Here is a 115,343-nt window from a genome sequence, read left to right on the forward strand (position 1 = left end):
TCAACTTTCGCCAAACATCGCGTCCCTGAACACGTCGGATCAAGCCCGCGACGTCGTCTTGATGGCTGAGAAAGGACATTGGGAATACAGAGACCGATGGCGGCTTTGTCCGCAAGGCGGTCACTCAGACAGAACGCAGCGAACGGCAGCTCTGAACCCAAAGTACCGAATGCTGGAGATTGCACAAATGTCCGCATCCGACGTTTAGGTGGCGCGAACTCAGATATTTACGCGCATGCCAGATTTGGTGCGATCCATAGCAACAAAAGTTCGAAAATTCCGGAGGTATTGTCAGAAGAACTTGGGTTGAGCGGGGCAGGGGTGTTATGTCGCTCTCCGTCGACCGCGAAGACGAAAACGCTTATCTTTTTAAGTTCTTAATTCGATACGAGGTTTCGAAAGCTGATTGTGCGAGACGCAACAATGCCCGGACCTTGTACTCTACCAATCCGGAAAACGTGTCGTGAAATATCCGGGGAGACTGACCATAAGCAGTCGCTTCAGTGTGGATCTAAATGCAATGCCCACTGTCGTTTTCGCAAGACTTCCATCCTTTGGCGAATAGCCGATCGCTTGTCGCGTTTCGGTGATATCCCAGCGCATCCCCGGGTTGTCGGACATTAGATTCAGGGCTGCGAATGAAATGTCCTTGGCATCTATTGCGGCGCGCATTCCGCCTAAAAAGTCCCGATCGCTCAACCACATTTCCTGACCCCATCGGCCCATCGCCATATGCGAGCCGGGCTGATTGTCATGAGTCCATTGCGTCCATCCGATGCGCAGGCAGATGACCGACAGTCCTTGATGCTCGGCGAAATAGGCCCCTGTCCGTTCACAGAACAGCTTTGACATGCCGTATGCGTTTACCGGCCCTGGTGGTGTCGTGCTATTGAGCACGTCATGCGTGAACCTCTTGTCACCGTGGATCCAGTTGGAGCTGGCAAGAACGACGCGGCTGACGCCCATTGCTGCCGCATGGTGATATAGAGAAAGCGTTGCATCCATATTGTGTTTGATCGCAGAGGCCCAAGTGGCGGCGGGCTCTCGGTCACCGGCAAGATGCACGATAACGTCCACTCCCTTTAGCAAACTGACCCAACTGCTGTCGTCGGACAGGTCTGCGGTGTGAATGTCGGGATGATCAACAGGGCGAATGTCGATGCCAGAAACGGTGTAGTCGGGTTCGCTTTCTAGCGCGTCGAAAAGTTTGCGGCCGAGATGCCCGCCTGCGCCTGTAATCAAGACATGCATGACAGGAACTCCTTGTTGTTTGTGATCCCCAATGGCATTTGGGATGCATCCTCATCCGCCAAGACGCGGAACGTCTGCCGAAAACTCAGCGTTTCATTCGGTGCAAGATCGCGCGCCGGAGAGTGCCATTCCGCTTCGCAATAGGCGTAATCGCCTGAATTAAAGACCTCGAACGGATAGCCGTGTGCAAAATGGTCGCCCTGCCGAGGTTCTGGTCCTGAACACATTAGCAAAGGGCCATCAGGGCCGCATCGCACCAGTGTACGTCCGCTAGGGTTCGGTAGCCCGACCTTGAATTCCTGCTGACTTACGCAATCAGCAACAACGCTGGAGCCATGCGTGGTCACAATTCTTTCGGCTGAGCCGAAAACGGGGTGAAACTTCGGATTCTCCAACTCGACGCCGATCTTTGCAGGGGTGTTGAGCATCATAACCGACCAAATGCCGGTCAGACGCGAGGAGGTCCCGTGGTTGGCGACGATGTGTTCTATTCCCCAGCTCTTGGCGGAGGTCAGCGTGATGCGGCGCGACACCGACAAATGAGAGATCGGGCATGCAGCGCTGGTCATGTCGATATGAGTACTGCTTCTTGTAGTGATCTGGTAAGCGCCGCTGTCCAACACGGGAAACGGAGCGCCGTTTACCCAGGATGCATCCGGGGCGATCCAAGTCTTCTCACCGCCCCAGAGCGGAAAACCAAATTGTGGAGAGCGTGTGGGCAGATCAGCAAGCCGTGTGTCATCGACATCCAACCCGATGATATCTCCGTTTTGAAATAGGAGGGAGCGACCTTGAAAGTTTACATCCCATAAGCGTCCCCCGATGCCGGGCAGGAGTGTCAGCTGCAGATCGTCTTGCTGCAGGTGAAGAACGCTCCATCTGTCCGACATGTACCCCCTCCTATCGGTTTCCCTGCGCGACAGAAAGCGCCGGGACAATCGCTTAGGTGTGCTTGAACTGGACGACGTTTTCGGCAGTAATCGGCATAACCCCGGTTTCAATGCGCTCCGGTAAAGGGTTGATGCCAGCCGCCTTCCAATCGGGCAAGACCTTCAGCGCGTCAGTGTTCTGCCAATGCATCATGTGGAAGGCGAGAAAGATCTCAAGATAGGATTTCTGAGCCACTGCGCCGTGAATTGTGCCGTCTTCGATATAGGGAAGCATATCATCATTTCGGTCCATCGCGACGATCTTGATGTCCTTGCGTCCCGCCTCATTGACGGCAATTGCAGCGCCTTTGCCGCTGTCGCCGTCCGTGCCGCCAATGCCAACAATATCCGGGTTCGCCTGAATTGCCTGAAGGTAGGCTGTCGGCGCATAGGACGGGTCGGCCTTATCATTGACGACGTCGACCACCTCGATATCCGGGTACTTCTCGGCAAAAACTTGTTTGTACCCCTCGACCCGCTCCAACGTGGAGGGGGCTGGGAAAGTGCCGAGGATAACTTTGCCCTTACCGCCAATCGCTTGCGCCAGCATTTCGCCGCCGACTCGTCCTGCCTGAACACCGTTGATACCAAGGAAAGTGGACCGGGGACTGTCGGGAATATCACCGATACAACATGTGACTGGAATGCCTGCCTCGACTGCACGTTCGACGCCAGGGGCCAGAGTGGCCGGATCACCGGGGAAGATAAGGATGCCTGCGGGACGTCTTGCGATCAGTTCATCCAATTGGCGTGCTTGTGCGGCCGTGTCAAAATCCAACGGGCCCGTGAATGTGGCCTTGATGCCCATCAGTTCCTCAAGGTCTTCCATCGCATTTCGATAGTCCACCCAGAACGGCACCTGCGTGACGATGGACAGGAACACATACTCCTTGCCGGCCGCTTGCGCCATGGCTTCTTTGGACAGCATGGGCAGTCCGAACGCTGCGGCCAATCCAGCGGTGGTGCCCGCTGTCAGCAGCCTGCGCCGATTCACATTCAATTCAGTCATCGTAGTCTCCCTGTTTTGGATCTTTGGTTGTTGTTAAGTTTTGGAAAGCTTCGGCATTAGCCCCGTTTGCTTCGGATCAGCATGTCCAAGGCGACCGCTGTAACGAGCACACCGCCGATGACGATCATCTGCCAGTAGATCGATACGGCCAGCATCGTCATAGTGTTGTTGATCAACGCAACGAAAACGACGCCGAGGAAAGCACCAAGAATAGTACCTTCGCCGCCGCGTAGGGATGCGCCACCGATGACAGCCGCCGCCAGAACCTGAAGTTCGATACCGTTGCCCGCCGTGGGCGTACCGCTCATCAGGCGGGAGGCCAGCAAAACCCCAGCCAGAGCGGCCAGAACGCCGGTCAATGCGTACAAAATGATGCGCACACGGGCCACATGGATGCCTGACAACATCGCGGCCTTTTCATTGGCGCCGATGAAATAGACCTGACGGAAAAAGCGTGTATGGCGGACGGCCAGGTCAAACAGGACGACCAGCAGAATGGTGAACAAGACGATAACCGGAAAGCCGCCTATGTCGGCTTTGCCGATCCAGGCAAATGATGCCGGTAGGCTTGAAACAGAAAAACCTTCGGTCAGGACAAGAGCGATGCCGCGCGCGATCGACATCGTGCCGAGGGTCGCGATAAGCGGATTGATCCCGAGGCTGGTTACCAGCAAACCGTTCACTACACCGACAATTCCACCCAGCATTAGCCCGCAGACCACAGCGAGCGGAATCGGCATGCCAGTCAAAAGCAGCATGGCTACGACGGTAGAAGACAAGGCCATAACGGATCCGACCGAAAGATCGAACCCGCCGGATGCAAGTAGGATCGCCATACCGATCACGATGATCGCGGTGGGGGCCATGCCCACGGCCACGGCTCGAAAGTTTGAGAAGCTGAGGAAGTAGGGATTAACGTTGGACATCACAATGATGATGGCGGCGATCAGAACGATCAGCGTCAGTTCACGAATATCGACAAAAGCTTGCAAAACACGGCGCAGCAGCGGACGCTTCATGGACAAGTTGGCTTGAGCGGTCATGGTCACGTCGCGACTCCTGATTGATTGGTATGGGGCGCATCCACAATTGGAACCGAATTTCCGGCGGCCATTTGAAGAAGCGTGGTTTCGGTTGCGTCAGCGGCTGCGATGTCTCCCATGAGGTGACCGTCGTGGACGACAAGGATGCGGGTTGAGAGAGAGACAAGTTCGGGAAAATCGGATGACACGACGAGGATGGCCATGCCCTCAGCTGCTCGACGCAAAAGTTCCGTATGGATTTGGAATTTGGCCCCCACATCGACCCCTTTTGTGGGCTCTTCAATGATCAGAAGAGCTGGCGCGCGTTTGAGCCACTTGGCCAACATGATCTTTTGCTGATTGCCCCCTGAGAGATCGCCAACAAGTTCGTTAATCCCGCTGGTTTTGACACTGAAGGCGTCAATGGCTGTTTGGCTGGCTGCTTTGATCGAGCCTGAACGCATGAATCCGGCAGACGCATGATCGGAAAGACTGGCCGCGATCAGGTTGTCGCTGAGCGATTGTTCCAGAAAGAGGCCTTCAGTCTTGCGTTCCTCGGGAACAAACCCGACCCCAGCACGCATCGCCTGCCGCAAGGACGCAAAGTTAACAGGCCTGCCGTGAAGTCTGATCTCCCCGGTCGCGCCATGCATCAACCCGACAATCGATCGAACAATCTCGCTGCGGCGAGCGCCCATCAACCCTGCGATCCCCACAATCTCTCCGGCTTTAATGGAGAAAGAAATGTCTTCGAATTCACCCGGATGGGTTAGGTCTTGGACATGCAAGACCTCTTCGCCGCTAACCTTACCTGACCGCGTGACATCGCCGGGGTGAGCGCCGCCGATCATCTCGGCAACGACTTGTTCCTGAGAGGTTTCCGAAACCGGCAAAGTGCTGATCTGGCGCCCGTCTCGCAAAACGGTAATGCGATCCGAAATCTGGAAAATCTCGGCCATATGGTGGCTGACATAGACGATACCAATCCCTTTGCTTGTCAGGGACTTTAGGACTTCGAATAGTGCGTCTACTTCGTCGGGTGCCAATGCCGATGTCGGTTCATCCAGCAAAAGGACGCGGGAATTCAGCGACAGCGCCTTGGCGATTTCAACTATCTGGCGGGAGCTGATCGGCAAGTTGTCCACGGGTGTTGAGACGTCGATATCCAGACCGAATTCGGCCAGCAACGCCTCCGCTCGGCGGCGCAATTCGGGCCAGTCTACTACGCCAAATCGAGTGGGCACGCGGCCCGCGTAGATGTTTTCCGCAACAGAAAGCGCGCCAGCGAGGCTCAGTTCCTGGAAAACACAGCCGATGCCCAGGGATTGCGCATGCGAAGGGCTTTCGATCCGCTGTTCCTTGCCGTCGCACAGGATTCGCCCAGCTGATGGTTGGTGAAGCCCATAAAGCAGGCCGAGACAGGTTGATTTTCCGGCACCGTTTTCACCGCAAAGCGCATGAACTTCGCCGGGCCTCAATTCAAAGTCGACGCCATCCAAAACAATGTTCGTGCCGAAGCTTTTGCCAACCCGATCCAGCTGGATCAGTGGCTGTCGCCCCGGTGAATCAGGCTTCATTACTGGGCTCATACAAGCTTCCTCCCGCCTTTTGATTGGCATCTGATATCTCAGATGTCAACTAAAAAAGGAAAAGTCATGAGGTGCCCAAAAGAAAGGGGCGGCACCGTTCTGGCCTGCCCCCGTCACACAGAAGTTACGTTTTCGCTAGGATGCGGCCGCTCCTTCGAGGACGATGGCAGCGCTCTTGTAGGCCTGTCTGGTACGATCAATATGCGCTGTGAGAAGAGATTTGATTTTGGCCATGTCGCCCTCGCGAACAGCAATAGCTATTTTCACATGCTCATCGAAGGAGAGTTCGGTATGCTGCGGCAGCTTCGCCAAATGGGTTCGCAACGCGGCAATCTTACCAATATAGCGCGTATAGCTGGCCGTCAGATAATCGTTTCCGGCATGTTCGAAAATCAACTGATGAAACGTGGTATCCAGTGAAAGGTAGCCCTTTTCATTACCTCGCCTGCGTTCCTTTTCCATGTCCTTCACAACACGCTGCATGTCATTGGCAAGACCATCCGGGTTACGTGACAACGCCAGTTCAAAGGCCGCAGTTTCTATTGCCTGCCTGAAGTCGCAGATCTGGGTCACTTCCGGCTCAGACAGCGAAAACACGCGTGCACCTTTTTGAGGTTCGATACTGACCAACCCTTCGTCACGTAATTGAGCGAGTGCTTCGCGGACCGGCGACTTCGATACGCCCAGCTCTTCGGAGATTTTTCGCTCCGACAAAACCTGACCCATCTTCAGGGAGCCATCGATAATGCTATTCCGCAAATGTTCCAGTGCGAGTTCACGCAATGACTTGGGTCTTTCAAGCGCCATCTGAGGAAACCTCCGAAAAAAAGGTGTTGCCAGATGCAAGATATCTGATACACCAGATTAGGCAAGCTGGTATATCAGATATCAGAATGCGTGGAGGAGATCTAAAAAGTGCGCGCAGAGTTGGTCGTCGATTGTAAGAACCAGCACGGGGAAGGGATTTTCTGGAATCCCGCCGATGGTCTTGTTTGGTGGACCGATATTGAAGGCTGTGCGCTTTGGTCCTTTGATCCGGCAACGTTAGAAACCGCATCTCATAAGATGCCTGAGCGCGTGTGTTGCTTTGCGCCGCGCGCGTCTGGCGGGCTGATCGTTGCTTATGCGGATCGAGTTGTCTTGTTCGATTCGCCTAAGAGCGAGGAAACCCTCGTGACGCGATTCGAGCCGAACAACCCGGAGACACGACTGAACGACGGGCGAACCGATCGCCAGGGGCGACTGATTGTTGGAGGCATGAACGAAGTTTCTGGTAGGGCCGATTCGTCTGTCATCTGCGTCGATACGGATTTGCGCGTACAAACGATCATCGAAGGGGTGTCTTGTGCCAATTCGACTTGCTTCACGCCGGACGGTGGCACGATGTTCTTTGCCGATACCCCGGATCGGGAAGTCGTCTCGTTCGACTACGATACCTATAGTGGAACCGTTTCAAATCGTCGGCAGCACGTTTCTTTCAAGGATGAGCCTGGATTGCCTGACGGTTCCTGCGTGGATGCCGAAGGCGGCGTTTGGAACGCCGAATGGGAAGGCCATCGCGTTGTTCGCGTCGCACCTGACGGCACGATAGATCGCGTGATTGAGGTGCCGGTCTGGAAGCCCACCTGTTGTGCTTTCGGTGGCCCTGATCTCGACACGCTTTTCATCACGACCTCAAGGCTGATGAGTGACGAAGCAGCTTTAACAAAAGAACCGGAATCCGGCGGCCTTTTTGCCGTGAAGCCCGGCGTTCGTGGCGTGATCGATGCGCCATTCAACGGATAACCAACGAACTTCTGGAGGAGAAAACAATGTTGAAAACGCTTATGACCACTACGTTTGCTGCGGGGTTCGCCACGCTGGCAACGGTTGCTCTGGCGGAAAATTATCCAGCGCCGGTTCCACTTGAGGACGGGGCACAAGCGCCAATCGATGCGATAGAGCCCAAGAACGAAACGTTCCGGATCGCGTATATGCCGCCGGCGACAGAGTTCAACTATTACATCGCCATCGGCGAAGGCATCAAAGCGGTTGCTGCTGAGGCCGGGGTCGAAGTGTTCATGCTTGCGCCCCAGTCCGGTGCGGACATCAACGGCCAAATGGGCATGATCCAGGATGTGCTGACGCAGGATGTGGATGCGATCATCTTTGGCACACACGATGAATTTGCTGCCGCACCGTTGCTTAAGCAGGCCGTCGACAAGGGTATGGCAGTTCTGATGATCAACTCGGACATCCCGAACTTCCCGACGCCAATTCATGGCGTTGTCGGGTACTCTCAGCGCAATGGCACGCATGCTATCGCTGATTGGGCCATTGAGACCTATGGTGATCAACCGCTGAAGGTCGGCATTATCGAAGGGCAGCCTGGCTATCACTCGACCGAGCGCGTGGGCGGTTTCCTCGACGGTATCGAGGGCAACGAAAACTTCGACGTTGTGGTGTCTATTGACGGTAAATGGAACGTTGAGGGCGGCAACACTGCTGGTATGGACATCCTGCAGTCGAACCCCGATCTCGACATGATCTTCGCGGCGAACGACTACATGATCATCGGGGCATCCTTTGCTGCGAAAGCGCTCGGCCGCAATGACATCGTCCTTTTAGGCAACGATGGCGACACGTCCGGCCTTGAAGAAATCGCTGCGGGCAACATCACGGCAACCGTCAACACCTCACCATTTTTGATGGGAAGGGCGGCCATGCACGCAACCATTGATGCGCTCAACGGGTCCTATCCCGGCGGCTGGATCGAAACGCCCACATCAATTGAAGACAAAGACGGTGCGATCAGCGTGCTGCAAGAGCCCGAAAAGCTCTTCCCGCAGCCGTCCAAAGAGTACTGAGCTTTCTCCCTGTTTCCCGGTGGCGCATGCGCGTGCTGCCGGGAAGCAAACCAACCGAGTTTTACTTTTGTCGAGGCAATCGCAATGACACCCGCAACGCCCCTTTGGGAGTTTGTCGATATCACCAAAGCCTATCCTGGGGTGTTGGCGAATGACAAGGTCTGCATCCGGCTTATGCCCGGTTCCATTCATGGGCTGCTGGGTGAAAACGGCTGTGGCAAGTCGACTATGATCAAGACACTGTCCGGTGTGCAGCAACCTGATAGCGGTCGAATCCTGCACAATGGCAAGCCGGTCACGATCAGCGACCCGCAGGCGGCACGTGAACTGGGCGTCGCAACAGTTTTTCAGGAATTCTCGATAGTACCCACACTGTCGGTCGGCGAAAACATCTTCCTTGGCAATATGCCTCGGTCCCGCTTTGGTGTGATCGACTGGGCCAAGGTTCACGATGAAGCCGCTCGGGTTTTGGCGGAAATGGATGTCGATGTTTCTCCCGAAACCATAACCGGCTCGCTATCGGTAGGCGAGCAACAACTGGTCGAGATCGCGAAAGCCGTCGCGATGGACGCCCGCATGATCATCCTGGATGAGCCGACGGCGGCATTGGGTGAAGATGAAATTGAGCGCCTGCACCAGCTACTGCGCAATATGCGCGAGCGCGGCACCGCTATTCTCTACGTGTCGCACAGGCTGGATGAGGTTGAACGGATCGTTGATGAAGTGACGATCTTGCGCAACGGCTGCGTTGTGCGTGCAAGTGGCGAGACCAAGATCAACGTCTCAGAGATTGTCAGCGCAATGGTCGGTGAGGACATTGGCGAGCATTATCCCAAAGAGCAGAACGCGACCAAGGATATTGTGCTAGAGGCGGCGGGTCTGGCCACCAATTTGGGTGTGAAAGACGTATCGTTTTCGTTGCACCGGGGTGAGGTTCTGGGTTTGGGTGGCGTACTGGGCAGTGGCCGGACTGAGATTGCCCGTGCCCTTTTCGGGACAGACGAGCTGGCTGAAGGGCAAATAGAGCTGAACGGCAAACCGGTTCGCTTTCGCCGGGAAATTGATGCGATCCGTGCCGGATTGGCCCTTGTCCCGGAGAACCGTAAGTTTGACGGGTTGTTCTTCAATTTCCGCGCAAGCGGGAACGTCACCGCAGCATCGCTTGGTGGGTTAAGCCGGTTCGGCGTTTTGAATCTCAAGGCGGAAGAGCAAGCGACCCATGACCTTATCCGCGACCTGGAAATCTCGACCCAGGCCGAGGAAAAGACGGTCAACTTCTTGTCTGGTGGAAATCAGCAGAAGATCGTGATTGCACGCTGGCTGTTCTCAGACTCGGACATCCTGATCCTGGACGAGCCGACGCAGGGGATCGATATCGGCGCCAAAATCGCGGTCTACAAGCTGATTAACAGGCTCACTCGGGCGGGAAAATCGATCATACTGATCAGTTCAGACCATGATGAGTTGCTCGCGATGAGCGATCGGATTGCCGTCGTGCAGCACGGAACGATAGTGCGTACGGTCGATGCATCTGACCTTACTCATGACGATCTTGTGCGCGCATCCGCCGACACCCCCCAATCCAAGTCTAAGGAGGCTTTCGCATGAAGCGGATCTTTGACACCCAGTTGATCGGGCCATTTGCAGCGATGGTGATCGTCGCCCTGATCGTAGCACTCACGACCGAACGCTTCCTGAACCCGGGTAACCTTTCAAACCTGTCCCTACAGGTAAGCATCGTGGCCTTGATCGCAATCGGGTCTACTATCGTGATCTTCGCTGCAGGCATCGATCTGAGTTCCGGGTCGATGGTGGCTTTGCTGACCATGATCCTTGCGCAGATGTTGAAATTTGTTGGCATTCCACTGGTTCTGGCGCTGCCACTCATTCTTCTTATGGGCGGATTGCTTGGTCTATTCATCGGGCTGATAACGGCCTATGGGCGTATCCCGTCGTTCATCACAACACTGGCAGCATTGATTGCCTTCCGTGGTCTTGCGCTGACATTCAACAATGGATCTCCGATCTTTTCGCTGGATCCAGCGTTAGAGCCAATCTTCTACGGCAAACTGTTCGGAGTTCCGTTGCCATTCTTCTACCTTGTGTTCTTCTATGTCCTTGCCGCGTTCACTATGAACTTCACAAAACTTGGTCGCGAGATCTATGCCGTGGGTGGCAACCCAGCCGCCGCCGTACTGACGGGCATCAACGTGCGTAAGGTGCAAACGACGACATTTGTCATCGCAGGTTTCATGACGGCGGTAGGGGCCATCCTGATGTCGGCGCGTCTCAACTCTGGTTCTCCCAACTATGGCCAGACACTTGAGCTGCAGGCCATTGCCGCTGCCGTTGTCGGCGGGGCCAGCCTTGCAGGCGGTCGCGGCAACATCCTCGCCACTCTGATGGGAGCGATGACGATTGTGATCGTCCAGAATGGGTTGAACCTGAACGCGGCGCCGTCTTCCGTTCAGAACATCGTGCTGGGCCTGATCATTCTGATGGCCGTTGGCATAGACATGTGGCGCTCGGAAATTTCGGCTTTGATGGGTCGTATATTCGGCCGTTCGTCGTCACAGCAATCATCAAGCATTAAGAAGGAAGCCTGAGATGGATCTGGGGCTCAAGAATAAGCTGGTCCTGGTGACTGGTTCAGGTTCCGGCATCGGCAAAGCCACTGCCCAAGTCTACCTGGAAGAAGGCGCGCGGGTCATCGTACACGGCCTGACCGAGGCGGAAGTGTCCGCCTGCGTCGATGACCTGTCATCTCTGGGCGAGGTTGAAGGAATTGCGGCCGATCTAGCCAAAACCTCCGATGCGGAAACTCTGGCGGAGTTTGCGCGAGCGCGCGGTGCGGTAGATGTTCTGGTGAATAATGTCGGCATCTTTTCGGTCAAACCGTTCGAGGATCTCACGGATGACGACTGGTTGCACTATTTCAACATCAATGTCCTGTCCGCAGTTCGGATGAGCAGGATATTCATGCCGGACATGCTTGGTCGGGGTAGTGGATCTATCATCAACATGGCCAGCGAAGCGGCCGTGAAACCACTACCGCAGATGGTACACTATTCTGTCACTAAAACTGCCATGTTAGGTCTGACACGCGGCATGGCAGAGCTTACAAAAGGGACGAAAGTCCGGGTTAACTCGATCTTGCCTGGTCCAACCTGGACCGAAGGTGTCGAAGCCTATTTTGACGGCCTCGCCAATCAAAAGGGTGAGCCGCTCGACACGATCGTGGACAACTACTTCAAATCAGATGAACCCACATCGCTCATACAACGCTTTGTCCAACCAGACGAAGTCGCCCGCATGATCGTCACGATCTCTGCCAGCACAGCCTCCAATGGTTCTGCGCACCGGATCGAAGGCGGCATCGTTCGCAACATTCTTTAACTGCTAACTGGAGGAGCCTGCCATGGCCGCTCTCACCTTCTCTCACATCGGCATCACAGTTCCCGACCTGGAAAAAGCCGTGGAGTTCTATTCCAAGGCATTCGGCCTGTACGTGCTGATGGAACCAACTGAAATCCTGCATGACGAAAGCGCCATCGGTCAGATGTGCGACGATGTATTTGGGGAAGGTTGGGGAAGCTTCCGCATCGCGCATTTGTCAATGGGTTGCGGTGTCGGCATCGAATTGTTTGAGTTCCCGAAGACCGTCGAAGAAGAACGCCCGTTTGAATATTGGCGGCGTGGCTTGTTTCATTTCTGCGTACAGGACGAGGATCTGGAAGGCCGCATCAAGGTTATCGAAGACCTGGGTGGGCGCCAGCGCATGATCCAAGTGCGCAAGTATTACCCAGGTGAAAAGCCTTATCGCATGGTCTATATGGAAGACCCGTTTGGCAACATTTTCGAGCTCTATAGCCACTCGTACGAATTGACCTATTCGGCGGGTGCCTATGACTGATCGCGCCGCCTTTCCCCCCAGAACGGACAAACCCAAGGTCGTGATAACCGATTACGACTTTGGTGATGTTGCCGTTGAGACGGAAATCCTGGAAGCCGCAGGAGCCGAGGTGATTGCGCTTCAGGCCAAGCGCCAGGAAGACCTGTTCGATGTCGCGCCGCATTGCGCAGCGATGATGAACCAATATGCACGGATCGGGAAAGAAACGATTACGCGGATGCGGAACTGCGAGGTCATCGCGCGTTATGGCGTTGGCGTAGATATCGTGGATGTCGGCACGGCAACGGAAAAAGGCATCCTCGTTACCAATGTGCAAAACTATTGCACCGAGGAGGTCGCCGATCACGCGATTGCCCTTTGGCTGACCCTGGCGCGCAAGTTGCCCGACTATGATCGGGCCACACATGCAGGGGTCTGGCAGTGGCAAAGCGGGCAGCCGGTCTACCGGTTGCGCGGGCGGACGATGGGTGTCGTCTCGCTGGGAAAAATAGGGCAAGCCATCGTAGCGCGGGCGCAATCTTTCGGAGTTACGGTCATCGCCTACGATCCGTATTTGCCAAGAGAAGTCGCGGCAAAGATTGGGGTCGAGCTGGTGAGCAAGCCTGAATTGCTGGCAAGGTCCGACTATATCCTGATGCAGGCGCCGATGACGCCGAACACGCATCACTTTTTGTCGGATGCCGAATTTTCGGTCATGAAACCCGGCGCGATACTCGTGAACACTGGACGCGGACCAACGGTCGACAACAAAGCCCTGTTCCGGGCGCTGACCGAAGGCCATCTGGCTGCTGCAGGGCTCGACGACCCCGAAGAAGAGCCAGCCAAGCGCGCCAACTGGACGCCTGATGACAACCCGTTGTTCACACTGCCCAACGTCCTCGTAACACCACATGCCGCCTACTATTCCGAGGAATCAATACACGCAGCGCGGGTTACCGCGGCTACGCAAGTGGCCAAGGTCCTGACAGGACAAAAACCCGACTACACAGTCAATGCCGACGCATTGGCCGTATCTACCGCATAACAGGAGACAAGAATGCCAGACGTCAGCACAGACCTTAGGGTTTTCAATGATTTTGAAAGAAACCCGGAACTTCTAAAAAAATTCGACAAGGTGTTGGGGGCGTACTCTGCTGCTGCCATTTTTGCGGATGTGCAGTACCGAACAGGCGTGATGGACAGCGCCATCAAGCCCGCTTTCCGTGCCAAGGTTACAGGCCAGGCCGTGACGGTTCAGCTTTCAAAAGGTGATCTGGTCGATCCATTGAGAGCGCTTGAAATGGGACAACCCGGGGACGTGATCGTCGTGGACGCGGGTGGTGATCGTCAAACGTCAGTCTGCGGCGGTTTAATGGGCGGTCTGGCCAAGAATCGTGGCATACGCGGTATGATCGTTGATGGCACCGGGCGCGACACAGATGAGTTGGAAGACATCTATTGGCCAATTTGGACGCGCGCGATCACACCGCGTGGAACGCACACGATGTTCTCGGAACGTAAAGAAGAACTTTCGATCAATGTGCCAATTGCCTGTGGTGGCGTCGTCGTAAACCCCGGCGATTTCATTGTAGCTGATCTAATGGGCGTCGTCGTAATTCCACAAGAAATCGCCGAAGAAACCGTGCGCCTTGCTCAAGAGCAAGCTGACCGTGAGGAGGAAACCCGTAAATGGGTGGCCCAAGGCAAAACCGTTGAGGATCTGCTAAATGAATTCGGTCGCATCTGAGCCAGCGCTGATCGGCGTAGATTGGGGCACTTCATCGTTTCGTGCATTTCTAATTGGTGCGGAGGGCGACGTGATCGATGGGGTCTCGTCGCCTGAAGGTATCATGCAGGTTGCGGAACAAACCTTTGAGGCGGTCCTTGATCGTCTCATCGGCCCTTGGGTCGCCAATGCTAACCTGCCGATCCTGGCATCTGGCATGATCACTAGCCGCAATGGCTGGGTAGAAACGCAATATGCCGAAATGCCGCTGGGTGCTGGCGGTCTTGCGCGGGCGTTGGTCCCGCACGAAGCGGCCAACGGAGCGCGTATTCACTTTGTGACAGGTGCTTCGACAGAACATGCCGGGGGACCCGACGTTATGCGCGGCGAGGAGACCCAGATCATCGGGGCATCTTCACAAGGCTTGAGCGAAGGTATGTTCGTGATGCCAGGAACGCACAGCAAATGGGTTCAGGTTGCGGATGGGAAGATCGTGGATTTCTCGACCTACATGACAGGTGAGATCTTTTCGGCGCTGAAAGAACACACGATCCTTGGCACTTTGATGAAGGAGGACGCCTTCAGCGAAGACGCATTCGTGATGGGCGTCAAGGCCGGCCTCAGTGGCGAGTCGAACCTGCTGCACAGCCTGTTTCATGTCCGGACGCTTCCTCTTATGGGCAAAATCCCAAAGGTTGCTACGGCCGACTACTTGTCGGGTTTGTTGATCGGGACCGAGGTTGCTGCCGCAACCGGCGAAGTAAAAGACGTCGGCACGATCACTGTTGTTGGACGAAGCGACTTGTCCGACCGATACGAAATAGCGCTTCGAACTGCTGGTTTCGACAGCCGTCGCGCGCCAGATGATATCGTTGCGAAAGGGCATTTTCTGATTGCTCGCGCTGCGGGGTTGGTCGGATGATTGACCTCACCGCAGCTCTTGCTGAGAACCCGCTGATTGCGATTTTGCGGGGGCTGGCACCAAAAAATTCGCGCTCGGTTTCTGATGTACTCTTCGATGCCGGGTTTCGGATTATCGAAGTGCCGCTCAACTCACCGGACCCGCTGGAATCGATTACGCAGATCGTTGCGAAACATGGTGCTCAAGCCATAGTAGGCGCTGGCACAGTGTTGACTAAGGATCAGGTCGCGGCGGTCGCAGATGCAGGCGGGCGGATCATAGTGTCGCCCAATATGAACCCGGACGTCGGGCGCGCGGCTGTCGCTCGGGATCTTTATTGGTGTCCAGGAGTCATGACCCCCTCCGAGGCCTTTACGGCGTTGGATATCGGAGCTTCGGTCCTCAAATTCTTTCCGGCGGAAATGGTGCCACCACCTGCCATAGCTGCCATGCGCGCCGTATTGCCTGCAGACGCAGTCATCGCTGCGGTAGGGGGCATAACGCCGGAAACGATGGTGTCATACCATGCCGCGGGTGCAGATGGATATGGGTTGGGCTCCGCGCTGTTCAAACCGAGCTATACATTGGATGATATCGGCAGGCGCGCGCGCGCCTTCACCAGTGTATTGGAGGAACTTGGATGAAACAGGCCCTTGTTACGGGCGGTACGCGAGGGATTGGTGCGGGTGTTGCACGGTCGTTGGTAGACGCAGGTTGGTACGTCATTGCCGCATCCGCCTCCCAATCCGAATTGGATGCATTCGAGCCTCAGTACGGGTTAAAGGTGCAGCTCTTGGATGTCACCGACCAGACGTCCATCAATGATGTATTCGGCGAACTCACGGGTCTCGATGCCTTGGTGAACTGCGCAGGTATTCTTTTGCGTGGCGAAGAATATGACATCGACGTCTTCGCCAAGGTGCTCGATGTGAATCTGACCGGCACCATGCGCTGCTGTCTTGCCGCGCATCCATTATTGGCTGAAGCGAGTGGGGCCATCGTCAACACCGCCTCTATGCTCAGTACCTTTGGTGGGCCTTTAGTTCCGGCGTATACCGCTTCTAAGGGCGGCGTGGCACAGTTGACCAAGGCCCTCGCAGGTCGCTGGGCCGAAGACGGTATCCGGGTCAATGCCATCGCGCCGGGTTGGATTGAGACAGAGATGACCCAGGGCCTTCGGAAAGACCCTGAACGAACAGCGGGGATCATGGCGCGTACGCCAATGAAACGCTGGGGGAAACCCGAAGAAGTCGGTGCGCTTGTGCGATGGCTTTTGAGTGAAAACGCCAGTTTTGTAACCGGATCGATCTATCCGGTTGATGGCGGCTATCTCGCTATGTGAGGAAAATCTATGAATGACGATGACACCGCCCGAATGCCATATCAATTGCCATTCCCCAAGGATGCGCAAGACGAGATCGTGATCCCGAATGCCATGAGTGAGAACGACAGATTATGGGTTCCGCAGGCAGAGAACGTCTGGTTCCGACCGCTCTGCCTGAACCGCTCGCAAGGTTATTGGATGAACCTTCTCAAAGTGCGCAAAGCTGGCGTTCTTTCGCGGCACCGCCATCCCCAGCCAGTCCACGGCTTCGTCCTGAAAGGGCGCTGGCACTATCTGGAAGGTCTTGTCAGAGGAACTTTGCTTGAGCGGGGCAGGGTGGTCGCATAGCTTCTGGCAATGACCAAACCCGTCTCGTTCAAATACTTCAAAACCAGCCCTGAGATCATTCGCCTGGCGGTGATGCTGTACATCCGTTTTCCGCTTTCATTGCGGAATGTCGAAGACCTGCTGCACGAGCGAGGCATCGACGTGAGCCACGAAACTGTCCGATATTGGTGGAACAGGTTCGGGCCGATGTTTGCTGCTGAGATCAGACGGAAGCGTGTTCAGCAACTGCGCGCGTTCTCCAAATGGAAGTGGCACGTGGACGAAGTTTTCGTGAAGGTAAATGGCAAGCGGCATTATCTTTGGCGGGCTGTTGATCACGAAGGCGAGGTGCTGGAAGCCGTTGTCACCAAACGCCGAAACAAAGCTGCAGCACTGAAATTCCTCAAGAAGTTAATGAAGCGACACGGCAAAGCGGAAACCGTCGTCACGGATCGCTTTGCCTCATACAGAGCCGCGCTCAGAGAACTGGGTGCGCTCGAAAAACAAAGGACGGGCAGGTGGCTCAACAACCGCGTCGAGAACTCGCACCTGCCTTTCCGACGACGCGAACGCGCGATGCAACGTTTCAGGCGCATGCGAAGTTTACAGAAATTCGCCTCCGTTCATTCCTCCGTCTACAATCACTTCAATCAGGAACGATCGCTCACCAGCCGAGACACCTTCAAGTTGACCCGCAGCGCCGCTCTTACCGAGTGGCGTCAACTTTGTTCCGGATAGGTTCACGGTTCCCGCGGCAAACTGAGACTGGTTCGAATTCGTCTGACAGCACCCCCAACGGTGTTGTGAATATGTATGCTACCTATATATACAAATTCTCCCCTGTTCTCCACTGCTATGTTAGCGTTATCGCTTTGAGATTGACGCTTGTTCTCACCGGTTAGTCGGCATCCAGCACAATTTGCGAAGCATTTCATGCTGCCGAACCTATTGGTCTGGCAGCCAAGGAACATACACTGGAGGAAATATGTCCCTGTTGCAGACCATTACCCGTAGAACCGCCTTGCTTTCCGTCGCCGCCGTCGCCCTGACCGCCGGCACAGCGTATGCAGGCGATGTCAAAATTGGCTTTCTGCTGAAAACCATGCAGGAAGAGCGCTACAAGCGTGACCGCGCCGCGTTTACTGCGAAAGCTGAGGAACTGGGCGCCGAAGTTATCTTTGATTCAGCGAACAATGACGAGCTGACCCAGCTGGCTAAGTTTGAAAACATGCTTGCCAAGGGTGCGAACGTCATCGTGTTGCAGCCTGTGAACACCGGTACCGCCGGAAGCATGGTCAGCATGGCAAACAGCGAAGGTGTGCGTGTCGTCGGATATGATTCGATGCTCGTGGACGGGCCGCTGGATGCGATGGTGATGCAAGACAGCTGGGCTGTGGGCCGTTTGCAGGGTGAGGCCATGGTCGAATGGCTACAGGACAAGAACGGAGAGGTGTCCGGCAAGATCGCCCTGATTCAAGGTCAACCCGGCGACTCCAACGCGATTGCCATGAGCAGCGGTGTGTTGGAGATTGTCGAAGCGAACCCGGGGTTGGAACTGGTGACCAATCAGGCGCATGAAGGTTGGTCATCTGAGAAGGCCATGGCAACTGCGGAAAACACGCTAACCTCTAACAGCAACAGCATCGACGCATTTATCGCCAACAACAGTGGCATGGCCCGTGGTGTTATCGCGGCATTGGAAGCACAGGGACTGGCGTCATCAGACAAAGTGTTTGTAGCCGGATCTGATGCCGACCTGGCCAATATCCAATATGTTGCGCAAGGCAAGCAAGCCGTTGAAATCTGGAAACAGATCGATCCTCTGGCTGAAACCGCGGCAGAAGTGGCCGTTGCTCTGGCTGCTGATCCGGACACCGCACCCGCCGATCTGGTCGAGGTGGACAAGGTTATCAACAACGGTTTCGCCGATGTACCGACGATTGTCACCCCGATCACGCTTGTGACCCAGGACAACATTGATGACACGATCATCGCTGGCGGCTTCTACTCCAAGGAAGAAGTCTACGGGAACTGATCCTCGGGACGTATTCCTGAAGGAGGGCGTTTCGCCATTTGGCTCCCTATGCGTGTACTCCCCGCGCGCGGCTTCATGGTGCCCTCCTTCCTTAAACTCCTTGCGGCAGGACTGTCGGTCAGAGTGGGGAGTGTCCGAAACACCTTTCTGAATGTGATGGGAAAAAGCATGTCTGAAGTCGTCCTGAAAATGCAGGGTATCATCAAGGATTTTCCCGGAGTTCGCGCCCTGAACAATGTCAATTTCGAAGCCCGCTCGGGCGAGCTTCTGGCGTTGATGGGAGAAAACGGAGCGGGCAAATCCACGCTTATGAAAGTGCTCAGCGGGGTTTGGCCCTATCCAACCTACGAGGGCGATATCTTTTTGCGCGGCGAAAAAGTCCGGTTCGCGAATACGAAAGAGGCCGAGGCGGCCGGCATTGGCATCATCTATCAGGAACTCAACCTGATTCCCGGCTTGTCAGTTGCGGAAAACATCTTTCTTGATCGACAGTTCACCGATGCCAAGGGCAGGATCAACTGGAACCAGACTTTTGCCGAAACCCAGAAGCTGTTGACCGAACTGGGGATCAACGACATTCGCCCGACAGATCTGGTGCAGAACATCACTGTGGGCAAACAGCAGATGGTTGAGATTGCCAAGGCGCTGTCGCTCAAGGCCGAGATACTGGTTTTAGACGAACCGACGTCGGCGTTGACGGATAAGGAGGTCAAGGATCTCTTCCGTATCATCCGCAAGCTGAAAGCCGACGGTGTCTGCATGTGCTACATCTCGCACAAAATGGAAGAGATCGAGCAGATCGCCGACCGGATCGCGGTTCTGCGCGATGGCCAGACGATCGGTGAAGTCACTCCGATCGCGGATATCACGCTGGATCAGATCATCGCCCGAATGGTCGGGCGCGACATCAAGGATATGTTTCCCAAAGTCGATTTCACACCGGGTGAGGTGACTTTAGAGGTCAACGATCTGTCCGTCACAAACCCCGATCTGCCTGGCAGCTATCTGGTCAAGAACGCCAGCTTCGTTGCCCGCAAAGGCGAGATATTGGGCATCTCCGGGCTAATGGGCGCGGGTCGGACCGAACTGGTTGGCGGTGTATTCGGTGCCTATCCGGATCAGACCACCGGTGAGGTAAAGCTGAACGGGCAAAAGCTGGACATCAAGTCGCCGAAAGACGCCATTGATGCCGGCATCGCGTTGTTGACCGAAGACCGTAAGGCGCTGGGTTTGTTTCTCGACAAGTCCATCTCATTCAACACGACGATTTCCTCACTTGAGACGATCAGTTCAAAGGTTCTGGGCATTATCAACACCCAGCAGGAGCGCAAAGTCGTTAAGGAATATGTCGACCAGCTCGGTGTCAAAACACCTTCGATTGACACAGTAATCGGTACGCTTAGCGGCGGAAACCAGCAGAAGGTCATTCTGGGTAAGTGGCTGAACTCACGTCCAGATGTGTTCATCCTGGATGAACCCACACGCGGAATCGATATCGGCGCCAAAGTCGAGATTTACAAGCTGCTGAACGAGTTGGTCCAGCAGGGTGTCACCGTCATCATGATCTCATCGGAACTGCCCGAGGTTTTGGGCATGTGCGACCGGATTCTGGTGATGTGCGAAGGCGAGATCGTGTCGAACTTTGAACGGGACGACGCAAAGAAAGAAGCAATCATGGCGTATGCCACCGGCAGCGCATAAGGGAGGAAGCAAATGAGTGCTGACAGCAACGTTGCAGGTGTTGGCGTCAATGGCGCCAAGGAAAACCACCTGATAAACTTCATTAAGGACAACGCGACGCTGATTGCGTTGATCGTGCTGGTCGTCGGGCTCAGTTTTGCCGACGACGCGTTTTTCACCGCACGGAACCTTAGCAACCTGTCCCGTCAGGTCACCATCATCGGGATCATTGCCGTGGGTATGACCATGGTCATCCTGATTGCAGGTATTGATCTGTCGGTTGGCTCTGTCGTCGGGTTATCAGCCGTCGTCTGTACGCTCATGATGCAATGGGGCGTGCCGACAATATTGGCGGTACCTGCGACCCTTTTGATCGTGGGCGTCGGAATAGGTCTATGGAATGGGTTCTGGATAGCCAAGTTCAACATACCACCATTCATCATAACCCTTGGAATGCTGACCATTGCACGCGGTTTGGCACTGACCCTGACCAACGGCAGTTCTGTACCGGTAACGAGTAATGTGTTTCCGTTGATTGGTGGTGCTTATATCCCGCCGATGATGTCCAGTATCGTGCTGATCGTGTGTGCTGCGCTTGCGGTCTATTCGATCTTCCGGGACGTTCAACAAAGCAAAGCTCACGGCGTCGAAGTGAATATGCAAGAGTTGCTGGTCAACGGGGCCGTAATGATCGGCGGGTTTGCTTTGGCCTTCCACGTGTTCACCAGCTACAAAGGGATCCCCGTTCCTGTCGCGATCTTTGCAGTCATTGCGTTTGCCGGGATCTATACGCTGAACAGCACCCGCTTTGGTCGCCGCCTCTATGCGCTTGGCGGAAACGAGGATGCGGCCCGCCTGTCCGGCATCAACGTCGTCCGCACCAAGATGATTGTTTACACGGTCATTTCGGTCCTGTCGGCGCTGGCCGGTATCATTCTGGCCTCGCGTCTGAACGGTGCCTCGCCCAACCTTGGAACCATGTTCGAGCTTGATGCGATTGCGGCCGTTGTTATCGGCGGTACGAGCCTGGCGGGTGGTTCTGGCAAGGTGAGTGGAACCATCATCGGTGCCCTGTTGATCGGCGTCCTGAACAACGGCATGAGCTTGCTTGGTGTGGTCACGTTCTATCAGTTGATCATCAAGGGCCTGATCATCATCCTCGCCGTCTGGTTCGATGTGATGCAGAAGAAATAATGTTGCTGGCCTGCCCCCGGTCCCACGCACCGGGGGCAACGCCAAAATCCCCGAAAACTTGAATGACAGTTGGGAGGTAAGCGATGGTCCAGTCCATTTTAGCAACCTTATGCACAAACGGCCTCAGAGTTTTGGGTTTGGCCGGCCTTCTATCCGCATCGCTGCCAATGATCGCGGTAGCGCAGGACAACGCTACAATCGGGTTCCTGCTCAAGACCATGCAGGAAGCCAGATACCAGACTGACAAATCCCTATTCATTGCACGCGCGGAATCCCAAGGCGCAGATGTGATCTTTGATAGCAGCGGCAATGATCCATTGCGTCAGTTGCAGCAGGTTGAGGAAATGCTGGAATCTGGGGTGGACGTACTGGTCCTGCAACCCGTCAACACCGCAACCGCTGGTGCCCTTGTTGATTTGGCCCACGATCAAGGCGTCAAAGTCGTCGGGTACGACTCGATGCTGCAGGACGGGCCGCTTGACGTCATGGTTATGCAGGACAGTTGGGCTGTCGGGCAGCTTCAGGCCGAAGCGATGGTGGACTGGCTGAATGATACCCGCGGTGAGGTCAAAGGCCGGGTCGCCCTGATCCGCGGTCAGCCTGGTGATGCCAATGCCGAAGCGCTCAGTAGCGGTGTGCTTAAAGTGATTGCCGATCATCCTGGGCTCGAGCTTGTTGCGGATCGCAGCCATGTAGACTGGTCTCCCGATATGGCCAGAGACACTGCCGAGAACCTACTGGTCGAATATGACAACGACATCGATGCGTTCATCGCCAACAACAGCGGGCTTGCCTTTGGGGTTCTGGCAGCATTGTCCGACGAGGACCTGGCATCGGCGGATCAGGTCTTTGTTGCAGGGTCAGACGCTGATCTGCGGAATGTCCAGCTCGTCGCCAATGATGTACAGGCGCTGGAAATCTGGAAGCAAATCAAACCTCTGGCCTATGAGGCGGCGGATATCGCCGTGAAAATGGCGCAGTCTCCGGATGCGGAAGTTGGTGATTTGATCGGAGACCATACGCTGATTGACAATGGTTTCGCGGAAATCCCAACGGTTATCACCCCTGTTTTCGCAGTGTCAAAAGATACGATCGACAGCACGGTAATCGACGGCGGGTTCTATACCAGCGAACAGATCTATCAGAATTGAAGCTGTTATAGTCACGCACACGCCCGTCGGCAAAACAGCGAATACAAGCAAGGGACCGAAATGTCTGACAAGATCAATGTCGCAGTTGTTGGCCCGATCCCAAGGGACAATATCACCAGCTATCAAGGTGAAAAATTCCAGAAATTCGGCTGCGCGGTCTATACGGCGGTCTGCATGTCCTCGCTGGCCGGTCCGGGTTCGCGGATCCACGTCGTCAGCCATGTGCGCAGGTCGGACGTCGACAATGTTCGCAACTTGCTGTCTGAGTTTCCGTATCTGGATGTTAGCCATGTTACAGGCGACGCCGATCAGGGTGCGGTGATCGATCTGGTTTACGTCGATCAGAACCATCGCAACGAAAAGCAAACGGGTTTCATGAACCCGATCCTGCCCGACGACATCGAAGACCTGATGGATTGCGAGGCTTTCGTTTTCGTTCCGATCACGGATTTCGAGGTTCCGTTGGAAACGATCCGATACATCAAGGCCAACAGCGATGGTCTGGTTGTATTTGATGCGCATGGTCCCACCAGCGGGTGTTCAGCACATGGCGAACGGTATCATAAATTCTGGATCGACCGGGATCGCTGGCTTCCGCATATCGACCTTCTAAAGATGAATTTGGAAGAGGCTCAATGCAGTTGGTTCAAGGGAGAATACGGTTCTGACGAGTTGCAGGACATAAGCGAACTCACGATGGACCAGTTGCCCAAGTTCGCCCAACACTGCCTGGATCTGGGGGTCAAGGCGCTCTACGTCACGCTGGATCAACACGGCTGCGCCGTCTACCACAAGGATGAAACCGGCCGGATGCGGGAACATCTGGTCAAGCGCGTGCTTGTCGAGGATGTGGTCGACACCACCGGCTGCGGTGACAGCTTTGCTGGTGGCTTGGCTTTTGGCTACCTCAAGACTGGCGATTTCGTCAAAGCCTGCCAGTTCGGAAACTGTGCAGGAGCGCAGCGCTGCTCGAGCAGCGAGTTGGATGTCTACGGATCACTGGAAGAAACCGAACGTCAGATTGCTGAAACCTACGGCGACTGAATTATCCCAAATATCACCCGAATGGAGCCCTGACATGCAGACAATGCTGAGCAGTAGCGACTGGCTGATCGAAGAAACCCAATTCAATCTGGATGAAGCGAACTTCAAGGAGACCATTTTTACGGTCGGCAACGGCTATCAGGGCACACGTGGGTCGCTGGAAGAGGGTCACAAAGGAGAGCTGTCTGGCACCTATCTGGCTGGTGTTTACGATCACCATGACTCGACGGTGATCGATCAGGTCAATGTGCCGACCTGGCTGCCGCTTCGGGTTCGTGTCGAAGGTGAAATTCTGGATGTCCAAACGTGTAAAGTTGTCGAACATAGGCGGGTACTAGATCTGCAGACCGGATTTCTGCATCGGGATACCGTGTTTGAAGACAGCACAGGCCGTCGCACCCGCATCAACAGCATCCGGTTTGCCAGTTTTGCCGATCAGCATATCTGCGGCATCCGTTTGACGGTGACGCCGGAAAACCACTCGTCCAAGATAACTGTCGAAAGTGCACTGGATGCCCAACGGTACAATCTGGACCGCCTGCCAGCTTATCAGGGAAACCCTGAATTCCACCCCGAGGTTAAATGGGAAAAATGGGCCAAAAGCCGACACCTGAAGGTAACTCAGTCTCATGCAAACAGCGATGTATCCTATATCGAAGCTTTGACACTGGACACTGGCATTTCGATTGGAATGGCGTCTGTCTTGGATCGACCCTCAATCAGTGAGTTCAAAGGTGCAAGCCGCGACTATGAGCAGGTTTCACAAACCGTTTCGCTTGAGGCGCTCAATGGGCAAAGCCTGACCTTCGAAAAGCTGGTGTCGATTTATACGTCGCGAGATCTGAACGGCGAGGAATTGGCGGCCAAATGTGAAGCGTCTCTGGAGACAGCACAAGCCAAGGGGTTCTCAACTTGTCTAAGTGAAAGCGCTGCAGCATGGCGCGCAAAGTGGGACGCTTGTGATTGCGAGGTGATGGGTGATACAGAAGCGACACGCGCAATGCGTTTCAACATCTATCATCTGCTGATCGCTGCCAACAAAAACGACCCGCGCGCGAATATCGGCGCCAAATCCATGTCTGGGGAAGGGTACAAAGGTCACGTTTTCTGGGATACCGAAATTTTCCTGCTGCCATTCTACATTTTCACGCAGCCGGAGACGGCCAAAGCCCTTCTGAAATACCGTTACAACACGTTGAACGGCGCACTTGAGAACGCCCGAATGAATGGGCTTAAGGGCGCGCAGTACGCATGGGAATCTGCTGATACCGGAGTGGAGACAACGCCAAAATGGACAGCGGACGGTGCGAACCGTATCTGGACCGGAGAAGAGGAGATTCACGTCACCGCATGCGTGGCATATGGCATCATCAGTTATGTTGCGGCGACCGGAGACAGAGATTTCCTTCGCGATTTCGGTGCCGAGGTTTTGTATCAAACCAGTCGGTTCTGGATCAGTCGGCTGGAATGGAACAAAGACAAGGACCGGTACGAGCTGACAAACGTTATCGGGCCGGACGAGTTCCACGAACATGTCGACAACAACACGTTCACTAACCGAATGGCGAAATGGCATCTGGAGCAATCCGCACGTGTTTTTTCTGAACTCAGCGAAACCTCAACTCTGACCCATGATGACCTTCTGAACCAGTTGGGGCTGACAGCGAACGAAGTAGAGCAGTGGATTAAAGCCTCCAAAAAAATCTACGTTCCGTTTGACCCGTCTCGCAATCTAATTGAACAATTTGAAGGGTATTTTCAGCTTCAGGACATTCCCATCACGGAATGGGACAAAAACCGTATGCCAGTCTACCCCGAAGGGCATGACCACTTCTCACTGAACGGTTCAATGCTGCTCAAGCAACCTGACGTGATCATGTTGAACTATCTCTTGCCCGACGAGTTTTCGGACGAAATCAAAGCCGCAAACTATGCGTTTTATGAGAAACGTACGATGCACAAGTCTTCACTTAGCCCGGCCATTCATTCGATCATGGGGATTGAAGTCGGCGACATTTCCTCGGCGCATCACTATTTCGAACGGTCTGCCTTTGTTGATCTGGTCAACAATCAGGGTAACACGCAGGACGGGATGCATATCGCTTCGGCTGGCGGCACCTGGCAATCGCTTGTGTGTGGGTTTGGCGGGTTCAGGGTCAAGCACGGCAAGATGACGTTCAAACCCTGGCTGCCCGAGGCATGGTCCGGCATCCGGTTTAATCTGAAGTGGCAGGGGAATGACGTCGAAGTTCTAATTTCTCATGACGAGTGTCGGTTTAAGCTGATTGCTCCGTCCGGTACGAAAGAAGATATCGAGGTGATGGGCCATCCTGTTACTTTGATTGCCGGAGAGGAAGCGGTCTTCGCGCCGCAGCCTGCGTGACAATCAAGGTTATTCTCGCAGGAAGGGCCAAGGTGTGCCGAGGTGCTGTCGTCAGTCTGCAAGAGCCTCGGCAACGCGCGTGTGCAGTTGTTCCGCTGCCGCGTGATCGATGAGCAATTCGTTAACAAGCCCCCGGGTGATCAGTTCGAATACCGTATCACCTCGTTCCTTCTGAATCGCGACGACCACAACACCACTTTGGTCAGAATCGTCAAATGCCCGATCTGCTATGGCTTTGACATGCACTGTTTTGATCCCGGTCCACAGCCCGTTCAGTTCGTCAATCAGGTCCATCTTGGCCTGAGAAATTTCGGTTCTCGGGATCAAAATACCGCCAAGGTCCCCGACGACTAATTGCCGGAGATCGTCAGCTCTTAACCCGCCTGCCTGAACCAGCTCTTCAAAACTGCCCAGAACTGGAGTGCTTGAAGACCCGACGCTGGAAATCAACATATCCATTTTGCCAATCAACGCGTCTGGACCTGAAAACACGCGGTGAAATCCCGGGGTGTCAGAGATGTACTGCCAGATGGAACGGCGCATGGTCTCATCGTAGTGACGGGGTATGTATGCCGGGAAACCAGTGAGCTGAGGGCTATCCTCCGGCTGATCATTAAATAGCTCATCAAAAGTTCCGGCAAGCCGGCTGGCAGAGTATCCATGCTGAGCCAGCGACATCAATTCTGCGCAAACCGCTGCAAACTCTGTCTTTTGCGACTTATCTATGGGCCGCCTTGAGGCTGCAATCCCTTCTGCCAGGGACTTGATTGTTCGACCCCACGCAACGCCGATGACGTTCGATTTCTCAATCAGTTCTATCAATCGCCCGGATGCGGTTCGTCCAAACCTGGTACGGCGCTGTGACAGCGCAGCCTCGGTGTTCCCCGGGCCGCTTTCAAACACCCCAAGCCGAGGCGGTCTAAGCTTGTTCCTGTTGCAATATCGTTTCAGATCAGAATTCAACCCTGAAGGAGCCAGCAATTCGTCCATCTGGGCAATCCACTCGTCTGAGAATTGTTCTTTGACGAAGCGTTGTTCGATGACCAAGTAATTTTGGCGTTCAGCGTGTTTCAGTAACCGCGATACGTGCGGTTGAGATAGGCCACCAAGAATGGCCCCGATCTCTACCTGTGACATATTGTGCGTCGCGCGCATATAGGCCGCGCATTGGGCGCGTTCTTCGAAGGGCAGTTTCTTCACGTCGATCATTTGTTCAATATTGTCCGTTAGCAGGATCCTGACAGCGTGAATAATTATGCCAGATTAACATTCACATGCCAGCCGATTGAAGAAAATTCCCGACATGCTACGTGTTTCTGGCACAGGCTCGAACCAGGAGATTCAGCATGCCAATCAAAGGACTTATCTTTGACCTCGATGGTGTTTTGGTCGACACCGTGCCGGCGCATTTTGCGGCCTGGAAACGCATGTTCGAAGAACACGGGTATGAGTTTGGAAGGGCAGAATATCGACGTCTTGTCGACGGTCGCCCCCGTTTTGACGGGGCGCGTGCGGTCATGACCCGGCATTCGGAAACCGAGGTCAGAACCGCCGCAGACAAAAAAAATGTCTATTATGTTGAAATGATCGAGCGAGGCGAATTTCGTGTCTTCGATGCTGCTGTGCGCCTCGTAAGACAATGCCAGTCGGAGGGTTACGGGCTGGCGGCCGCTTCCAGCAGCGCTAATGTCCGAGCCGTTCTTGAAAAAGCTGGTTTGTTGGATGCCTTTCCGGTTGTTATCGGGGGCGATGATGTCGAAAAAGGGAAACCCAACCCTGATATATTCCTCACCGCCGCCAGCGGGCTGGGGCTGAAAGTGGATGAATGTGTCGTGATCGAGGATTCCTCCTCCGGGGTCGAAGCGGCAAAGAATGGTGGTTTCTACTGCGTTGGTCTTCTTCATGAAGATCACGAGAGTGAACTAACGGCGGCGGATTGCGTCGTTTCTTCGCTGGCCGAGATTGACATTGAGCAGATAGACGAAGCTAAGTCGTCATTGCCTGTCTAAGTACTTTTTTGCGAAACAAAACTGGATTTTTCGGGACAGATAACAGACTTCGCCTAAGGTTCAGTATCGTGTGCTCAACCTCTCGCAATTCCGTGTGCCCGAGTTGGACTATTGGCCGATTGGGTCAAGCTCCGATGCGGCGCTTGACCTTGCTGGGAAGGCACAGTTGGGACCGTTTGCGCGCGTGTGAAGCGGTCTTGTCAGAAGAATTTGGCTTGAGGCGGTCAGGGCGGTTGCGTAGCTTTTGCCCATGACCAAATCTGCCTCCTTTAAGTACTTTAAAACAAGTCCCGAGATCATCCGCCTTGCGGTGATGCTGTACATCCGTTTCCCGCTCTCGCTTCGGAATGTCGAAAATCTGCTGCACGAGCGAGGCATCGACGTAAGCCACGAAACCGTCCGATATTGGTGGAACAGGTTTGGCCCAATGTTTGCTGCTGAGATCAGACGGAAGCGCGTTCAGCAACTGCGGGCCTTCTCCAAATGGAAGTGGCACGTGGACGAGGTTTTTGTGAAGGTGAATGGCAAACGCCACTATCTATGGCGTGCGGTCGATCACGAAGGTGAAGTGCTGGAAGCGGTTGTTACCAAGCGCCGAAACAAACAGGCAGCACTGAAATTCCTCAAGAAGTTAATGAAGCGACACGGTTGCGCCGAAGAGATCGTCACAGATCGCTTCGCTTCCTACAAGGCTGCGCTCAGAGAAATGAGTGCGCTCGAAAAACAGCAGACGGGCAGGTGGCTCAACAACCGCGTTGAGAATTCGCATCTTCCGTTTCGACGACGCGAACGCGCGATGCAGCGTTTCAGGCGCATACGAAGTCTACAGAAATTCGCCGCCGTCCATTCCTCGGTATACAACCACTTCAACCAGGAAAGATCGCTAGCCAGCCGAGACACCTTCAAGCTGACACGCGCCGCCGCTCTTAGCGAGTGGCGTCAACTTTGTTCCGGATAGGTTCGCGGTTTCCGCGGTAACCTGAGACTGGTTCGAATTCGTCTGACAGCACCGCCACTCATACCTGTCGCATTTCGTGTTTGTTTTGTGATCCGGAATTGTGCCGCAATTTCCGCGAGTTGGCGCATGCGCTTTCAATCAGAGACGGAGAAGGCCGTACACTTAGAGAGTGTGTCGGGCCCCAGTCTCAGTGCCGATTTTTGACAGGACCTCTCTCGGAACCAAACTTATCCGAGCAGCGGATCTCGGACCTGGTTGCGTTTTTGCAGTGTCTTTCCAGCATCACGCTGCCTTCAGATGCTCCAACGCAGCCTGTGTGCCGCCAGTGTTATGAGGTACGCCGCTCTTGGCGAGACCCATTTCCACGCCTGAGAGGGTCGCCATCAACATCAGGTCGTTGAAATCGCCCAAGTGGCCTATGCGGAAAACCTTGTCGGCCAATTTGGACAGGCCATTTCCAAGTGAGATATCATAGTGCTCCAGCGCCGTTGCACGAAAGGCGTCGGCAGAGTGTCCTTTAGGCATTTTGACTGCGGTCAGGACGCCCGATTCCTGGCCTTGGCGAGCGCATAGTACCTCAAGTCCCCATGCTTGCACGGCAGCCCGGGTCGCGGCTCCGTGGCGGGTGTGCCGGGCGAATACATTGTCCAGCCCTTCCTCGTGCAACATGTCGATGGCCTCATTCAATCCGTAAAGAAGATTGGTGCCGGGGGTGTAAGGGAAAAACCCTTTCTGGTTTGGTCCGACCATATCCTGCCAATCCCAATAGCTTCGTGGCATCGTCACGGACTTTGAATGTTCCAATGCGCGATCGCTGACGGCGTTGAAGCTTAGACCGGGCGGCAGCATCAGTCCTTTTTGCGAACCGGAGACACAGACATCAACGCCCCAGTCATCGAACCGAAAATCGATCGAGGCCAGGCCCGAGATTGAGTCAACCATAAGAAGGGCAGGGTGTTTCGCCGCGTCGATAGCCCTGCGCACGTCTTCGACGGGCGAGACTGACCCTGTAGACGTTTCATTGTGGACGACGCAGACCGCCTTGATCTCGTGCTGATTGTCCGCGCGCAGGCGGTCTTCGATCTGATTGGGGTCCGCACCGCCACGCCAATCCCCTTCGATCAACTCGGGCTGCAACCCAATTTTTCTGGCCAGGTTGCACCACATGAACGCGAAATGTCCTGTTTCGAACATCAAAACTTTTTTGCCGGGCGATACTGTGTTCACAAGCGCGGCCTCCCACGCTCCGGTACCGGACGAGGGGTAGATAAAGACGTTCTGTTCTGTCTTGAAAATCGTTTTCATCCCATTGAGGGCCTTGTGCCCAACTTCTGCAAAATCAGGCCCGCGATGGTCGATGGTCTGCATGCTTATGGCCTTTAGAATACGCTCCGGCACGGCACTTGGCCCCGGGATTTGCAAAAAATGTCTGCCCGCCTGGCGCATCTGAACTGATCCTTCCGCTGGCGCCGAAAGAGTGGCGCGATTGGCTATTGGCAAAAGTTAATTATGAATTCATTATTCAGTCAACGGTGAAGTGATGCTTCCAATTGGGCTTAAAGGGAAGGCGAACCGGATGCTTAAGAATAGATCGCTGCACAGCCGACTGTCGTCTGATGTCCAGGGCGAGGTGATGGCTGATCCGGCATCGCGTGCACGGTATTCGACCGACGCTTCGATCTATCAGATGACGCCGCTGGCCGTGGTGGCGCCCCGATCCACAGAAGACATACAGGCCGTGATGTCTGTTGCGCGCGACGAGGGATGTTCCGTTCTTCCGCGCGGCGGCGGTACGTCGCAATGCGGGCAAACGGTCAATCAAGGTGTTGTGCTGGATAACACCAAGCACTTGAATCGCATTCTGGACGTGGACGTTCAGAACCGCATCGTCCGCGTTCAGCCCGGTGTTGTTCTGGATCAACTGAACCAGGCATTGAAGCCGCATGGTCTGTGGTTTCCCGTCGATCCCTCCACCGCGTCTCGCTGTACTTTAGGAGGGATGGCGGCCAACAATTCTTCGGGTGGAAAGTCTCTGCGCTACGGGATTATGCGGGATAACGTCCGGGCAATAAACGCAATCCTGATCGACGGCATGGAAGCCCGGTTCAGCGCCGATACGGCGGCATCTGGCGACTATGCGGAACTGGTTGGGGACATGCGCGCGCTGGGCCGTCGCGAGGCTGCTGAAATTGACGCCCGTTTTCCCAAAGTCCAGCGCCGCGTGGGCGGGTACAATATCGACGCGCTGGTAGGCAACGATGTCAACATGTCCCATTTGCTGGTGGGGTCCGAAGGCACGCTGGCCTATTTCACAGAACTGGAATTGAACTTGGCTCAATTGCCGGGCGAAAAAGTCACCGGCGTGTGCCACTTCCCGACATTCCGCGCTGCCATGGAAGCGACGCAGCACCTTGTGACGCTCAAACCGCAGGCGGTTGAGTTGATCGACGACACCATGATCGCATTGGGGCGCGAAATCCCCTTATTCCGCGACACCATTGAGGCGTTTGTTGAAGGCAATCCCGAAGCCCTGTTGCTGGTGGAGTTTGCTGAAGGCAGCACCGAGGCCAATGCCAAAAAACTGGTCGAGCTTTCGCAACTGATGGGAGATCTCGGGTTCGATTTCAACGGGGTGAAAAACCGGCGGGGCGGCGTTTTTTCGGTTACGGACACCTCTTTGCAGAACGCGATCGCCGAGTACCGGAAATCCGGGTTGAACGTCATGATGTCGATGAAAGAGGCTGGTAAGCCGATCTCATTCGTTGAAGATTGCGCCGTCCCGTTGCCTGATCTCGCCGATTATACCGCTGGCCTGACTGAGATTTTTGCCCGACACGGCACAAAGGGGACATGGTACGCGCACGCCTCTGTCGGGTGTTTACATGTTCGTCCTGTCCTGAACATGCGGCAGGACAAGGACGTCCGGACAATGAGAGCGATTGCCGAAGAGACCTTTGATCTGGTCAAGCGATACAAGGGATCTCATTCAGGCGAACACGGCGATGGGATCGTGCGATCAGAGTTTCATGGTAAGATGTTTGGCCCGCGTATCATTTCTGCGTTTGAAGAGGTGAAAGCCCGGTTTGATCCCAACGGGTTAATGAACCCCGGCAAGATCGTGCATCCGCCTGCCATGGATGATCGCCGCCTGTTCCGCTACAGCCCCGACTATTCCGTTCCGGAATTCGAGACGGCGCTGGACTGGTCGGCCTGGCCCGGTGCCGGAGGCGGATTTCAGGGCGCCGTCGAGATGTGCAACAACAACGGTGCGTGCCGCAAGCTCAAGGGCGGCGTCATGTGTCCGTCCTTCCGCGCGACCCGAAATGAACGCGATGCGACGCGTGGGCGGGCAAACACATTGCGGTTTGCCATCAGTGGGCAGTTGCCGGGCGGTTTAACTTCGGACGCAATGCAGGGCACGATGAAATTCTGCGTGTCTTGCAAAGCTTGTGCGCGTGAATGCCCAACTGGCGTCGACATGGCGCGCATGAAGATCGAAGTGCTTGCAGCCAAACGCAAAAAAGACGGGCTGTCATTGGCAGATAAATTGATAGCTTTTCTGCCGCGCTATGCACCAAAAGCTGCCAAAATCGCGTGGTTCATGAATGTCCGAAACAAAATCGGACCCATCCGAAAGCTATTGGAAAAACCGACTGGTGTTTCGTCGCGGCGTGACCTGCCGGTGTGGTCGTCTGACCCATTCCAGGATGCCGTGGCCCAGGACACCGATCCGCAGGTGCTTCTGTTTGCCGATGTGTTCAACCGGTATTTCGAGCCGGACAATCTGCGCGCCGCGGTCAAAGTTCTGCGTGCGCTCGGGCTTCGGGTTGCGGTTGCTCAAGATGGCCAAACCGGAAGGGCGCTGGATTGCGGGCGTACGTTGTTGGCTGTAGGTTGCGTGGACGAGGCGCGCCACGAGGCACAGCGCGTGATTGACGCGACACGAGATGCAGTTGCCAAGGGTATACCAGTGGTCGGGCTTGAACCGTCCTCAATCCTCACTTTCCGGGACGAGTATCTGGCTCTTTGCCCGGGACAGGAAACGGAGGCGCTGGCGAAGGCCACTCATACCTTTGAGGAATTTCTGGCCAAACAGCCGGACCTGCCCTTGAAACCGATAGATCGACCGATCTACGTGCATGGACATTGTCATCAGAAGGCACACGACGCCGTCACGCCTATGCTCAACCTTCTGAAGCGTATTCCCGAGGCGCGGGTGCACATGATTGAAAGCAGTTGTTGTGGTATGGCCGGGGCGTTTGGATATGCGCCCGACACAATCGAAGTTTCGATCAAGATGGCAGCGCTCGACCTGTTTCCCGCTTTGGAAGCAGCGCCTGCGGATGCAATTTTTGTGGCGGATGGAACATCATGCCGGCACCAAATCACCGAAGGCACCCGGCGGCAGCCCATGCACGTTGTGCGCTTGCTGGAACTGGTCCTTGATGTTTAGGAAGCGGACATGAACCTGACGGATAGTATCAAACGCACGACCCTGCACGAAGAGCTGGTCGAACGCTTGCGCAATCTTGTCGTCGAAGACGTGTTGAAACCGGGTGAAAAAGTGCCCGAGAAACAGCTTTGCGACTCCTTGGGTGTTTCACGGACACCGCTGCGAGAAGCCCTGAAGGTTCTAGCATCCGAAGGCTTTGTGGTGCTGCAGGCCAACCGTGGTGCGCGTGTCGCGCGTGTAACAAGAGAGGAATTGGAAAAAACGTTTCCGGTGCTCGCAGCGCTTGAGCAACTGGCGGGGGAACTGGCCTGTCAGCAGATGGGCGCAGCAGAAACTCAACGGATTGAGCGTTGCCATAAGGATATGCTGAAAGCTTACGAGGCGCGGGATCGGCAGGCGTATTTCAAAGCCAATCAGGACATCCATCAGGCGTTCATACGGGGCGCGCGAAACGACATTCTGGAAAACCATCACAAGCTGCTGGCCGCGCGTGTCCGCCGTGCGCGTTTCATGGCCAACTTGTCCGACGAGCGCTGGGCACAGGCCATTGACGAACATGAAGCCATGATGGGGTTGCTCCGAGCCCGCGATGCAGATGGGCTGGGCAAAACCATGAAGCTTCACATGATGAACAAACTTTCCGCTCTTGTGAAAGCGCTGGAGGCTGAGGACGAACCGCCTCGCTAAACTCTGGTCAATAGCGCCAGCTTCCCTCGGATATGCCGCTAGTCAGTGTTGAGATCAGGAAATGGGGGCGTCAGCCCGCAGTCCAGGGCAAGTTTGTTGAGGTCTCGACAAAGAGCGGGGTTCAGCCTCAGACCGTCTTTGCGGCGGGCCTCGGCGGCGGCGGTTTTTCCGTCTCCGGGCAGGCGCACCGGGTCATGGCCGGGCAGGGGGGCGGATGCGCGCATTTCGGAAAAGACGCGGGCTGCGTTGGAAGCAAAGTCTTTTTCCATCCCAAACGCTGCTGGATCAAGCGCCATGACGAATTGTCCCGTGTTTGTCGACGATGTCGTGTCCGAGGTGAAATTTACCACATCAGAGCCGAAAGCGGCGCCGTTCAAGACCCCGGCCATCAGCCCGATGGCCACGGAAAGACCGAAGCCTTTTGGACCGCCGATTGGTAAAAGAAAGCCTTCGGACTTGCGGGCCGGGTCCGTCAATGGATTCCCATCACGCCCAACCATCCAGCCCTCGGGCATAGGCCGGCCTTGCTGCAACAGGGTTTTGATTTTACCCATCGCGGCAACAGTCGTCGCCATATCAAACACATACGGGTCGGGGCCATCGGCGGGGGCAGAAAAAGCGATGGGATTTGTGCCCAGTAGCAAGTCGCTACCGCCATAGGGCGGAACGTGGTTCGCGCTGCCAACGGCTGCGGCCATGCCCAGCATTCCCTGTTCGGCTTGTGGGCGCACATACAGCGCCAAAGGTCCCGCATGGTTGCCGCGCCGTACACCGACCCAGCCGATACCGGCCTTTTTCGCCTTTTCTATCGCAAGGTCTCGCGCCGCCGACATAGCCAAATGCCCAAGGCCGTCATCGCCGTCAATCAACGCGGTCGCGACGGTCTCATGTACTATTGTGACATTTGGCGTAGGATTTGAGCCACCCCCTGCCAGCCGGGCAAGATACTGGCGCAGGCGAAAGACGCCGTGGGTGCCGTAGCCATATATGTCGGCCTCAACCATCGTCGATGCCACCTGATCCGCATCCGCTTTTGGCACACCTCGCGTTTCGAGCGCGCTTGCCACAAAATCACGCAAGGCTTGGCAGTCTATTTTCACAGGCTCAGAAGTCATCTCTGCCGACCTGTTCTTTGTGCCAGAACACCAGTTTGCGCTGTGTCCAAACCACAGTCGCAAAAACAGCCAGACCGACGAGGCTGAGATACAGGATCAACGAGAACACGCGCGGAGTATTGAGCTGCGAGGCTGCGACGCGGATCAACTCGCCAAATCCCTTTCCGCCGCCCAGGAATTCTCCGGTGATCGCACCCGCCATAACGCCGACCGCGCCGATTTTGAGGCCGGTGAATATCTGCGGCAGACCGGTTGGCAGTTTCATCTTGATCAATGTCTGCATCCGGCTCGCGCCCATCGTCTTGAACAACATACGCGCGTTTTCGTCGGCGGCGTGAAGTCCGGCTGCGGTCCCAACCACGATGGGGAACGTCGCGATAAAGGCCGCAAGCGCGACCTTGGATTCAATACCGAAACCCAGCCACGCCACGAACAGAGGGGCAAACGCGACTTTCGGCATCGTATCGATGGACACCAAATAGGGCATCACGGCCTTCTCGCCAAAGGCCGTTTCGCCAACCAGAACGCCCAGCGAGAACCCGATCGCGATCGCCAGCGCAAAACCATAGATGACCTCTTTTATGGTGATCCAAAGCGCTGCAAGCATGTAACCGCCGGTCAAAAGGTTCTGCCCCACGAAGATCATATCTTTGAGGGTTTCCAGCGGTGTCGGCAGAATGATCGGAGAGACCAGTCTAAGGCTGGTCACAATTTGCCAGGTGCCGACAAAGACTACGAAAACAAAGGTCATCGCCAGCCAGCGGGGAACCGAGTCGATGAAGTGAACTTTCTGCTCCCATACAGTGTCTTCTGCGGGGTCAGCGTCTTTCACGGAAGGTGAGTAATTCTGAACTTCGCTCACATGTCTTCTCCCTTATCCAGGAGGCTGCGAATGTAGTCTACGATAGCGCCAAATTTGGGTGTCGTCATCATATCGAGCGTTCGTGGACGCGGCAGATCAACCTTGACGATTTCGGCAATCCTGCCCGGGCGCGGCTTCAAAACGACGATTTCGTCAGACAAAATAACGGCTTCCTGAATGGAGTGTGTCACAAGAAACGCGGTCGCATCCTGTTCCCGGCAGATCCGCTGCAATTCCATATTCATCATGTCGCGCGACAATTCGTCGAGCGCGCTGAACGGTTCGTCCATCAAAAGCACGGCTGGTTCCGTGATCAGCATACGGCAGATCGAGGTGCGCTGTGCCATCCCGCCTGACAATTCGTTCGGATATACGTTTTCGAACCCTTGCAAACCCACGATGTCCAAAAGTTCGTGCGCCTTGGCCATGGCTTGCTTGGCCGCCGCCTTTCCATCGCGGATCTCAATCGGCAAGACGATGTTTTCCACCGCTGTTTTCCAGGGAAAAAGCGTCGCTTGCTGGAACATCATCCCAATGTCCCGGCGGGTCCCGGTGACAGGTTTCCCCTGCAGGATCACGCGCCCTTTGGTCGGCGGGATGAGACCCGCCATGATCTTGAGCAGAGTTGACTTGCCGCACCCGCTGGACCCGATGACAGATGTGAAGCTTCCCTTCCGAAGCGTCAGGTTAATATCCTCGAGAGCGACAACAAGATTGCGTGCATAGGTCTTGCTTACATGGGTCAACTCGTAGACCGGCGTGCCCAGGGGCGCGCCGGAAAACTCATGCGTGACTTCAGCGTTCATTTGCTGGCGGCCTCGTTGCCGATGGCGGCAAACTCATTGGTCCATGCGGCGCTGAGGTCATCCAGCGGCCCTGGGATTTCGCCCCCGGCAACAAGCGCATCCTGCCATTCCTGCCAGACTTCGGCGGGGTACCATCCCAGACCATTGCTTGGATCAGCCGCGATGGTTTTGGATCGCACTGCATCGAACAGCGCTGACTGAAACTCCTTGTCCTCGCCTTCCTGCGGATTGCCGTCCGCCAGATGTTTCAACACGGCCTCGCGGTTGGCGTCATCAAGCGCAAATGCATGGCCACGTGCGAATGCGCGGCTCCAGGCTTCGACCAATTCGCGGTCATTGGCGATTGTGTCGGCCATTGTGGCAATGCCGTTCCCGAAGAAACGCCCGAATTCCGCAGGCGTGATGTCACGCACCGCCATGCCGCGCTGGTTCAGAATTGCCGTGTCAGCCGTCGAAGCAGAATACGCGTCGATTTCACCGTTCAGGAAGGCGGCAGTTGCCGGGCCACCATCGCCGACGGTCAGGAAGGTGAAATCTTCACCCTCTTTCATGCCTGCTCCGGTCATCACATTGCGCGCAAAGCCCACTTCTGCGCCATCGGCGGTGCCGGTTCCGATGACCTTGCCGCGCAGTTCTTCAATGTTTTGGATGTCAGAATCTTCCGGCACCGCGATGCCGAAGTTGCTGCGCGCCGCGACGTTGTAGATATGCACGGCGTCCACATCCCGCGACCGTGCGGCAATCAGGGGGCCAGGCCCGGGGCGACCGAAATGCGCTTGCCCGGCAGACAAAGCCTGAAGCACGGCGCCTGAGCCGTTGATCGCTTCGACGGTCACGTTCAGGCCTTCATCTGCGAAGTATCCTTCGCCTATGGCGACAAAGACAGGAAATGAGTTGATTGCCGAAGGGCTTGGCTGAACGAAAGTAATATCGCGCAGGTCTTGTGCAAAACCTATTGTTCCTAAAGCTCCCGCAACCGGAACTGCCGAAAGCAAGGACGCTGTGAAAGTCCTTCTGTTCATCATTGTAGTCTTCCTCCCTTGCATGGTTGGCGTCCCGCAAATTCAGCGATGCAGGAGCCACTTACACGGCGCGCACGGTATTCCTGAGCGTGCCGATTTCTGAAATTTCACAAACCACCGTGTCCCCGTCTTTCAGAAACTGCGGTGGGTCCATTGCGTATCCGACGCCTGATGGCGTGCCGGTCGCGATGACGTCGCCCGGTTCCAGGGTCATGCCCTCTGACAGGGATGCGATCAGCGTTGGAATGTCGAAAATCATGTCCGACGTGGTTCCGTTTTGGCGCTGTTCGCCGTTGATCGTTAATCCGATTGACAACGCATGCGGATCGCCGATTTCGTCGGCGGTCACAATGCACGGGCCCAATGGGCAAGACCCATCCAAACCCTTGCCCTTGAAGTACTGGCCACCATGCCGGCGTTGGATGTCGCGGGCGGTGATGTCGTTGAGGATCGTATAGCCGAATACATGGTCGAATGCGTCGGCCCTGGCGATATTCCGCCCCGGTTTTCCAATCACGATTGCCAGTTCAACCTCATAGTCGATGGCTTGTGAGACCGTGGGGAATATCAGAATGTCTGCCTCTGGCGCAACGATCGAGGTCGGCGGTTTTGTGAAGAAAACCGGGTGGTCCGTTACACCAATTTTCTGTTTTTGCGCCCGTTCGCCCTCGGCGATGTGTTCCGCATAATTGCGCCCCACACAGAATACGTTCTTACGCGGGGCGGGGATTGGCGCCAGAAACGGCGCATCATCCGGGACCAATGCGTCCTTCAGATCACCTGCTTCGGCCGATGAAATGAGGGTGTTCAATACTCCAAGGGTCGCCTGACCACCTGCGATTAGATGCTGCATTGAACTGGCGTTCAGCGTCTCGCCACGCATATTCGCTGCGCGCAAAACGTCCAACTTGCTGCCATCGTTTAGTATTGCCACGCAAACGGCGTGGCCTTCTACGGAAACAGTTGCTAACCGCACTCGGCACTCCTCCCTCGTGCTGATGTCAAGCTGTGGTCGCGGATCCCGTCCGGCGACTCGATTTTTTGCTTTCCTCTTGCCCTTGAGTTTTTTCCGACTTGGCGTTTCAATCAATCAACCAATCACCAAATTGGGTGGAGGCATGAACGCACCAACCGAACTCGCGCAACGCGTACGCGACCTGATTAACAATGCCGGATACAGGCATAACGACAGGCTTCCGCCGGAACGTGACCTGTGTTCAAAACTTGGGACAACCCGCAATCAGTTGCGCAGAGCCTTGGCAGAACTCGAGGCACAAGGGCTGATCTGGCGTCACGTGGGGCGGGGAACTTTTGTCGGTTCCAGACCGGTTCTGAACCTCACTGACGTTACCTATTTGGGCAATCAGATTAAACCTGAACAGGTTGTATCTGTGCGATTCACGATCGAGCCGCAACTGAGCCGCCTGGCGGCGCTTCATTCCACCCGCTCTGATCGCGAGCAAATGAGGCTTTGCGCCGACAAATGCCGCACGGCAGAGGATTGGCGCACTTACGAAGCCTGGGATAACAATTTGCACCACGCTATAGCCCGCTCTACGCGTAACCAGCTGTTTCTTTACTTCTTTGAGACTTTGAATTCGGTCCGAAGGTCTATTGTTTGGGGGCAGCCGCGCGAGACTTTGAAGCCAGTGGAAGATTATTCCAGTTTTAGCGAACATGATGTGATCGTGTCTGCCATAGCAAAGGGCGACGGTGATCTTGCGGCCAGTGCCATGGTAGATCACTTGAAATCGGTTTATTCGCGTGTGCTGCCGCAGAGCATCCAGTCCGACGGCTGACGCAGCGCCACGGCCCAACCAATTTGGGAAATGGTCGGGACAGATTGAAGCTGTGGCTCTTGCAAAACAGCTTAGATTTTGGCGAAGACTTGGAAAGCGGCCACGTCCGTTTGAATGTGATGTGGCATCGATCGGAAGGTGTCTGTCCGTTTGGAAATCCGATCTTTGGCTGTCAAACGCTCAGGAGGAAAGCGATGTCCGACCATGTCATTCCCGCGCCGCAGGTGCATGTGATACCCGTAGCGGGGGGCGGCACGTTTCCGGTGCGTCGCGTTTACTGCATCGGGCGAAACTACGCGGCGCATGCGATTGAAATGGGCCACGACCCGAACCGGGAACCTCCGTTTTTCTTTCAGAAGAACCCGAACAACTTGGATCCGTCGGGCGAGTTTCCGTACCCGCCGCACAGTTCCGACGTGCACCACGAAGCTGAAATGTATGTGGCACTCAAGTCTGGCGGTACGAATATCCCGGTCGCCGATGCATTGGATCATGTCTTTGGCTACGGTCTTTCGCTGGATATGACCCGCCGCGACCTGCAGGGTCAAATGAAGAAAATGGGCCGCCCTTGGGAGATTGGAAAGGCGTTTGAACGCTCAGCCCCGTGCGGACCGGTTCACAAGGTGTCAGAGGTTGGACATCTGGACAGAGGTCCGATTACACTGACGGTGAATGGTGAAATTCGGCAGGAGGGGGACCTGAACCAGATGATCTGGAAGGTCCCCGAGATGATCTCATACCTGAGCGAGTATTTCGAACTTGCCGCCGGTGACGTCATCCTTTCAGGAACGCCGTCTGGTGTTGGTCCCGTCAACCGTGGCGATGTCATGGTCCTGGCGGTCGACAAGCTGGGCAGCCTGAATGTCCGCGTAACTTAGCGACCGCCATACCAGCAAAAGTAACCGATGCTTGTGTAAACGGATGACGAATGCCCCACGTAGTCGCTGAATTGATCGCACACCACGCCGACACTACAAAGGCCATCGGCGCCCCCGGCCGACCCTGGTTGAGCTACCTCGGATTGCGCGAGCATTGTGCAAAGATCAAAATGGAATTGCATCAAATCGGGGTAGGCCGCGGCGACCGGGTGGCAATTGTGTTGCCCAACGGCCCAGAGATGGCGACGGCGTTCATATCCGTCGCCCAGGTGGCGACGACAGCACCTTTGAACCCGGCGTATACCCACGAAGAATACCTATTTTACCTCAAGGACTTGCAGGCCAAGGCTCTTCTTGTGTCCGAAAACGAAAATGGACCCGCCGTAAAGGCGGCAGGGGACCTTGGCATCGCTGTCCTGAGGGCGTCCTATGATAACTCACAACCAGCGGGGCAGTTTTCCTTTTTGTCCTGTGACCCGATTGGCGAGGCTGAAACATCCGCACCGGGTGAAGATGATGTTGCCCTGATCCTGCACACGTCAGGAACAACGTCGCGGCCCAAGATCGTTCCGCTGACGCAGGCCAATATCTACGCATCCGCGCGAAATGTGGCTTCGTCGTTGAATCTGACTATCGATGATCGGTGTCTAAGCATCATGCCGCTGTTTCATATCCACGGGCTGATCGCGGCAGTAGCTGCGTCTTTAGGCGCTGGATCTCAAATCAGCTGCGCCCCTGGGTTCAACGCTCTTGGCTTTTTTTCACAGGTCGCTGAGGTTGATCCGACCTGGTACACGGCTGTTCCGACAATGCATCAGGCTATTCTTGCCCGAGCGGTGCGAAACCAATCGATCATTGAGCAGTCGCGATTGCGCTTCCTTCGGTCTTCCTCCGCCTCGTTGCCTGCGCCGGTCATGGAAGCGTTGGTGGCCACATTTGATGCACCCGTCATCGAAGCCTACGGAATGACTGAGGCCGCGCATCAAATGTGCTGCAATCCGCTTCCGCCGCAAAAGCAAAAGCCCGGATCGGTTGGAATAGCCGCAGGCCCTGAAGTCAGAATTGCAGACGAGGCAGAAAACGTATTGATCGATTCCCGGGACGTCGGAGAAATCGTTATCAGCGGTCCGAACGTGACACCGGGATACGAGAGCAACCCGCAGGCGAACGCCGACAATTTCTTTGAAGCCGATGGAAAGCGATGGTTTCGCACCGGTGACCAAGGGTCGTTCGACGAAGAGAATTACCTGCGACTGACCGGACGCCTTAAAGAGCTTATCAATCGCGGTGGAGAAAAAATCAGCCCGCTTGAAGTCGATGCCGTGCTTCTGAGTCACCCGGACGTTGCTCAGGCAGTGTGTTTTGCCGTTCCCCACGAAAAACTGGGCGAAGACATCGCGGCGGCGGTGGTTCTGTCAGAAGGCGCGGTGATTGCGGGTCCGGAGGTCCGGGAATTCGTTGGCGCGCGGCTTGCTAAGTTCAAGGTGCCGACTTCGGTGGTCATTCTCGAAGAGATTCCAAAAGGCGCGACTGGTAAGATTCAAAGGATCGGGCTCGCCGCTAAATTGGGACTGGCAAAGGCTTAGACACATGAAAGTTTGCATCTTTGGTGCCGGAGCCATCGGAGGTTTTGTTGCCGCAAAGCTCGCGCAGACGGACGTTGACGTCAGTGTCGTCGCGCGTGGTCCCCATCTGGCCGCAATGCAGGAAAAAGGGCTGACTCTGCTTGAGGATGGGCGGGACCCGATCAACGTGCCAATTCGCGCCTCAGACAATGCTGCGGACCTTGGCCCGCAGGATTACGTTTTCATCACGCTAAAAGCGCACTCAGTTCCGGCTGTTGTTGACACAATGCGGCCCCTGATTGACGGCGAGACGACACTGGTGAGTGGAGTGAACGGGGTGCCCTGGTGGTACTTCCACAAGCTGAATGGTCCCTATGAGGGGACGCGTTTGGCCTCGGTGGATCCGGGTGACGTGCAATGGAACAGTTTAGGGCCGGATCGGGTGCTTGGATGTGTCGTCTACCCGGCCGCAGAAGTTGTTGCCCCGGGATCGATCAAGCATGTCGAAGGCAATCGGTTTTCATTGGGCGAGCCCGATGGCTCTAAATCAGACCGTGCTGCCAAGTTTTCGGCGGCATTGTCCGCCGCTGGGTTGCGTGCGCCCGTCAGACCAAGAATTCGGGACGAAATTTGGTTGAAACTGTGGGGTAACCTGTCGTTCAACCCGATTTCCGCCCTTACCCACGCAACACTTGATGTCTTGTGTACCGATCCGGACACGCGCGCCGTGGCACGCGGAATGATGCTCGAGGCTCAGGAAATCGCCGAAAAACTTGGGGTCAGGTTTCCGATAGATGTTGAAAAACGTATTGATGGCGGGGCGGCGGTTGGCGCGCACAAGACCTCGATGTGGCAGGACTTGGAGTTGAGCCGGCCAATGGAAATTGACGCACTGGTCACTTCAGTGCAGGAATTGGGGCAACTGACCGGCATCGCAACACCCACAATCGACACAGTGGCATCACTGATAAAACTGAGGGCAAAGGTCGCCGGTCTTTATTGAGTTTCCGTAAACGATCGTCCGAAGGGATCAGCTTTGGGCGGGCGGGGAATTGAATGGCGATGCGGCACTACTTTCTTCGGAAATCGCGCGACTGAACTACAGCGCGACGGTCTGCCACGGTATTCTCCAAGCATGCGTAATCAGCACGGCGGTCAGGGCGGTAGCTGATTGCCGACGACCCCTTCAAATTCCAACCGGGTATGGATGCGATAAGCGGCATCCAAAACCGGCCGACTTGACACTGTTGGTCTTTCATCAATAAATTTGACATTAATTTCCGCGCGACATGTTGAAACTTGGTGTGAGAAAAGAATTGAAACGCAAAATCCGAAACATGGAAGAATTTGCGACAATCAGTGGGATTTCCCGGCCCACCGTCTCAAAGTACTTTAACGATCCGGACAGCGTGCGCGTTTCCACAAGAAAAAAGATCGAAGACGCGCTGGAAGAGTACGACTATCATCCGAATGTTTTTGCGATCAATCAAAACCGGCGTACGACCAAGAATATCGGTGTTGTCGTACCTAATCTGGCTGACCCCTTCTTTTCCGAGATCGGCAGACGCGTGGAACTTGCATGCATAGACGCCGGTTACAGCCCGATTTTGCTCAGTTCGCACGGTAATCCGGAAATGGAGCGAGACAATCTAAACTCGCTCAGATCCCTCAAACCCGCTGGTGTTTTGTTGGCACCGTTCGGAAGGTTCTCGGACACAGACACCGTCAAGGCATTTGACGAAGAAATTCCGGTCGTCCTGTTTGATGCCAACGTGAAAGATGTCGGGCGGGCATTTGTCGGTACCGACCATTTTCAAAGCGTTGACCTGATGGTCGAGTACCTGTGCCGCAGCGGCGAGCCGCCTTGTTTTTTCGAAATGAAGAAGCCGCTCAATCCGAATGCCAATAAACACAGGCAGGCATATATCGAAAGCATGGAGCGGCACGGCCAGACGCCGAACATTTTTCAAGCGGACGGGGAAGGCTGGGACTTTGAGGCAATTGGAAAAGCCGAAGGCGGCAGGCTCTTGTCCGAAGGGGCATTCAACACCAACACGATCCTGTGCAGCAACGATCGCTTTGCCATTGGTCTTTTGTCAGCGGCCTATGGGCTTGGCTTCAAGGTCGGTCACGGTCCGGAATGCAACCTCAGGATTGCGGGCCACGATGATCATCCCTTTTCCCGGTTCACATGCCCGCCTCTGACAACAATCGCGCAGGATTACGAAGCTATCGCGAATTGCTCGGTGTCCACACTGTTTGCATTGTTCGAGAACGGAGAATCCCCATCAGAAAGGCAGGAAACGCTGTTTGACGGGCGTTTGATCATGCGGGAGTCGGCTTAGGGAATTATTAGTCGCGCAACCATCCTTAAATTTACGCGCGTAAATTTTTAATTGACTTCGCGTTGTGATTTTGACTAAGGTCGAAGTCATCATCCAACGAGGAGGAGAATTAGGATGTCATTCAAACAAGCTCTATATGCGGCGACGGCAATGACACTCGTCACTGCTAGTGGCGCGCTCGCAGAGAATCTTGTCATCGCCACCGTGAACAACGGCGATATGATTCGCATGCAAGGATTGACTCAGGACTTCACCGATAAGACAGGCCACACGGTCGAATGGGTCACATTGGAAGAAAACGTCCTGCGCCAGCGTGTTACCACCGACATTGCCGCCAAGGGTGGGTCTTTCGACATCATGACCATCGGCATGTACGAAACTCCGATCTGGGGTGCCAATGGATGGCTGGTCTCGCTTGACGACCTTTCTGCCGAATATGACGCGGATGACATCCTGCCAGCAATGCGCGCCGGCCTGAGCCACGATGGCACTTTGTACGCTGCACCGTTTTACGGCGAAAGCTCGATGATCATGTACCGCACCGACCTGATGGAGAAGGCCGGTCTGGAAATGCCCGAGGCACCGACCTGGCAATTCATCCGTGAAGCCGCAGCGGCGATGACGGACCGCGAAAATGACATCAACGGGGTCTGCCTGCGCGGCAAGGCAGGATGGGGTGAAGGCGGCGCCTTTATTACCGTGACCGCAAATTCATTCGGCGCCCGCTGGTTTGACGAAGACTGGAATGCCCAGTTCGATCAGCCGGAATGGGCGGATGCCCTGAACTTCTTCGTCGGCATGATGGAAGAATCCGGCCCCACCGGCTACGCGACGAACGGTTTCAATGAGAACCTGAACCTGTTCCAGCAGGGCAAGTGTGGCATGTGGATTGACGCCACCGTGGCGGCTTCGTTCGTTACAAATCCCGACGACTCCACCGTCGCCGACAAGGTTGGTTTCGCGTTGGCTCCGAATAGTGAAGGTGTCGACAGGAAAGCAAACTGGCTGTGGGCCTGGGCGCTGGCGGTTCCCGCCGGAACGCAAAAAGAAGCCGCGGCAAAAGAGTTCATCGAATGGGCGACCTCAAAAGACTATATTGAACTGGTTGCCGAAAACGAAGGCTGGGCCAACGTACCGCCGGGTGCGCGTACCTCATTGTACGAAAACCCCAACTACCAGGAAGTTCCCTTCGCCCAGAAGACACTGGACTCAATTCTCGCGGCCGATCCGACAAACCCGACTGTGAAGCCGGTTCCGTATGTCGGCGTCCAGTTCGTGGCAATCCCGGAATTCGCGGGAATCGCGACCGAGGTGAGCCAGGAGTTCTCGGCCGTCTATGCAGGTCAGCAAACCGTTGACGAGGCGCTGGCCAAGGCCCAGGCGATTACCAACGACGCTATGGAAGCAGCTGGCTACCGCTAAGCGCTCCAGCAGTCTCGGGCAATACTCTTCTCCCAAGTGTTGTCCGAGACGCCATCAATTATCAAAAACTTTGCACTGTTTAAGATAGCCTTATGGCAATCAACAGAGGAGGTATGCCCGATGGCTACTAAACACTCCCGATCAGCGGCGCGGCTTATGATGGCCCCAGCGGTCATCTTGCTCCTCGGCTGGATGCTCGTTCCCTTGATCATGACGCTTTTATTCTCATTCAAGCAATACCTGCCCTTGCGTGGCGGAGATCTTGGGTGGGTCGGTTTCGACAACTATGTTCGTTTCGTCAGCTCCAGCGCGTTCTGGCCGTCGGTGATGGCCACCCTGACCATCGTTGGCGGAGTTCTTCTGATCACCGTGATCTTTGGCGTATTGCTGGCAATCCTGTTGAACCAGCCGATGTGGGGGCAGGGTGTCGTCCGCATTCTGGTCATCGCACCGTTCTTTGTCATGCCGACGGTTTCCGCGTTGGTGTGGAAGAACATGTTCATGGATCCGGTGAACGGCCTGCTCGCCCATTTGTGGCGCTTTTTCGGAGCCGAGCCGATCTCGTGGCTGTCCGAGGCGTCTTTGCCTTCGATTGTCATGATCGTTTCCTGGCAATGGCTGCCCTTCGCGACGCTGATCCTGTTGACCGCCATCCAGTCATTGGACGGGGAACAGCTGGAAGCGGCGGAAATGGACGGCGCACCGCCGCTGAAGCGGTTCGGCTACATCACTCTGCCGCATCTCAGCCGGGCGATTACGATCGTGGTTCTGATCCAGACGATCTTCCTGCTGGCAATCTTTGCAGAAATTTTCGTCACGACCGGAGGTGCCTTTGGCACGCGCACGCTGACCTACCTGATTTTCCAGCGTGTTCTCGAAAGTCAGAATGTTGGCCTCGGTTCAGCCGGTGGTGTCTACGCAATCATTCTCGCCAACATCGTTGCGATCTTCCTGATGCGCATCGTTGGCAAGAACCTGGACGCGTGAGGAGGAAAAAATGGCCCGCGCAGTAACTCAACAACGTAAGATCATCAATACAGCCGCCGCCTGGGGTGTTGGACTGCTGATCTTTTTCCCCATCCTTTGGACCGTCCTGACCAGCTTCAAAACCGAAGCCACCGCAATTGCAGACCCTCCGGTGTTCCTGGCATTCGACTGGACGCTTGAAAACTATTCTGCGGTGATGGAGCGGTCGAACTATGCCCGGTTCCTTTGGAACTCGATCATCATCGCAGGTGGGTCGACGATATTGGGCATCATCGTAGCAGTCCCTGCGGCGTGGTCGATGGCGTTCGTACCGTCCCGGCGTACCAAAGACATTCTGCTCTGGATGCTGTCCACCAAAATGCTGCCGGCGGTTGGGGTTCTGTACCCGATCTACCTGATCTGCATCAAACTTGGCATCCTCGACAGCCGGGGCGCGCTGGTCATCATTCTCATGCTGATGAACCTGCCGATCATCGTCTGGATGCTGTACACCTACTTCAAGGAAATCCCCGGTGAGATCCTGGAAGCGGCACGAATGGACGGTGCGACGCTGAAAGAGGAAATCCTCTATGTCCTCACACCGATGGCGGTTCCGGGCATAGCCTCGACCTTGCTGCTGAACTTCATTCTGGCCTGGAACGAGGCGTTTTGGACGCTGAACCTGACGGCAGCCAATGCGGCACCGCTGACGGCCTTCATTGCCAGCTACTCCAGCCCCGAAGGCCTGTTCTTCGCCAAGCTCAGTGCAGCATCAACCATGGCCATTGCGCCAATCCTCATCCTTGGCTGGTTCAGCCAGAAACAACTTGTCAGCGGCCTGACCTTCGGCGCCGTCAAATAAGGAACTTGACCAATGGGACAAATCAAACTCAACCAAGTGACCAAAAGCTTCGGCGACGTGCAAGTCATTCCGCCTCTGGACCTCACGATTGGAGACGGCGAGTTCACGGTTTTTGTCGGACCTTCGGGCTGCGGTAAGTCGACGCTGCTGCGCCTGATTGCGGGGCTCGAAGACATCACCTCAGGTCATATTGAAATCGACGGCTCGGACGCGACGGATGTGCCCCCCGCAAAGCGCGGTTTGGCAATGGTGTTCCAGTCCTACGCTCTGTACCCGCATATGTCGGTCCGCAAGAACATTGCGTTCCCGATGAAAATGGCGGGGATCGATGAAGACGAGCAAAACCGCCGGATCGAAGGTGCTGCGAAGGCGCTGAACCTCACCGATTATCTGGATCGGCGTCCGGGGCAATTGTCAGGCGGCCAGCGGCAGCGCGTGGCCATCGGCCGGGCGATTGTTCGCGAACCGGCGGCCTTCCTTTTCGACGAACCGCTGTCCAACCTCGACGCAGCCCTGCGCGTTGGAATGCGGCTTGAGATCAGTGAACTGCACGAACGGCTCAAGACGACGATGATCTACGTGACCCACGATCAGGTCGAAGCCATGACCATGGCGGACAAGATCGTCGTTTTGCGGGCTGGTGTGATCGAACAGGTGGGTTCACCGCTCGAGCTTTATCACAGCCCACGCAACGAATTTGTCGCGGGCTTCATCGGGTCTCCGAAAATGAACCTGATCAAGGGAGCCGAGGCCGAGAAGAACGGCGCAGCCACAATCGGCATTCGCCCCGAGCACACGGATGTCAGCACCACTGACGGCATGTGGAAAGGCGTTGTCGGGGTGGCAGAGCACCTTGGATCAGACACGTTCATTCACGTCCATGACACAGGTCTTGCCGACATGGTGACTGTTCGGATTACCGGTGACATTCAGGCCAAGCACGGCGACACGATCTATCTGTCGCCGCAAATGGACAAGCTGCACAAATTCGACGCTCAGGGTCTGAGGATCGGATAATGCAACTGGCTGGAAAAACAGCCCTGATTACAGGCGCCGCCCGGGGAATCGGGCGGGCCTTTGCCGAGGCCTACGTTAACGAGGGCGCCCGGGTGGCCATTGCCGATATCAATATCGACAGCGCCCGCCAAAGCGCTGCGGCCCTTGGCGAAAATGCAATTGCGGTGGCCTTGGATGTGACCGATCCGGTCAGTATCGACAACGCCGTGTCAGTTACCCTGGCCGAGTTCGGTCACATTGACATCCTTGTCAACAACGCAGCACTTTTTACGGCCGCCCCAATTGTTGAGATTGAGCGCAACGACTACCAGCGCGCTTTTGATGTCAATGTCGCAGGTACTCTTTTCATGATGCAGGCCGTGGCCCGGCACATGATCGAGCGCGGGAAGGGCGGCAGGATCATCAACATGGCAAGCCAAGCCGGCAGGCGCGGAGAACCGCTGGTCGCGGTCTATTGCGCTACGAAGGCGGCGGTTATCAGCCTTACCCAGTCTGCCGGACTGAACCTGATCAGGCACCGAATAAACGTGAACGCTATCTCTCCGGGGGTCGTCGATGGCGAGCACTGGGATGGCGTCGATGCGTATTTCGCCAAGTACGAAGGCAAGGCGCCCGGGCAAAAGAAAAAGGAAGTCGATGCCGCGGTGCCATACGGGCGCATGGGCACGCCGGACGATTTGACCGGCATGGCTGTTTTTCTGGCAAGCGATGCGGCGAATTACATCGTCGCACAAACTTACAATGTGGATGGTGGGCAATGGATGAGCTGATCTCCCTCTCGAACGCAACACTCGATCAACTAACCGTCGAACGCCCGAGATATGACCGTGCCGCCTTGAAACCCGGCATTGTTCATATAGGCGTCGGCAATTTCCACCGGGCGCATCAGGCGTGGTACCTGCATCGTTTGATGCAACAGGACAAAGCCCAAGATTGGGCCATAATCGGCGCGGGCGTGCGCCCATATGATACGGTTATGCGCGAGAAACTGCTTGCTCAGGATTGCCTCACGACCCTCATCGAGCTTGACCCGGAAAAAACCTCTGCCGAAGTCATAGGGTCCATGATCGACTATGTGCCGATTGAAGAGTCCAATGCGGCACTGATCCGCACGATGTCCGATCCGGCCATTCGCATCGTTTCGATGACCGTCACGGAAAGCGGATACTACATTGATCAGGTCACAAAGAGGTTCGATACCAACCACCCTGACGTGCAACATGATGCACAAAACCCTTTGACACCAAGAACGGCATTTGGTGCCGTCGTGGCCGCATTTCGCAATCGGCGCGACGCAGGGCATGCCCCGTTCACCGGGCTGAGCTGCGACAATCTGCAAAGCAACGGCTACGTCCTTCGGCAAACTGTGGTTTCGCTGGCGCGCTTGTCTGATCCGGACTTGGCCGATTGGATCGACGCCAACGCTGCATTCCCAAATTCGATGGTGGACTGCATCGCCCCGGCGACAGGTCCAAGCGAACTGGCCCTTGCCGTGGACTTTGGAATTGATGATGCCGCAGTCGTTACGCACGAGGCGTATCGCCAATGGGTGATTGAAGACAAATTCTGCGCAGGGCGTCCGGATTGGGACGAGGTTGGCGCGATCTTCAACGATGACGTTCACGCTTACGAAACCATGAAAATCCGCATTCTCAATGCCGGACATCAGGTTCTCGCCAATGTGGGCGAGATTTTGGGGCTTCAAACGATTTCCGAATGCATGCGGAACCCGGCCGTCTCGCAATTCTTTGGTAAAGTTCAAAGAACCGAAATCGCGCCTACAGTTTCATCGGTTTCCGGGAAAACTCCGGATGAATACGTAAGCCTCATTGAAAGCAGGTTCTCAAATCCAAGGATCGTGGACACAACCCGAAGGGTGGCTTTCGACGGATCGGCGCGCCATACCGGCTTCGTTTTGCCGATCCTGCGGGATCAGTTGCAGGCAGGGCGTTCCGTCGTCGGCTTAGCCCTGGTCGAAGCCCTGTGGGCCCGAATGTGCGCCGGCATGCGTGAAGACGGCAGCGTGATCGAGGCCAACGATCCCATTTGGAACAAATTGACCGAGGCCGCCCTTGCCGCAAAATCAAATCCGGCCGCGTGGCTGGAACAAAACTGGATTTATGGCGACTTGAAGGACGCCAAACAGTTTTCGAATGCGTTTTCCATGTGGTTCGATATGGTTTGGCAGAAGGGGTGCGAGGCCGCCCTTATCGCATATGTCGACGGGACTTGAGTCAAAATCTGTGGTCTTTATGGTTGGTACTTTTGGTAAGAAACGACGGATGACCGACCGGGACTGTCTGTCGCGTGGGGTGCAGATGTGTTGGAGTTGAAATGAGGAAACTCATGCACAACGCACGTGCTCCATATGCGGTGCCCAAAGAGACGGGAGAAAAACATGAAACCAGAGCAGCTGAGAATGGCCCGTCATGCACTGGGGTTATCGTTAAAGGAATTTGCGGATTTGTCGCGCGTGTCTCACATGACTGTGCATCGTTTTGAAGCCGGGAAAAGTGGGGTCAAGCACGCTATGATCGAAGCTATGCGCACGACACTTGAAGCCGAAGGTGTTCAATTCCTTAGATATGGCAGTACGTCCGACGGTATCGGCGTCGCCATCAAATCCAATCCGACGTAAACGGGGCACCTGTTCCATTATGAAATCAGAAATCCTAAGACATCTCACTTATTCGCTGGGCAAAGATGCCGCGCATGCATCGACCTATGACTGGCGCATGGCGGTATCGCTTACCCTGCGCGACCGAATTGTCGACCCCTGGTTCGCAAGCACACGTGAGACGTACCAGTCCGGCGCAAAGCGCGTTTACTACCTTTCGATGGAATTCCTGATTGGCCGACTTGTCGAAGACATGACCGCGAACCTGGGATTGACGCAAGAAGTGCGCGAGGCCCTGACAGAACTGGGTCAGGATATGTCTGCCGTTTTCAATGACGAACCTGATGCCGCCTTGGGCAACGGCGGTCTTGGGCGGCTGGCGGCGTGTTTCATGGATTCTCTCGCCACCCTTGGCATTCCGGCGTACGGCTATGGAATTCGCTATGAACATGGCCTGTTCGAGCAGAGTTTCGTCGATGGCCGCCAGGTCGAAAAGGCGGAAACATGGCTGAGCCAGCGCTTCGCGTGGGAGTTTGAGCGCCCTGAAGCCTGTTATCGCATCTCATTTGGCGGCTATGTTGCCCACCACGATGGCAAGGCCGAATGGCACCCCGCTGATACAGTTCAGGCGCAGGCCTTCGATACGCCGGTTGTTGGCTGGAAAGGCACATGGGGCAACACGCTCCGGCTATGGTCTGCCCGCCCCGAGAATGAGTTTGATTTGGAAAGCTTCAACCGGGGCGACTATTTGGCGGCCAGCCGTTCAGAAGCATTGGCGCGTACGATTTCGCGGGTTCTGTACCCCGACGACACCACAGACGCGGGCAAGGAACTGCGACTGAAGCAGGAGTACTTTTTTACCGCAGCATCGATAATGGACTTGCTGGGCCGCTTCCTCAGCGATCATGGCGACATTCGCGAGTTGCCGAATGCCGTTGCCATTCAGCTCAACGACACGCATCCGGCAATTGCCGGGCCCGAATTGGTTCGCATTCTGGCGGATGAACATGACCTGCCGCTGGACGAAGCCATTGCGCTGGCGCGCCGGTGCCTTGGATACACCAACCACACGCTTTTGCCGGAAGCGCTGGAACGTTGGCACGAAGGGTTGCTGGGCCGCGTCCTGCCGCGGCATCTGGAGATCATCCGGGCCATCGATGAGCAACAGCAGCAAGAGTTTCCCGGCAGCCCGCGCATCCTGAAGCATAACGAAGTTCATATGGGTGAGCTGGCCTTTATCATGGCGCATAAGGTCAATGGCGTCTCGGCCTTGCATACCGATCTGGTGAAGGACACGGTGTTTGCCGATCTGAACCGCATTCACCCGGCCCGGATCATCAACCAGACCAACGGCATCACTCCGCGCCGGTGGCTGCACACCTGCAACCCGGTTCTGAGCGATCTGATTACCCGCGAAATCGGCGATGGCTGGGTCGCGGATCTGGAACAGTTGAAGCACCTGAAAGGCCGCGCCGGGGATCGAAGCTTCCTGAACGATTTCAGCGCCGCCAAACGCCATAACAAGGAACAGTTGTCGAATTGGATCGCGACCAAATGCGGCATTACGGTTGATCCGGATGCGATCTTCGACGTCCAGATCAAGCGCATTCACGAATACAAGCGCCAGCTGATGAACATTCTGGAAACTGTAGCGCTGTGGAATGAGATGCGGGACAACCCCGGTGCCGAATGGACACCACGGGTCAAGATATTCGGCGGCAAGGCCGCGCCGGGCTATCATGTCGCCAAGCAGATCGTCCGGCTTGTCAATGACGTGGCGAAGGTCATCAATACCGATCCTCTCACTGGCGATCTTCTGAAAGTTGTGTACCCCGCCAACTATAATGTCACGATGGCCGAAAACCTGATCCCGGCCGCAGATTTGTCCGAGCAGATTTCCACTGCCGGGAAAGAGGCTTCTGGCACAGGAAACATGAAATTCGCCCTGAACGGCGCGTTGACGATCGGCACGCTGGACGGGGCCAATGTCGAAATCCGCGAACATGTGGGGGCAGACAATTTCTTTCTGTTCGGCCTGACCGCGCAGGAGGTCATGGAGCGACGCAAGGTCCACGAATACGCCCGCGCCGCAATTGCCGCCAGCCCACGGCTGGAGCGTGTTTTGGGCCAGATTTTCGAAGGGGTGTTTTCCCCCGAAGAACCGGGCCGCTATCACGCGCTGATCGGCACGCTTTATGACCATGACTACTTTATGGTCACCTGCGATTTTAACAGCTATTTCGACACGCAACGCCGCACCGATATCGCCTATCGCGACAGTCAGAACTGGGCCGCGATGGCGCTGCAGAATACGGCCAGTATGGGGTGGTTTTCGTCGGACCGGACGATCAGGGGCTATGCCCGGGATATCTGGCAGGCAGACAGTGTGCTGACCGAACCTTTGGGTAAATCGGCATGAGCAGCGACCTCCTCCAGGCCGGGGCTGCGGCCGCCATCGCTCGGGGTGAGCATGGCGATCCGTTCTCGGTTCTTGGATTGCACGAGGTCGACGGGCGGTTGGTGATCCGCTGTTTTCACCCCGAGGCGGACTCGGTTGAGGTTCTGGACCAAAAAACCGGGCGGAAATTATGCGCGTTGTCCCGGGTTGATGCAGGCGTTTTTGCTGGCGTCATTCCGCGCCGAAGAAAGCGTTTCCCGTATGTGCTGCGCCTGACACGCCAAGGCGACAGCTGGACCGAGCAGGATCCCTACGCGTTCGGGCCGGTTCTTGGCGAAATTGATGAATATCTTCTAGGCGAGGGCACCCACGGTCAGCTGTGGCGCGCGCTCGGGGCGCATGTGACGTCGCATGAAGGCTGTGACGGCGTACATTTCGCGGTGTGGGCACCCAATGCGCGGCGGGTTTCGGTTATCGGCGACTTCAACGGCTGGGATGGGCGCCGCAACGTGATGCGGCGACGCGGCGCAACCGGTGTGCACGAAATTTTCATGCCCGGGTTGGGCGAGGGGGCCGTTTATAAATTCGAAGTCGTGGGGTCTGACGGGCATCTGATGCCGGAAAAGGCCGACCCGGTTGGATTTGGATCTGAACTGCCACCCAAAACGGCCTCGGTCGTGCGCGATCTCCGCAATTATCGCTGGGCCGATACGGATTGGATGACCAGTCGAGGTTCACGCCAGAAGGTGGATCAACCGATTTCCGTTTACGAGGTGCATCTGGAAAGCTGGCGGCGTGTTCCGGAACAGGGTGACCGGTCGTTAAGCTACCGGGAACTGGCAACTGAGTTGGTGACTTATGCCAGTGACATGGGCTTTACCCATATCGAACTGACTCCGATCTCGGAATACCCTTTTGGCGGTTCGTGGGGCTATCAACCCGTCGGCCTGTTCGCGCCGACCGCACGGTTCGGTGCGCCAGACGACTTTCGGGCGCTGGTGGACGCGTGCCATCAAGCGGAGATGGGCCTGATCATCGACTGGGTGCCGGGCCATTTTCCGTCCGATCCGCATGGGTTGGGGCGGTTTGACGGGTCCGCTCTGTATGAACATCTCGACCCGAAAGAAGGGTTTCACCCGGACTGGAACACGCTGGTCTACAACTATGGCCGGGCCGAAGTCTCGAACTACCTGATCGCGAACGCAAAATTCTGGATGGAGGAATACCATATCGACGGGCTTCGCGTCGATGCGGTGGCCTCGATGCTGTATCGCGATTATTCGCGGGAAGAGGGCGAATGGGTGCCCAACGTCCATGGCGGGCGCGAAAACCTCGAGGCCATAGGCTTTCTGAAACAGATGAACGAGGCCGTTTATGCGGCCCATCCCGACGCGATGACCATTGCCGAGGAATCCACGGCCTTTCCGGGCGTTTGCGCCATGACGTCCGAGGGCGGGCTGGGCTTTGGCTTCAAATGGAACATGGGCTGGATGAACGACACCTTGCGGTACATGGCCGAAGACCCCGTGAACCGAAAATACCACCACGACAAGATGACCTTCGGGCTGCACTACGCCTTTTCCGAAAACTTCGTGCTGCCGCTCAGCCATGATGAGGTCGTGCATGGGAAAGGATCATTGCTTGGCAGAATGCCCGGCGATGACTGGCAGCGATTTGCCAATCTGCGCGCCTATTACGGCTTCATGTGGGGCCATCCGGGCAAGAAGCTGATGTTCATGGGCGGCGAGTTCGCGCAGAGCGCCGAATGGAACCACGAACAAAGCCTTGACTGGCACCTTCTAGAGCAATCCAACCATGCAGGTGTGCAACGGTTGGTGCGGGACCTGAACAAGCTCTATCGCGACACGCCGGCCCTGTACCAGAAAGACGCGCGTCCCGAAGGGTTCGGCTGGATCGATGGCGGCAATGCCAGCGATTCAGTATTTTCCTGGGTCCGATATGGGGCCAATGACAGCGCGCCGGTGTTGGTTGTCGCCAATTTCACCCCGGTCACCCGAACGGATTTCCACGTTGGCGTTCCCTTTCCGGGTCATTGGGCGGAGCGTTTAAACACCGATTCCACGTATTATGGCGGCAGCAATCAGGGCAATGGGGATGGGGTGTACTCCGAACCGATCGCGGCGCATGGCTGCGAAAACTCGGTGGTGATGACGGTTCCGCCCCTTGCCACCGTTTTCTTTGAATACAGACGCGAATAGACCGGCACCAATTTTGGGAGGACGCCCATTGAAACAAGATCGTCGCAGAATGGCCAATCAGACCATGGCCTATGTTCTTGCAGGTGGCAGGGGAAGTCGTCTGAAGGAAATGACAGATGTCCGCGCGAAACCGGCGGTTTATTTTGGCGGAAAGACAAGGATTATCGACTTTGCCCTGTCCAACGCGGTGAATTCCGGCATCCGGCGGATCGGGGTCGCGACCCAGTACAAAGCACACAGTCTGATCCGGCACCTGCAAAGGGGATGGAGCTTTTTTCGGGCGGAACGGAACGAGTCACTGGACATTCTGCCTGCGTCCCAGCAGTTGAACGAAGACAATTGGTACAAGGGCACAGCCGATGCGGTGACCCAGAACATCAATGTCCTGCGTGGCTATGGACCAAAATACATTCTCGTGCTGGCCGGGGATCACATCTACAAGCAGGACTATTCGCTGATGATCGAACAGCATGTGCAATCCGGCGCGAAGGTGACGGTGGGCTGTATCGAGGTGCCGCGCGAAGAAGCCAAGGGCTTCGGTGTTATGGATGTGGACGAGACGGACAAAATCCTCAGCTTTGTTGAAAAGCCCGCCGACCCGCCGCCGATGCCCGGCCAGCCGGATATGTCACTGGCCAGCATGGGTATTTACGTGTTCGAAGCCGAATACCTTTATGACATTCTTCAGGCCGACGCGAGGTCGGAGACATCCAGCCACGACTTTGGCAAGGACATCATCCCGACCATCGTGGCCGAAGGCGGCGCGATGGCGCATCCGTTCAGCCGCTCGTGCGTCATGTCGGGGCTTGAGGATAAACCCTATTGGCGCGATGTCGGGACGATTGACGCCTATTGGCAGGCCAATATCGACCTGACCGATTTCAAACCGGGTCTGGACATTTACGCCACCGACTGGCCGATCTGGACCTATTCGGAACTGACGCCCCCGGCGAAATTCATTCACAATGAAGAAGGCCGTCGTGGTCAGGCCGTTTCTTCGATGGTGTCGGGGGGCTGCATCATCTCGGGTTCGTCCCTGTATCAGTGCCTGTTGTTCACCGGGGTCAAAACCCATTCCTTTTCACAACTGGAAGGCACCGTCGCCTTGCCGTATTGCGAGGTTGGTCGCCGGGCATACCTGAAGAACGTGGTGATCGATCGGGGTGTGAAAATCCCGCCCGGGCTGATTGTCGGTGAGGATCCAAAGCTTGACGCCAAGCGGTTCAGGCGCACAGAAGGCGGCGTTTGCCTGATTACCCAAGCGATGATCGACCAGCTGGATATGTGACATGAAAGTACTGATGGCCGCCTCGGAATGCGCCCCCCTCATCAAGACCGGAGGGTTGGCGGATGTGGTTGGCGCGCTTCCTTCTGCGCTGTCCGGGCATGGCATCGACTGCCGCATTCTGTTGCCGGCCTATCCTTCATTGCAGCCCTTGCTTAGTGAGGGGCGTCAGGTCGCGCAGTTCGATGATCTGCCCGGCGGCTACGGTCAGCTGGTTCAGGTCTCTACCCAAGGCCTGGACCTGCTGCTGCTGGACGCGCCGCAACTGTTTGATCGTCCCGGTCTGCCCTACACCGATCCCGATGGTGTGGATTGGGCAGACAATCATCTGCGTTTTGGCACGCTGGCAAAGGCGGCGGCGCGTGTGGGGCTTGATGGCGTCGACGGTTGGCATCCGGATATCGTCCACGCACATGACTGGCAGGCGGCTCTGACCCCTGTTTACCTCAGACAATCCGGTCAAGCCGCACCCAAGTCGGTTTTGACCATTCACAACATTGCCTTTCAGGGCCGTTTCGGCCCTCACGTCCTGTCCGAACTGGGGCTGCGCGGGGATTGGTTTCATCCAGAAGCGCTGGAGTTTCACGGCGATCTCGGGTTTCTGAAGGGCGGGTTGATGTTTGCCGACCGGATCACGACGGTCAGCCCCACTTACGCCCGGGAGATCCTGACATCACAGTATGGAATGGGGCTGGAAGGCGTGTTGCAGTCCAGAACGGATAAACTGAGTGGCATTCTGAATGGAATTGACACCAGTACGTGGGATCCCTCGGGCGATCCGGCGCTTGCCCGAAGCTATAACGCGCGAAGCTTGGGGCGGAAGCATGACAACCGTGCCGCGATTGCGGAACGCGTTGGGCTGGATTCCGATGCCTCGGGGCCGCTGTTTTGTGTCATCAGCCGGTTAACGGAACAGAAAGGGCTGGACGCGCTGGCCGATGCCGTTTCGCACATTGTCGAACGCGGTGGCCAACTGGCTGTTTTGGGGTCTGGCGAACCAGCACTTGAACAGGCTTTTGTCGAAGCCAGCCAGCGCTTTGCCGGTTCCGTTGGCGCGGTGATCGGATACGACGAAGCCTTCGCCCATCTGCTGCAGGGCGGGTCTGACGCCATTTTGATCCCGTCGCGGTTTGAACCTTGCGGTCTGACCCAGCTTTATGGGCTGCGTTACGGCACCTTGCCCGTAGTTGCGCGAACGGGTGGATTGGCCGACACGGTGATCGATGCAAATGTCGCTGCGCTGAACGCGGAATGTGCAACCGGGTTTGTGTTTGGCGAAGTGTCAAAATCTGGCATCGAAGCTGTGCTGGATCGCGTTTTCGACTGCTTTGATGACCAGAAGACGTGGCAGATGATGCAACGCGCAGCGATGCGGCAGGCGGTTGGCTGGAACCAATCGGCGCTGGAATATACTCAACTGTATCAGAGCTTGACTGAATGAAGGACCTGGGCCCCGCTCAACTGACAATTCAACCGGGAAACCCGTCGCGGCTGGGTGCGCATTTCGACGGTGAGGGTGTGAATTTTGCCCTGTTTTCCGAGCATGCTTCGCGCGTCAACCTATGTCTGTTCGCAGAGGACGGCAGGACAGAACTGATCCGGCTGGCCATGCCCGAACGCAACGGTGCCGTTTGGCATGGTTATGTGCCGGGCCTGAAACCCGGTGCACTCTATGGCTACCGCGTCGAAGGCCCCTTTGCGCCAGAGCGGGGGCACAGATTCAATGCCAACAAGCTGCTGTTGGACCCATATACGCGCGAATTGCACGGAACTGTCACCCACGATCCGGCCATTCTGGGGTACCTGCCCAACTCCCCTTATGGCGATTTGTCCTTCAGCGAGATCGACAGCGCGCCCTATGTGCCCAAATCCGTCGTCTCGTATCCCGACAGTTTTGCGCCGGATGCGGTGACGCTGGGTCGCCGCTGGAACGGCACGTTCATCTATGAGACGCATGTTAGAGGAGCGACCATGTTGCACCCTGACATTGCCGAAGATGTGAAAGGCACCTATGAAGGGCTGTCCTCACAACCGGTTCTGGATCATCTGACGCGATTGGGTGTGACGGCAGTTGAAATTCTGCCTGTCCACGCCTTCACATCCGAAGGCGCGCTGCGCGCGCGGTCCATGCGGAACTACTGGGGCTACAACACGCTGGGATTCTTTGCCCCCGAGCCCCGCTATTTCGGGCCATCCGGCGTATTTGGATTTCGTGCCATGGTCGAGCGGTTCCATGCTGCCGGGATCGAGGTCATTCTGGATGTGGTCTACAACCACTCTGCCGAAAGCGACCATCTCGGCCCGACCCTGAGTTTTCGCGGGATCGACAATGCGTCGTATTATCTGCTGCTGGACGGGCAGCCGCGGTATTATGTGAACGATACCGGCACCGGAAACACGCTGCAGGTCAGGCATCCGTTTGTACTGCGGATGGTGATGGACAGCCTGCGGTTCTGGGTGCGGAGCATGGGTGTCGACGGTTTCCGCTTTGATCTGGCCACGACTTTGGCGCGTGAGGCGCACGGTTTTGAGGTGGGCGGTGGATTTCTGGACGCCTTGCGACAAGACCCGGTTCTGGCAGGCGTCAAACTGATTGCAGAGCCCTGGGATGTCGGTCCGGGTGGCTACCAACTGGGCCGGTTCCCGCCTGAGTTTTCGGAATGGAACGATCGCTACCGGGACACGGTGCGTAAGTTCTGGCGCGGCGACACGCATTCGGCACAGGATATGGGCTCGGCCCTGTTGGGCTCAGCTGAATTGTTCGACACCAAGGGCCGTCAGGCGTGGTCTTCGGTCAATTTCGTGGCCTCTCATGACGGTTTCACATTGGCTGACACGACCCGCTATGTTCAGCGCCACAACGCCGCCAATGGCGAAGACAATCGCGACGGGCATCACAGCAATTACAGCGACAATTTCGGCGTGGAAGGAGAAAGCGACGACCCCGAAGTGAACGCCGCGCGCCAGCAGAGGATGCGCAACATGCTGGCCACCGTATTCCTTTCACAAGGCACTCCGATGCTGCTGGCTGGTGACGAGGGTGGCAATTCCCAGAACGGCAACAACAACGCGTATTGTCAGGACAATCCGGTCAGCTGGATTGATTGGAACACGCTGGACAGGGATCTGGTCGCGTTCACCGCCGCTTTGTCGCGTTTCCGGGCCAATCATCCGGTGCTCAGCCAAAACCGGTTCCTGCATGGTGCCCAACGGACAGACGGAAAGCCGGATGTCGAGTGGCGCGCCATGGACGGATCGCCGCTGAACTGGCGCGATCCGGGGTTGTCCAGCCTCTGTCTGATCCTGCGCGGCTGCGCCGAATGCGCGGCGGGCGATGCTTTGTCCGATGTGGTCCTGCTGGCCTTCAACAGGGAAGGTGACGCGTTGAAGCTGCGGCTGCCGTCGAGCGGAGGCAGAGTTTGGCGGAAGGAAATCGATACCTCGGTTCCGCATCAGGCGCCTAGTGACATCACGTCTGCCACAACAATTGTTCCAGCAAATTCGGTGGCTGCTTTTGTGTTGAAAGACCGGTCGGTGGAATGATGGGCAGCGACGACAAACTGCGCCGGCTGGCGCAAGATTGCGGCATTCATCTGGGATATCACGCCTGGGACGGAACGCATCAGTCATCGGATCCGCCAACCCTGAAAGCCCTGCTGCGCGCATTGGATATAGACGCCGATACCGAAAGCGCCGTAACCGAAGCCTTGCGAGCGCGAGACGCGGAACGGGCAGATCGGGCTTTGCCGACCGAGCAGGTTATCCCGGCCGATACGCCGTTCGAGATTGCTCTGCCCGCGCCCGGTGAATGGTTTGTGCTGGATGAAGAGGGTCACGCGGTTCAGGAAGGACGGGGGGAAACAAACCTCACGCTTCAACCTCTGCCCGTAGGGTATTTTACCTTGGTCGTGCGCGGCCCGGATCGTCAGGACGAAGTGTTCCTGCTCAGCCGTCCGGCCCATGCGCCGACAATCGTAGACCTGACAGGGCAGAAGAAGGGCTGGGGTGTTTCGGGCGCGGTTTATGCGTTGCGGTCGCCATCAAACGGCGGATTGGGCAACTACACCGATCTCGGCCATGCTATGTCTGCCATGGGGCAATCGGGTGCGATGTATTTCGGGATCAACCCTGTCCATGCGCTGGGGTGGGCGGCGCGTGACACCATCAGCCCTTATTCGCCAAGTCACCGTGGATTTCTGAATATCGATCACATTGCAGCAGGCACCCGGCTTGAACCTGATCCGGCCTGTGCCTTGCTCGATTACCCTGCGTTTCGACAAAAACACCGCCCGGCCTTGGAAGCGGAGTTTCAGCAGTTCCAACAGAATGCGACACCCGCACAACGCCGCGAGTTTCAGATGTTTTGCCGCGCCGAGGGGCAGGAACTGGCCCGCTTCGCTATGTTTGAAACCACTAGTGAGGCGCATGGCAGCGACTTTCGCAATTGGCCAAAATCTTTGCACCAGCCCGAAGGGGCAACGCCAACAGCAAGGGACGAATTTCACGCCTGGCTGCAATGGCGGGCCTCTATTCAGGTCGAGACAGCACAGGCGACCGCCGCTCAGTCCGGCATGGCGCTGGGGCTTTACCTCGATCTTGCCGTTGGGGCACGACCCGGCGGTGCCGAGGTTTGGATGCATCAGGATCTGATCGCACGTGGCGTGTCGATTGGGGCGCCGCCCGATCAGCTTAGCCCGGCGGGGCAATCCTGGACTTTGGCGGCCTACGCACCCAACAAACTGTCGGAAAACCGCTACGAACCCTTGCGGACTTTGCTGAGAAAACTGATGTCCCAGGCCGGGATTCTTCGGATCGATCATGTTCTTGGTCTGATGCGCAGCTTCTGGGTGCCCGAGGATGGCAGCCCGGGCGGCTATATCTCGCAACCCTTCGACGCGTTGCTTGCCGTGGTGGCCATCGAAGCGTGGCGCAATCGCTGCTGCGTCGTCGGCGAGGATCTGGGATTGGTACCCGCCGGGTTTCGCGAACGCCTGAACGCCTCTGGCCTGTACAGTTACGCAGTTTGGCAATTTGAAGGGACTAGCGACGGCGCATTGCGGTCAGCGCAGGATTTGCGCCCGTTCAGCATGGCGTGTTTCAGCACACATGATACGCCGACGATCCGAGGCTTCTGGCGCGGGCGCGATATCGAATGGTGGCGCGCCATCGGTTGGCTGTCCCGGGACAGGGCGATGGAGTTGCATGCCGCGCGGGCCGTCCAGCGGAATTCGTTGCGCCGTCACTGCACCATCCCGCCGGAAGCAAGTTTGGAAGATATCTGTAGCGCAGTGCATTCAGAGCTGGGAAAGAGCCCGGCAGAACTGGTGACGGTGCAACTGGACGACCTGTTGGGCAGCGAGCAGGCGCAGAACCTGCCCGGCACGATTGACGAGCATCCCAATTGGAGGCGTCCGGCACCCGTAGCTGTCGAAGGATTTGCTGCTGTGCAAGGTCTGAAAGACATTCGTAATTCGATGGAACCGGCGCGGGGTGCCCCCGCCACCGTTCAACAGAAGGAAACTGATCCATGCCTTTCGTAGTGTTTCCCTGCACCCCCTTTGCGGGTCAGAAACCCGGCACCTCGGGACTGCGCAAAAAGACGCGGGTCTTTATGGAACCCGGATATCTCGAGAGTTTTGCGCAATCGATCTTCAACGCAATCGGCGGCGCGCAAGGCAAGACCTTTGTCATCGGAGGCGACGGCAGGTTTTTCAACGCCGAGGCCATCCAGATCATCTTGCGCATGGCTGCGGCCAATGGCGCAGCCCGTGCGATTGTCGGGCAGAATGGCCTGTTGTCTACACCTGCCGCGTCCAATCTGATCCGCAAACATAAGGCTGACGGTGGCTTTATCCTGTCCGCCAGTCACAACCCCGGCGGCATCGACGCGGATTTCGGGCTGAAATTCAATGGTTCCAATGGCGGCCCGGCCTCTGAGAGCCTGACGGAAGAGTTCTTTGCCCAGACACAGAGCATCACCGAGTATCACACGCTTGAAGCCGAGGACACCGACCTTGGCAGGGTCGGGGTTTCGGCGCTTGAAGGCATGGACGTGGACGTCGTCGACCCGGTCGCCGATTATGCGGCGCTCATGCGCGAGATCTTCGATTTCGACCGGATCAAAGCCCTGCTTGCCGACGGGTTCACCCTGCGTTTCGACGCAATGCACGCGGTCACGGGCCCTTATGCCACCGCTATCCTTGAAGCCGAGTTAGGTGCCCCAAAAGGGTCGGTGCTTAATTCTGTGCCGTCGGTCGACTTTGGCAAAGGGCATCCCGACCCCAACCCGATCTGGGCCAAACCCCTTGTGGATATGGTCATGTCGCCGGATGGCCCGGATTTTGCCGCCGCGTCCGATGGGGATGGGGACCGCAACATGATCCTGGGCAAGGGGATCTATGTCACGCCCTCGGACAGTCTGGCCGTGCTGGCCGCCAATGCCCGCCTTGCCCCGGGATATGCCAAAGGGCTCGCCGGGGTTGCGCGCTCGATGCCGACCAGCGCTGCCGTCGATCGTGTCGCGGAAAGACTGGGATTGGATTGTTACGAAACGCCAACAGGCTGGAAGTTCTTCGGGAACCTGCTGGACGCTGGCCGCATTACGCTATGCGGCGAGGAAAGCGCCGGCACCGGCTCGGACCATGTGCGCGAAAAGGACGGCTTGTGGGCCGTGCTGCTGTGGCTGAACATTCTGGCCGAGCGTCGGGTCTCGGTCCGCGAGGTCATGGAAGATCACTGGCGGACCTATGGCCGCAACTACTATTCGCGGCATGACTATGAGGCCGTGGACAGCGCCAAGGCTTCTGAGATGATCGCAGATTTGACCGACCGGTTGCCGAAACTCCCGGGCAGCAGCTTCGGCAACCTGGTTATCGCGGCAGCGGACCAGTTTTCATATGTGGACCCGGTAGATGGGTCGGTCAGCAAAAATCAGGGTGTGCGCATTGCATTCGAGAACGGTTGCCGCGGCGTGATCCGCCTGTCGGGCACCGGAACTGACGGCGCTACCGTGCGCATGTATCTGGAACAGTTCACACCCTTTGACGGCGATTTGGGAATGGATACGCAGACAGCATTGTTGGATGTTGCTCAAACAATGGTCAAAATAGCCAAACTTCCGGAATTCTGTGACCGTCAGACACCGGACATCATGACGTGAAAAGACGTCTCGAACGGTCTTGTCCGAAGACCTTGCCCAGGGGCGGGCAGAGCATCTTAACTGGACACAGCATTCTCAGAGTATTCGCACGCCCGGCCTCAGCTTTGCGTAGTGAACATCCTTAAGTTCGCAGGGAAACTGCCCCGGTGCGGCGCACATCAGGACCTTCTGCGCGATGGGTTCGAAATCGGCGCGGAAGTGGGTTGTGCTTTTTACGCATAGTATGCGTGCGTTTTCGGGTTCCAGATTGAACAACCGGATTTGCGCCAGATCCAGACATTGGTTTCGAATGCTGGTGACGATCACATGGGTTTGGGTTCCAATCAGTTCCAATGCGGCTGACGGCCCCAGGGTTGCGATACCGCCGCCGTACATTTCGCCCGTGTAACGGCATTGCCCTTCGCTTAGGTGATGTACGCGCACTTGCGCGGTAAACGGCGCGTCGCCCGGGCCTCGACCGCCAATTTCAGCGTCAAAATCTGCGCCGTGGCTCAAATCGTGGGCCTTTGCCGCCAAAAGCGGATCATGCATCAGCCCCAGAATGGCTGAAGGTGCGTTCTGCAAAACAAGCTCTCGCAGCAGGCCGGTTGTGTCAGCCGAAGCACCGGCGCCCGGATTGTCCTGCACGTCGGCGATCACAACGGGTCCTGTTCCGGTTGCCGTCCGGGCGCAAGCGACGGCGTCTTTCGGGCTCAGCAAGGTGGTGTCGAACTGCGTTTCGGCCGCTTGCAGGCTGGCAAAAACCTGTGCCGCCATTTTGTCAGCGTCAGATTGCGAGGCACCATAGGCCACGACGGATGGTCCCGCGTCGGGGATATCCGCTGCCGTAAATCCCATCGCCAGTTCGACCAGTTTCGTTCTCGGCCCATCGAACCCGTTCAGCGCGGCGTATAACGTGTTGGCCGGCTTGGTTTCCGTGTATTGGCAGTGCAGAGGGATCAGGTAAGGCCCTTGGCGCCATGCTTTTTTGGGTGGGCCGTTTGCACAGATTTCGCGGATCATCTGAAAAGCCCGTGCACCTGTCTCTGCCATGTCGAGATGCGGGTAGGTGCGGAAAATGGTCATTGCATCAGACAAGTCCACCATGTGCCCCGAGATATTTGCGTGCATATCTAGGCTCGCAACAAGCGGCAGGTCGGGGCCAATGACGCGTCTGATGCGCGCCAATAGCTCTCCTTCACCATCATCCCGGGATTCTGTGACCATGGCGCCATGCAGGTCCAGGTACACCCCGTCGAGTTGTGCCATGCCCGAAAGCGCAGTGGTGATAAGACCGGCGATGGTGTCAAAAGCATGATCTGTGACCTTGCCGCCCGGCTCTGCCGCACACCACAGAATAGGCAACAACTCGACGCCAGCGGATTCCGCAGCTTGCGCGAACCCGGCGACGGGCAGGTTCATGCCGCGAGTAACCTCCAGAACGCCCTGACCCCGCAGCAATTCCGGCCAACTGTCGGCCTGCTCAAAATCGCTCAGCTTCGTGGGGGTATCGACGAACGTGTTGGTTTCGTGCTGAAATCCTGCAATTGCAATTCTCATCTAAGCAATCTGCCGCTTATGATTGCGCCAATTCGGCGGTCAAAATCTCCTGCAATTTCCTGGCCACGATGTCCGGTTTGTGGCGCGTCATCGAAACATGACCAAGCCCGGGAATTTCATGAAACACCCCGTTTAGTGCCAGATCAGAAACCACCTTGCACATGACCGGAGCGGTCTGAACATCCTCGGAAAAGGCGATGACATGGATCGGGACCGGGCAGGTTTTCAGGTCCTCGCGACAGTCGAATTCCAGACAGGCTTCCCACTGATCGATCGTCGCCTGCGGGTCGCGGTTGCGAAAGCGTTCGGTGTAAGATGCCTTGAGCTGTTCCCAAAGATCGGGCTCGTGCAGCGCCTTGGCCGGGAACGCATAAACGGCGTAGTGCGGTGCCAGAAAATAGTCGGGCAGGGTAATGCCATCCTTGCGCAGGTCGATCTCGGCCTGCATCCAGTCACGGGTGAACCCGTCGATGTAAGCCGAAGTGCCCATGGGAATGGCCAACCGCACCTTGTCGGGGAAGTCTATCGCGGTTTGCTGTGTGACCAGTCCGCCCAGCGACAGACCGCAGACGGCAGCCTGCCCCCCCGCAAACGCGTCAATCACCGCAGCGCAATCGGCAGCATAGTCGTGCATCGTCCAGGGGGGAGGGGGAGACTGGGTTTCACCCGCACCTCTCGGATCATAGGTGATGCACTTGAAGCCCGCAGACAGGCGCGAGAACTGTTCGGAATAGGCCTCGGCCGTCTGATCGCCGCCGGGAACGAAAACGACCGGCGGCCCGTCCCCTTCGACGACAACACGCATGGTGACGCCGCCGATGGTCAGGTGATGGGTTTCGGCTTTAGGCCCAAACTCAGGGAAGGCTGGCATTGGAATGCTCCTATGGCCGCAGGGGCAAAAGATATTGCGTTTCGTCACATCCCGTTGCGAGGGATGATGTGCGTCTCTTCTTCTTCAAAGATCAGTTCCTCGCCCGACCAGGCCTTGAGGCGTGAAGTCAGGTGAAACTCTGTTTCCGTCGCCCTTTGCTCGGAATAGGTCCAGATTTTTGCGGACCAGTCTTCCCGGTCGAAACCCGCCGTTTGCTCCATGGTGGCGACGGCAGACAAGGGGTCGCTTGGGTGGATCGTATAGCGTCGGTCGGACACGTCGCTCAGCACCGTTCCGATGTCATCAAGGCGGAAATCGCCGATGGGGCCAAAAACACCGCCATCCAGAAAGAAACGATGGGTTACTTCGCCGTTGGTCAGGTCGGTATGCACCGAGCGCTCCATGGACCCGTCGCGGACATGTGTCTTTCTGGGGGCGATGTCCGAAGCAGCCGGTTCCTGCAGCGGGCGCGGTTCATCTGCGTGCTGTGGCTGTTTTCGGACAGGCAGGTTCAGCCGTGATGTGCCGGGCTGAATCGTCAGCGTTACCGGCTGCGGAGCAGGCCACAGAACAGGCCAATAGGTCGATGCGATTTGCAACGTGACGCGGTGGCCCGCGGGAACCCGGTAGCCGGTCCCATACAGGGGAACCGTTACGTTCATGTCTTCGCCGGGTGTAATCGACGTGGGCTGGGTGTCGCTGTCGCGGTGGTTGAGGTTGCAAAACCCCCGCGCGATCAGCGTTTGGGCGCCATCCGGGGCCTCATCCACCAGCAATGCGGCGACAAATCCCTGCGGCTGGTCGGCGGATACCGTCAGGTCAACGCTGGGCTGGCCCAAAAGGTCGAGCGGTTCGGTCAGTGACGGCCCTTGGAACTGCACCGCGCCCCCGGCGTCGATCCGGCAATCTGCGGCCATGTCGCCGGGTATGGCGAAGGAACACATGTCGCCCGCAGCCGCCCCGAAGCTTTGCGGCGAGCAAATCGCCATCGCGGCTCCGGCTTGGGCCGTTTCGCCCAATACAAGATCATTCAGCCAGAATGTCCGTTCGGTGACATGGGGTGACGGCCATGACGGTTCTTCGACCCAGCGCCCCGAGCGTTGCAGATGAGTGCCCGAAGGGGCCGCGCTGTCCTGCAGGAAGAACCGCAGCGGCGGCTCATCCATCAGACCTGTGTCCTTTCCTTTCAGCCAATGGTCCCAAAAACGGATCACCTCGCCGACAAAATCGGCCTTTGGTCCGGGGATACCTTCATGAGGGTAAAGATGCGCCCAAGGCCCCATCAGGATTTTGACCGGACCTTTGAGGTGCTCGGCAATGCGGAAAGGCGTGTCGCGGTACAGGTCCATCCAGCCGCCGAAGAAATACACCGGAACCTCAACATCCGCGTAATTCTCGCAGATCGAACCGCGCCGCCACATTTCGTCATGGGTTTGGTGTTCCAGCCACATCGCGGGCCAGAATTTCGCACCTTGCAGACGGTCCCGCCACATGTCGATCCAGCGATCTGCGCCGACGATTTCAGGATCGGGGGGCATCGCGTTGTAGAGCTGCATGATCGAGCCCCACCAGAAATTGTCATTGGCCAGACAGCCGCCGTAAAAGTGAATGTCCTCGCGCCACCGATCATCGGTGCCCATCACCGGTGCAATTGCCTTTAGCGCCGGGGGGCGTGTGGCCGCGACCTGAAACGCGTTATAGGCGCCCCAGCTTTTGCCGAACATGCCAACATTGCCGTCACACCAATCCTGCGCCGCAATCCATTGGATTATGTCGTGCCCATCCTGGATTTCCTGATGGGAATATTCATCTTCGGCCACGCCCTCACTGTCGCCATACCCTCGGATATCCACGCGGATCGACGCATAACCGGCGGCTGCAAAATGCGGGTGCATGCTTTCGTCGCGCATCCGTGTTCGGTCCCGCCGACGATAGGGAATGTATTCGAGGATGCACGGCAGAGGCTCTGCTCTGGCTGTCTCAGGCAACCAAAGCCGCGCGGCGAGTTTTGTGCCGTTCGGCATCGGAATCCAGATGGTTTCAATGACCTCGATGCTCATGATGCAACTCTTTCGGTGGTTTCCGGCGGGCGTGCGCCGGGTTCCAGTGGGAAATGGCAAGCCACCGCGCGCCCGTTTGTCACCTGCCTTTCGGGCGCGTCCACGCTGCATCTCGATTGCGCCCAGGGGCAGCGGGTGTGGAACTCGCACCCAGACGGGCGGGCCAGCAGCGAGGGGACCTCGGCTGGCAGGGTGATCCGGTCATGGGTCTTGTCCGGGTCGGGCTCGGGATTGGCCGACAGAAGCGCGGCGGTATAGGGGTGTTGCGGGGCTCTGAACACCTCTTCCGTGTCGCCAGCTTCGACGAAGCGGCCCAGATACATCACCGCAGTTCGGTCCGCCACATGGTGCACCACGTGCAGGTTGTGGGTGATGATCACCATCGCCAGCCCGAGCCGTTCGCGCAGATCGTTCAGCAGGTTCAGAACCTCGCCCTGAACGGACACGTCCAGACCTGCTGTGGGCTCATCCGCGATGATCAGTGCCGGGTCCAGCGCGATGGCCCGCGCCACACCAACCCGGCGGGCCTGACCACCCGACAATTGATGCGGAAAGCGTGAGGCGAAACTTGTCGGCAAACCCACCAGTGTCAGTAGGCGCTCGGCCTCTTCCCGCAGATTGCGGCCTTCGATTCCGTGGATGCGGAAAGGCTCGGTCACCAGATCGCCCACGGTCATACGGGGCGAGAGGGACCCTACGGGGTCCTGAAACATCATTGACATACGCTTGCGGACCGGCTTCATCGCCTTGCGGTCCAATTCGTCGATGCGTTGATCCTCGAACGTAATCGCCCCGGCGCTGATCTCTTGCAGACCATTTACGGCGCGGGCAAGTGTGGTTTTACCTGACCCGCTTTCGCCGACAAGGGCAAAGGTCTCTCCCCGGTTGACCTCGAAGCTGACCCCGGCCACGCCAAGGATCGCGCTTTTGCGCCCAAGCCCGCCAACCGGAAACGAGACCTGCACATCTTCGACCTTGAGAATGGGATCGCTACTCATGCCGTCACTCCGGTTGCAGCGGGGGTGTCTGCGACAAAGCAACGGGCGATATGGCCGTCTCCGATGTCTTTGTCGGGTGGCGGGGCCGAGCAGGCGTCGACAACACGGTCGCACCGGTTGGCGAAGATGCAACCGGCAGGTCGGGCCCGCAGGTCGGGGATTTCGCCGGGGATCGTCGGCAGATGCCGGGTGCGTTCGCTTTGCCGGGCCGGATCGCATTCCAGCAGCCGCGCCGTGTAGGGGTGGCGCGGGTCCTGGAATATCTGCCGGACGGTGCCGCGTTCGACCACTTCGCCCGCATACATGACCACCACATCGTCGCAGAGTTCAGCGATGACACCCAGATGGTGCGAGATGAACATCACCGAACAGCCAATCTTCTGCTGCAGGTCCTTGAGCAACTCGATCGTCGTCACCTCAAGCGTTGCATCCAGCGCCGTTGTGGGTTCGTCCGCGATCAGCAAAGCAGGCTCCATCATCAACGCCATGGCGATGGCGATCCGCTGCTTCATCCCGCCCGAGAACTGATGCGGATAGCGCGCCAGCGCCGCGCGGGCATCCGGGATGCGCACCAGTTCCAGCATCTCGACCGCGCGTTCCATCTTTTCCTCTTTCGACAGCGGAGAGCGATACTGGATATTCAGCATCTGCTTGCCGACCGAAATCACAGGGTTCAACGCGCCCATCGGGTCCTGGAACACGGTTGCGATACGCGGGCCGCGCAGGTCGCGCATGCGTGACGGGGGCAGGGTGGTCAGTTCATCCTGTCCTTCAAACAGAATCGACCCGCTGTCGATGCTGCCATTATCGGCCAGCAGGCCCAGAATGGCGTTGATCAGCGTGGATTTCCCGCAGCCGGATTCCCCCACGATTCCGACAATGCGGTTCTCGGGCACATCGAAAGTCACATCTTTCAATGCGTGAAGCGGTCCGGCCTCGGTCGAGAAGCTGACGTTCAGAGTGTCTATGCGCAGCGTGGTCATCAGCGTCCTTTCAGCCGGGGATCGAACACGTCCCGCAGCGTCTCGCCCAGGAAGGTAAAGCCCAGCGTGGTGATGATGATCGGCACACCGCCTGCAATCGCGATCCAGGCGGTATCGCGGATATTGGTGAACCCGTCATTCAGGATAGACCCCCAGCTTGGGGTGGGGGGGCGAACGCCGAGGCCCAGAAAGCTCATCCCCGCTTCGATGCCGATCACGACCGGGATGTCCATCGACGCGAGGATAACCAGCGGGCCGATCACGTTGGGCAGAATATGCACCCGCAGAATGCGCGCTGACGACGCGCCCATGCTTTGCGCCGCCGTCACGTATTCCGAGGTTTTCAAGGCGATGGTTTGCGTCCGTATGATCCGCGCGTATCCGGGCACAGTGACCAGAACGACGACGACCATCACAGCGGTCAGTGACGGGCCCATCAGGGTAACCAGCGCAAGGGCCAGCATGACGGTCGGAAAGCTCTTCATCGCGTCGAACAGCAGGATCATCAGGTTGTCCAGCCAACGCGGGCCGTAGCCTGCGATCAGGCCCAGAATGATGCCGATCACCAGCGAGACGGCGGTCGATACCAGAGCCACAAACAACGCAATCCGTCCGCCATGCAGCACACGCGCAAACAGGTCGCGGCCCAGTTGATCGGTGCCCATTAGATGCTGCGCGCTTGGGTCTTGGAACCGGTCACGCGGGTTGATTTTTGTCGGGTCCCAGCTGGTGAGCAGATCGGCGAAGACGGCACCAAAGATCACGAACAGCACCAGGAATAATCCCAGCGCGCCCAACGGCTCGCGCAGGATTTTGCGGATCGGGCGCCACAGCTCGGCCATGCGCCCAGGGGCGGGGTTAGAAACTGCTTCTGACACGGGGATCCAAAGCTCCGATGATGAGGTCTGCCAACAGGTTGAGCAGAACGAACAGGACGGTGGTGATCAGAACGGTGCCTGTCACGATGGGGAAGTTGCGGGTCAGGATGGCGTCATAGACCAGCTTGCCGACACCGGGGCGGGCAAAGACGATCTCGGCAAAGACAGCCGAGGACAACATCTGACCGATGCCCACACCCAGCAAGGTGACCGTGGGCAGGATCGCAATCGACAGCGCATAGCGATAGGTGATCGTCCGATCCGGCAAGCCAAAGGCGCGCGCCGTGCGGATATGGCTGGCCTCAAGCACTTCGAGCATCGAGGCGCGGACCATGCGGGCGATATAGCCCACCCATCCCAGACCAACCGCCAGTGAGGGCAGGATCAGGTGGGTCAGTTGATCGCCAAGGTTTCCGGGCTCGCCCGCGCCGATGGCGGGCAGCCAACGCAGTTCGACCGCAAAGATCAGCAGGGCGTAGATTGCGATCACAAAGGACGGCACCGCGATCACGGCCACGGACAGGATACCGACAACCCGGTCGGCCCAACTGCCACGGCTGACCGCTGCCCAGCAGCCCAGCGGAATACCCAGCGCCACCGACCACGTGATGCCGCCGACGATCAGGGCCAGCGTATAAGGCAGTTGTTCGAAGACAACGGTTGTGACGGGACGGCCCGACAGAACCTCGTCGCCAAGGTCTCCGGTCCAGGCCCCGATATAGAAATTCCAGAACTGTACCAGAACTGGCTGGTTCAGCCCCATCTTCTCGCGCAGGGCGGCGCGCATTTCCTCGGTCGCCCGAGGCCCCAGCGCGACCGAGGCCGGATCGCCGGGGATCAGATAGATCATGCAAAACAGCAGGAACATGGCGACCGACACAATCGCCGCAGCCAGCCCAAGCCGTTTGAAAAAATAGCTCAGCATACGCGCCCCCCAAAAGGCCGTGCGGGCGGCGGCCATGCGCCGCCCGTGTGCGTGGATCAGGCGGGTTTGAACAGCGGCAGCAGCGGCTCACCATTCGGCTTGAGGCCCGGACTGACCGTATCCTTGTGGATCAGGCCGACCACCTCATGCGTCAGGAAGACATAGCAGCCGCTTTCGTCCATGAGACCCTGCATCTTCTTGTAGATCTCATCGCGCTTGGCCGGGTCGCTTTCAACCAGACCTTCTTCGTGCAGCGCCTTGTATTCTTCGTTGTTGAAGCGTTCCCAGTTCCACACACCGACCTGTTCCGGCGTGAACCAGACCGTCGCCCAGCTTGGATCCGGGTTCATCGAGAAGCGGCTGAGCACAAGCTGCAGGTTCATGAAGTAGTCGCCATCCTTCGAGCCCAGCGTCCAGAACGTACCACTGTCATTCTGCTTGATCTCGCAGGTGACGCCGACCTCGGCCAGATTGGCCTGAATGACCTGCGCCGCCGTCAGGCGTTCAGACTGGTTCAGGATGTCCAGAGTGACGGTCATGCCTTCGGCACCTGCTTCGGCCAGCAACTCACGGGCCTTGTCCGGATCGTAGTCATAGGTCACGCTGTCCCGACTGCCCGGCAAGCCGGGCGCGATGATGCCATTGCCCACGGCGGCCGCCCCGAAATAGGCCGCATCAACAACGGTCTGCCGGTCAATCGCGTGCTGGATGGCGCGGCGGATACGAACGTCTTTCAACGCTTCGTTGTCCTGATTCATGCCCAGCCAAACATATGCCAGCGAGGGTTTTTCCTCGACAACCGATCCCTCAGGCGGGTTTTCCTTGAGCCGCGGCAGCGACGAGACCGAGGTCCATGTATAGTCCAGATCGCCCGCTTCAAAGCCCAGCTCGGCGGTCGAGGGGTCTTCGATCGGCAGGATGTGAATTTCCTCGTACCCGCCGGGCTCATAGGCCCAATCCGGGTTGCGCTTCAGAACGGTTTTCTGCTTGGGGACCCATTCGGTCAGAATGTACTGACCGGATTGCGCCACCGGCTCGGACCCGATCTTGCCGCCGATTTCTTCGACCGCTTTGCGCGAAACGACACAAGATGCTGGGGTCGGCAAGGTCGTTGTCCAAAGGGGAACGAACTTGTTCTTCAGATGGATCAGACCCGACAGGGTGTCTTTGACCTCAACCTCTTTCAACGCGCTCCAATCCCCGGCATAGGGGCTTTCATTGGCCGGGTCGGCAATACGCTCGATCGAGAACTTCACGTCATCGGCGGTCATCTGACCGAAGCCGTCAGTGAAACCGATGTTGTCGCGCAGTTTGAAGGCGATGGTCAGGTCGTCGAGCTGTTCGATGCTTTCAACAGCCACCGGCCGCCAGTTCCATTCTTCGCCCGGCTGGTTCGAGACCAGCGGCGCATAGATCGACCGCATGATGTCGGCTTCGGGCAGGGCCAGCCAGAAGGCCGGATCAAGAACCTGCAGGTCGCTATAGGACCGGATGGTCAGGACCGTGCCATCGGCACTGACGGCCATGTGCGGAAAGGCAAGGCTTGCCGCGCCAAGCGCACCGGCACCGGCCAGGACGGACCGCCTTGAAACGTCTCCTTTGAAGATGGAACTCATGTGCTTACTCCCTGTTTGTCGTGTCCGGGCATCCGTCCGGTTTGGTTGCTTGCGGGTCGGTGCCCGCGACTTCAGGTGCCAGCAGGCGTTATCCGTTCTTTTTCTTGTGTGACTGTGGCAGTTGCTCTGCAGCGCCAAGCGCTGAGAATCTTGGGATGATGACGGGCGAATTCACCCAGATCATGCGGGCAGGCTGATCCGAGACGTTGCGCAGAACGTGCAGGATGTCGCCGGGGAAGCTGAAGCTGTCACCGGTTCGAAGCGTGACGGTTTCATCTTCGAGAACAAGCTCCAGCTCACCGTCCAATACGACGCCGTGCATCTCGCCATCGCGCGAGAAATACTGGTCGATGACCTGCTCGGAATAGGGGCGGTAGTCCGATACGCCCAGGCAAAACCCACCTCCGATGGAGCTGGACAATAGCTGGTCCGAATAGCCCGACTGCTCGATGGGCTCGTCATAAAGAAGGTTCAGATTTCGGCGGTTGGGCTGCCGCACCACATAGGCGCGCTCTAACGGGCCAGAGCCGGGGCGGTGGTTGAAGAACCATTCCTCGGGCACGCCCAGGGCATCGGCGATCCGCGTGATCTTGTTGAGCGAGGCGCTGACCGTCCCGCGTTCGATCGCGCTCAGATGGCTGATCGAAACACCGCTGCTGCCAGCAAGCTCGGCCAGCGTCATCTGGCGGGCTTTGCGCAGCTGCCGCACCTCGGCACCAAAGGCGGCAAGGCCTTCTTCGCTGGCGGTGCGGGCTTGGTTTTTCGATGGCCCCTGGCTCACGATCCCTCCCTTCGTTCGCTGGGTATTTGGGAATGCTACGACAGTTTTTCTTTTTCGCAAGAAAAATTCTTCATTTTTCCTGTATACGATTTTTCAACGCTCCGGACGAAGGTGCTTACCCCCAACATTTCACCACCGAATTCCAAAGCGTAGCGCGTCATAGATTGCGGCTTGAATGTTGCGGGCAGAGACGGCGTCGCCGATGCGATAAAGATCAAAAGGCGCTGCCGGGTCCGTTTGCGGGAACAGATCGCCCGCACCCGAGACCAGAGCGCCCTGATCCACCGCTCCGCGATTGCGCGACAGCGGTTTGAGGTCAAAGTAAAGATCATCCAGCGGCGTGGTGCCCTGATTGACAACCACTTGATCGTAAATCTGTTTTTCAACCAGATCCGAGTAATCCGTGCCGATCGATGCCAACATCTGATTGCCCGATTTTCCAAGCGCTTTCAGGGTCCGGGTGACTGTAAACACGGCCCCGGACTTCTGGAGCGACCGCATATAGGGCACGAGGTTCATCGCCATGACCTCGGGCGCGAAGCTGCGGTCGCGTGTCATGATCTCGACCCGGCCCCCGGTTGCCGCGATGACCTCGGCTGCCATCAGCGCGGGGTGGTCCCCGGCATCATCATAGATCAGCACGTTTTCGCCCGGCTGCACATCGCCCGACAGGATGTCCCAGGCCGAAATCGCCAGCTCATTGCCCGAATCGAGGATTGTTGTTTCCGGCAGCCCGCCGGTTGCGATCACGACCATGTCGGGTGACAGGGCGGTCACGTCTTCAACGTCTGCGAAGGTGTTGAAGCGGAATGTCACGTCCCGCGCGGCACATTGCGCCATGCGCCAGTCGATGATCCCGATCATCTCGGATCGACGTTTGGACTGCGCCGTCAAACGGACTTGCCCGCCGGGTTCGGGGGCGGCTTCCAGAACGATGACCTCATGCCCGCGCTCGGCCGCGACACGCGCGGCCTCCAACCCGCCGGGACCTGCGCCGACGATGACCGCGCGGCGCGGGGTGTCGGTCTTGGGAATAACGTGCGGCATGGCCAGCTCGCGCCCGGTGGCCGGGTTGTGGATGCACAGCGCCTCGCCCGCCTGATAAATCCGGTCCAGACAGTAGGTGGCGCCCACACAGGGCCGGATGTCATCTTCCCGACCGGCTTCAACCTTTGACACGATCATCGGATCGGCCATATGGGCGCGGGTCATGCCCACCATGTCCAGAAGCCCCGCAGCCACAGCATGCCGGGCGGTGGCGATGTCAGGGATACGAGACGCATGGAACGTCGGCATTCCGGTCTCGGCCCGCACACGTCCGGCAAAGTCCAGATGCGGCGCGCTTTTCATGCCCTGCACCGGGATCACGTCGGTCATGGCCGGGTCGGTATGAATGCGACCCCGGATGACATTCAAAAAGTCCACCTGACCGCTGTCGCGCAGCTTGCGCGCGATCTCGAGCCCTTCCTCTTCGGTGATCCCGCCCGTTTCGACTTCGTCGGCAGTGTAGCGCACACCGACGATGAACTCGGGCCCCACGCGGTCGCGGATGGCGCCCAGAACCATGAAGCCAAAGCGCAGCCGGTTGTCGAGACTGCCGCCAAAAGGCGCGCCCATCGTGTTGGTGAGGGGCGACCAGAACTGATCCAGCAAGTGGCCATAGGCCTGCAATTCGATCCCATCCAAACCGGCGTCCTGCATCCGTTCGGCCGCATCGGCGTAGTCGGTGACGATCCGCTCGATATCGTAGTCTTCGATCTTCTTCGGAAAGGCCCGGTGCGCGGGTTCGCGGTAATGCGACGGCGACACCGATGGCAGCCAGTCGCCCTTGTTCCAGCCCGTGCGCCGCCCGAGATGGGTCAATTGGATCATCACCGCGCAGCCATGCGCATGGCAGGCATCGGTCAGTTCACCCATCCAGCGCACGACCTCATCCTTATAGGCGAGAATATTGTTGAACACCGGTGGGCTGTCGCGGCTGACCGTTGCCGAGCCTGCGGTCATGGTCATCGCCACACCGGCTTTCGCGCGCATTTCGTGGTAGGCGCGATAGCGTTCCTTGGGCATGCCGTCTTCGGGGTAGGCGGGCTCATGACTGGTGGTCATGATTCTGTTTTTCAGCGTCAGATGCTTCAACTGGTAAGGTTGCAGCAGGACGTCGCGGCTCATGACGAGGTTTCCTGGTCGGAGCTCCGAGACGCGATGACGTCTTTCGGAATGACCACAGGTGAAACGGCCCAGATCAGCCGACAGACCCGGTCGGTCCGGTTGCGCGCGTGGTGCGGAATCCGGGCGTCAAAGCTGTAGCTGTCTCCGGCGCGCAGGGTGATGAACTCATCCCCGATCTGCATCTCCAACTCGCCTTCCAGAACCAGTCCGTGCTCTTCGCCTTCGTGCTTTTGCAACGGATCTTCGGGGCGTTCCGCATGGGGCGCGTATACCGCCAGCCCCATATAAAACTGACCGCCGATCGAGCTGGACAGCAGATGGTCGGTATAGCCCAGCTCTGCCGCATCCTGACCGTACAGCGTGTTCAGCGCGCGCCGGTTCTGCGCGCGCACGACAAAGGCCTGTTCCATCGGCCCGGACCCCGCGCGGCGAGCAAAGAACCAATCCGGGGTGACGTCCAGCGCGCTGGCGATCGCCTGCAGAACATCGACCGAAGGCTTCGACACGCCTCGTTCTATCGCCGACACGTGGCTTAGCGAGATGCCGGCATCCTCGCTCAGTTGTTTCAGCGTCAACTGCCGCGCCTTTCGTAGTTGCCGAACTTCGCTGCCCAGCGAGGTGATTGCAGATGGCAATGCGACAACCTTGTCAGATGGCATGCGGCTCTCCGAGTCAGGGGTGGGCAGTGGAATTGCCTTTAGATTAGAAACATACTAGAAAAAATGAGTCAAATTCTTTTCCAAATCGAATACTACTCCGATATTGCAAGTTCAGATCGGATTTGCAGAAATGTCAGCGGGCTTGGCTCAATCACGGCGGACCAATATGGCGGAACAGATTGATTTTCCTTTTGACGTGTCAGAGACCGACCACCTGTGGATCGGGATGCGCGATGGTGTACGTCTGGCCGCCCGGCTATGGCGCCCGGTGACGCAAGATCCAGTTCCGGCGATTCTTGAATACATCCCGTATCGAAAAACCGACATGGTGCGGGCGCGAGACGAGCGGAACCATCCCTATTTTGCGGCCCACGGATATGCCTGCATCCGCGTGGATATGCGCGGGTCCGGTGACAGTGAAGGGCACATGCCGGACATGTACGCCCCGGACGAATTGGATGACGCGCGGCAGGTTATCGAATGGTTGGCCGCGCAACCTTGGTGCAATGGTCGCGTGGGGATGTTCGGCACGTCTTGGGGCGGCACTGCGTCTTTGCAGGCAAGCGTCGACGCGCCCGAACCGCTGAAGGCCACGATTGCCGTCTGTGCAACCCATGACCGGTTCGAAGACGACATCCATTACATGGGTGGGTGCGTGCTGTCGGATACGTTTGAATGGGGGGCAACGCTGCCTTCGATCCTTGCCTCGCCCCCGTCCGGGAACGTGGGTCCCGATTGGAAGACGATGTGGAAAGAGAGGATCGAAAACCTGACCTTTCCGCTGGAAAACTGGCTGCGCGAAGACGGCAGGGGTGAATACTGGCGGCACGGGTCCGTCATATTCAACGCCGATGAGCTCTCTGTGCCGATCCTGTCCATCGGGGGGTGGAGCGACCGTTATTCCAACTCCGTCATGGCTCTGGTCGATGCGCGGCCCGATCTGGTCTGGGGCGTCGTTGGCCCGTGGAGGCATCACTATCCGGATCATGGGACGCCGGGTCCAGCGATTGGGTTTCAGACCTTGGCGCTGGACTGGTGGGATCATTGGTTGAAGCCAGACAGGGCTGTGACACCCGGCTGGCCGCGTCTGCGAGCCTGGATGCGAGAGTTTGATACCCCGGGCGATACTTTGGCCGAGAGAGTCGGGAAATGGGTTCAAAGCGGTCCGGCATCACTGGAAACTGCGGTGCAAGAGCTGTCGCTTTCCAGTCTGAGAACCAGCGATGACGCCACCCCATGGCGTATTCCAGCCCACCCGGCGGTGGGGCAAAGTGCCGGAGATACGGGGTATTTCGGTCGCTTGGGCGGGTTGCCTCTGGATCAGAATGCGGATGATGCGCGTTCTTTGGTTTTTGAATCTGCTCCTTTGACCGAGGACATGGTTATCTACGGTGCCGTGACAGTTCGACTGGGCGGGGATACCGGTGACCAGTCGGGCCAGATTATTGCCAGGCTTGCGGACGTAAATACCGACGGGGTCGCCGCGCGCATAAGCTATGGCATCCGAAACCTTTCGCTCGACGAAAACCTGGATCGCGCGCCGACGACTATAGGGGTTGGCAAATTCGCCGCCGATATCAAGCTTCACTCGACCGCCTATCGTGTTCGCAAAGGGCACAGGCTGCGGCTGGCCTTGTCTTCGTCCTACTGGCCCCTCATTCATGCGGAGGCGCGGAGGGAGGACATTATTCTGGATACCGGAACGCTTTCTATTCCGGTTATGCAGCACTGGCCCTCTGACTTGGCGGAACCTTTGCCGCCTGTCCGGAATCTGCCGGTGCATAAAACACACTCGACCCATGCCCCCGGTGAGTTGGAACGCTGGAGAGAAACCCGTGGCGATGTGATCGAAATGGGTTGGCACCAGCCGCTTGTAAAAACGGCTTACGCGCAAATCGATACGATCTTCAGCTACGAAACCAGCATGGTGCATTCACTGGATATTTCGGCCTCGGTCGCGCAAGAGACGAAGGTGAATCACAGGATGGTTTTTGAGCGGCCTGACGGGGTTGCAGATGTCTCGATTGCATTGACCGCGCGTTCTTCTTCGGGGCGGACCATGGTCGATGCCGAACTAAATGTGGCGTGGAACAACTGTCCTTTTGCGACACGGAAGTGGTCTGTAACTCAGTAGGTTGTGCCGCAGCTTTCGGGGCCGCCATTTGGGATATCCGTAGTGGTCCGCCTCGTGCGGTGCATTCGGTGAATTCACTGCCCGGCAGCACTATTCGAAATGAACTGGCGGATGCGACGCCACATCTCTGGTGGGTTCGAGTACATGGGGAAATGGCCGCACTCGGGAATTTCGGCGAGTTCCACGCCCTGCGCGGCGATGTCGGACAGGTAGCTTAGCGTGGCGTTCTGGTCGCCATACATGAACATCTTCGGACAGGGCAGGCCCAGAAAGCGCTCCATCAGCCCAGCGTTATCCGACAGATCGACCATCGAGGTGAAAATGCCATGCACCGCCTCCGGCTGTACCTTGTGCGCCAATCCGGAAGCAAAGAGCGGGCTTGACCAGGCCGGGGCTTCGCGGGCGCGGTTGGTGAAGGCGGTCATGAAGGCTTGCGGGTTCCCGGCGGGAAAGTCGTGGATCTGACGGCTCAGAAAGCAGTCTTCGGGCGCGATATTGCCCTCGATGTTACAAAAACTCAGGACGCGTTCGGGATGCGCACTGGCCAGCATCAGAGCGGTAAGCCCGCCCATCGAATGCCCAATAAGGTGGAAGCGTTCGATCCCTTCGGCCTGCAACATCGCAAGAGCGGTTTTGACAAGGAACGGGATATCCACGCCGATGACATCGTCGCAATTCGTCTGACCAAATCCCGGAGCGTCATAAGCCAGAACCCCGTGCTGATCGAAGGCACGGTGACGCTGAATGTCGGCGTAGTCTTCCTTGGTGGACCCAAAGCCGTGCAGAAACAGGATAGGGGCTTCGTCTCCATCACGCCGGAGCGTGGAGACGTTCAAGTCCCTGCGATCGACGCGCAGGCTATGCGAAATCTGCTGACACTCGGCGCTCATCCAATCTCCCTTTCCAAACACGTCACCTCGGGCACGCCATAAATCTCTGCCAACGTCCCACCCGCGTCGAGTAGCGCCAAGGCACGAGCCTCTTTTTCTTTCAGGGCGCGATAGGCGGTGAGAACGGCGCCGACCTGTGACAGGGGAACAATCGTCACACCATCCGCGTCGGCTATGACCAGATCACCGGGCGCGACGGCAACGCCGCCACAGGCGATCACCCCATCAACTTCACCGCCGAAATTCTTGTGCGGTCCGGCCGGAACGGTGCCGCGCGCAAAACAGGGGAAAGCTGAGGCCAAGATCTCTGCCCGGTCACGCACGGCCCCGTCAACGACAAGACCGGCGATGCCTTTGCGCCGGGCAGCTTCGGTCATCAGCCCGCCCCAGACGGCATTGCCCTTAAATCCTCCGGCATCCGCGACCAATACGTCACCGGGTTCCACCAGACTAAGCGCGGCATGCAACGCGCTGTTGTCGCCCACAGTGCAGCGAACCGTGCGAGCCTGACCGACCAACCGCATATTCGCAGACAGCGGCTGTATGCCCCCATCCATGGCCTGCGCCCGGTTCAGGCAGTCTGACACGGCAGCCGCTTGCGCGCTGGTCCACGCGGCCAGTTCCAGTTCGGATAGACGGCGAAAATTGGCCTCATGTTGACTTACAGGCATGGTCTAGCTGGCTCCGAAACCGGATCCTGGCTTGCGATATTCATCGCGAGGCGGGGCAAAGATATCCAGCACGCGGCACCCATCGTCGCCCGCCCGCATCGTGTGTGGCACGCCGCCGGGCGTCCGCCAAAAATCCCCTTCTGCGAACGGGAATTCCTGATCCCCCTGAACGCGAATGCCTGATCCTTCAAGGCACAGGCCCCATTGTTCTTCTGGATGATGATGCAGGCTTCCCGATGCGCCCGGCTTTACCGTAACAACAGAAATCATCGCCTGATCGCCCGGATAGATATGCGCCGTCAGCCCATCCGCCAGCTGCCGCAGGATTGCGTCACTGCCATCGTTGATATTGTGGAATTCCGGGTGTTTGGCCATGGCGTGTTTTCTCATCCAGCAGTGATCATCGTTTGACGGCGGCAGGGCGGTGCCCCACGGCTTTGAGTATGTGTCCGTGCTTTTGACACAGGGCGACTAAACTTGAAAATCTTGTTAATGTATCGCTGTGATAGTTTTTGCAGATCAAGGGCGTTGGCGATGAAGCAAATAGATTTTCGGCTGAACCGGCAATTGTGGATGTTTCTGGCGGTTGCCGAGGAGGAGCATTTCGGACGGGCAGCCGAGCGGCTTGGAATGACGCAACCGCCGCTGTCCGAGCATATCAAAACACTTGAAGCCGCACTGGGTGTCGCGCTTTTCGATCGATCCAGACGTGGCACGAAGCTTACGCCTGCGGGAACAGCGCTTTTGCCTGCTGTTCGGAAATTTGCCGATCAGGCCGCCGATCTGGAACGCACTGTCAGGGAGGTGGCCACCGGTCAGTCCGGGGTTCTAAGCGTCGGGGCCATCACATCGGCCATGACGGATATCATACCGCAATGGATGCGCTGCCTGTGCCAAAGCGTTCCGGACCTTACGGTCTCAATTCATGAAATCGACAGTGTAGAAGCCGCGCCGGGTTTGCTCAGCGGGGCTTTGGACATGGTATTTTACCGATTGGACGGTGCGCCGGGCGACGGTCTTGACGGATTCCCGGTGACCTATGACAAACTGTGGATCGCTCTGCCCTCGGACGATCCCCGGGCAGACATAACGAAAATTTCCCTGTCCCTGATCACTGACAGCCCCCTTGTCATGCCGTCCCGAAAGGTAAGCCCGGTCTATTTCGACAGTATCGTTTCGGCCTGCAGAGGATATGGCTTTTCCCCGAGGATACTGCACGAAGTACGCTCGATTTCTTCGCAACTCGCCTATGTCAGCTGCGGGCAGGGCTTGGCGCTTGTGCCGGGTTCAATGGCAGGGCTGGCGCCCGAGAATGTTCGGGTTGTGCCTTTGCTCGAGGATATCTCGATCGTCACAACGGCCGTGGCCTGGCCTGCAGACAAGCACGCGCCTATGACCGATCGCGCTGTGGCAGTATTGCGTGATTTGATATCCGAGACCCCGCATTGAGCGGCTGGTTCGGGGCGGGCGCTTCAACCTTGCTTGGTGGAGTTTCTGACGACCAGATGTGCCCCCAGCTTTTCGGAGCTCGGAACCTGTTGCGTCGTGATCCAGTGTGCCAGTGCGTCTGCCGCCCGTTCGCCCATTTGGGAAACGGGCAGATGCACGCTTGTTAAGGGGGGGACAGACACGGCCGAGGTTGGCAGATCATCGACCCCCACCATGGAAATCTGATCCGGCACGGCAATCTGTTGGGCCTGAAGACCAAGCAACACCCCTAGGGCAACAACGTCAGACAGGCACAGAATTGCGTCCGGCTTGGTGTCCAGACTGCCGATGTGTTTTGCAACATCCGCTCCGCCCTGATGGCTGATCTCGGTCTCGAAGGTCGATAGCGTTCCGGTGAAAGGAAGGGCGTTGAGACCGGCAAGACGGGCTCGTGTGCGGTCATTGTCCTGCACTGGGCCATGCACGACGGCAATGTTGCGATGGCCGAGGTCGGCAAGGTGCTGCAAGGCAATTTGTGCCGCAGCCGCGTTGTCATATCCAATGGTCGGCAGCGGGCTTAGGGGGTCGAAGAAAGAAGTGATGATCGTCGGCACCATGGTGCGTTCGATCAGATCGTGAAAGGCGGGGTTGTGCGTGACCCCGGTGATGATAAGCCCCTCTGCTCCGATATCCAGCAGGCTTTTGGCTTTCTCGGCCTCGATGTCCAGACTTGCTTCGGTGGTTGAAACGATCAGGGACAATTGGTGCTCTGACAGTTTGCGTTCCAGCGCTGCGAGAAAGCGGGCAAAGATCGCATTGTCCAGGGTCGGGACCAATGCGCCGACAAACCGCGTGCGGCCGGAATTGATCGCGCGGGCGGCGGCACTTGGGACGAATTTCAGATCGGCAATGGCGGCCTGGACTTTTTCCAAGGTGTCTTTCTTGACCACCGCCGGTTCGTTCAGAACCCGCGAGACTGTCGCGACGGACACGCCTGCAGCCTTTGCCACATCTCTGAGATTTGCGCGTTTTTTAGGCTCTGGGGCTTTTTCCATCGTGGGTTTTGGCGTCCGTTTCGCGGGTTTCTAAGGAAAGAGTTGACATATGTAACTAGTTTCATCAACCTCTGTAACTAGTTACATTTTGGGAATCTGACGCCGATATGCGGGGATCTTCGGTCTTACATGCGTTCACGAACACGGGGTTTGACGGCCCCGGTCGCCTGTTTCCAGGGTTTCCAAAAGCGTCCGATACCCGCACCCATATTCTTGCCCCGCGTGAAGCCGTTCGGCTGGCAGTGAAACCCGGAGATTTGCTTTCGATAGAAGGGGTTGATCCAGCGCGTCCGCTGGAGGTCGTGGCCTTCACCGACGAGGGGCAACCGGGACTGGCAGCGCTGGGTTTGACGGGAACCGGGCTGATCGAGTGGGACGAGTTTGACAGTACCCGGCTCTCGGCCTGGGTCTCGGCGCAGGGCGGGGGGCGGCGGGTTCTCTGTCACAGGTTGGATCATGGGCCCGAGCCGCTGATTCTCCGTGCGGACCAGGCGGTCACGGTCTGGGTGATCCGCCCTGCCTGTGTTCCAGGGCTGATCGAAGGCAGGGGCACCGGGAACATCACTGTCCAACACAAGTCAGCGACAACCAAAGGCCCGCATTTGCCGCCTTTGCTGGGCGACACGCGGGATGAATTCACCGTGCAGCGGGGCAGCGCGCTGGCCTATGAGCTCAAGGCCGGAGAAGTCGTTCAGATAATCGATGTCGAAGGCCAGCAATGCTCTGACTTCATGGCGTTGCGGGCTGATGGTCTGGACCGGGGGCACGAGTGGATGATCGACTCGACCGCGACCCGCTCCATGGTGCGGCGGGCCTATCCCGGTCCCGGCTTGCTGGACAAGTTCTATGACCGCGAGATGCGGCCACTGCTGAATGTGGTTCAGGACACCTGCGGGCGGCACGATACATTCGGATTGGCCTGCACGGCGCGGGGCTATGAAGAAAGGGGTTTTCCGGGGCACCTGAACTGTTCTGACAACATGTCAAACGCTCTGACCCCCTATGGGGTGGCGCGCCGCGCCGCGTGGCCCGCGATCAATTTTTTCTGGAGCACATGGATCGACCCGGCATCCCATCACATCCTGACCGAGGAATCCCACTCGCGCCCCGGCGATTACGTCGCCATGCGCGCTTTGGAGGATCTGGTCTGTGTCTCGACGGCCTGCCCGGATGACATTGACCCTATCAACGGCTGGAACCCGACCGATGTGCATGTGCGCATCTACCGTCCCGAAACGCCAATCCGCCGCGCGGTTGCCTATCGTGAAAAGGAAGACGCCCCGATGTCGATCAGTCAGGAGTCCGCATTTCATGACCGTCTGGCCCCTTTGACCCAGAATTTCGCTCCGGCCCGGGATTTGTGGACGCCGGTCAGCTATCCCGCCCATGGCACTGTGGGCGAGTATTGGGCCTGCCGACAGGCGGTAACCGTGCAGGACATGAGCGGCCTGCGCAAGTTCGACATCATCGGCCCGGATGCCGAGGCGCTGTTGCAACTGGCCACCACGCGCAATGTCGCGAAACTGCCGGTTTGGCGCGGGTCTTATACGCTTATGTGCGACGAGAGCGGATCGGTCATCGACGATGGCACACTGTTTCGCCTCGCACCCGAGATTTTCCGCTGGTGCTGCGGGTCCGAGGAAAGCGGGCGCGTGCTGCAGGAACTGGCGGATGCGCGCGGCTTGCAGGTGCGGGTCCATGCGCTGCGCGGTGCAATGCCGAACCTCGCCATCCAAGGGCCGAAGTCGCGCGATCTGCTGCGCAAGATTGCCTTTACGCAACCGCATGTGCCGGGTCTCGATCATCTCAAATGGTTTGGCGTCACCATCGCGCGGCTGCACGACCGTGAAGGCGCGCCGTTCATGCTGTCGCGCTCGGGCTATACCGGGGAATTGGGGTATGAAATCTTCTGCTCAAAATCCGATGCGGTGGCGATCTGGGATGCCGTGATGGGCGCAGGTGAAGAGTTCGGGATCACCCCAATGGGCTCGGCCGCGCTGGACATTATCCGGATCGAGGCGGGGCTGGCAGCGGCCAACGCGGAATTCGCACCGGGCGTGGATGCGTTTGAGGCCGGTTTGGGCTTCGCCGTCGATCTGAGCAAAACCGAATTCACCGGCAAGGCCGCGCTGGAACGCAACGCGCGTGACCCGCGCCGGGTGCTCAAAGGGCTGTTGATCGGCTGCGACGATGTGCCGGCGCATGGTGCCCCAGTCTATGCGGGTGAGCGGCAGGTGGGTGTGGTCACGTCGGCCACACGTTCGCCCATTCTGGAACACGCGATCGCCATGGCACGGCTTTCGGTCGAATACGCGGACAACCGCACCGCGTTGGAAATCGGCCAACTCGACGGGCGGATGAAACGCCTGCGCGCCACCGTCACGGACATTCCATTCATAGACCCGCAACGGAAGCGGGCACGCGCCTGATGGCGCATGTAACTCAACATAACGGGAGAAATGATATGAAAAAACTTACGCTTACAGCGACATTGGCACTGGCCTTGGGCGCAACGACAGCGTTTGCGCAGGATAAGGTCACGGTCGGTGAACCCAGCTGGCCCGGTGCCAAGATCATGAGCCGGGTTATCGGCCAGGTCATCGAAACCCGTTTGGGTGGGGAAGTCGGCTATGCCCCCGGCGCAAACGCGGTGATCTTTGCCGCGATGGATGGCGGGCGTGGCGATATCGACGTGCATCCGGATGTCTGGCTGCCGAACCAGTCGTCCTTTACGGATGAATATGTCGATCAGAAAGGCACCGTCGCGCTGTCCTCAGGCAGCTATGAGGGCCGCGCGGGTATTTGCGTACCGAACTACATGGTCGAGGATCACAACATCCGCTCGATCTACGATCTGGCCACGCCCATGGCGCAAGAGCTGTTCGACTCGGATGGTGACGGTATGGGTGAGGTTTGGGTCGGTGCGTCGGGCTGGGCCTCGACCAACACCTTCAAGGTACGTGTACGGGACTATGGGATCGAGACCTTCCTGACGCCGACCACCGAGGATGAGACAGTATTCTATTCGCGTCTGAAGGATCAGATCGATCAGCAGAAAGGGGCGGCCTTCTACTGCTACGCGCCGCATTACGTGCACGCCTTGTATGACGTGACCATTCTGGAAGAGCCCGAGCATGATGCGGCCACCTACAAGATGGTGCAGCCGGATCAGGACGCCGATTGGTACAACAAATCCAACGTCAGCACGGGCGAACCGGTCAAAACCGTGACCGTGGCGCATTCCAAATCGCTGGAACAGCGCAATCCGGCGGCAGCGTCTTTCCTGGCCAATATCGACATGGATGCGGGCGCGCTGAGCGGTCTGACCTATGAGGTCGTCGTAAAGGGTCGCGACACGGATGAGGTCGTCGCGGAATGGATTGCCGCCAATGGCGATACCGTCGACAGCTGGCTGGGTCTGACCACCAACTAAAGCCTGTGCGCCCCCGCTTATGCGGGGGCACCACGACATACAAATCAATAGCGGTGGGGCCAGTATGACAGCGGAAATCGCAATCGACGCAAAAGGCGTGTGGAAAGTGTTCGGCGCACGGTCGCAGGAGGCTTTGAACGCCATCCATAGCGAGGGTTTGAGCAAGGCCGAAGTGCTGGAGCGCTTCAACTGCGTCGTGGGCGTGGCCGATGCCAGTTTCGAGATCGAACGGGGGGAGCTGTTTTGCGTCATGGGCCTGTCGGGCTCGGGCAAATCGACCCTTGTCCGCCACGTGAACCGCCTGTTGGAACCCACCGACGGCCATATCTATCTGGATGGCGATGACGTGATGGGCCTGAATGATGAAGGCCTGCGCGACCTGCGTAACCGGCGCGTCGCGATGGTGTTCCAGAACTTTGGCCTGATGCCCCACCGCACTGTCCGCGACAATGTCGCGATGCCGCTGGAAATCCGCGGCACCGGCAAAGCCCGCCGCTGGGAAGAGGCGGACCGGGTGCTGGAACTGGTCGAGCTGAACGGCTGGGAAGACAAATACGCCCACGAGTTATCGGGCGGCATGCAGCAGCGTGTCGGTCTGGCCCGCGCCATCGCTGCCGACCCTGAAATCCTGCTGATGGACGAGCCGTTCTCGGCCCTCGATCCGCTGATCCGCAAGCAGTTGCAGGATCAATTCATGGAGCTCAGCCACAAGCTGAACAAGACGACGATGTTCATTACCCATGACCTTGATGAGGCGATCCGCATCGGCCATCGCATCGCGATCATGAAGGATGGGCGCATCGTGCAGATCGGCACGCCGGAAGAGATCATCCTCAACCCCGCCGATGATTACGTGGCCGATTTCGTGGCCGGGATTTCCAAACTCAACATGATCTTTGCCCACGCGGTCATGAAGCCGGTCGATGAGTTCGAAGCGCATCACGGCGAAGTGCCCGATGACGCCAAAGAGGCGCATCCGGATATGGACCTGTCCGATCTGATGAACCTGTGCGTCGATGGGCATGGCGTCGTGGCGGTGACGCAGGACGGCAAGACCGTTGGCGTGATCAACCGCGCGGGTCTGATCCGCGCGATTCAGGACAGTCAGGCGTAAGGGGACCGCTATGAAACATGTTGATATGCAACAGATCCAACCGGAAACCGCCGACCGCCTGAATGGGCTGATCGCAGATTTTGTGGGGCAGGGGCAATCCTATTATCAAAAAACCTTCGCCTATATGATGCAGGCCCCCGGCTATCGCTTTACGCTGAACAAGGCGGCTGCGATCCTGGGGCCGATCTGGTTCGGGGCACGTGGTTTGTGGTCGTGGTTCCTCGGGTTTCTTGTGCTGGAGACGCTGGCTTACATTCAGATCGGGCTTGGTTTGTTCGGCGATCTCGGGCGCGAATTCCGCGAACGGGCTGAACAGATCGAACAGACGCTGGAACTGCGCCGCCAGCAGATCGCCGCGGCAGAGCAATCCGGAGCATCCTCTCTTGAATCCCTGAAACGCGCTGCGGAGTCGCTCGAGGGTGCACTTGCAAGCGCGCAGGAGGCCGCGCGCACCGCCGACTCGACCGGCATCACCTATCTGGTCATCGGGATCGTGCTGCTGTTGGCGGTCAAGTTTCTGGCCGCATCGCTGGCCAACTGGACGCTCGAGGGGCAGTTCGCCCGCTGGCGCTCGGACCCAAGCGTCGCCCATGGCTGGTCGCTCCCCCGGCTGGTTGTTGCTTCGGCGCTGACTGCCGTGGTGGTCATCCTGTCGATGATAAAATTCGCGCAGCCGGATGCGGTGGCCGTACTGAAAACCTTTCCGACTAATCGCGACTGGCGTCTGAATGTCGGCGACGGGGTGCAGGCGGTGTTCGAATGGACCAAAACCGCCGGGCGCGGGTTTTTCGACGGGCTGACCTATGGAATGCGTACTCTGCTGGATTGGATCGAGGTCGTGCTGGTCGATACCCCCTGGCCGGTGGTGGCGCTGGTGATCATCATGCTGGCCTACCTGTCGGCTGGTCCGCGCGTGGCGATCTTTACCGGAGCGGCGCTGGCCTATCTGGGTCTGCTGGATTTCTGGGAAAAGGCGATGACCACGATTGCGCTGCTGGGCGCGGCTGCGTTGATCTCGATCACGCTGGGCATTCCGCTGGGCATCTATTGCGCCCGCCGCCCGCGCGCTTTTGCCATCGTGCGGCCCATTCTGGATTTCATGCAGTCGATGCCGTCCTTCGTCTATCTGATCCCGGTTGTGGCCTTCATCGGATCGGGCAAACCGGCGGGTGTTGTCGCAACCATGATCTTCGGCAGCCCGCCGGTGATCCGTTTCACCGTTCTTGGCCTGCAACAAGTGCCCGAAACCGTGCGCGAGGCTGCCTTGGCTTTCGGTGCAACGCCCCGCTATTTGCTGTGGCGGGTGGATCTGCCTTTGGCGCACAAGACCATTATGGCGGGGGTGAACCAGACCATCCTGATGTCGCTTGCCATGGTCGTCGTTGCCTCGCTGATTGGGGCCAAAGGGCTAGGCGAAGATGTGCTTGAGGCGCTGCAATACGCGGCAGCGGGGCAGGGCATTCTGGCCGGTCTGGCGATCCTGTTCTGTGCGCTCATTCTGGATCGGATTGTGGCCGGACGGAAATGAGGATTTTGGCAGACGCATGATCGTCTGACAGGAAATCGAGGTGGGTGATCAATGCCGGTTCGCAGACGGTTCAGCTTGGTCCAACGTTGTAGACCGAGCTGATCCACCGGTTCGGTCCAAAGGGAAGGGCAGACTGTCTGCACGGGGTGTGTGGGTCAGAGCCATCTGATCCACAGTCTCGTCCCACCGATGACCCGTTGGCCTGCCTCGGGGTAATCGGTCCGTTGAATCGTATCGGATGTGCGAATGGCTTGGGATCGCTGGGAAGCCTCGCGCAGTTTCTTCTGGCCCGGTCCCAGATGTCCTGATCGGTGATCGAAACGGTTGAAGTGACTGTTTATGAAGATCAACTGATACCCAAATCGGTTCACTCAGACCTTGAACACTTCGATATCCGCGCGCAATCCGCGGATGGGGTGGTAGCCGACTGACTCCGCATCACGTGCCATGTGCTCTGCGACGCTCTGTGTCACCAGTATCTTTTCGTCAAGCGTCTTGCACAGGTCCTGAACGCGGCTGGCCACGTTCACGGCCTGACCGACGACCGTGAAATCCAGGCGATCCGGGCTGCCGATATTGCCGAAGGTCACCCGCCCGAAATCAATGCCGATCACGAATTCGATGGCCTTTTGGCCTTTGGCGGCAGCTTTGTCGTTGTAATCGCGCAGATTGTCCAAGGCTTGATGTGCCGCCCCAACGGCCGCCCTGCAAGAGGCCTGAGCGCAATCATCAACATCAAAATCCGCAAGTATGCCATCCCCCATGAATTTCAGAACGTCGCCGCCTGTATCCTGAATGGGCGAGACGACCATCTCGAAATACTCACCCATCATGTTCAGCAAATCGGCCTCGGGCCAGTCCGAGGCTTTCTCGGTAAAGCCGCGGAGGTCCGCAAACAGGATCGCGGCAGAGACGGTCCTGTGTTCTCCGCGTTTTATTTGGCCCTGACCGATTTCCTCGGCCGGTCCATATCCCAGATAGGTTTGCAGCAGGCTCTTTTGTGATTGGCGCATTGCGATAGGTTCCAAAGCAGCGGCGAGGGCGTAGCGCGTGTCTTCGATGTACCGGATGTGTGCGTCCGAAAATCCTGTATCCGCATTCGAGGTGAAACTGGTGCCCTGAACCGATCCGTTGCCATGCTCCAGAGGGATGGCCAGAAAGTCGGTGGCACCCGTTTCGGCAAGTTCGGCATAAACCGGATGTTCAGCCTTGAGGTCGAGATCGGTCAGGCGTTTGCGCAATGGACGCCGCTGGGTGACGACATACTCAAAGGGGCTGCCATGCCACGCGCTGGTTGCCAGAACGGTGGTCGGTACGGTGTAGCGGCGGGTCTCTTCGGGTGTCCAGATGATGCCCCAGGCGCTGAGCAGGGGGTTGGAGTAATTCTGAGCAATCCGCGCGCGCGACAGCGGGACACCAAGCGCCACCAAACCTTCGCAATAGCCCTGGACGATTTGTGTTTCATCGCCAAGCAACCGGCCCTCGGCAATTAGCCAGTGTTTCAGGTGATCAATCTCGGTCACGATGGTCTCAGAATCTGTTTTCGTGCTGATATTCTACCTATCGGTGGACGGGAAAGAACCCGTGCCGGCCTAAACCTTTGCGGCATTCGTATTGGCGGGGGTAGCCGTAGCTGTTCATCGACCAAATGTAACAACAGTTGAGGGCTTGATCGGGACCAGTCAGCAGCCCCAGTCCAGCGTTGTCTGCCATGCCGATACCTGCAAAGCTGGCGACGTTTTTAGGCGGAGCTGGTGATTGCCTTTGAAATACGCTGATATCTATCCTTCGGAACCGCTGCTCAACAGTGATGCGATGCAGCGCCCTTCGGCGGCGGGGCTGATGTCTGTGCGGTACTTTCAGGCGCAACCGGACCGCATGCCCGAGGATGTGTTTTCCGAACACCATGTCCTGTTGAACCTACAGGAAAACGGCCACCGGGTGAAAAACTGGCGGGATGGTGCGTTGCGGGATTTCATCTTTCTAAAGGATGAAGTCATCGTGACCCCTGCAGGGATGCGGTCGGGATGGCAATGGTACGGGCAATCCGACGTAATCGTCATTACCTTGCACCCGGACAAGGTACAGCACTTTGCCCAGTCCGAGCTTGGAATGCTGCTGGCACCGGAACAGTTTCACGACCTGCCGCAGTTTTCCGACCCTGATCTGTGTGCCGCCGGTGTCATTCTGCGCGATGCGCTGGAAACCGACGACATGTCCTCGGTGGTCATGTTCGAGGCCATGAGCCGGGTGTTTCTGGTCAAACTGCTGCAGAAATACGGCAAACGCCGCGCGGAAGAGGTTGAGTTGTCGGCGCGCTTTACGTCTCAGCATTATCAACGGGTGCTGGCCTATGTGCAGAACCGGTTGGATCAGACGATCACCGTCGAACAGATGGCGTCTGAGGCGGGTATGAGCCCCTCGCATTTCGCACGGGTGTTCAAGGAAACGCTGGGCTCGACGCCCATGCAATATGTCATGGCCTATCGGATCGAACAGGCGATGAAGATGATGGAGGATCAGGCGCGTCCTTTGGGGGACATTGCTTTGGCCTGCGGGTTTTCCGACCAGGCGCATTTCACCCGCAGCTTCAAACAGGTGATGGGGCAAACCCCGCGGGCGTTTCGCGCAGCTAACGCCACCTGAAGCAGGATCTTTCAAAAACGCGGCAGTCCGGTGCAAGTTTGGCCGGTCCAAACCTCGTATCTCTTGGGTTATCGGGCTTCTGCCCTTTCAGAATGACCTTGGGAGATACCGCCATGAAAACCCTCGCTTTGAACACTGCCGCCGCGCTGATGGCCTCGACAGCCGCCGTCGCGCAGGTGGAAACCCGCACCGTGACGTTCGAGAACGAAGGCGCTGTCCTGTCCGGCACGCTGTACCTGCCGGAAGAGCGTCGTGAGAAACCGCTGCCCGCGGTTGTTGTGACCGGGGCCTGGACCTCGGTTCAGGAGCAGATGCCTGCCAACTATGCCCGCGAAATGGCTGAACGGGGCTTTGCTGCCTTCACCTTCGATTTTCGCGGTTGGGGCAAGTCGGGCGATCTGCCGAACCACGTGCGTTTTGTGGAAAGCCCTGAGGCCAAGACCTCGGACATAAAAGCCGCGATTGCATTTGTCGCGACCTTGCCCGAAGTGGACGCCGATCACATCAACGGTCTGGGGATCTGCGCCTCGGCCGGATACATGGTCGATGCGGTGTCCGGCAACCCACTGGTTCAGCGGCTGGGTCTGGTCGCACCATGGTTGCAGAACGCTGAGATCGTCGAGGCCGTCTATGGCGGCGCAGAAGGCGTTGCCGGGCTGATCGAAGTATCCCAAACAGCCGAAGCCGCAGGGGGTCAGATCATTCCCGCCGCAGGCCCCGAGGGTGCCGAAGGTGTGCTGATGCCGATTGGCGGTTACTATTACGACGCCGACCGCGGCGCGATCCCGGAATATGACGGCAAGTGGAACAACGCGGGCTGGGAAGGCTGGCTGACCTATCATCCCGCCGACAATCCGCAGCGTCTGGACAAGCCTCTGGCCGTTGTCCATTCGGAAAGCGCGGCGATCCCGCAGGGTGTGCAGATCTTCCTGGCCGGGTTTGCGGGCGAAGCCACGGCGCAATGGCTGGAAAACGTCACTCAGTTCGATTTCTACGACAACCCCGAGGATGTCACTCGTGCTGCGGACGCGGTGGCCGTCCACTTTGCCGCCGGTCTGAGCAACTAAGACCCGTCGGGACGCCGGACCACCCTTCGCCGTCCCCCCGTCAGTCAATCGGAGATTTCCCATGCACAGAAAACTCACATCCACCCTTGCGGCCGTGACCATGATCGGAACCGCAGCGTTTGCCGAAGAACAGGTCGGCATCTCAACCGCGATCACCGATATATCGGCAGGGGCCGACCGCCACGACTGGACCCGCGTGCGGGCCGCATTTGCCGACACCGTGACCACCGACTACACCAGCCTTTGGGGCGGTGAACCGGCGACACAACCCGCCGATGACCTCGTGGCGGGCTGGGCGGTATTCCTTCCCGGGTTTGACAGCACGCATCACATGGTGACCAACCATGCAATCACTTCGCTGACCGACAACGCGGCTACGGCGCAGGCCGATTTCACCGCGACCCATAGCCTTGAAGATGGGCTGTGGGTGCTGGGCGGTCGGTACGATTACAAGCTTGAGAAATCGGATGACCGCTGGGTTGTCACCTCGATGACCATGACCGCATTGTGGGAAACCGGCGACCGTGGCCTTGTCGCCACCGCAGGGGAACGCGCCGCACAGGCGAACTGACCGAGGTGATCATGACGACACAGCGAATTGCCCTAGTGACCGGGGCCAATCGGGGGATCGGCAAAGAGGTCGCGCGCCAACTGGCGCGGGATCATGGATTGAAAGTGCTGATGGGCGCGCGTGATCTGAGGAAAGGACAAGTCGCAGCGCAGGAGGTTGGGCAAGGGACGCAAGCGGTGGAGTTGGATGTGTCCGTTCCGGCCTCGGTCACCGCGGCATTCGCGCAGATCGAAGCCAGCTTTGGCCGCCTTGATGTTATGGTAAACAACGCAGGCGTGGATTACGACACCGATCAGCAGGCGCATCGTGCCGATCTTGATCGTGTGCGCCGTGGGTTTGACACCAACCTCTTTGGCCCATGGGCCACGACAATCGCCGCAGTCCCGCTGCTGCAAAACGGGCTGGGCGCCCGGATCGTAAACGTGTCGTCGGGCGCGGGGGCGTTGACCGGCATGTCAGCAGGAACGCCCGGTTACGGTCTTTCCAAAGCGGCGCTGAATGCGCTGAACATCAAAACGGCGGCGGAACTGAAACCAAAGGGCATCCTCGTCAACGCTGTTTGCCCCGGATGGGTCGCCACGGATATGGGCGGCGGGGGACGTCCGGTGCCCGAGGGTGCCAAAGGGGTCGTCTGGGCGGCAACCTTGCCGCAAAACGGCCCGACAGGCGGGTTCTTTCGCGACGGCGTTGCGATTGATTGGTAGGCTATCCGGGCACCATGAAATCAATCAGTTTCCTGACCCGCGCAGGCAAAAGGCGTCGGCTTGGATAGACGGCAAACATGGCTCGGGTCAGGGGCACAGCATCCTCAACCTCGAGCGGGTGCAAGTCGCCATCGACCATATCCGCAGGCAACATTGCGACCCCCAGATTGCGCTGCGCAGCCTGAGCGATGACATCAAGATCGCTTAAACTGTGCGCAATATGGGACGACCGCACCGTCTCGCCGGTCTCCAGCACCCAGGGTTGACCCGCCGCCAACGCAGGCAATTCCTGCAGTGTCTGACGCGAGATTGGTGCGCTCAGCCCGTGGTCCCGGATAAATCCCGCCCCGGCGCAAAACCGATAGGGCACCGACCACAGCCGCTTGGCGATCAGACCGGAATCCGTCAGGGGCCCGAGGCGAAATGCCAGATCAATATTGTCCCGAAAGAAGTCCAGCATCACATTCGTTGTGGTCAGTTCAAATTCCACATCCGGGTTCTGCTCCGCAAACTCCAGCAAACGCAGGCCTATGGTTGTCCGGGCGGCCAGTGGCGGTGCCGTGATACGGATGATTTGCCGTCTGGTCTCGTCCGCGAAACCCGAAACGCCCTGAAGGGCTTCGATTGGGTCCTGACAGCGATCCAGAAGGCGACGGCCCTCTTCCGTCAGGCGAACCTGACGGGTGGTGCGTTCAAACAGCTTCAGTCCCAGATGATGCTCAAGTTCGGCAACCCGGCGGCTGACCCGGCTCAGGGGAATGCCCAGCCGGTCCGCAGCCTTGGAAAAGCTGAGGTGGTTGGCGACTACGGTAAACAGAGCAAGGTCATTGTAGATCATTATCCTAATTTTGGGATAATCTGATCCAAAATCAACCATTATCATTCAAAAGCCCGAGCTCTACCTTCTGCGCAACAGAAGGAGACACATCATGCCGTTCGCTATTGAAATCACCCAGACCGGCGGCCCGGACGTTTTGCGCAAGGCCGACCAAGCGGTTCCAGCCCCCGGTCCTCAAGAAGTTCTGATCCGTAACCATGCCGGGGCGGTCAACTTTATCGACACGATAATCCGCCGGGGCGAGATGCCCGAAGGGATGATGCCCGATCTGCCGCATGTGCCGGGTGTTGAAGGGGCCGGAGTTGTGGAAGCCTTGGGTGCGGGTGTCAAGGGTATCGCAGTGGGTGACCGCGTGGCGTGGATGGGGCCGATTGGTGCGGGCGGGTACGGCACGCATTCCGTGATCGCAGCGCCTTATGTGACCCGGTTGGCCGATACGATCAGCTTTGACACCGCCGCGGCGATCCCAGTCAACGCGATGACCGCCTATCACATGCTGGTCAATCTGGGCGGTGCGGCGGCGGGCAAATCCGTGCTGGTTCACGCCGCTGCAGGCGGTGTCGGCACCATGGCCCTGCAAATTGCCAAACATCTGGGCATGACCGTGATCGCCTCGGCCAGCACCGACAAGCTTGGGTATGCCAAAGACCAAGGCGCGGATCACGTCATCGACTATCGCACCGAAGATGTCACAGCGCGGGTGATGGAGATCACCGGCGGGCGCGGTGTAGATCTGACGCTGAACCCAATCTCGGGCGAGTCTTTGAAATCCGACCTCGACGCGCTGGCCCCGCTTGGCACGGCAGTTCTGTTCGGGTTCCTTGCCGGTCCGCCAACAGGCAGCTTTGCCGAAGATCTGGCGAAGCATTTCCAGAAATCCGTCTCGGTCCGGGTCAGCGACATTTACACCTATTACGTCAACGACCCCAGTGGATTCAGCGCGGATATGGAGACGGTGTTCAACCTGCTGAAGATCGGCGTTCTGCGCCCGCAGATCACCACCTTGCCCATTGCAGAAGCCGCCGAGGCGCACCGCCGTCTGGAAACAGGCGAAACCACCGGCAAGCTGGTGCTGAGCATCGACTGACCAACCTGACAATAAAGGAGCTAAGCAATGAGCACGGTTTTCGAAACCGCCCTGAAAGACAAACATATCGTCATCGTCGGCGGCAGCAGTGGCATGGGCAAGGCCACCGCAAAAATGGCTACCGCCCTTGGCGCGAAGGTCACCATTGCCAGCCGCAACTCGGCCAAGTTGCAGGCCGCAGCGGAGGAAATCGGGGGCGGGGTGCAGATCGCGCCAGTGGACACGACGGATGAAGCTGGCGTGGCATCCTGGGCCGGCGGGCTGGGACCGGTGGATCATCTGGTGATCTCGGCCTCAAGCGCTGCGCGTGGGGCGTTCACGGAATTGCCCACGGACGATCTGCGCGCCATGGTCGAGGCCAAGTTTATCGGCCCCTATGTGACTGCGCGCGAAGTCTTGCCTGTGTTGATCAAAGGCGGCTCCATCACGTTCTTTTCCGGTGTGCTCAGCCGCCGCCCATCTGCCGGAGCCTCGGGTCTGGGTGCGGTGAATGCGGCGGTCGAAGCGCTGGCGAAAGGGCTGGCGCTGGAGCTGTCCGGCCGCGCGCGGGTGAATTGCATCAGCCCCGGCATGGTTGCAACCGAAGCCTATGCCGCAATGCCGAATGAGGCGCGCGAGCGTATGTATACCGAAGTTGGCAGCAGCTTGCCCGTCGGGCGTGTCGGTAAGGCCGAAGACGTCGCTTTGGCTGCGGTCATGGCCATGACAAACGGGTTTCTGACGGGCGCAGTGCTGGATGTGGATGGCGGCCATCTTGTCCGCGATTGATGCCTTGCCCAAGTCCGGCGTAAGGCACGAAACAAGCCAGCCAAGGTCTTGGTCTGGATTTAGTCAGAGCTGGTGGTTCCATGGCATCAGTTTCGGCTGCGGTCCCTCAAAACAGCGTCGTCGGGTCAGGGCAGCGTTCTAAGACGCGAGAGAGGACACCCATTTCCAAAGTGTTCTGGCAGACGGGCTGTTTTCTGCCCTTTCGGTCAGGCAGGCGAAATAGCCCCTGTCGGTTTCAACAGTCCTCTCAGTCAGGCGGACCAACTGGCCCTGGTCCAGCATACCCTGAAACAGAGTTTCCCATCCGAGAATGATGCCGTCGCCATTTAGCGCGGCCTGCAAGTATACCATGAATGAGGTGAACCTTTGCTCGGATCTGGTGGCGGGCAGTGAAATGCTCGTTCCCTGAAAGTACGTTTCCCAGTCACGTGCGTGTACACCGGTGGACAGATGCAGCAGTTCAAACCGTGCGAGGTCTTCTAGCCTATCGCCGACCGGTCGAAACACATCCGGCTTTCCGACAGGTATTAGCTTCTCAGAAAATATGCGTTTGGTCTGAGTGCTGGGCAGGTTTTTCGGCTCATCAAACACGATAAGGACGTCTGCCTGAGCGCTTCTGTAAGCCTCATTCTGATCGCGGGAAACAAGTTCGACCGCGATATCGGGATGCTCCAGCCGAAAATTCGCCAAGTGTTGCATCAGGTAGCAGCTTGCAAATCCGATTGTCGTGTTCACCACCACGACATTCCGATCCTGTTGCGCCCTTATGTGATTCAAGGCCTCTGTGACCTGAGCGACCCCGCCTGAGATCGCACGGAACAAAAGGTCTCCTTCCGCCGTCAGGGCCGCAGTTGGGCGTGTGCGAACCAGGAGTTTGACGCCAAGCTCGTCTTCCAGTTCCGCGACCCGTCTGCTGATCGAGGGTTGCTGCACATTCAGTTCACTTGCAGCGCGGGTGAAATTCAAATGCCGGGCCACAGCTTCAAAGGCCGTGAGGAGTTTCCAGTTCAGTGCCGGCATCGCGCATTCCCTCATGGAATAGTTAGCATAGCTCTTTTAGGCGTTCTCAGAAGCCCGGCAAAAGCCCAAAAATGAAACTGAGACGTCAGTTGATGGGCTTGCTTGCGAATGAATGCGCACATCACGGATCATCCCGTCCCCGAGGGCGGTGCCAGAGAATGGGCATGGAACCCTGCAATGCCCATTCCTGTGAGCCCGGTTTTTTCCTGGCCGCCGCAACCTGTCCAAACGGTCAAATGGCTTGCATCGTATTGGCTTGGGGACTTCTTTCACCAGCTTCACCATCGCTATTTCGAATGCAACTACGGTACGGCCGAATTTCCCTGGGACGTTGTTTTTGGCTCATTCCACAATGGCACGCCAGAGGCGACGCGGCGGATCCGAGACCGCAAGCGTCGATTGGGGCGCTGATATGAGGGCGCGGGCGGCAGTGATGTATGGTGTGGGTGAACCCCTTCGCGTTGAAGTGCTTGAACTGGCGGAACCGAAGGCCGGAGAAGTGCGTCTGCGGATGGGCGCGGCAGGTGTTTGCCATTCAGACTATCACGTCATGTCGGGCCAATCGGGTCATGAATTACCCGTTGTGCTGGGGCACGAGGGGGCGGGAACGATCACGGCTGTCGGCGAGGGAGTCGAGGCGCTAAGTGTGGGCGATCACGTCGTGCTCAGCTGGATCCCATACTGCGGCGAATGCTTCTTTTGCGACCGCGACCAAACCCATCTGTGCCAGACATACAAAACCCCACTTTGGGACGGGACCATGATGGATGGCACCTGCCGGTTTTCGAATGGTTCCGGACCGGTCCGGCATCTGTCGATGCTTGCCTGTTGGGCTGATACCGTGGTCGTGCCGCAAGAGAGTTGCGTGCCGATAGACCAAGCCGTCCCGTTCGAAATCGCCGCGCTTTTGGGATGTGCTGTCACCACCGGCGTCGGAGCGGCTCTCAACCGGGCCAAGGTCGCTGCAGGCGATTGCGTGGCGGTGATCGGAGCAGGCGGCGTTGGGCTGTCCATCATCATGGGCGCGAAACTTGCGGGCGCTGAACAGATCATTGCCGTTGACGCTTCACCCAAGGCTGAAACCAAAGCCCGGGCGCTTGGGGCGACGCATTTCCTGAATGCGAAACAGGACGTTGGCGCGGCAATCCGGGCGCTTACCGCGCATGGTGCAGACCATGTTTTCGAGGCGGTCGGCAAGCGCGCGTTGCAACGCGCGGCAATTGATTATTGCCGTCCGGGCGGTCAGGTCACCTTTGTCGGCATGGACGCCAATGATGCGACCATCGATCTGCCTTCGACCGGTATCACGCGGTCCGAGATCAACGTGACAGGCTCGATCTTCGGCTCTGCCTGCACGACGCGCGATTTCAAAGCCTATGGCCAGCATTTTCTGGATGGAAAGCTGCCGATCGACCAACTGATCGGTCGCCGCTATAGGCTGGAAGAGATCAATCTGGCCATTGACGATATGCTTTCGGGCAAGCCCGGTCGCGGCGTCATCCTGTTTGACTAGGGTGGTGGCATGATCGAGACCGCACTCACGCGTCTTGCACAATTCGTGGCCGAGGATGGTCTAACCCCGGATCTGGCGACATTAACTGTACTGAGAGACGGCGTGATCGACACGCTCGGATGCATGCACGCGGGCGCAAAAACTGAGGTCGCGCAACGCAGCCTATCCGCAGTCGCTCAAATGGGCGGCGGCGGGCCCGCCCGTGTCGTGGGTGCGTCGAGCCGTGTGTCGCGCCCGCATGCCGCGTTCCTGAATGCCGTTGCGGGGCACGCGCTGGACTTTGACGACTGGGAAATTCCCGGAAACACGCACCCCACTGTGGTCCTGGTGCCCGCCCTTTTGGCCGTGGCGGGGGCGCGGACGAGTGGACGTGACGTGGCCCACGCCTATCTTGCGGGCTTTGAGGTGATCGCCCGTCTCGGCGAAGGCCTGAATTTCGGACATTACGATGCGGGGTGGCACTCGACGGCGACGCTTGGCGCTATTGGTGCCGCAGCAGGCTGCGCGCGCTTGATGGGGCTGGACGCCCCGGAAGCCACGCGGGCCATGTCTTTGGCTTGTAGCGCTGCCACCGGCTATACCTGCCAGTTCGGGTCACATGCCAAGCCGGTGCAAGCAGGCTTTGCCGCGCGGGCCGGGGTAGAGGCTGCCTGTCTTGCCAAAGCTGGCCTGAGCGCACAGCCTCATGTGCTGGATCATCCCCGTGGCCTCGCCGCGCTGATGGGCGGTCTGGATCCCAACCGCCTATCAAAAGCGCTGTCAAAGCTTGGTCAGACCTACGCCCTGAGCGAATATGGACTTGTGCTGAAACCGTGGCCGAGTTGCGGCTACACCCATCGGATCATGACCTGCGCCTTGGCGCTGCGAAAGCGCATCCAAGTGGATGATATTGCGCGTGTGATCCTCTGCATGCCGGATTTTCACGCCGCCGTTCTGCCTTTTGGCTCACCAAAGTCGCGATCAGAGGCGCTGTTCAGCGCGCCCTTCGTTGCGGCCATTGGCCTGCTGCAAGGTGACCTAACGCTTGCCGATCTTGATCGCGAAGCATGGCAAGCGCCCGAGATTGCAAGACTGGCGGCGCGCTGCGAGCTTCGGCCATTCAGCCCGAAAAGACCCGATCTGAACTACAGCCCGGAAGACCCGGATCGCATGGAAGTAATCCTCGGATCAGGGGAACGCCAGGAGGAACGCTGCGTCTATCCCATCGGCGCGCCAGAGGCACCGATGTCCCCATGCCGCGTGATGGCAAAGTTCAACGCCAATCTCGGCCAAACGTCCAAGGCGAGCGCGGGGCGCAAAATCTGGGTGCAGAAAGTGCAGGATTGGCCAACCGCACCATCCATCCTTGAACTCTTCTTTGAAGAAGAAGTCACCGCATGAACCGAACAAGATCCGGACGGAATGCGCGCCGCGCGGCCCGGCAGGGGGGCGCAGGTTCTGGCCCCACGACCTCGATCTGGCCCGGGATCGAAGGTGGGCGATACCGCCCGCTCTCCCAGGACGGGATCGCGGCCATTCATCGAACTGCACTTCGCATCCTCGCTGAGATCGGTATTGCAAGAGCCACCCCGCGCTGCATCGAAACCGTGGTCGCGGCCGGAGGCTCGGTTTCCGATGCCGGACGACTGCTTTTTCCCTCTGACATGGTTGAGCGCGTTCTGGAAACGGCAGGCCGCGGGTTCAAGCTTTATGGTCAGGTGCCGGAATTTGATCTCGATCCATCAGGCACCCGCATCCATCTGGGCACGTCCGGCGCAGCCGTGCACATCGTCGACAGCGAGACTGGCGAGGTGCGTGATACAACTTTGGCAGACCTTCATGATATGGCCCGTCTGGCGCAGGCGCTTCCCAACATTCATATGTTTCAGCGCACTGTCGTGGCACGCGATATCCTCGATCCGCATGCGATGGAACTGAACACGGCCTATGCTTGCGCGGCCGGAACGAAAAAGCCCATTGGAACGTCGTTCAGTTCGGTTGAGACGATGCGGGCCGCCGTTAAAATGTTCCGCATCATCGCGGGCGGAAAAGACGCCTGGCGCGCGCGGCCTTTTTGCTGCGTCTCGACCTGCTTCATCGTGCCGCCGCTCACTTTCGCGGAAGAAGCGCTGGGGATTATCGAGTGCGCCGCAGACACCGGAACACCCCTGAAGCTCGTGTCAGCCGGGCAAGCCGGAGCGACCAGCCCCGCCCCGCTGGCCGGAGCCGTTGCGCAGCAGACTGCCGAAGTGCTTGCCGGGCTGGTCTACGTCAACCTGTTGAACCCGGGCCACCCTGCGCTTTTTGGCGCGCTGCCCTTTGTCAGCGATCTGCGGACCGGCGCCATGTCTGGCGGCAGCGCGGAACAGGGTGTTCTGATGGCGGCATGTGCACAGATGGCGCAACACTACGGAATTCCCTGCGCGGTCAGCGCAGGTATGACGGACGCCAAGCTACCCGACTTTCAAGCGGGCTACGAAAAGGGCATCACCGAGCTTTTGAGTGCTTTGGCCGGTGCCAACCTGATTTACGAAGCCGCCGGCATGTACGGGTCCTTGTTGGCCGCAAGCAAGGAAAGCTTCGTTCTCGACAATGACCTCATCGGATCGGTCATGCGTGCGACGCGCGGGTTTGAGATCAACGACGATGCGCTGGCCTTCGACGTCATACGCGACGTCTGCCTTGAGGGTCCCGGGCATTTCCTCGGTAGCGATCAGACATTGGGACGGATGCAAAGCGACTATTATTACCCGGCGCTGGCTGATCGTGCGACACCGCAAGCCTGGGCGGACGCTGATACCCCATCCTTGTTGCAAACCGCCCGAGAGAAGACGAACGAAATTCTGAGCCAACCTTCAGAACCGGTATTTGGGTCAGACAGAAATGCGCAGATCATGAAGCAGTTTCCAGAAATCCTTGGCGCTTGGTCTGGTCAACAGGCTTTGGACGTTTCGACAAACCAATAGATGGCTGGGCCTGTCAGGAACCATTGTTGCGGGTCGCTAATGTTCGCAGCTAAACGACAGGTGAAGCCTCCATTTCGGAGCAGAAAGTTGAGAATGTCATGTATCACAGGCGGTTTCGCCTGAGTTTTCCGCCTAGCTGGCCACCCGCGCCCCGGGCAGGGTCAGGCACCGCGTCTGAATTTGGTGCCTGGCTTTGTAGCCAGTCAATGAATGCCCGGACACTTTCGGAGCTTCCGTTTCCCTTTGGGCGCGCGATGAAATAGCCGTAGTCGTGAAGCGTATGGTGCGACAGCCTGAACAGGTTTTCTTCCCGAAATTCCTGCGCGATCAGGTCGTCCATCAAAGCTATCCCCTGACCATCGATAACCGCCTGAACCCGAACGTTCGGGTCCGGAATGATAAGGGTGTCCCGGCGCGTCTGGTGCGGCAAATCCGCGATGTTCAGCCAGTCGGTCCAGGCGTTGCTGTCGTCATGATCGCGCAGCAGCGTAAGGGTGGAAATCGCCCGCTCCATGCCGAGTGTCTCGACCGCTTTCAGCGCGTCTGCATTACCGACAGGATAGGCCGGGAAGGGCAGGAACGGGGTGACTTCGACGTCATTCCAATGGCCATTGCCCCAACGGATCGCAATATCCACTTCTTGCGTTTCAAGATCGAACAGACGGATCATCGGCTGCAGGCGCAGTTGGATGGCCGGGTGATCCTGCATGAACGACATCAGTCTGGGCGACAGCCAGCGTGCGGCGAAATAGGTCGAGACGCCGACGGTCAATGTGCGGGTCGAGGTACCCTTCTGGGCCAGAATCTCTGCCTCGATATCTTCGTAGTGGCTTTGGCAGGCAGACAGAAGCTTTTGCCCTGCGGCTGTCAGCTCCACCCCGCGGGCTTTCCGCTGGAATAAAGGAAAGCCCATGTCCGCCTCCAGCGTTTTGACCTGATAGCTGACGGCCCCTTTGGTCATGTTCAGCGCCTCGGCCGCGTCAGAAAAACTGCGGTAGCGGGCGATTTCAATGAACAGACGCAGCGTGTCGTGATGGCGGAACTCTACAGGCATGGGGCAAGCGCACAAATTTTTTAGACAGTGTGGACAAATAAATTCGATTGTCGGGTATGTATACCCACAAATTAAATACTTCTGAAATCCTTCAGGAGTTTGACCGTTGGGAATTATGAACGCTCAGACGTGTGTCACCCGGCGCAGCAGGTCCCGCCGGGGCCGGCTGACCAGGCGTGATACGCAGCCGGCAACGCCCGTCTATCATCGTCGCAAAACCCCGACTTACGAATTGCTGGACGAAACCGCCTTGGGCCGAATCGAAGCTCAGGCGGACTGGATTTTGGACAATATCGGCATCGACTTCCGGGGCGACGATGTGGCCCTTGCCCTGTTTGCAGAGGCCGGAGCGCGGGTCGACGGTTGCCGGGTTCGATTTGAACCCGGCCACGCCCGGCAGATTTGTGCAGATGCACCAGCCGAATTCCTGCTGCATGGCCGCAATCCCGCTCGCACGGTCACCTTGGGGGGTGACAATCTGGTGCTGATGCCGGGTTATGGCTCACCCTTTGTCAGCGATCTGGCGCGGGGGCGGCGCTATGCCACCATCGAGGATTTCCGGAACTTCGTGAAACTCGCGCATCTGTCATCTACGCTGCATCATTCCGGCGGAACCGTGGTCGAACCGACAGATGTGCCGGTGAACAAGCGGCATCTTGATATGATGCTGGCGCATCTTAGCCTGTCGGACAAACCATTCATGGGGGGCGTGACTTCCGAACAGGGCGCTTTGGACAGTCTGGAAATGGCCCGCTTGGCCTTTGGCACCGCGTTTCTGGACAAACATGCGGTCATGCAGGCCAATATCAACGTCAACTCGCCACTGGTCTTTGACGAGGTGATGTCCCGGTCTCTGCGGGCCTATGCCGCCGCCAACCAATGCGTCTGTGTCTCGCCCGCCATTTTTGCGGGGGCCATGGGGCCACTCTCGCCCGCTGCGGTCGCTGCGCAGACATTGGCCGAGGCGATGGCGGGTATTGCGCTCACCCAGCTTGTGTGCCCCGGCTGCCCCGTCGTGCTCGGCAGTTTCCATTCCACGATGAACCTGCGGACAGGGGCGCTGACCTTCGGTTCGCCCGAGGCCAACCTTACGACCATGGCGCTGTCGCAGCTGGGCCGCAGGCTTGGTGTCCCGGTGCGCTCGGGCGGCGGGCAGGTCACAGCCTCCAATGCTGCGGATGGTCAGGCTATGCAGGACAGCACCGGCGCGATGTGGGCAACGCTCCTGTCCGGGGGGCATCAGGTCTGGCATGCGGCTGGCTGGCTCGAAGGTGGGCTGGTGATGTCATATGAGAAATTCATCATGGACCTCGATCATTGCGGTGCCATGCTGAAGATGCTTCAGGGGTTCGGGACCAGTGACGAGGATTTCGGGCGCGACGCGTATCACGACGCCGGTCCGGGCGAGAACTTCCTGTCCACCGGCCACACGTTGCGCCACTACGCGACAGCAAATTTCGAACCGCAACTGCCCGAGGCCGGGCCTTTTGAGGCATGGGACGAAAAGGGCCGCCAAACCGCCGACCAGCGCGCAACCGCATGCTGGCAAAAGATGCTGGCAGAGTATGAGCCACCGGATATGCCGGACAGCACCCGCGCTGCATTGACTGACTTCGTGACGGAGCGCAAAACCGCGATGCCCGACGAATGGTATTGAATAAGGTCCCCGCGAAGGACCGAAGAACTGAGCCGCACCCCGTCACCTCTTGCCCGGCAAGCTGTGTGTGGTCGATTTCGGCGATCGCGCAAGCGTGCCACTGGTTCCAATGCACATCCCGCGACAGGTCCAATGCACATCGAGCCCGGATAATTCTGTCTATCCGATCACTGGCATTCCGATAAACTGCCGGTGGGAGAGCGAGGAGCAGACCATTGGACATAAGACCACTGGCAGGCGGCTTAGGAGCAGAGATCGTGGATGCCGACATCCGCGATGGCGCTCAGTTCGAGGATATTCGCGCCGCTTTTGCCAAGCATTCTGTGATCGTCATCCGCGACCAGCAGGTCAGCCCGGACGAACATCTGGAATTTGCCCGTCGCTTCGGCCCGATCAACGTTAATCGCTTCTTCAAGCCGGTCGAGGGTCATCCCGAGATCGCCATGGTTCTAAAGGAAAAGGATCAAAAGGAAGCGGTGGGCGAGGGCTGGCATACCGACCATTCCTACGATCAGGAACCCGCCATGGGCTCGATACTCCATGCAATCGAGATGCCGCCTTACGGCGGTGACACGCTGTTTGTTTCGATGGGCGCGGCCTATGACGCACTGTCCGAGCCGATGCGCCGATTCCTGCACGGGCTGACCGCAATCCACTCCTCGCGGCATGTCTTTGGCGTGGCCGCGCAAGACAGCGAAGCTGCCAAAAGCGGGCGTCTGAGCAACGCGGAAAACGCCGTTCAGGACGCGCGCCACCCTGTGGTCATCACGCATCCTCTGAGCGGGCGTCGCGGATTGTTCGTGAACCCGGTGTTCACCACGCATATCGAGGGGCTTAGTACAGAAGAATCCGACGCAATCCTCAAAATGCTCTTTGAGCATTGCAAGCAACCCGAATTCCAGTGCCGCGTCCGATGGCGGGCCGGAGACATCACCATGTGGGACAACCGCGCGACATGGCACAAGGCCATCAACGACTATCACGGATTTCGGCGCTTGATGCATCGAATAACTGTGGAAGGCTCGGCAGTTTCCGGCCCGCATGGCGATGTTGAGTAAACGGACATAAAGTTTCGCGCCAAGCCCAAATCCCGACTCATCCACTGCGTGCCCAACACCCGCAATTTGCACAAGACATCGAAATCGCAGGCGCAAAAAATTGTTGTCGGTGATAATGCGGGCAAAATAGGCTATCAGTTAGTCAGGGTGTTGATTTAGGGAGGTTTACGTGCGCTTAGGGCTGCGAATATTGGGTGAAAGCCGGCGTACACGCCATGTTCTTCCCTTTTTCCTGCTGATCCTGACTGCGGGCTGCTTCGAGAAAGAGGCAGAGGAAACGCAAGCCGCAGCACCGAAGGTCGTCGTCGCCCAGGCAACGACGGAAGAGGTGCCGCTGTTTCTTGAGTTGACCGGGCGCACGGAATCTCCCAACACGGTGTCCATCCGGTCGCGTGTCGATGGCCATGTTGAATCCCGCCCTTTCAAAGAAGGCACCGATATCGTCAAGGGCGATACCCTGTTTGTCATCGACAAACGCCCCTACGCCTCAGAGCTAAGGCGTCTGAAAGGCGAGCGGGACAAAAACCAGGCCGGGTTGGATTTCGCCAACCGAGAGCAGGCGCGCTATTCCGCGCTGGCGAGTGATGGCACGGTCGCGCAGGAGCAATTGGATAGGTCAAACACCGACGCGGCCCAGGCCAAGGGCGATCTCGACAGCAGTCAGGGCGCGGTGGACACGGCGCAGGTCAATCTTGATTACGCAACCGTATCTGCCCCGATCAATGGGCGCATCGGACGGGTTTATCAGGATGTCGGCAATGTCGTTTCGGCAAATGACACTGTCCTGACCGAACTGGTCCAGATGGATCCGCTGTTTGTCTATATAAGCCCGAGCGAAACGCAGTTTCTGGAACTGGAAAAATACAGATCGGCAAACCCAAACCTGAAGGTTGAGGTGGCGCTGCTTGACGGCAGCGTCCACCCGCACGCCGGGGCGCTTGATTTCTCGGCACCGGGTCTTGATCCGACGACTGGTACGATCGCCGTGCGCGCCGTGTTTCCGAACCCGGATAAAACGCTGCGCCCCGGTCAATATGCCCGGGTGAACATCCAGCTTACCAAACAGTCAGGCCAGATTACTGTACCCTCCGAAGCTGTCGCTCAGGATCAGGCCGGTTTCTTTGTTTTTGTTGTGGGGACAGATAACAAGGCCGAAATGCGCCGCGTTACCGTTGGCCGCAACTACCAAGGCAGCCGTATCGTCGAGACGGGGCTGAAGGACAAAGAAGTGGTGATCGTGCAGGGGCAACAACGCGTCCGGTCGGGCATGGCTGTTGATGTCAAAAAGCCATCCACAGACAAGGCTGATGGCTGAATGCTGAGCCGGTTCTTCATCTTCAGGCCCGTCTTTGCGTCGGTTATCGCGCTGGTGATTGTGATCGCCGGTTTGATTTCGATCCCGCTGCTTCCTGTCGGCGAATTCCCCGAGGTCGTGCCCCCGACAGTTGTCGTCAGCGCCACCTACACAGGCGGCAGCGCCGAGGTCGTTGAAGAAGCGGTGACCATACCCCTGGAAGAGCAGATCAACGGAGTCGAGGGCATGGTCTACATGGCTTCGACCAGTTCCAACGATGGCACCTCGAACATAACTGTTACGTTCGAGGAAGGGTATGACCTAAGTATCGCAGCCGTGGACACGCAAAACCGGGTATCTACGGCGATGGCGCAGCTTCCGGATGAGGTCGTGGCGTCTGGCGTGACCGTCACGAAGGAGTCGGTTGACCTGATCATGGGGGTCAACCTTATCTCGCCCAACGGCCAGTTCGACGAGCTGTTCATCTCAAACTACGCGGACATTCACATCACGGATCGCCTGAAACGTATCCCGGGTGTTGGCACGGTGATGGTTTGGGGTGAACGGGTTTATGCCATGCGGATCTGGCTTGATCCGGAAAAGATGGCAAGCCTTGGCCTGACCACGTCCGACGTCTACGACGCCATTACAGAACAAAACCAGCAAGTTGCGGCTGGTGCATTGGGCGCGCCACCCATCGGTAACAACCAAAAGTTCCAACTGACACTGACCGCTCAGGGGCGACTGCAAAGCAAGGAAGAGTTCGAAAACATCGTTCTGGGCATCGGCGAGGACAGCGCCGTTATCAGGCTCAGGGACGTGGCGCATGTGGAGTTGGGCGCAGAAGACTATTCCTTCAGTTCAACGCTCGATAGCAGTCCGACGGTGGGTCTTGGCATCATGCAGCTACCCGGTGCCAACGCCCTGCAACTGGCGTCGCAGGTCCGCGAAACCATGGCGGAACTGTCTCAGGACTTTCCCGAAGGTCTTGAATATACGGTTATCTACGACACGACCAACTTCGACCGCGAAGCCATCCGGGATGTCCTATTGACACTTGGGCAGGCCATCCTGCTTGTCGTTTTTGTCATCGTCATCTTCCTGCCAAACCTGCGGGCGGCGCTTATTCCGGTGATCACAATTCCGGTCTGTCTGATCGGCACCTTCGCCCTGATGCTGGCGCTGGGCTTTTCCATCAATCTGCTGACCTTGTTTGGCCTTGTGCTGGCGGTCGGTCTGGTTGTCGATGACGCGATTGTCGTAGTCGAGAACGTGTCGCGGCACATCGAAAACGGCGAAAAGGATGCAAAGGTGGCGGCCCGCCGTGCAATGGACGAAGTCACCAGCCCGATTGTGGCTACCTCATTGGTTTTGATGGCGGTTTTCATTCCTGTCGCCCTGATGCCCGGGCTTACAGGAAAGCTGTACCAGCAATTCGCCCTGACAATTGCATCCGCCGTTGCAATTTCAGCGATCAACGCCCTGACACTCAGCCCCGCCTTGTGTGGTTTGCTTTTGGGCGGAGCACGGCCAAAAGCCAAGATAATCCAGAAATTCGATGTCGGATTTGCCTGGTTCACGCGGCGGTATGAGGCTGTGGTTGGCTGGTTCATCCGTGTCTGGCAACCCGTGGCGCTGGGCTTTGCGGCCTTGTTGGCGGGCACCGTCTATATGTTCACCGTCGTGCCTGCAGGTTTTATCCCGAACGAAGATCAGGGCTATTTCATCATCAGTCTGGAAACGCCGGAAGGCACGGCGCTGGGCCAGACCCAGAAGGTTGTCGATGAGGCCTACGAAATTCTGCATGATCTGCCAGGGATCAAAGGCGTTATTACCTTCACCGGCTTCAGCGTTCTGACCAATACATCCGCCCCAAATCAGGGCAACCTGTTCGCCATTCTCGAGCCCTGGGATCAAAGAAAGGGTGCGGGTGAGAGCGTCACTCAGATCATGGCCAAGGCGCAGGCGCAGTTCGACGAAATTCCTGGCAGTGTACTTGCCACCTTCAACCCGCCCCCGATCTTTGGCCTTTCGCCCACCGGAGGGTTCCAATTCGAACTGCAGGACACCACAGGCGGCTCACTTCAGGATCTCGAGCAGGTGACCCGGGACATGGTCGCAGCCGGAAATGCCCGGCCCGAGTTGTCTGGCCTCTACAGCCCGTTTTCCGCGAGCACACCGCAGCTGCATATCGAACTTGACCGAACCAAGGCCCTGACCGAGGGTATTTCGATTGGTGACGTTTTTGACGCGTTGCAGACGTTTTTGGGCGGCGTTTACGTCAACGATTTCAACGTCTACGGCAGGGTTTATAAAGTCTACCTGCAAGCCGATGTAGATGCGCGGCAGGCCGAAGAAGATATCGGTCGGCTTTATGTCCGCAATGACGAAGGCAGTATGGTGCCGCTCAGCGCTTTGGTGACGGTTCGGCCGCAGATCGGCGCGCGCACCATCAATCACTACAACCTGTTCCGCTCGACCAGCATCAATGGTGCGGCAGGACAGGGGCACAGTTCCAGTCAGGCGATTGCAGCCATGGACAGCCTGTCAAAACAGACGCTGCCCCGAGGCTACACCTATGAGTGGACTGGCAATGCCTATCAGGAGATCAAGGCCGGGAACGTCGCCCCGATCCTTTTCGCGCTGGCTGTCATCTTCGCCTTTCTGTTTCTGGCCGCCCAGTACGAAAGCTTCGTTATGCCGCTGATGGTGTTGCTGGCAGTTCCACTTGCGATATTCGGGGCTTTGGTTGCGCAATGGATGCGCGGCTACGACAACAACATCTATTGCCAGATCGGGCTGGTCATGTTGATCGGTCTTGCAAGCAAGGGTGCCATCCTGATCGTCGAATTTGCCCGACGCCGCCGTCAGGAGGGTCTTACGATCGAGGAATCAGCAATGGAAGCCGCGCGTATCCGGATCAGGCCTTTGTTGATGACCGCGTTCGCATTCATTCTGGGCGTCATCCCGCTGGTGATTGCCAGCGGTGCCGGATCTGCGGCGCGCAGATCGCTTGGAACCGCTGTCTTCGGCGGGATGATTGTCGCTACCGTCCTGAGCCTTGTGCTTGTGCCGGTCCTTTACGTCGTCATTGAACGGCTGCGAGAGCGTTTGACGAAAAAGCGCGCGAGCGCGGGCTGAGGCCGGCCATTTCGGCCAGCCCTTCCTTGTTCGTCAGCCGCAAGCCGACTGGCCTGCGTACATTCCAAGCCCTGCGCCTGCCGCTGTTGCCAGAGTCTGACCCGTTCCGCCGCCGAAGCGGTTGCCAACGACACCGCCCAAAGCGGCACCGCCCAGAATACCGGCGGCACAGCGCGCATCGTGCTGGGCCTGAGCCTGCGTTGCAGTTGTCGGTGCGCCACATGCCGCCAGAAGCAATGAACCACCAAGCAGGCAAGCTACTGTAATCTTCTTCATGTCGGTTTCCTTCCGTTTAAACGTCCGTCACTGCCTCTTGTTTCCAGACATGTAGGATCGACCGACCCGCTCTCCAACCCGTTGAAGGTCAAAGGGAACGGAAATCCGCGCATTGGCGGGTCAATGCATCGGATGCGCACCAGCGCTTTGAACGGTTGGCTGAATGTGGGGCAGGGTGGCGAACGGCCTCTATCCCAGCCGCTTTTTGAACCGCAGCGTTGCGGCGACCAATCCGAAAGCCGCAAAGCCGATCATCCACAGAATTTCCCACCGCAGTTCGTAGAGTGAAGCGTCGCGCAGGACCACGCCGCGGATCATGTCCATGAAATGCGTGGCAGGCAGAACCTGAGCGATGATCTGAACGGTTTTTGGCATGCCGTCGAAAGGGAACATGAACCCCGACATCAGGATCGAGGGCAGCAGGACAAAGATGGTCATCTGCATCGACTGCAACTGGTTCTGCGCAAGCGTCGAAATCACCAGCCCCAGCGACAGGCTGGCGATGATGAACAGCAATGTCACCACAAGCAGCACGCCCAACCCGCCGTTGATCGGCACGTCAAACAACACGTGCCCGAGGCCGAGGATAATCGCGACCTGTATCAGGCCCAGAAAGATATAGGGGATGATTTTGCCGATCATCAGTTCGATCGATTTGATCGGGGTGTTGATCAGCATCTCCATATTGCCCCGCTCGCGTTCGCGGACGATAGCGGCCGAGGTGAACAGGATCATCGTCATGGTCAGGATGACGCCCACAAGTCCCGGCACGATATTGACCGCCGATCGCTGCTCGGGGTTGAAATAGAGCGTCACTTCGAACGTGGGCACCTTCCGGTTGGGTGGCTGTTTCAGCAGTTCTGTCAGAGGCATCGCCCGCAGCGATTTGATCGCGCTGGCCACCATCGTGTCCGAACCATCGACGATCCAATGGGCAACCGGTCGGCTGCTGGTCTGGTCGGTTGCGTTGGGCAGGCCCAGCCCGACAGAAGGACTGCGCGCAAGGCGCTGGCTTACATCCGGCGGGATGATCAGCGCGGCGCGTACGCGGGATTCGGTGATCGCCTGCTCGGCCTCTTGCGGGGTGGTCAACTGCTCGGTGACCGTCACAACCTGCGTGGCCTGAACGATCTGAGCCAGCGTGCGGGACAGTTCCGTTCCGGATTGATCCACAAGCGCGACGGGCACGTGGCGCAGGTTGGTGTTGATCGCATAGCCAAACAGCAGCAATTGGATCAGCGGGATCATGATGACCATGGCAAAAGTCATCCTGTCCCGCCGCAGTTGCAGCAGCTCTTTCTTCAAAACAGCAGCGATGCGGCGCGGAGAGATCATTGTTCCGGCCCCCGCGTTGCGCTGACAAATACGTCTTCAAGGTTTGGCCGCTGCGGCGTCAGGGACAGGTCGGGAAACGCACCCAGCAAGCCCCGCAACATGTCCACCGGGTGGGGTTCGGATTTGTCCACCAGCACGCGAAGGCGCGACCCGACCTGCGCGGTCGAGAGTATTCCGGGCTTGCCGTCCAACTCGTGTTTGACCTTCCTCAGGTCCGGGCCTTCCACTTCGACAACGTCGGCCTGCAGATTGTCCATTAGTTCCCGCGGCGAACCGTCTGCCTTTTTGACGCCATGCTGCAGGATAGCCAGCCGGTGGCAGCGCTCAGCCTCGTCCATGAAATGGGTCGAGACGATCATCGTCGCGCCCTGATCGACCAGATCGAACAATTGCTCCCAGAACGTGCGGCGGGTTTCGGGATCAACGGCCGAGGTCGGCTCGTCCAGAAACAGCAATTTCGGGCGGTGCATGACCGTCGCTGCCAGCGCCAGCTTCTGCCTCTGGCCGCCGCTCATACTGCCGCTGAGCTGGTTGACATTCGACGTCAGGTCATAGGTATGAAGCAACTCGTCAATGCGATCCTTGATCGATTTCGCAGGAATTCCATAGATTTCCGCCGCAAACCTAAGGTTCTCCAACACGGTCAGGTCCCGGTAGTACGAGAAGATCTGCGTCATATACCCGATCTCGTTCTTCAATGGCTCTGCCGCCTCGGGCATCGACTGGCCCAGAACCGAAATCTTTCCACTGCTGGGGGTCAGCAGCCCCGTCAGCATGCGCATGGTCGTGGTCTTGCCGCAGCCATTGGGGCCGAGAAATCCGTAGATCTGGCCGGTTCGGATCTCGAGATCCAAATTGTTGACTGCAGTGTTCTCCCCGAATTTCCGGGTCAAACCCTGTGTCGAGACGACGACGTCATTCATGGCATGGGAACCTGCACCGGCACCCCTGCTGGCAGGTCCGGAGAGGCGCCGGGCAAATCGATCTCGGCCAGATAGACAAGCCGCGTCCGGTCATCCTGGTTCAACCCGTAATAGGGCGTGAAGGACGCGTCGTCGCTGATCCATCGGACGACGCCGTCCAACGGGTCATCCAGCCCGTCGATACGCACCTTTAGCGCGTCGCCGGGTTTCAAATTGACGCGGTGCGGTTCGGGGACATAGACGCGTGCATAGGGTGTCTGGCCGGTGACCATCACGGCCACGGGGCTGCCAGAGGTCACACGCTCTCCAAGGTTCCACGGCAGCGAGTCCAGCACGCCATCGCGGGTCGCCACGACCGTCAGATCGTCCAGAACGGTCTGTTCGGCGTTGACCGATGCTTCCGCGGCACGCACGTTGGCCTCGGCGACTGCCAGATCTTCGGGGCGGGTGCCGTTTTGCAGTTCCCTCAGGGATTCCTGAGCGCTGGCCAATTCCGCCCGCGCGGAATCGCGCAAGGCGAGGTCATTTGCAACCTGCGCCTCGGTCACGACCGAGTTCTCGACCAGTCTGGCGTTTCGGTCGTAAATGGCCTCGGCATCGGCCAACCGCGCGACAGCACCTGCGACTTTGGCCTCGGCAATCGCAATCTCTTCCTCTCGCGGTCCGACCTGTAGCTTCAGAAGGGTGGCCTGCGCCTTTTCAAGCTCGGCCTGCGCCAGACTTAGCTTGGCGGTCTGCAGGGTGGGATCAAGCTGAACCAGCGTATCGCCTGCTTTGACGACCGTTCCTTCGGCCACAGGCAAATCCACAACGATTTCATTGGCAGTCGCCGTCAAGGCCACACGATCCCGCGCCAGGACACCCAGAGCCACGCTGGTATCGGAACCGGAACAACTGTCCAGAAAGGCAGGCAGCGCCGCCGCCAGGATCAATGGGATGGGGATCGACATGTTCAGCACGGCTAACC

General features: G+C 57.8%; 97 protein-coding genes and 1 pseudogene. 62 read left to right on the forward strand and 36 right to left on the reverse strand.

Going from position 1 to position 115,343, the window contains the following annotated elements; genetic code table 11:
* Positions 1 to 441 precede the first annotated feature (441 nt).
* The 6 genes from ACR0EZ_RS00005 to ACR0EZ_RS00030 all read right to left on the reverse strand — a co-directional run bounded on the left by ACR0EZ_RS00005 (position 442) and on the right by ACR0EZ_RS00030 (position 6,607).
* Positions 442 to 1,251, reverse strand: coding sequence for an NAD-dependent epimerase/dehydratase family protein (locus ACR0EZ_RS00005; protein ID WP_480609372.1), 810 nt, complete (start codon positions 1,249 to 1,251; stop codon positions 442 to 444).
* Complete coding sequence (locus ACR0EZ_RS00010) at positions 1,239 to 2,141, reverse strand: hypothetical protein (RefSeq protein WP_480609375.1); 903 nt, start codon at positions 2,139 to 2,141, stop codon at positions 1,239 to 1,241. The genes ACR0EZ_RS00005 and ACR0EZ_RS00010 overlap by 13 nt, the downstream gene beginning before the upstream one ends.
* Before the next feature lie 52 nt (positions 2,142 to 2,193).
* A complete protein-coding gene (locus tag ACR0EZ_RS00015; protein WP_480609377.1) occupies positions 2,194 to 3,189 on the reverse strand; it encodes a substrate-binding domain-containing protein in 996 nt (331 codons plus the stop codon).
* 56 nt (positions 3,190 to 3,245) lie between these two features.
* Complete coding sequence (locus tag ACR0EZ_RS00020) at positions 3,246 to 4,232, reverse strand: ABC transporter permease (protein WP_480611103.1); 987 nt, start codon at positions 4,230 to 4,232, stop codon at positions 3,246 to 3,248.
* A 2-nt stretch (positions 4,233 to 4,234) separates the two neighbouring features.
* Positions 4,235 to 5,788, reverse strand: coding sequence for a sugar ABC transporter ATP-binding protein (locus tag ACR0EZ_RS00025; protein ID WP_480609379.1), 1,554 nt, complete (start codon positions 5,786 to 5,788; stop codon positions 4,235 to 4,237).
* A gap of 147 nt (positions 5,789 to 5,935) precedes the next feature.
* The gene (locus ACR0EZ_RS00030) at positions 5,936 to 6,607 is read right to left on the reverse strand and encodes a GntR family transcriptional regulator (protein ID WP_480609382.1); all 672 of its coding nucleotides are present in this window, start codon (positions 6,605 to 6,607) and stop codon (positions 5,936 to 5,938) included.
* Between the two features lie 108 nt (positions 6,608 to 6,715).
* Between ACR0EZ_RS00030 and ACR0EZ_RS00035 the strand changes: the two genes are divergently transcribed.
* The 19 genes from ACR0EZ_RS00035 (at position 6,716) to ACR0EZ_RS00125 (ending at position 26,303) form a co-directional block, all read left to right on the forward strand.
* Entirely contained in the window at positions 6,716 to 7,585 is an 870-nt protein-coding gene (locus ACR0EZ_RS00035) for an SMP-30/gluconolactonase/LRE family protein (RefSeq protein ID WP_480609385.1), read from the forward strand.
* A 26-nt stretch (positions 7,586 to 7,611) separates the two neighbouring features.
* Entirely contained in the window at positions 7,612 to 8,646 is a 1,035-nt protein-coding gene (locus ACR0EZ_RS00040) for a sugar ABC transporter substrate-binding protein (protein WP_480609388.1), read from the forward strand.
* An 84-nt stretch (positions 8,647 to 8,730) separates the two neighbouring features.
* Entirely contained in the window at positions 8,731 to 10,254 is a 1,524-nt protein-coding gene (locus tag ACR0EZ_RS00045) for a sugar ABC transporter ATP-binding protein (protein WP_480609391.1), read from the forward strand.
* A gap of 41 nt (positions 10,255 to 10,295) precedes the next feature.
* Positions 10,296 to 11,252 carry an ABC transporter permease gene (locus tag ACR0EZ_RS00050; RefSeq protein WP_480609394.1) on the forward strand — a complete coding sequence of 319 codons (957 nt, stop codon included), beginning with the start codon at positions 10,296 to 10,298 and terminating at the stop codon, positions 11,250 to 11,252.
* Between the two features lies 1 nt (position 11,253).
* The gene (locus ACR0EZ_RS00055) at positions 11,254 to 12,042 is read left to right on the forward strand and encodes an SDR family NAD(P)-dependent oxidoreductase (protein WP_480609397.1); all 789 of its coding nucleotides are present in this window, start codon (positions 11,254 to 11,256) and stop codon (positions 12,040 to 12,042) included.
* Positions 12,043 to 12,064: 22 nt separating this feature from the next.
* Positions 12,065 to 12,559: a lactoylglutathione lyase family protein gene (locus ACR0EZ_RS00060; RefSeq protein WP_480609400.1), complete on the forward strand. Its 495-nt coding sequence runs from the start codon at positions 12,065 to 12,067 to the stop codon at positions 12,557 to 12,559.
* A complete protein-coding gene (locus ACR0EZ_RS00065) occupies positions 12,552 to 13,583 on the forward strand; it encodes a C-terminal binding protein (protein ID WP_480609403.1) in 1,032 nt (343 codons plus the stop codon). Before ACR0EZ_RS00060 ends, ACR0EZ_RS00065 begins: the two co-directional genes overlap by 8 nt.
* 12 nt (positions 13,584 to 13,595) lie before the next feature.
* Entirely contained in the window at positions 13,596 to 14,285 is a 690-nt protein-coding gene (locus tag ACR0EZ_RS00070) for an RraA family protein (protein WP_480609405.1), read from the forward strand.
* Positions 14,266 to 15,186 (forward strand): 2-dehydro-3-deoxygalactonokinase, encoded by a 921-nt coding sequence (locus ACR0EZ_RS00075; protein ID WP_480609408.1) that lies wholly within the window; start codon positions 14,266 to 14,268, stop codon positions 15,184 to 15,186. Before ACR0EZ_RS00070 ends, ACR0EZ_RS00075 begins: the two co-directional genes overlap by 20 nt.
* The gene (locus ACR0EZ_RS00080; RefSeq protein ID WP_480609410.1) at positions 15,183 to 15,809 is read left to right on the forward strand and encodes a 2-dehydro-3-deoxy-6-phosphogalactonate aldolase; all 627 of its coding nucleotides are present in this window, start codon (positions 15,183 to 15,185) and stop codon (positions 15,807 to 15,809) included. Before ACR0EZ_RS00075 ends, ACR0EZ_RS00080 begins: the two co-directional genes overlap by 4 nt.
* Positions 15,806 to 16,507 (forward strand): SDR family NAD(P)-dependent oxidoreductase, encoded by a 702-nt coding sequence (locus tag ACR0EZ_RS00085; RefSeq protein ID WP_480609413.1) that lies wholly within the window; start codon positions 15,806 to 15,808, stop codon positions 16,505 to 16,507. The genes ACR0EZ_RS00080 and ACR0EZ_RS00085 overlap by 4 nt, the downstream gene beginning before the upstream one ends.
* A gap of 9 nt (positions 16,508 to 16,516) precedes the next feature.
* On the forward strand, positions 16,517 to 16,837 hold the full coding sequence (locus ACR0EZ_RS00090) for a cupin domain-containing protein (protein WP_480609416.1): 321 nt from the start codon (positions 16,517 to 16,519) through the stop codon (positions 16,835 to 16,837).
* 9 nt (positions 16,838 to 16,846) lie between these two features.
* Positions 16,847 to 17,554 carry an IS6 family transposase gene (locus ACR0EZ_RS00095; protein WP_480609418.1) on the forward strand — a complete coding sequence of 236 codons (708 nt, stop codon included), beginning with the start codon at positions 16,847 to 16,849 and terminating at the stop codon, positions 17,552 to 17,554.
* Positions 17,555 to 17,801: 247 nt separating this feature from the next.
* Positions 17,802 to 18,851 (forward strand): substrate-binding domain-containing protein, encoded by a 1,050-nt coding sequence (locus tag ACR0EZ_RS00100; RefSeq protein ID WP_480609421.1) that lies wholly within the window; start codon positions 17,802 to 17,804, stop codon positions 18,849 to 18,851.
* A gap of 168 nt (positions 18,852 to 19,019) precedes the next feature.
* Positions 19,020 to 20,552, forward strand: coding sequence for a sugar ABC transporter ATP-binding protein (locus tag ACR0EZ_RS00105; RefSeq protein ID WP_480609423.1), 1,533 nt, complete (start codon positions 19,020 to 19,022; stop codon positions 20,550 to 20,552).
* A 12-nt stretch (positions 20,553 to 20,564) separates the two neighbouring features.
* The gene (locus ACR0EZ_RS00110) at positions 20,565 to 21,725 is read left to right on the forward strand and encodes a sugar ABC transporter permease (RefSeq protein WP_217354249.1); all 1,161 of its coding nucleotides are present in this window, start codon (positions 20,565 to 20,567) and stop codon (positions 21,723 to 21,725) included.
* A 167-nt stretch (positions 21,726 to 21,892) separates the two neighbouring features.
* Complete coding sequence (locus ACR0EZ_RS00115) at positions 21,893 to 22,876, forward strand: substrate-binding domain-containing protein (protein WP_480609425.1); 984 nt, start codon at positions 21,893 to 21,895, stop codon at positions 22,874 to 22,876.
* 60 nt (positions 22,877 to 22,936) lie between these two features.
* Positions 22,937 to 23,920, forward strand: a complete 984-nt coding sequence (locus ACR0EZ_RS00120; RefSeq protein WP_480609427.1) for a carbohydrate kinase family protein — start codon at positions 22,937 to 22,939, stop codon at positions 23,918 to 23,920.
* Entirely contained in the window at positions 23,826 to 26,303 is a 2,478-nt protein-coding gene (locus ACR0EZ_RS00125; RefSeq protein WP_480609429.1) for a glycoside hydrolase family 65 protein, read from the forward strand. The genes ACR0EZ_RS00120 and ACR0EZ_RS00125 overlap by 95 nt, the downstream gene beginning before the upstream one ends.
* Before the next feature lie 51 nt (positions 26,304 to 26,354).
* Here ACR0EZ_RS00125 and ACR0EZ_RS00130 read toward each other — a convergent pair whose 3' ends face one another.
* A complete protein-coding gene (locus ACR0EZ_RS00130) occupies positions 26,355 to 27,512 on the reverse strand; it encodes a sugar-binding transcriptional regulator (RefSeq protein ID WP_480609432.1) in 1,158 nt (385 codons plus the stop codon).
* Positions 27,513 to 27,649: 137 nt separating this feature from the next.
* Between ACR0EZ_RS00130 and ACR0EZ_RS00135 the strand changes: the two genes are divergently transcribed.
* On the forward strand, positions 27,650 to 28,312 hold the full coding sequence (locus ACR0EZ_RS00135; RefSeq protein WP_480609434.1) for an HAD family hydrolase: 663 nt from the start codon (positions 27,650 to 27,652) through the stop codon (positions 28,310 to 28,312).
* Between the two features lie 250 nt (positions 28,313 to 28,562).
* Positions 28,563 to 29,270: an IS6 family transposase gene (locus ACR0EZ_RS00140; RefSeq protein ID WP_480609437.1), complete on the forward strand. Its 708-nt coding sequence runs from the start codon at positions 28,563 to 28,565 to the stop codon at positions 29,268 to 29,270.
* Between the two features lie 282 nt (positions 29,271 to 29,552).
* On the opposite strand, the gene ACR0EZ_RS00145 is transcribed toward ACR0EZ_RS00140, so the two are convergent.
* Positions 29,553 to 30,716 carry a pyridoxal-phosphate-dependent aminotransferase family protein gene (locus tag ACR0EZ_RS00145; RefSeq protein ID WP_480609440.1) on the reverse strand — a complete coding sequence of 388 codons (1,164 nt, stop codon included), beginning with the start codon at positions 30,714 to 30,716 and terminating at the stop codon, positions 29,553 to 29,555.
* Between the two features lie 130 nt (positions 30,717 to 30,846).
* Here ACR0EZ_RS00145 and ACR0EZ_RS00150 point away from each other — a divergent pair, with 130 nt between their 5' ends.
* Both ACR0EZ_RS00150 and ACR0EZ_RS00155 read left to right on the forward strand, forming a co-directional pair.
* On the forward strand, positions 30,847 to 33,723 hold the full coding sequence (locus tag ACR0EZ_RS00150) for an FAD-binding and (Fe-S)-binding domain-containing protein (RefSeq protein WP_480609442.1): 2,877 nt from the start codon (positions 30,847 to 30,849) through the stop codon (positions 33,721 to 33,723).
* A gap of 9 nt (positions 33,724 to 33,732) precedes the next feature.
* On the forward strand, positions 33,733 to 34,410 hold the full coding sequence (locus tag ACR0EZ_RS00155) for a GntR family transcriptional regulator (protein WP_480609444.1): 678 nt from the start codon (positions 33,733 to 33,735) through the stop codon (positions 34,408 to 34,410).
* 38 nt (positions 34,411 to 34,448) lie between these two features.
* On the opposite strand, the gene ACR0EZ_RS00160 is transcribed toward ACR0EZ_RS00155, so the two are convergent.
* The 5 genes from ACR0EZ_RS00160 to ACR0EZ_RS00180 form a co-directional block, all read right to left on the reverse strand.
* Positions 34,449 to 35,525 carry an Ldh family oxidoreductase gene (locus ACR0EZ_RS00160; RefSeq protein WP_480609447.1) on the reverse strand — a complete coding sequence of 359 codons (1,077 nt, stop codon included), beginning with the start codon at positions 35,523 to 35,525 and terminating at the stop codon, positions 34,449 to 34,451.
* Positions 35,515 to 36,357 carry an ABC transporter permease gene (locus tag ACR0EZ_RS00165; RefSeq protein ID WP_480611106.1) on the reverse strand — a complete coding sequence of 281 codons (843 nt, stop codon included), beginning with the start codon at positions 36,355 to 36,357 and terminating at the stop codon, positions 35,515 to 35,517. Before ACR0EZ_RS00165 ends, ACR0EZ_RS00160 begins: the two co-directional genes overlap by 11 nt.
* A 26-nt stretch (positions 36,358 to 36,383) precedes the next feature.
* Positions 36,384 to 37,193: an ABC transporter ATP-binding protein gene (locus ACR0EZ_RS00170; RefSeq protein WP_480609450.1), complete on the reverse strand. Its 810-nt coding sequence runs from the start codon at positions 37,191 to 37,193 to the stop codon at positions 36,384 to 36,386.
* The gene (locus tag ACR0EZ_RS00175; protein WP_480609453.1) at positions 37,190 to 38,215 is read right to left on the reverse strand and encodes an ABC transporter substrate-binding protein; all 1,026 of its coding nucleotides are present in this window, start codon (positions 38,213 to 38,215) and stop codon (positions 37,190 to 37,192) included. The genes ACR0EZ_RS00170 and ACR0EZ_RS00175 overlap by 4 nt, the downstream gene beginning before the upstream one ends.
* 61 nt (positions 38,216 to 38,276) lie before the next feature.
* A complete protein-coding gene (locus ACR0EZ_RS00180; protein WP_480609455.1) occupies positions 38,277 to 39,305 on the reverse strand; it encodes a fumarylacetoacetate hydrolase family protein in 1,029 nt (342 codons plus the stop codon).
* A gap of 28 nt (positions 39,306 to 39,333) precedes the next feature.
* On the opposite strand from ACR0EZ_RS00180, the gene ACR0EZ_RS00185 reads away from it, so the two are divergent.
* The 19 genes from ACR0EZ_RS00185 to ACR0EZ_RS00275 all read left to right on the forward strand — a co-directional run bounded on the left by ACR0EZ_RS00185 (position 39,334) and on the right by ACR0EZ_RS00275 (position 64,747).
* Positions 39,334 to 40,014: a FadR/GntR family transcriptional regulator gene (locus tag ACR0EZ_RS00185; protein ID WP_480609458.1), complete on the forward strand. Its 681-nt coding sequence runs from the start codon at positions 39,334 to 39,336 to the stop codon at positions 40,012 to 40,014.
* Positions 40,015 to 40,208: 194 nt separating this feature from the next.
* Complete coding sequence (locus tag ACR0EZ_RS00190) at positions 40,209 to 40,892, forward strand: fumarylacetoacetate hydrolase family protein (RefSeq protein ID WP_480609460.1); 684 nt, start codon at positions 40,209 to 40,211, stop codon at positions 40,890 to 40,892.
* A gap of 50 nt (positions 40,893 to 40,942) precedes the next feature.
* A complete protein-coding gene (locus ACR0EZ_RS00195; protein WP_480609463.1) occupies positions 40,943 to 42,478 on the forward strand; it encodes an acyl--CoA ligase in 1,536 nt (511 codons plus the stop codon).
* Between the two features lie 4 nt (positions 42,479 to 42,482).
* Complete coding sequence (locus ACR0EZ_RS00200; protein WP_480609466.1) at positions 42,483 to 43,460, forward strand: 2-dehydropantoate 2-reductase; 978 nt, start codon at positions 42,483 to 42,485, stop codon at positions 43,458 to 43,460.
* 286 nt (positions 43,461 to 43,746) lie between these two features.
* Complete coding sequence (locus tag ACR0EZ_RS00205; RefSeq protein ID WP_480609469.1) at positions 43,747 to 44,802, forward strand: LacI family DNA-binding transcriptional regulator; 1,056 nt, start codon at positions 43,747 to 43,749, stop codon at positions 44,800 to 44,802.
* Between the two features lie 114 nt (positions 44,803 to 44,916).
* Positions 44,917 to 46,224, forward strand: coding sequence for an ABC transporter substrate-binding protein (locus tag ACR0EZ_RS00210; protein WP_480609471.1), 1,308 nt, complete (start codon positions 44,917 to 44,919; stop codon positions 46,222 to 46,224).
* 120 nt (positions 46,225 to 46,344) lie between these two features.
* Positions 46,345 to 47,211, forward strand: coding sequence for a carbohydrate ABC transporter permease (locus ACR0EZ_RS00215; protein WP_480611109.1), 867 nt, complete (start codon positions 46,345 to 46,347; stop codon positions 47,209 to 47,211).
* Between the two features lie 10 nt (positions 47,212 to 47,221).
* Positions 47,222 to 48,052, forward strand: coding sequence for a carbohydrate ABC transporter permease (locus ACR0EZ_RS00220; RefSeq protein ID WP_480609473.1), 831 nt, complete (start codon positions 47,222 to 47,224; stop codon positions 48,050 to 48,052).
* A 12-nt stretch (positions 48,053 to 48,064) separates the two neighbouring features.
* Positions 48,065 to 49,069 (forward strand): ABC transporter ATP-binding protein, encoded by a 1,005-nt coding sequence (locus ACR0EZ_RS00225; protein WP_480609476.1) that lies wholly within the window; start codon positions 48,065 to 48,067, stop codon positions 49,067 to 49,069.
* The gene (locus ACR0EZ_RS00230; RefSeq protein WP_480611112.1) at positions 49,066 to 49,839 is read left to right on the forward strand and encodes an L-iditol 2-dehydrogenase; all 774 of its coding nucleotides are present in this window, start codon (positions 49,066 to 49,068) and stop codon (positions 49,837 to 49,839) included. The genes ACR0EZ_RS00225 and ACR0EZ_RS00230 overlap by 4 nt, the downstream gene beginning before the upstream one ends.
* On the forward strand, positions 49,827 to 51,302 hold the full coding sequence (locus tag ACR0EZ_RS00235; protein WP_480609479.1) for a mannitol dehydrogenase family protein: 1,476 nt from the start codon (positions 49,827 to 49,829) through the stop codon (positions 51,300 to 51,302). Before ACR0EZ_RS00230 ends, ACR0EZ_RS00235 begins: the two co-directional genes overlap by 13 nt.
* Before the next feature lie 165 nt (positions 51,303 to 51,467).
* Positions 51,468 to 51,707, forward strand: a complete 240-nt coding sequence (locus tag ACR0EZ_RS00240) for a helix-turn-helix domain-containing protein (protein ID WP_480609480.1) — start codon at positions 51,468 to 51,470, stop codon at positions 51,705 to 51,707.
* A gap of 19 nt (positions 51,708 to 51,726) precedes the next feature.
* Positions 51,727 to 54,105 (forward strand): glycogen/starch/alpha-glucan phosphorylase, encoded by a 2,379-nt coding sequence (locus tag ACR0EZ_RS00245; protein ID WP_480609483.1) that lies wholly within the window; start codon positions 51,727 to 51,729, stop codon positions 54,103 to 54,105.
* Positions 54,102 to 56,303 (forward strand): 1,4-alpha-glucan branching protein GlgB, encoded by a 2,202-nt coding sequence (glgB, locus tag ACR0EZ_RS00250; protein ID WP_480609487.1) that lies wholly within the window; start codon positions 54,102 to 54,104, stop codon positions 56,301 to 56,303. Before ACR0EZ_RS00245 ends, glgB begins: the two co-directional genes overlap by 4 nt.
* Positions 56,304 to 56,352: 49 nt before the next feature.
* The gene (glgC, locus tag ACR0EZ_RS00255) at positions 56,353 to 57,591 is read left to right on the forward strand and encodes a glucose-1-phosphate adenylyltransferase (protein WP_480609490.1); all 1,239 of its coding nucleotides are present in this window, start codon (positions 56,353 to 56,355) and stop codon (positions 57,589 to 57,591) included.
* Between the two features lies 1 nt (position 57,592).
* Entirely contained in the window at positions 57,593 to 59,029 is a 1,437-nt protein-coding gene (glgA, locus tag ACR0EZ_RS00260; RefSeq protein ID WP_480609492.1) for a glycogen synthase GlgA, read from the forward strand.
* Entirely contained in the window at positions 59,026 to 61,131 is a 2,106-nt protein-coding gene (gene glgX / locus ACR0EZ_RS00265) for a glycogen debranching protein GlgX (protein ID WP_480609494.1), read from the forward strand. Before glgA ends, glgX begins: the two co-directional genes overlap by 4 nt.
* Complete coding sequence (gene malQ / locus ACR0EZ_RS00270; RefSeq protein ID WP_480609496.1) at positions 61,128 to 63,128, forward strand: 4-alpha-glucanotransferase; 2,001 nt, start codon at positions 61,128 to 61,130, stop codon at positions 63,126 to 63,128. Before glgX ends, malQ begins: the two co-directional genes overlap by 4 nt.
* Complete coding sequence (locus tag ACR0EZ_RS00275; RefSeq protein ID WP_480609499.1) at positions 63,116 to 64,747, forward strand: alpha-D-glucose phosphate-specific phosphoglucomutase; 1,632 nt, start codon at positions 63,116 to 63,118, stop codon at positions 64,745 to 64,747. The genes malQ and ACR0EZ_RS00275 overlap by 13 nt, the downstream gene beginning before the upstream one ends.
* A gap of 75 nt (positions 64,748 to 64,822) precedes the next feature.
* On the opposite strand, the gene ACR0EZ_RS00280 is transcribed toward ACR0EZ_RS00275, so the two are convergent.
* The 11 genes from ACR0EZ_RS00280 to ACR0EZ_RS00330 all read right to left on the reverse strand — a co-directional run bounded on the left by ACR0EZ_RS00280 (position 64,823) and on the right by ACR0EZ_RS00330 (position 78,226).
* Complete coding sequence (locus ACR0EZ_RS00280) at positions 64,823 to 66,286, reverse strand: M81 family metallopeptidase (protein ID WP_480609502.1); 1,464 nt, start codon at positions 66,284 to 66,286, stop codon at positions 64,823 to 64,825.
* A gap of 16 nt (positions 66,287 to 66,302) precedes the next feature.
* Entirely contained in the window at positions 66,303 to 67,157 is an 855-nt protein-coding gene (locus ACR0EZ_RS00285; protein ID WP_480609505.1) for an alpha/beta fold hydrolase, read from the reverse strand.
* A 44-nt stretch (positions 67,158 to 67,201) separates the two neighbouring features.
* Positions 67,202 to 69,217: a CocE/NonD family hydrolase gene (locus tag ACR0EZ_RS00290; RefSeq protein WP_480609506.1), complete on the reverse strand. Its 2,016-nt coding sequence runs from the start codon at positions 69,215 to 69,217 to the stop codon at positions 67,202 to 67,204.
* The gene (locus tag ACR0EZ_RS00295; protein ID WP_480609509.1) at positions 69,214 to 70,215 is read right to left on the reverse strand and encodes an ABC transporter ATP-binding protein; all 1,002 of its coding nucleotides are present in this window, start codon (positions 70,213 to 70,215) and stop codon (positions 69,214 to 69,216) included. Before ACR0EZ_RS00295 ends, ACR0EZ_RS00290 begins: the two co-directional genes overlap by 4 nt.
* The gene (locus ACR0EZ_RS00300; protein WP_480609511.1) at positions 70,212 to 71,198 is read right to left on the reverse strand and encodes an ABC transporter ATP-binding protein; all 987 of its coding nucleotides are present in this window, start codon (positions 71,196 to 71,198) and stop codon (positions 70,212 to 70,214) included. The genes ACR0EZ_RS00295 and ACR0EZ_RS00300 overlap by 4 nt, the downstream gene beginning before the upstream one ends.
* A complete protein-coding gene (locus ACR0EZ_RS00305) occupies positions 71,198 to 72,040 on the reverse strand; it encodes an ABC transporter permease (protein WP_480609514.1) in 843 nt (280 codons plus the stop codon). The genes ACR0EZ_RS00300 and ACR0EZ_RS00305 overlap by 1 nt, the downstream gene beginning before the upstream one ends.
* 16 nt (positions 72,041 to 72,056) lie before the next feature.
* The gene (locus ACR0EZ_RS00310) at positions 72,057 to 73,001 is read right to left on the reverse strand and encodes an ABC transporter permease (protein ID WP_039523736.1); all 945 of its coding nucleotides are present in this window, start codon (positions 72,999 to 73,001) and stop codon (positions 72,057 to 72,059) included.
* A gap of 56 nt (positions 73,002 to 73,057) precedes the next feature.
* Complete coding sequence (locus ACR0EZ_RS00315; protein WP_480609517.1) at positions 73,058 to 74,617, reverse strand: ABC transporter substrate-binding protein; 1,560 nt, start codon at positions 74,615 to 74,617, stop codon at positions 73,058 to 73,060.
* A gap of 88 nt (positions 74,618 to 74,705) precedes the next feature.
* Complete coding sequence (locus tag ACR0EZ_RS00320) at positions 74,706 to 75,398, reverse strand: helix-turn-helix domain-containing protein (RefSeq protein ID WP_480609520.1); 693 nt, start codon at positions 75,396 to 75,398, stop codon at positions 74,706 to 74,708.
* 129 nt (positions 75,399 to 75,527) lie between these two features.
* Positions 75,528 to 77,567, reverse strand: coding sequence for an oxidoreductase (locus ACR0EZ_RS00325; RefSeq protein ID WP_480609523.1), 2,040 nt, complete (start codon positions 77,565 to 77,567; stop codon positions 75,528 to 75,530).
* Entirely contained in the window at positions 77,564 to 78,226 is a 663-nt protein-coding gene (locus ACR0EZ_RS00330; RefSeq protein WP_480609525.1) for a helix-turn-helix domain-containing protein, read from the reverse strand. Before ACR0EZ_RS00330 ends, ACR0EZ_RS00325 begins: the two co-directional genes overlap by 4 nt.
* A 166-nt stretch (positions 78,227 to 78,392) precedes the next feature.
* On the opposite strand from ACR0EZ_RS00330, the gene ACR0EZ_RS00335 reads away from it, so the two are divergent.
* Positions 78,393 to 80,360, forward strand: a complete 1,968-nt coding sequence (locus ACR0EZ_RS00335; RefSeq protein ID WP_480609528.1) for a CocE/NonD family hydrolase — start codon at positions 78,393 to 78,395, stop codon at positions 80,358 to 80,360.
* A gap of 74 nt (positions 80,361 to 80,434) precedes the next feature.
* Here ACR0EZ_RS00335 and ACR0EZ_RS00340 read toward each other — a convergent pair whose 3' ends face one another.
* From ACR0EZ_RS00340 to ACR0EZ_RS00350, 3 genes are read right to left on the reverse strand one after another with little or no spacing between them, the layout of a single operon-like run.
* Positions 80,435 to 81,250, reverse strand: a complete 816-nt coding sequence (locus ACR0EZ_RS00340) for an alpha/beta fold hydrolase (protein ID WP_480609531.1) — start codon at positions 81,248 to 81,250, stop codon at positions 80,435 to 80,437.
* Positions 81,247 to 81,921, reverse strand: coding sequence for an RraA family protein (locus ACR0EZ_RS00345; protein WP_480609534.1), 675 nt, complete (start codon positions 81,919 to 81,921; stop codon positions 81,247 to 81,249). Before ACR0EZ_RS00345 ends, ACR0EZ_RS00340 begins: the two co-directional genes overlap by 4 nt.
* Positions 81,922 to 81,924: 3 nt before the next feature.
* Complete coding sequence (locus ACR0EZ_RS00350; protein ID WP_480609536.1) at positions 81,925 to 82,311, reverse strand: cupin domain-containing protein; 387 nt, start codon at positions 82,309 to 82,311, stop codon at positions 81,925 to 81,927.
* 144 nt (positions 82,312 to 82,455) lie between these two features.
* Here ACR0EZ_RS00350 and ACR0EZ_RS00355 point away from each other — a divergent pair, with 144 nt between their 5' ends.
* The gene (locus ACR0EZ_RS00355) at positions 82,456 to 83,370 is read left to right on the forward strand and encodes a LysR family transcriptional regulator (protein ID WP_480609539.1); all 915 of its coding nucleotides are present in this window, start codon (positions 82,456 to 82,458) and stop codon (positions 83,368 to 83,370) included.
* A gap of 23 nt (positions 83,371 to 83,393) precedes the next feature.
* On the opposite strand, the gene ACR0EZ_RS00360 is transcribed toward ACR0EZ_RS00355, so the two are convergent.
* A complete protein-coding gene (locus ACR0EZ_RS00360; protein WP_480609542.1) occupies positions 83,394 to 84,404 on the reverse strand; it encodes a LacI family DNA-binding transcriptional regulator in 1,011 nt (336 codons plus the stop codon).
* A 107-nt stretch (positions 84,405 to 84,511) separates the two neighbouring features.
* Here ACR0EZ_RS00360 and ACR0EZ_RS00365 point away from each other — a divergent pair, with 107 nt between their 5' ends.
* The 4 genes from ACR0EZ_RS00365 (at position 84,512) to ACR0EZ_RS00380 (ending at position 90,479) form a co-directional block, all read left to right on the forward strand.
* The gene (locus ACR0EZ_RS00365) at positions 84,512 to 86,833 is read left to right on the forward strand and encodes a DUF1989 domain-containing protein (protein ID WP_480609545.1); all 2,322 of its coding nucleotides are present in this window, start codon (positions 84,512 to 84,514) and stop codon (positions 86,831 to 86,833) included.
* A 35-nt stretch (positions 86,834 to 86,868) separates the two neighbouring features.
* Positions 86,869 to 87,837, forward strand: a complete 969-nt coding sequence (locus ACR0EZ_RS00370; protein WP_480609548.1) for an ABC transporter substrate-binding protein — start codon at positions 86,869 to 86,871, stop codon at positions 87,835 to 87,837.
* 64 nt (positions 87,838 to 87,901) lie between these two features.
* Positions 87,902 to 88,951, forward strand: a complete 1,050-nt coding sequence (locus tag ACR0EZ_RS00375) for a quaternary amine ABC transporter ATP-binding protein (protein WP_480609551.1) — start codon at positions 87,902 to 87,904, stop codon at positions 88,949 to 88,951.
* Positions 88,952 to 88,961: 10 nt separating this feature from the next.
* Positions 88,962 to 90,479 carry an ABC transporter permease gene (locus tag ACR0EZ_RS00380; RefSeq protein ID WP_480609554.1) on the forward strand — a complete coding sequence of 506 codons (1,518 nt, stop codon included), beginning with the start codon at positions 88,962 to 88,964 and terminating at the stop codon, positions 90,477 to 90,479.
* Positions 90,480 to 90,850: 371 nt separating this feature from the next.
* On the opposite strand, the gene ACR0EZ_RS00385 is transcribed toward ACR0EZ_RS00380, so the two are convergent.
* The gene (locus tag ACR0EZ_RS00385) at positions 90,851 to 92,002 is read right to left on the reverse strand and encodes an adenylate/guanylate cyclase domain-containing protein (RefSeq protein ID WP_480609557.1); all 1,152 of its coding nucleotides are present in this window, start codon (positions 92,000 to 92,002) and stop codon (positions 90,851 to 90,853) included.
* Positions 92,003 to 92,237: 235 nt separating this feature from the next.
* On the opposite strand from ACR0EZ_RS00385, the gene ACR0EZ_RS00390 reads away from it, so the two are divergent.
* The 4 genes from ACR0EZ_RS00390 to ACR0EZ_RS00405 all read left to right on the forward strand — a co-directional run bounded on the left by ACR0EZ_RS00390 (position 92,238) and on the right by ACR0EZ_RS00405 (position 95,467).
* Positions 92,238 to 93,125, forward strand: a complete 888-nt coding sequence (locus ACR0EZ_RS00390) for an AraC family transcriptional regulator (RefSeq protein WP_480609560.1) — start codon at positions 92,238 to 92,240, stop codon at positions 93,123 to 93,125.
* Positions 93,126 to 93,238: 113 nt separating this feature from the next.
* Positions 93,239 to 94,192, forward strand: coding sequence for an alpha/beta hydrolase (locus tag ACR0EZ_RS00395; protein ID WP_480609563.1), 954 nt, complete (start codon positions 93,239 to 93,241; stop codon positions 94,190 to 94,192).
* 61 nt (positions 94,193 to 94,253) lie between these two features.
* A complete protein-coding gene (locus ACR0EZ_RS00400; protein WP_480609566.1) occupies positions 94,254 to 94,763 on the forward strand; it encodes a nuclear transport factor 2 family protein in 510 nt (169 codons plus the stop codon).
* A gap of 11 nt (positions 94,764 to 94,774) precedes the next feature.
* Positions 94,775 to 95,467, forward strand: coding sequence for an SDR family NAD(P)-dependent oxidoreductase (locus tag ACR0EZ_RS00405; RefSeq protein ID WP_480609569.1), 693 nt, complete (start codon positions 94,775 to 94,777; stop codon positions 95,465 to 95,467).
* A gap of 1 nt (position 95,468) precedes the next feature.
* Here the strand turns inward: ACR0EZ_RS00405 and ACR0EZ_RS00410 are convergent, their stop codons facing one another.
* Positions 95,469 to 96,305: a LysR family transcriptional regulator gene (locus tag ACR0EZ_RS00410; RefSeq protein WP_480609572.1), complete on the reverse strand. Its 837-nt coding sequence runs from the start codon at positions 96,303 to 96,305 to the stop codon at positions 95,469 to 95,471.
* A gap of 91 nt (positions 96,306 to 96,396) precedes the next feature.
* On the opposite strand from ACR0EZ_RS00410, the gene ACR0EZ_RS00415 reads away from it, so the two are divergent.
* Together ACR0EZ_RS00415 and ACR0EZ_RS00420 are read left to right on the forward strand one after the other, a co-directional pair.
* A complete protein-coding gene (locus ACR0EZ_RS00415; RefSeq protein ID WP_480609575.1) occupies positions 96,397 to 97,392 on the forward strand; it encodes a quinone oxidoreductase family protein in 996 nt (331 codons plus the stop codon).
* A 27-nt stretch (positions 97,393 to 97,419) separates the two neighbouring features.
* Complete coding sequence (locus tag ACR0EZ_RS00420) at positions 97,420 to 98,160, forward strand: SDR family oxidoreductase (protein WP_480609578.1); 741 nt, start codon at positions 97,420 to 97,422, stop codon at positions 98,158 to 98,160.
* A gap of 138 nt (positions 98,161 to 98,298) precedes the next feature.
* Here ACR0EZ_RS00420 and ACR0EZ_RS00425 read toward each other — a convergent pair whose 3' ends face one another.
* Positions 98,299 to 99,180, reverse strand: a complete 882-nt coding sequence (locus tag ACR0EZ_RS00425; protein WP_480609581.1) for a LysR substrate-binding domain-containing protein — start codon at positions 99,178 to 99,180, stop codon at positions 98,299 to 98,301.
* A gap of 255 nt (positions 99,181 to 99,435) precedes the next feature.
* Here ACR0EZ_RS00425 and ACR0EZ_RS00430 point away from each other — a divergent pair.
* The 4 genes and pseudogenes from ACR0EZ_RS00430 to ACR0EZ_RS00445 form a co-directional block, all read left to right on the forward strand.
* Positions 99,436 to 99,591, forward strand: a pseudogene (locus ACR0EZ_RS00430) (sterol desaturase family protein); the annotation flags it as partial.
* Complete coding sequence (locus tag ACR0EZ_RS00435) at positions 99,533 to 100,693, forward strand: zinc-binding dehydrogenase (protein WP_480609584.1); 1,161 nt, start codon at positions 99,533 to 99,535, stop codon at positions 100,691 to 100,693. The pseudogene ACR0EZ_RS00430 and the gene ACR0EZ_RS00435, both read left to right, overlap by 59 nt.
* 9 nt (positions 100,694 to 100,702) lie before the next feature.
* Positions 100,703 to 102,073, forward strand: coding sequence for an MmgE/PrpD family protein (locus tag ACR0EZ_RS00440; protein ID WP_480609587.1), 1,371 nt, complete (start codon positions 100,703 to 100,705; stop codon positions 102,071 to 102,073).
* Positions 102,070 to 103,638 carry a trimethylamine methyltransferase family protein gene (locus ACR0EZ_RS00445; protein ID WP_480609590.1) on the forward strand — a complete coding sequence of 523 codons (1,569 nt, stop codon included), beginning with the start codon at positions 102,070 to 102,072 and terminating at the stop codon, positions 103,636 to 103,638. Before ACR0EZ_RS00440 ends, ACR0EZ_RS00445 begins: the two co-directional genes overlap by 4 nt.
* A 103-nt stretch (positions 103,639 to 103,741) precedes the next feature.
* Here ACR0EZ_RS00445 and ACR0EZ_RS00450 read toward each other — a convergent pair whose 3' ends face one another.
* Complete coding sequence (locus tag ACR0EZ_RS00450) at positions 103,742 to 104,692, reverse strand: LysR substrate-binding domain-containing protein (protein WP_480609593.1); 951 nt, start codon at positions 104,690 to 104,692, stop codon at positions 103,742 to 103,744.
* Between the two features lie 115 nt (positions 104,693 to 104,807).
* On the opposite strand from ACR0EZ_RS00450, the gene ACR0EZ_RS00455 reads away from it, so the two are divergent.
* The 4 genes from ACR0EZ_RS00455 (at position 104,808) to ACR0EZ_RS00470 (ending at position 111,842) form a co-directional block, all read left to right on the forward strand.
* Complete coding sequence (locus tag ACR0EZ_RS00455) at positions 104,808 to 106,349, forward strand: trimethylamine methyltransferase family protein (protein ID WP_480609595.1); 1,542 nt, start codon at positions 104,808 to 104,810, stop codon at positions 106,347 to 106,349.
* Between the two features lie 215 nt (positions 106,350 to 106,564).
* Positions 106,565 to 107,407, forward strand: coding sequence for a TauD/TfdA dioxygenase family protein (locus ACR0EZ_RS00460; protein WP_480609598.1), 843 nt, complete (start codon positions 106,565 to 106,567; stop codon positions 107,405 to 107,407).
* A 169-nt stretch (positions 107,408 to 107,576) separates the two neighbouring features.
* A complete protein-coding gene (locus tag ACR0EZ_RS00465; RefSeq protein ID WP_480609600.1) occupies positions 107,577 to 108,722 on the forward strand; it encodes an efflux RND transporter periplasmic adaptor subunit in 1,146 nt (381 codons plus the stop codon).
* Positions 108,723 to 111,842 (forward strand): efflux RND transporter permease subunit, encoded by a 3,120-nt coding sequence (locus ACR0EZ_RS00470; protein ID WP_480609603.1) that lies wholly within the window; start codon positions 108,723 to 108,725, stop codon positions 111,840 to 111,842.
* Positions 111,843 to 111,875: 33 nt separating this feature from the next.
* On the opposite strand, the gene ACR0EZ_RS00475 is transcribed toward ACR0EZ_RS00470, so the two are convergent.
* The 4 genes from ACR0EZ_RS00475 to ACR0EZ_RS00490 form a co-directional block, all read right to left on the reverse strand.
* A complete protein-coding gene (locus ACR0EZ_RS00475) occupies positions 111,876 to 112,118 on the reverse strand; it encodes a glycine zipper 2TM domain-containing protein (RefSeq protein WP_480609606.1) in 243 nt (80 codons plus the stop codon).
* A gap of 189 nt (positions 112,119 to 112,307) precedes the next feature.
* Positions 112,308 to 113,453 (reverse strand): ABC transporter permease, encoded by a 1,146-nt coding sequence (locus ACR0EZ_RS00480; RefSeq protein WP_480609609.1) that lies wholly within the window; start codon positions 113,451 to 113,453, stop codon positions 112,308 to 112,310.
* Positions 113,450 to 114,376 (reverse strand): ABC transporter ATP-binding protein, encoded by a 927-nt coding sequence (locus tag ACR0EZ_RS00485; protein ID WP_480609612.1) that lies wholly within the window; start codon positions 114,374 to 114,376, stop codon positions 113,450 to 113,452. Before ACR0EZ_RS00485 ends, ACR0EZ_RS00480 begins: the two co-directional genes overlap by 4 nt.
* Complete coding sequence (locus tag ACR0EZ_RS00490) at positions 114,373 to 115,326, reverse strand: HlyD family secretion protein (RefSeq protein ID WP_480611115.1); 954 nt, start codon at positions 115,324 to 115,326, stop codon at positions 114,373 to 114,375. Before ACR0EZ_RS00490 ends, ACR0EZ_RS00485 begins: the two co-directional genes overlap by 4 nt.
* Positions 115,327 to 115,343: the final 17 nt, after the last annotated feature.

This window comes from Ruegeria sp. AK4 (assembly GCF_056541025.1).

What these genes read in the sequence shown, in the direction of transcription:
- ACR0EZ_RS00245 (WP_480609483.1), top strand. Translation starts at nt 51,727, where the DNA reads ATGAAATCAGAAATCCTAAGACATCTCACTTATTCGCTGGGCAAAGAT.
- ACR0EZ_RS00440 (WP_480609587.1), top strand. Translation starts at nt 100,703, where the DNA reads ATGATCGAGACCGCACTCACGCGTCTTGCACAATTCGTGGCCGAGGAT.
- ACR0EZ_RS00065 (WP_480609403.1), top strand. Translation starts at nt 12,552, where the DNA reads ATGACTGATCGCGCCGCCTTTCCCCCCAGAACGGACAAACCCAAGGTC.
- ACR0EZ_RS00130 (WP_480609432.1), bottom strand. Translation starts at nt 27,512, where the DNA reads ATGATCGACGTGAAGAAACTGCCCTTCGAAGAACGCGCCCAATGCGCG.
- ACR0EZ_RS00040 (WP_480609388.1), top strand. Translation starts at nt 7,612, where the DNA reads ATGTTGAAAACGCTTATGACCACTACGTTTGCTGCGGGGTTCGCCACG.
- ACR0EZ_RS00170 (WP_480609450.1), bottom strand. Translation starts at nt 37,193, where the DNA reads ATGAACGCTGAAGTCACGCATGAGTTTTCCGGCGCGCCCCTGGGCACG.
- ACR0EZ_RS00010 (WP_480609375.1), bottom strand. Translation starts at nt 2,141, where the DNA reads ATGTCGGACAGATGGAGCGTTCTTCACCTGCAGCAAGACGATCTGCAG.
- ACR0EZ_RS00345 (WP_480609534.1), bottom strand. Translation starts at nt 81,921, where the DNA reads ATGCCTGTAAGTCAACATGAGGCCAATTTTCGCCGTCTATCCGAACTG.
- ACR0EZ_RS00285 (WP_480609505.1), bottom strand. Translation starts at nt 67,157, where the DNA reads ATGCCAGCCTTCCCTGAGTTTGGGCCTAAAGCCGAAACCCATCACCTG.
- ACR0EZ_RS00030 (WP_480609382.1), bottom strand. Translation starts at nt 6,607, where the DNA reads ATGGCGCTTGAAAGACCCAAGTCATTGCGTGAACTCGCACTGGAACAT.
- ACR0EZ_RS00275 (WP_480609499.1), top strand. Translation starts at nt 63,116, where the DNA reads ATGCCTTTCGTAGTGTTTCCCTGCACCCCCTTTGCGGGTCAGAAACCC.
- ACR0EZ_RS00160 (WP_480609447.1), bottom strand. Translation starts at nt 35,525, where the DNA reads ATGACTTCTGAGCCTGTGAAAATAGACTGCCAAGCCTTGCGTGATTTT.
- ACR0EZ_RS00455 (WP_480609595.1), top strand. Translation starts at nt 104,808, where the DNA reads ATGAACGCTCAGACGTGTGTCACCCGGCGCAGCAGGTCCCGCCGGGGC.
- ACR0EZ_RS00210 (WP_480609471.1), top strand. Translation starts at nt 44,917, where the DNA reads ATGTCATTCAAACAAGCTCTATATGCGGCGACGGCAATGACACTCGTC.
- ACR0EZ_RS00055 (WP_480609397.1), top strand. Translation starts at nt 11,254, where the DNA reads ATGGATCTGGGGCTCAAGAATAAGCTGGTCCTGGTGACTGGTTCAGGT.
- ACR0EZ_RS00100 (WP_480609421.1), top strand. Translation starts at nt 17,802, where the DNA reads ATGTCCCTGTTGCAGACCATTACCCGTAGAACCGCCTTGCTTTCCGTC.
- ACR0EZ_RS00090 (WP_480609416.1), top strand. Translation starts at nt 16,517, where the DNA reads ATGAATGACGATGACACCGCCCGAATGCCATATCAATTGCCATTCCCC.
- ACR0EZ_RS00240 (WP_480609480.1), top strand. Translation starts at nt 51,468, where the DNA reads ATGAAACCAGAGCAGCTGAGAATGGCCCGTCATGCACTGGGGTTATCG.
- glgX (WP_480609494.1), top strand. Translation starts at nt 59,026, where the DNA reads ATGAAGGACCTGGGCCCCGCTCAACTGACAATTCAACCGGGAAACCCG.
- ACR0EZ_RS00225 (WP_480609476.1), top strand. Translation starts at nt 48,065, where the DNA reads ATGGGACAAATCAAACTCAACCAAGTGACCAAAAGCTTCGGCGACGTG.
- ACR0EZ_RS00280 (WP_480609502.1), bottom strand. Translation starts at nt 66,286, where the DNA reads ATGAGAATTGCAATTGCAGGATTTCAGCACGAAACCAACACGTTCGTC.
- ACR0EZ_RS00415 (WP_480609575.1), top strand. Translation starts at nt 96,397, where the DNA reads ATGCCGTTCGCTATTGAAATCACCCAGACCGGCGGCCCGGACGTTTTG.
- ACR0EZ_RS00105 (WP_480609423.1), top strand. Translation starts at nt 19,020, where the DNA reads ATGTCTGAAGTCGTCCTGAAAATGCAGGGTATCATCAAGGATTTTCCC.
- ACR0EZ_RS00140 (WP_480609437.1), top strand. Translation starts at nt 28,563, where the DNA reads ATGACCAAATCTGCCTCCTTTAAGTACTTTAAAACAAGTCCCGAGATC.
- ACR0EZ_RS00405 (WP_480609569.1), top strand. Translation starts at nt 94,775, where the DNA reads ATGACGACACAGCGAATTGCCCTAGTGACCGGGGCCAATCGGGGGATC.
- ACR0EZ_RS00340 (WP_480609531.1), bottom strand. Translation starts at nt 81,250, where the DNA reads ATGAGCGCCGAGTGTCAGCAGATTTCGCATAGCCTGCGCGTCGATCGC.
- ACR0EZ_RS00350 (WP_480609536.1), bottom strand. Translation starts at nt 82,311, where the DNA reads ATGAGAAAACACGCCATGGCCAAACACCCGGAATTCCACAATATCAAC.
- ACR0EZ_RS00005 (WP_480609372.1), bottom strand. Translation starts at nt 1,251, where the DNA reads ATGCATGTCTTGATTACAGGCGCAGGCGGGCATCTCGGCCGCAAACTT.
- ACR0EZ_RS00435 (WP_480609584.1), top strand. Translation starts at nt 99,533, where the DNA reads ATGGCACGCCAGAGGCGACGCGGCGGATCCGAGACCGCAAGCGTCGAT.
- ACR0EZ_RS00360 (WP_480609542.1), bottom strand. Translation starts at nt 84,404, where the DNA reads ATGGAAAAAGCCCCAGAGCCTAAAAAACGCGCAAATCTCAGAGATGTG.
- ACR0EZ_RS00150 (WP_480609442.1), top strand. Translation starts at nt 30,847, where the DNA reads ATGCTTAAGAATAGATCGCTGCACAGCCGACTGTCGTCTGATGTCCAG.
- ACR0EZ_RS00195 (WP_480609463.1), top strand. Translation starts at nt 40,943, where the DNA reads ATGCCCCACGTAGTCGCTGAATTGATCGCACACCACGCCGACACTACA.
- ACR0EZ_RS00370 (WP_480609548.1), top strand. Translation starts at nt 86,869, where the DNA reads ATGAAAAAACTTACGCTTACAGCGACATTGGCACTGGCCTTGGGCGCA.
- ACR0EZ_RS00050 (WP_480609394.1), top strand. Translation starts at nt 10,296, where the DNA reads ATGGTGATCGTCGCCCTGATCGTAGCACTCACGACCGAACGCTTCCTG.
- ACR0EZ_RS00410 (WP_480609572.1), bottom strand. Translation starts at nt 96,305, where the DNA reads ATGATCTACAATGACCTTGCTCTGTTTACCGTAGTCGCCAACCACCTC.
- glgB (WP_480609487.1), top strand. Translation starts at nt 54,102, where the DNA reads ATGAGCAGCGACCTCCTCCAGGCCGGGGCTGCGGCCGCCATCGCTCGG.
- ACR0EZ_RS00315 (WP_480609517.1), bottom strand. Translation starts at nt 74,617, where the DNA reads ATGAGTTCCATCTTCAAAGGAGACGTTTCAAGGCGGTCCGTCCTGGCC.
- ACR0EZ_RS00215 (WP_480611109.1), top strand. Translation starts at nt 46,345, where the DNA reads ATGGCTACTAAACACTCCCGATCAGCGGCGCGGCTTATGATGGCCCCA.
- ACR0EZ_RS00325 (WP_480609523.1), bottom strand. Translation starts at nt 77,567, where the DNA reads ATGAGCCGCGACGTCCTGCTGCAACCTTACCAGTTGAAGCATCTGACG.
- ACR0EZ_RS00475 (WP_480609606.1), bottom strand. Translation starts at nt 112,118, where the DNA reads ATGAAGAAGATTACAGTAGCTTGCCTGCTTGGTGGTTCATTGCTTCTG.
- ACR0EZ_RS00300 (WP_480609511.1), bottom strand. Translation starts at nt 71,198, where the DNA reads ATGACCACGCTGCGCATAGACACTCTGAACGTCAGCTTCTCGACCGAG.
- ACR0EZ_RS00400 (WP_480609566.1), top strand. Translation starts at nt 94,254, where the DNA reads ATGCACAGAAAACTCACATCCACCCTTGCGGCCGTGACCATGATCGGA.
- ACR0EZ_RS00200 (WP_480609466.1), top strand. Translation starts at nt 42,483, where the DNA reads ATGAAAGTTTGCATCTTTGGTGCCGGAGCCATCGGAGGTTTTGTTGCC.
- ACR0EZ_RS00220 (WP_480609473.1), top strand. Translation starts at nt 47,222, where the DNA reads ATGGCCCGCGCAGTAACTCAACAACGTAAGATCATCAATACAGCCGCC.
- ACR0EZ_RS00075 (WP_480609408.1), top strand. Translation starts at nt 14,266, where the DNA reads ATGAATTCGGTCGCATCTGAGCCAGCGCTGATCGGCGTAGATTGGGGC.
- ACR0EZ_RS00095 (WP_480609418.1), top strand. Translation starts at nt 16,847, where the DNA reads ATGACCAAACCCGTCTCGTTCAAATACTTCAAAACCAGCCCTGAGATC.
- ACR0EZ_RS00080 (WP_480609410.1), top strand. Translation starts at nt 15,183, where the DNA reads ATGATTGACCTCACCGCAGCTCTTGCTGAGAACCCGCTGATTGCGATT.
- malQ (WP_480609496.1), top strand. Translation starts at nt 61,128, where the DNA reads ATGATGGGCAGCGACGACAAACTGCGCCGGCTGGCGCAAGATTGCGGC.
- ACR0EZ_RS00025 (WP_480609379.1), bottom strand. Translation starts at nt 5,788, where the DNA reads ATGAAGCCTGATTCACCGGGGCGACAGCCACTGATCCAGCTGGATCGG.
- ACR0EZ_RS00420 (WP_480609578.1), top strand. Translation starts at nt 97,420, where the DNA reads ATGAGCACGGTTTTCGAAACCGCCCTGAAAGACAAACATATCGTCATC.
- ACR0EZ_RS00375 (WP_480609551.1), top strand. Translation starts at nt 87,902, where the DNA reads ATGACAGCGGAAATCGCAATCGACGCAAAAGGCGTGTGGAAAGTGTTC.
- ACR0EZ_RS00205 (WP_480609469.1), top strand. Translation starts at nt 43,747, where the DNA reads ATGTTGAAACTTGGTGTGAGAAAAGAATTGAAACGCAAAATCCGAAAC.
- ACR0EZ_RS00485 (WP_480609612.1), bottom strand. Translation starts at nt 114,376, where the DNA reads ATGAATGACGTCGTCGTCTCGACACAGGGTTTGACCCGGAAATTCGGG.
- ACR0EZ_RS00015 (WP_480609377.1), bottom strand. Translation starts at nt 3,189, where the DNA reads ATGACTGAATTGAATGTGAATCGGCGCAGGCTGCTGACAGCGGGCACC.
- ACR0EZ_RS00480 (WP_480609609.1), bottom strand. Translation starts at nt 113,453, where the DNA reads ATGATCTCTCCGCGCCGCATCGCTGCTGTTTTGAAGAAAGAGCTGCTG.
- ACR0EZ_RS00155 (WP_480609444.1), top strand. Translation starts at nt 33,733, where the DNA reads ATGAACCTGACGGATAGTATCAAACGCACGACCCTGCACGAAGAGCTG.
- ACR0EZ_RS00115 (WP_480609425.1), top strand. Translation starts at nt 21,893, where the DNA reads ATGATCGCGGTAGCGCAGGACAACGCTACAATCGGGTTCCTGCTCAAG.
- ACR0EZ_RS00355 (WP_480609539.1), top strand. Translation starts at nt 82,456, where the DNA reads ATGAAGCAAATAGATTTTCGGCTGAACCGGCAATTGTGGATGTTTCTG.
- ACR0EZ_RS00020 (WP_480611103.1), bottom strand. Translation starts at nt 4,232, where the DNA reads ATGACCGCTCAAGCCAACTTGTCCATGAAGCGTCCGCTGCTGCGCCGT.
- ACR0EZ_RS00295 (WP_480609509.1), bottom strand. Translation starts at nt 70,215, where the DNA reads ATGAGTAGCGATCCCATTCTCAAGGTCGAAGATGTGCAGGTCTCGTTT.
- ACR0EZ_RS00450 (WP_480609593.1), bottom strand. Translation starts at nt 104,692, where the DNA reads ATGCCTGTAGAGTTCCGCCATCACGACACGCTGCGTCTGTTCATTGAA.
- ACR0EZ_RS00070 (WP_480609405.1), top strand. Translation starts at nt 13,596, where the DNA reads ATGCCAGACGTCAGCACAGACCTTAGGGTTTTCAATGATTTTGAAAGA.
- ACR0EZ_RS00045 (WP_480609391.1), top strand. Translation starts at nt 8,731, where the DNA reads ATGACACCCGCAACGCCCCTTTGGGAGTTTGTCGATATCACCAAAGCC.
- ACR0EZ_RS00110 (WP_217354249.1), top strand. Translation starts at nt 20,565, where the DNA reads ATGAGTGCTGACAGCAACGTTGCAGGTGTTGGCGTCAATGGCGCCAAG.
- ACR0EZ_RS00120 (WP_480609427.1), top strand. Translation starts at nt 22,937, where the DNA reads ATGTCTGACAAGATCAATGTCGCAGTTGTTGGCCCGATCCCAAGGGAC.
- ACR0EZ_RS00305 (WP_480609514.1), bottom strand. Translation starts at nt 72,040, where the DNA reads ATGGCCGAGCTGTGGCGCCCGATCCGCAAAATCCTGCGCGAGCCGTTG.
- ACR0EZ_RS00135 (WP_480609434.1), top strand. Translation starts at nt 27,650, where the DNA reads ATGCCAATCAAAGGACTTATCTTTGACCTCGATGGTGTTTTGGTCGAC.
- ACR0EZ_RS00380 (WP_480609554.1), top strand. Translation starts at nt 88,962, where the DNA reads ATGAAACATGTTGATATGCAACAGATCCAACCGGAAACCGCCGACCGC.
- ACR0EZ_RS00330 (WP_480609525.1), bottom strand. Translation starts at nt 78,226, where the DNA reads ATGCCATCTGACAAGGTTGTCGCATTGCCATCTGCAATCACCTCGCTG.
- ACR0EZ_RS00335 (WP_480609528.1), top strand. Translation starts at nt 78,393, where the DNA reads ATGGCGGAACAGATTGATTTTCCTTTTGACGTGTCAGAGACCGACCAC.
- ACR0EZ_RS00365 (WP_480609545.1), top strand. Translation starts at nt 84,512, where the DNA reads ATGCGGGGATCTTCGGTCTTACATGCGTTCACGAACACGGGGTTTGAC.
- glgC (WP_480609490.1), top strand. Translation starts at nt 56,353, where the DNA reads ATGGCCAATCAGACCATGGCCTATGTTCTTGCAGGTGGCAGGGGAAGT.
- ACR0EZ_RS00190 (WP_480609460.1), top strand. Translation starts at nt 40,209, where the DNA reads ATGTCCGACCATGTCATTCCCGCGCCGCAGGTGCATGTGATACCCGTA.
- ACR0EZ_RS00185 (WP_480609458.1), top strand. Translation starts at nt 39,334, where the DNA reads ATGAACGCACCAACCGAACTCGCGCAACGCGTACGCGACCTGATTAAC.
- ACR0EZ_RS00425 (WP_480609581.1), bottom strand. Translation starts at nt 99,180, where the DNA reads ATGCCGGCACTGAACTGGAAACTCCTCACGGCCTTTGAAGCTGTGGCC.
- ACR0EZ_RS00290 (WP_480609506.1), bottom strand. Translation starts at nt 69,217, where the DNA reads ATGAGCATCGAGGTCATTGAAACCATCTGGATTCCGATGCCGAACGGC.
- ACR0EZ_RS00395 (WP_480609563.1), top strand. Translation starts at nt 93,239, where the DNA reads ATGAAAACCCTCGCTTTGAACACTGCCGCCGCGCTGATGGCCTCGACA.
- ACR0EZ_RS00490 (WP_480611115.1), bottom strand. Translation starts at nt 115,326, where the DNA reads ATGTCGATCCCCATCCCATTGATCCTGGCGGCGGCGCTGCCTGCCTTT.
- glgA (WP_480609492.1), top strand. Translation starts at nt 57,593, where the DNA reads ATGAAAGTACTGATGGCCGCCTCGGAATGCGCCCCCCTCATCAAGACC.
- ACR0EZ_RS00445 (WP_480609590.1), top strand. Translation starts at nt 102,070, where the DNA reads ATGAACCGAACAAGATCCGGACGGAATGCGCGCCGCGCGGCCCGGCAG.
- ACR0EZ_RS00060 (WP_480609400.1), top strand. Translation starts at nt 12,065, where the DNA reads ATGGCCGCTCTCACCTTCTCTCACATCGGCATCACAGTTCCCGACCTG.
- ACR0EZ_RS00145 (WP_480609440.1), bottom strand. Translation starts at nt 30,716, where the DNA reads ATGCGCCAGGCGGGCAGACATTTTTTGCAAATCCCGGGGCCAAGTGCC.
- ACR0EZ_RS00470 (WP_480609603.1), top strand. Translation starts at nt 108,723, where the DNA reads ATGCTGAGCCGGTTCTTCATCTTCAGGCCCGTCTTTGCGTCGGTTATC.
- ACR0EZ_RS00175 (WP_480609453.1), bottom strand. Translation starts at nt 38,215, where the DNA reads ATGAACAGAAGGACTTTCACAGCGTCCTTGCTTTCGGCAGTTCCGGTT.
- ACR0EZ_RS00235 (WP_480609479.1), top strand. Translation starts at nt 49,827, where the DNA reads ATGGATGAGCTGATCTCCCTCTCGAACGCAACACTCGATCAACTAACC.
- ACR0EZ_RS00310 (WP_039523736.1), bottom strand. Translation starts at nt 73,001, where the DNA reads ATGCTGAGCTATTTTTTCAAACGGCTTGGGCTGGCTGCGGCGATTGTG.
- ACR0EZ_RS00085 (WP_480609413.1), top strand. Translation starts at nt 15,806, where the DNA reads ATGAAACAGGCCCTTGTTACGGGCGGTACGCGAGGGATTGGTGCGGGT.